The following is a 111,889-nucleotide window of genomic DNA, read 5'->3' as shown; positions in this document are numbered from 1 at the left end:
AGCAGCCCGTCGGTGGCCGCCCGGTCGCGCGGGGCCTCGCGCAGGCCGTCCATCACGTTCCAGGCGACCCGGTAACGGGCCGCCTCGTCGACGCCGGCGCCGCCCGCGTACGGCGTCAGCCGGTCGCACACCCGGGTGAACCGCTGCTCGGCGTCGGTGAGCACGGCGTCGTCGAAGGCGGCCGACACGCCCTGGTTGTCGCCCGCGTAGAAGAGCAGGCCCTCGGCGTTCGCCGCCTCGTAGAAGGCGTCCTCCAGCTCCTCCGACGCCGGGACGAACTGGAAGAACGTGCCGTCACCGGCGATCTCGACCGGCAGGGCCGCGTCCTCGAACGCCTTGCGGGCGTGACGCAGGAACCGGTCGCCGGCCTCCCGGACCGCCCGCTGCGGTTCCCCGGTGGCGACCCGGGCGAGCGCGGCGTCGGCCGCGGCCAGGATCGTCGGCTCGAAGAACGAGGTGAACGACACCTCCTTCAGCGGCTTCAGCAGGGTGCGGGACCCGCCGACCGCGGAGACCGCGTGCCCGTTGGCCATGCCCTTGGCGACCACCCACACGTCGGGCGCGAGCACCTCCGCGGTGGACAGGCCGGGCCCGTAGCGCAGGCCCACCTTCACCTCGTCCGCGACCAGCACGACCCCCGCCGCCGAGCACAGCCGGCGCAGCTCGCGGTACCAGGCGGGCGACAGGTGCATGTGGTCCGGCGACACGACCACCGCCGCGACCCGCTCGGGCGCGGCCAGCAGCTCCTCCAGGAGGCCGAGGTCGAAGAAGAAGTCCACCACCCCGTCGGCGTTGGGCTCCAGCGGCGCCGCGGACGGGAACCACATCGGGTCGTAGCCGTGGTAGCCGGCGCTCAGCAGCAGCGGCCGCCCGGTCGCTTCGCGCACGGCCAGCACGGCCGCCCGGACCGCCGCCGTGCCGGACCGGAACAACCCCACGACGTCGCCGCCGCACAGGGCGTGCAGCCGCTCCAGGACCGCGTCGACCCGGGGGCTCCAGCCGGTGGCCGTGCCGTCCGCACCGGTCGCCGCCCGCGCGACGGCCTCCGCCACACCCGGGTCGCCGTGCCCCAGCAGAATCGATCCCCGCGCATTGTCGAAATCGATCCAGCGAAATCCCGATTCATCGGTCACATAGGCGCCGGAAGCCGAAGTGAAAACGCGCGGCCGGTTGTTGTCGTCACGCGGGCACGTGGGGAATTCGGCCAGCAGGGAAGAGTTTTCCGTCATTGTTCATCCCATCGGAAAGTAAGGCGTTGAACGGTAATTCGGAACGGGCGCAGAGTGTGCACGGGATCCGGGCGAGAACGCGCCGGAACCGGTGACTGTGAACCCGGGAGGAATGGACGTGGTGACGACCGGCGTGGCGATGCCAGCCCTGCACCGTGCTTTCGTGGACGAGGCCCGGCGGGACGGCGGCACGGCCGCCCTGCACGCCTGCGCCTGCTTCGCCGAGCAACTGCTCGCCGACGCCGCCGCGGCGCACCGGGCGGCCGGGGCCGATCCGGACGGGGCACCGACGGCCGGCCGGCTCGCGCGGGCCGCCGACCGGTTGCGGGCCCTGTGCACCGAGCTCGCCCGCGACATGGCCGCCGGTCCGGCCGCACCCTCCGGCGACGCGGAGCAGCGGATCGCGGCCGTGGAGGAGGCCCTCGGCCTGGCCACCGCCACGACCGACGCGCTGTGGCGCTCCGCGGCGGCCCGGACGGACGAGTCGACCGCCGTGCTGCTGCGCCACGCCGCCGACTGGAAGACCCCGGAGTGCTACGGCTACGACCTGGCCGACCCCGAACTCGGCTTCGGCCAGGCCACCGAACACCTCACGGCCCGCTCCACGTGCGGGCCCGTGCTGGTCGTGGGCATCCGCACCGGAGGCTCGTACCTGGCGCCCTTCTGGCAGGCCGCCGCCGAGGACACCGGGTGCTCGGCGGGCCCCTGGCACAGCGTCCGCCCCGTGCGCGGCGCCGCCGGCATCACCCTGCCGGCCTCCGAACTCGCCGCGCTGCCACGGGAACTGCCGCCGGGCACGACGGTCGTCCTGGTGGACGACCAGCCGGACACCGGCGCCACCGCGATCGCCGTACGCGACCGGCTGGTACGGCGCCTCCCCGGCGTGCGGGACATCGTCCTGGCCGCACCGGGACGGCTGTACGACCTGAGCGGCCCGGCCGTGCGCCCGCTGTCCGAACGGCCGGTCGTCCGCACGGAGGGACGCCTCTGGCAGCTCGCCGACGCCGGTGACGCCGCCGCGCTCGTCGCCCGCGCCCGGGCGGCGGGCGTGCCCCTCGCGGCCGGCGCCGCCTACCGCGCCGAGCCCTTCCGGGGCCCGTTCGTCGCGGAGTACGGGACGGCCGGTGGCACCGCCCCCACGGCGGTGAGCGGCGGGCCCCGCCGCATCGATCCGCGCAACCGGCCCTTCACCCTCGTGGCCGGAGCCGGAGCCGGAGCCGGAGCCGGAGCCGGAGCCGGAACCGACGCGGAGGAGGAGGCGGACGCGGCGGCGTACCACTTCCGGTTCATCGGCACGGGCCCGCACGGGCGGCAGTGCCACCGCGCCCTGCAGGCCCTGGGGGATCTGCTCCCGCCCGGCCACCTCTTCGCCGACGGCTACCTGGTGACGCGCCACGAGAACGGGCTGCGCCCGCTGCGCGAGGCGCTGCCGACGCTGACCGGGCCGGAGCGGCGACGGGTGCTCCGCGAGGTCGCCGAGTCCTGGGCCGCGCTGCGCCGCGTCGGCGAGCTCGGCCGCCCGGGCGACCACGCCGTGTACGACCCGCGGGCCCGGCTCGACGGGGCGCTGCGGCGGCTGCGCGACCGCATGGGCCGGCCCCTGCCCGTCGACGGCGCCTGGGCGGCCCGGCACCTGCCGGAGCGGGTGCCCCTCGGGGGCGTCGACGGCGTCCTGTTCCGCACCCCGCTGCCGTACGGCCACGGGTACTGGCACTGGCAGCTCGCCGGCACCGGGCACGGGGAAGGCGGGGCCGGCGGCGACGGCGGCCCCTCCCGGCACGGCCCCTCCCTGCACGGCCCCGCCCTGCGGCGGTTCGGCCTGGACTGGATCTGGGGCGGGGGCGGCTGCCTGGAGAGCGAGATCGCCTCCTTCGTCGTCGAGAACCGGCTCGACGCCGCCCACCGTCACCTGCTGCGGGAGGCCGTCGCCGCCGCCACCGGCGACACCCGGGCGTTCGACGCCGGCCTGCGGCTGGCCGGCGAGGCGCTGTACTGGAACGTCAAGACCTGGCTGCGGCGCTGCCCGGTCCTCACCGGAGCCACCGCCGACCGCGTCCTGACCGAACTGGCCGCGCAGGCCCGGTACGTCGCCGGCCTGGACTGACCCGTGGCGCCCGCCCCCGGCGAGGGCCCTCACCGGGCCCTCGCCGGGGCGGCCATCCAGACCCGCTCGGTGTGCGGCGCGGCCCGGCCGCCCGCCGTGGGGCTGGGGCCCGGGCCGGTCCCGTCGGCCCGGGAGCGCGCGCCCGCGAAGCGGCGCCGCGCGTGCCGCAGGGTCTCGCGTACGCACTCGTCGTCCGTCTGGCTGCCGTACACGTACATGCCGCGCACCTTCTGCTCCACGACACCCGAGATGTCGACGTCCGCGAAGGGCACCAGACCGCGCTCGTGGCGCAGCGTCCGCTCGACGTCCGCGAGGTCGTGCTGGCCCGCGTAGGGCAGGTCCTCGTAGAACAGGACCAGCGGGCCGCCGTCCGCCACCGCGCCACGCACCGCGCCGTGCACCAGGAGGTGGTCGACGTGCCCGCCGACCGCGGCCGGGGCCAGCACGGTGTCGGCGCCCGACGTGCGCACCGCGTCGGCGACGGCCGCCTCCACCGCGCCGCGCACCCCGTCCGCCTCGGCCGGTGACGACACCTCGGTCTCGTCGTCGTAGCCGCGCAGACCGGCGTCGTCGAAGCCGAGCGGCCGGTAGTCCGCGAGGCCGCGCAGCCGGCAGTAGCGCAGCTCCTCCTCGCGGCGCCGGTCACTGATCACGCGCGTCCCGGCCCGTCGCAGCCGCTTCGGCAGCGCCCACGCGGACCGCGTGAACACCGTCAGGAGCGTCGCGTGGGCGGGGCGGCCCACCGCGGCCAGGAGTCCACCGCACGAGTACGCCACGTCGTCCGGGTGCGGCGAGACGAGCAGCGTCCGCCCCTGCCGCAGCCGCTCCGTCACGGCCCGGCCGGGCTCCTCGGGCAGGTCCCACGTGGGCTCACCCATCGTGGCCCCCCTCCCGGCCGGACTGTCCGGCCCGCTCCCCGCGGATGACCCCGGCGTACCGGGCTGCCACCTCACGCCAGCCGGTCGTCGGGCGCGGCTTCGGCCCCGGCCTCCGGCCGCCCGCGAGGACGCGGTCCAGCAGGCCGTCCAGCGTCGGGGCGCGCAGCGACGCGAACCGGGGCAGGTTGCCGCCCTCGCCGAGGGTCGCCACCGGCACGCCCAGCTGGACGGCCTCCGCCGCCGCGAAGTTGAAGGTCTCGTGGAACACCGACGGCAGCAGGAACAGCGCCGCACCGCCGAAGACGCGCTCCCAGTCGGTCCGGATGTCGTAGGCGTCCAGCACCTCGATCGGCCGGCCCGCGCCCTGATGGGCGCGCACCAGCTCGCGGGCCTCCCGGCCCCGGCGCGACCAGGTGGCGAAGATGACCCGCAGCGGCACCCCGGCTCCGGTGAGCCGGCGCAGGCAGCGCTCCGCGTCCACCGTGTCGATCTTGCCGAGCTGGAGCACCACGGGTCCCGACGGGTCGTACAGGTCCTTCGCCGGCACGTGGTCGGCGGCCCAGGGGATCACCGACCGGTGCGGGAAGCAGCGCGTCCAGGGCAGCTCCCGCAGGAACACCTCGCGCATCGGCCCGTCGGGGTGCGCGCCCCGCGCCGGGCACCCGTCCGCGACCGGCGCCCCCGGCACCGCGGGGGCCGCCGCGTGCACCGGACACGGCGGCGGATCCGACAGGTCGGCCGACAGACGGCTGACGTCGTGCCAGATCCGTACGGTCCGGGCGTGCAGCTCCGGCAGCCGCCGCCACGCCGCCCCCTCGAAGAGCTCGCTCTCCACCAAGGGGAAGACCGCGTCCACCCGGTCGTGCTCCACGCGCGCGGCCAGCGCCTCCAGGTCGGCGCCCTCCGAGGCGCGGTAGAAGTCCGCCTCGACGCCCGCCTCGCGCAGCGACCGCACCAGATGCCACAGGGCGGTCTCCACGCCGCCCCACGACGGTGAGTCGAAGCCCTCGTCGTAGATCTCGAACAGGGCCCGCCCGGCGGGCGCCTCAGTCATGGCGCACCTCCGACGGGCGGCCCGGGGCGGTCGCCGCCGCCACCCGCTCCACCAGGTCGTGCACCACGAACCGGCGCGTCGGCTGCGACCGCATCCCCAGCGTGCAGTCGAAGTAGCCCTCCAGCCGGTTGAGGATGTTGACGAACTCGCGATCGTCCACGTCCACGAACCCCTGGGCGACGATGTCCCCGGCGTCGTCGCCGGTCTCGTCACTGAGGCACTTCAGGACGAGCATGCGGGTCATGCCGTCCTGGCCAGGTGCGTCTTGCTGTTCGCCACCACCAGGGAAGCGCATCCGTCCTCCGTTCTGTCCACGATGAACACACCGGTGTTGCTGATCTTGAAGCGGGTGCGGTGCAGCAGGGCGTCGTCCAGCCCCAGCAGCTCGAAGAGCACGGCCTGCAGCGTCTCGGAGTGCGACACGAGCACCCACCGTGCGCCGTCCCCGCCGACCGGACAGCGGGCGTCCAGGAACTCCCGTACGCGCCGTCGCTGCGCCACCCAGCTCTCCACGCCCGACACCTCGGCCGCCGGGCGCCGCAGCCGGTCCTCCAGCACGGCGTCCCACTCCCGGACCGTCAGGGCCCGGGGGAAGACCTCCGGCGCCCGCAGCTCCGCCAGCCGGCCGTCCGCCACCACGGGTACGCCCAGGGCGGCGCCCAGCACCTCCGCGGTGCGGGCGGCCCGCCGCTGCGGGCTGGAGTACAGCAGCACCGGCGGCCCGGGCGCCGGACCGGGACCCGGCGGGCGGACCGCCGGGTCCCGGGGGAGGTGGTCGGCGAGGGCACGGGCCTGCCGTTCACCGAGCGGCGTGAGTCCGGCATGCGGGTCGAAGCCCGGCAGGACGTCGTCGTCGCGCAGCACGTTCAGGCTCGCCTCGGCGTGCCGGACCAGCAGGAACCGCTGGACCGCCGTCATACGATCGGCAGCGGGATCCGGCCCTGCGGGACGCGCATCCGCTCGCGCGAGTTGTTGAACTCCTGGTTGGCGATGCAGGTGCCGCACGGCCAGTCGTCGAACTCCCGGATCGGGCCGAAGCCGTGCACCAGGTGCTTCGGCACCGAGTAGCAGTCGCACTTGACCATCCGGATCTCGTCGCCGGAGACCTGGTAGTTGTAGCCGTTGGTGATCTGGTCGCAGACCGCGTCGCGCTTGCCGGTCTCGAAGATGTGGTTCCAGCGGCGGAAGTACTCCGGCGGCGCCAGGAAGTCCGCCGGGTGCAGGTCCTGGTAGCGCAGGTTCACCGTGAGCGGCTGCCCCTTGAACGCCAGCAGCGGCATGAAGTGCAGCAGGCCCTGGTACCCACGGGACTTCAGCAGGTCGATGTACTCGTTGACCTCCTCGACCGACTGGCCCCAGTACACGGTCTGGAGCTCCGCCTTCAGCTCGACGGCGGCGTCGAGGATGCGGTCGATCTGCTCCTGCTTCAGGCCGCGCTTGGAGTTCATCGCCTCGGTGTGCCCGTCGACCGAGAACACCCACAGCAGGTCGGGGCGGCCCTCCAGGGCCCTGGGGAGTTTGGTGCCGTTGCTCAGCACCTCGATGCGGTAGCCCTCGGCGGCCCGTTTCTGGAGGTGGTCGACGATCTTCGGGTAGAGGGTGATCTCGCCGTCGGACTCCACCCGGAACAGCGCCGCGTCCGGCTCGTACTCGGCGAAGATCCGGTCCAGCGAGCGGATGGTGGCGGGCTGGTCCACCTTGGTCTTCTTGATCTCGCAGTAGGTGCACCGGATGTTGCAGGCGCCGTCCACGACGATGTTGCGGTAGGCACGGACCTGCCGCACCGGCGGCGGCCACGCGATGTCGGATGCCATGGCGGTTCTCCTTGTTGGGGGTCGGGATGGTGCGGGGGATGCGGTGCGCGGCGCCGGGGCTCAGACGTGCACGGCGTGGCGCGACACGAGGTCGCCGGCCACCGCCTTGGCGCTGCGCAGCGCGTGGGCCTGGATGGTGAGGGTGGGGTTGAGGCCACCGGGGTACGGCATGAAGCTGCCGTCGGCGACGTACACGTTGGGCGCCGAGTGGACGCGGCCCCAGCCGTCCACCACCGACGTGGCCGGGTCGTCGCCGGCCCGGCAGGTGCCGTGCAGGTGGCAGCTGCCCTGCGCGAAGCCGCTCTCCTCGTGCTGGATGCCGGTCGCGCCCGCCTGCCGCAGCAGCCGCTCGCACACGTCGGTCATGTACGCGAGACGGCGCAGGTCGCGCGGGTCGGCGGTGTAGTCGATGACGACGGCCGGCACGCCGTCCTCGTCGACGTGGGGGGACAGCCGCACCCGGTTGTCCAGGTTCGGGTGGTCGGCGAGGATCGTCTCGATGCGCAGCTCCAGCGCGTCGTGCCGGATGCGCTCGGGCATGTCGTTCTTCGACTCGTAGATCATCCCGCCGACGCCCGTGGGGCAGTCCGCGTCCAGGTAGTGGTCGAGGAACGCGATCGTGGAGAACGGGCCGGAGTGGGCGCGCCAGTCGGCGAGCGTCCCCGCGTCCGGGGCCTCGACCACACCGCTCACGTACTCGCTCAGCTTCATCGTCAGCCCGCGGCCCACCAGACCGGAGTGGTTGCCCACGCCTTCCGGGGCGTGCCCGCCGCGGGACCGCAGCAGCAGCGCGGCGCTCTGGATCGCGTTGCACGCGACGACGAACGACCGGGCGCGGATCCGGTGCGTGGTGCGGCTCAGCCGGTCCAGGCAGGTCACCGACGTGACCGCGTCCGGGCGGTCCTGGTCCAGGCGCAGCGCCCGCATCCCGGTGCGCAAGCTGAAGTTCGGGTGGGCGGCGAGCGGCGTGAGGAACACCGCGACGGCGTCCCCCTTGGCGCCCGTGGAGCACTGGTGGCTCACGCACAGCGAGTCCCGGGCGCACGCCGAACGTCCGCCGTGGGCGTGCCGGTTGATGGCCAGCGGGGTAGGGAAGGGCTCGTAGCCGAGCGCGGTGCCCGCCTCGTACAGCACCTCGGCCGCGGCCGTCGGCGGATGCGCGGGGCCACGGCTGCCCTCCCCCTCCTGGCCGCCGCACACCCCGAGCCGCCGCTCCAGCACGTCGTAGTACGGGGCGAGTTCGGCGAGTCCGTACGGCCAGCGCACATCGAGGTCACCGGCGTCGATCAGCTCGCTCGGGTCGAAGTCGAACGGCTGGTAGCGCCAGGAGGCGCCGCCGTAGAAGACGGTGCCGCCGCCCAGGTTGGACGTCGTCCACGGCCAGCCCTCGTCGGTCCAGCCGCCGTCGCCGTCACGGGCCAGCGCCGTGCGGCACATGTCGTCCAGCTCGGGGTTGCCGAGGTTGGGGGAGAGCCGGAAGCCCTCCTCGATCATCAGGACGTCCAGTCCCTGCCGGACGAGCCGGTCGGCGGCCACCGACCCGCTGGCGCCGCTGCCGATCACGACGACGTCCCAGATCCGGTCGTCGTCCCGGGAGTCCCACCCGTCGCGGTGCGCGGGTCCCAGCGGCTCGGGGTGCCATGCGTGCCGGGCGTCCGAGGGCAGGGTGCCCCGAAGGCGCTTCATCGTGTGCCTTTCGTCGAAGGGGAAGTGACTGTGTGTGGGGGGGAGGGGGAGGGCCGAGGGGGGTGTGAAGGGCGGTGCGCGCGCGACAGGGGGGATCGGCGCGCGCACCGCCCGGGCCGCTCACGACCGGGGGTACGTGTCCGGCGTCACGCCGTCGTGGCGGCCAGCCATCCCCGCTGCATGTCGGCGAACCGTCCGCCCGCCTCCAGCAGCCGCGCCGGGGGCCCGTCCTCCACCACCGCCCCGTCCTCGATGACCAGGACGCGGTCGGCGACGGCGACCGTGGACAGCCGGTGCGCGATGATCACCGCGGTGCGGCCTGCGAGGACCCGGGTCAACGCCTCGTGCACGGCCCGCTCCGACGCGGTGTCCATGCTGGACGTCGCCTCGTCGAGGATCAGCACGCGGGGCGAGGCCAGCATCACCCGCGCCATGGCGATCAGCTGCCGCTGGCCGGCCGACAGGCCCGTGCCCCGCTTGTGCACGTCGGTGTCGTAGCCGTCGGGCAGCGCGCCGATGAAGCCGTGCGCGCCCACCGCCTCCGCCGCGGCGCGGATCTCGGCCCGCGACGCGTCCGGCCGGCCCAGCGCGATGTTCTCGGCCACCGACCCCGAGAACAGGAACGCCTCCTGGGTGATCATCGAGACGGCGCCGCGCAGTTCGGCGTCGGCCAGCTCCCGCAGGTCGATCCCGTCCAGCGTGACCCGCCCGGCGGTGGGGTCGTAGAGCCGGGCCACCAGCTTGGCGATGGTGGACTTCCCGGCGCCGGTCGTGCCCACCAGGGCGACCGTACGGCCCGGTTCGAGCGCCAGGTCGACGCCCGACAGGACGGGCCTGCCCTCCCGGCCGTAACGGAAGTGGACGCCCTCGAACCGCACGGCGCCCCGCCCGCCCGGCGGGGCGGAGGGCAGTGCCGCCGGCCGCTCCGGCTCGGCCACCGCCGGATGGCGCACGAAGAGCGCGCCGATCTTCTCCAGGCCGGCCGAGGCCGCCGAGAACGCGTTGGCGAAGCTCGCGAGCTCGTCGATCGGGTCGTACAGCCGGTGCACGTACAGCAGGAACGCCGTGAGCGTGCCGAGGGCGAGGTGGCCCTGGTCGATGCGGAACACCCCCAGGGTCAGCAGCCCCACCAGCGACAGGTTGCCGATGAGCTTCACGCCGCCGCTGAACACGGCGCTCACCCAGCCGGCCTCCGCCCGCGCCACCGCGTATCCGGCGTCCAGCCCGCGCAGCCGCTCCGCGTTGGCCTCCTCGCGGCGGAACGCCTGCACGGCCCTGATGCCGTTGTACGCCTCCACCGTGTGCTGCACGACGCCCTCGACGGCCGTCCGGGTGCGGCGGTAGGCGCGCCGCGACCGGTGCCGGAACCAGCGCGTCAGCGCGTACAGCGGGACGAACAGCGCGATCACCACCGCGGCCATCGGCTGGTCCAGCCACAGCATCACGGTGAGGATGCCGACCATCGAGAACAGCGCGGAGAACAGCCCGTCCAGGCCCATCTCCAGCATCTCCTCGACCGACTCCACGTCACTGGACAGCCGGGCGACGACCCGGCCCGACGGGTACGACTCGTGGAACGCCAGCGGCTGGCCCATCACATGGGTGAAGGCCCGGTGCCGCAGCTCGAACAGCAGGTCCTGGGCGATCCGCCCGGAGTAGCGCAGGAAGCAGTACTTGAGCGTCGCCGTGGTCAGCCCGGCGGCGAGCGCGGCGGCCGTGAAGCCGATCAGCGGCGTCCACCGTCCGTCCGCCGCCGCGGGCACGCCGCGGTCGATGGCCGCGGCGATCAGCAGCGGCGGGACCAGCCCGCACACGTTCTCCACCAGGGCCAGCGCCGTGGCCGCCGCCAGCCGCCGCCGCTTCGGCCACAGCAGCATCCGCAGCAGGGCGTTCCGCTGGGCCCGGGACCGCGCCTCCTCGGAGCCGCTCACCTCGTCCGCCCCCTTCCCGCCATGCCGTTCTCCACCTCGCCCTTCTCCACCTGACCCTTCTCCGCCGGGTCCGGCGCCACGTCCAGCGCCGGGTGCCACGCGGGTCCGCCCACCGTGGGCAGCGACGGCTGGACCAGCAGCCGGTACTCCGGCTCCCGGGCCATCAGCTCCTCGTGGGTGCCCGTCGCGGCGACCCGCCCGTCCGAGAGGAACACCACCTGGTCGGCCAGGCGCAGCGTGCCCGGCCGGTGCGCCGCCACGACCGTGGTGACCCCGCCGAGCACCCGGCGCAGGGCGGCCTCCACCTCCCGCTCGGTCCGTACGTCCAGGGCCGACAGCGCGTCGTCGAGCACCAGCACCGACGGCCCGGGCAGGATCGCCCGCGCGAGCGCCAGCCGCTGCCGCTGGCCGCCGGACAGGCCGAGGCCCTCCTCGCCGATCACCGTGGACAGCTTCTCGGGCAGCGCCGAGACGAATCCGTCCGCGCGCACGGTGCGCAGCGCGTCCAACACCGCCGCGTCCGCCTGTTCCCCCTGCCCGGCGTCCGTACCGAGCGTGACGTTGGCCCGCACCGTGCCGGAGAACAGCACCGGGTCGTCGAACGCGCTGCACACCGCCGACCGCAGGTCGGCCAGGGCCAGTTCGCGCAGGTCCACGCCGTCCAGCGTGATCCGCCCCGACGTCGGGTCGTCCAGCCGGGACAGCAGCGACAGCAGCGTGCTCTTGCCGGAGCCCGTCGCCCCGACCACGGCCACCACGGTGCCCGCCCGGATCGTCAGGTCGACACCGCGCAGCGCCGCCGCGCGGCCACCCGGGTGCGCGTAGTGCACGTCCTCCAGGCGGATCTCGCCGCGCACCGGTGAGGGCAGGGGGCGCGGCCGCTCCGGGTCGGTCACCGTCACCGGCTCGTCCCGCACCTGCCAGTACCGGTCGGCCGCGGCGGCCGCCGTCGACGCGTCGGCCGTCAGCCAGCCCAGCGTGTCCGCCGGCCAGCGCAGATAGGTGGCCACCGTCACCGCCGCCATCAGCGTGCCGAGGGACAGCGCGCCGGTGGCGACGCTGTGGCCGCCGTAGCCGATCATCGCCACGATCGCCAGGTCCGGCAGCGCCGTGATGATCCACCACAGTGCCGCCGTGTACGAGAGCTTCCGCAGCTCCAGACCGCGCAGCCGGCGGGCCTGCCCGGTGAACCGGCGCACCGTCTCCGGCCCGCGCCCGAACACCTTCAGCACCCGCACGCCGAGCACCGACTCCTCCACGGTGGTGGACAGGTCGCCGTTCACCTCCTGCGCGGCCCGGGCCACCACCCGGAACCGCTGCTCGAACACCGTCGTGGCCACCACCATCGGCGCGTACGCCAGGAACACGATCAGTGCGAGCACCGGCGCCAGCCAGGCCAGGACGACCAGCCCGACGACGAGTGCCGCGACGTTCACCGCCAGGTACACGGCCGAGAACGAGATGAACCGGCCGATCTCCGTCACGTCCGACACGGTCCTCGACAGCAGCTGACCGGACTGCCAGCGGGCGTGGAACGACAGCGGAAGCCGCTGGATGTGCGCCGCCACGTCCGCCCGCATCGCCGTCTCCAGCCGGGTCGCCGGGCGCACCACGAGCAGCCGCCGGGCGCCCAGCAGGACCGCCTCGACGACGCCGAGCAGGGCGAACCCGCCGATGAACCACGGCAGGGCGGCGAAGTCCCGCGCCGCGACCGGACCGTCCACCAGCTGCTGGAGCACCAGCGGCATGGCCAGCCCCGCGAGCATCGACCCGAGGGCCGCGCCGCACGCCCCCGCCATCAGCCAGCGGTGCGGCCGCAGGTAGGGGGCGCAGCGTCGCAGCGACGTCATGGCCTCCACCCGGCACCTCCCGCGGACGTCCGGCCGAGGGCCCGCCGGTAGTGCTCCAACGCCAGCTCGACGGTGTCCTCGCCGTACCGGGAGAGCAGGTCCGGGACCGCCTTGGCCACCGACGTGCGGTGCCGGTCCGCGTCCGTGACCGCGTCGCCGGCGGCGCGGGCCAGCGCCGCCACGTCGCCGCGCGCGACGAGCAGTGCGGGCGTGACCGAGCCGACCGTGTCCCGCAGGCCGCCGACGGCGTAGCCCGCCACCGGCGTTCCGCACACCATGGCCTCCAGGGCGCTGCCGCCCAGCTCCTCGTGCGCGGACGGCATGACGAGGACGTCGAGCGCCGTCATCACGGACGGCACGACGTCGTGCGGCAGGAACCCGGTGAACACGAACCGGTCCGTGAGCCCCGCCGCCTCGACGGCCTCCCGCATCCGCTCCCGCTGCGGCCCGTCGCCCACCACGAGGAACACCGCTTCGGGCGCGCCCGAGTCGGCGTCCCACCGCTCCGCCATGGAGACGAAGTCCCGCCACCCCTTCTCGTGCGCCACCCGGCCGACGAAGCCGACCACCGGCCGCCCGGCGGGCACGCCGAGCGACCGCACGTACTCCTCGGCCCTCGGCCGCGTCACCGGCCGTACGTCGCCGACCGAGTCGGGCAGCACGTCGACCAGGTCGCGGTCGAGCGGCAGCGCCCGCGCCACCGTGTCCGCGGTGCGCTCCGTGAGCGTCGACACCCGGCGGGCGTGCCGCAGCGCGTACCGCTCGGCGGCGTTGACCAGCCGGTGCTGGAGCCGGTCGACGCGGGACATCGGCTCGTACACGGCCAGCCGCGAGCAGTGCAGCGTGACGCTGTACGGCGCGCCGAGGATGCGCGACACGAGCGGCCCGGCGAGCAGCGCCCACAGCTGGCCGTCCGCGTGGACGTGCACCAGGTCGGGCTTCCAGCTGCGGCGCAGCCGTACGCAGGACGCCAGGACGGCGGCGAGCCACGCCTGGTTCAGCCCGACGAGTCCGGTCAGTTCCGAGCGCAGCCGGGGCAGCGGCGCCCGGGTCACCCGGACCCTGAGCCCGGGCCGGTCGACCCGCTCCCGGGGCAGGCCCGGAAAGCCGACGGTCATGACGAGCTGCTCCACGCCGCGGTCGGCCAGTTCCCGCGAGAGGCGGAGGATCTGCACCTGCATGCCCCCGACGGCGTCGAACTCCGCGGGCCAGGCGGTGACGCAGTCGTGGTGGAAGAAGGGGGTGAGCCGCAGCACACGCACGAAGAACTCCACGGAAGAGGACGGCGGTTGGCGAAGGAGGGGTGGCCGTACCGGTACGGGACGGTGCGGGCCGCCCCGGCCGAGGCCGGGGTTACGGCAGGTGGCCGGCCGCCGGAGGGCCCGCGTACGCCGCCGCCGGCTCGGCGGTCCCGCCGCGGGCCGGGCCGCGGGCGGCCGACTCGTCGACGACCTCCTCCAGCAGCGCGAGGGGTACGGGCACGAGCGGCATGACGCCCGTGTGGAGCACCCGGCCCGGCGCGGACAGCAGCACCATCGGGGTGTGCCCGGGCGCGTTGTCGAGGTAGCCGCGCTTGTTGTCGTACGCCAGCCAGTTCTTGACCAGCGCGGTGTCGACGTGGTCCGGCACCGCAGGCTCCACCCCGGCGGCGGCGACGAGTTCGCGGTGCAGGGCGACGAGGTCCGCGTCGGCGTGGCCGAGGCGGCGGGAGACCTCGGCCGCGATGGTCATGCCGATGGCGACACCCGCGCCGTGGGCGACCTCGCCGCGGGAGGCGTGCTCGATGGCGTGCCCGGCGGTGTGGCCGTACTCCAGGACGAGGCCGGCACGCCGCTCGTGCTTGTCGTCGCGGGTGACGTCGGCCTTGGCGGCCAGGCTCTCGGAGATGATCCAGCGCAGGGTGTCGTCGTCGTAACGGGTGTCTGGCCGCAGCGCGCCGGCGAGCCGGTCGAGCATGGACGGCCGGATGGCCAGGGCGTTCTTCACCACCTCGCCCATCCCGGACCGGATCTCGCGGGGCGGCAGCGTGCGCAGCATCGCGGTGTCGGCCAGCACCTCGACGGGCTGGTAGAAGGTGCCGATCAGGTTCTTGCCGAAGGAGGCGTTGACGGCCTGCTTCAGGGAGAGCACCGAGTCGAGCATGGCAACCACGGTGGTGGGTACGTGGACGAGGCGGATGCCGCGGAACAGCAGCGACGCCAGCAGGCCGGCGATGTTGCCGGTGACGCCACCGCCGAGGGCGACGACGACGGCGCGGCGGTCCGCACCGCGCCCGAGGGCCTGTTCGGCGAGGGCGGCGACGGTGGCGAGGCCCTTGTGGACCTCTCCCACCTCGTGGGTGAGGAGATGGGCCGGGCCGGCCTCCTTGTCGATGCGGGCGGTGAGGTCGAGCCCGTAGAGCTCGGCCACGGTGGTGTCCGCCACCACCAGGTAACTGCTGGCGCCGAGTGCGGCGAGGCGTGCGACGACGTCTTCGGCGCAGTCGGTGCCCAGTCGGTAGGTGAATGACGCGTCTTCCATCGCGATGGGGGTGATCTGCATGATCCTTCCCGATCCTCCGGCGGTTCGCGGGGCTGGGGCTGGGGCTGGGGCTGGGGCTGTTGGTGCTGGTGCGCGGTGCGGTGCCGCGGTCAAGGCGCCAGTTCGGCGCCGTGCCGGAGGACCTTCGCGAAGGCCGCGGCGATGTCGCCCATGTCGTCGGCGTCACCGAGCAGGGCGGCGTGGTGCAGGGTCACGGTCCGTCGTGCGACGTCCTCGCACACCGGCAGCGCGAACCGCTTGGGGTCGATGCGCTCCTCGTGGTCCAGGCCCAGCGTGTACCGCTTGCGGGTCTGCGGGGCGTACAGCTTGTTGACCGGGATCGGGGCGTAGCAGGGCAGCACGGGGAAGCCGAGTTCGGCGGTGAGCGCGCCGGTCACGCTGGTGAGGGGAACGTCCTCCAGCACGCCCTCGGGCAGCCGGGCGGCGTACGTGTAGTACGTGCGGGAGGTGGTGCCCTCGGAGGTCTCCTGGGGACGCAGGCCGAGGTCGCCGAGGAGGGCGTCGAGCCGCGCGGCGTTGGCGCGGCGCGTCTCGTTCTGCTCGTCGAGGAGGGTGAGCTGCTCGGTGAGGATCGCGGCCTGGAACTCGGACAGGCAGCGGTTGTTGCCCATCAGCTCGCCGGTCTCGACGAGCTCCATGGCGCCCGGGGCGGGTGCGGTGGCGGACAGGACGCGGCCGTCGGCCCGCAGGTGTTCGACGCGGCGGGCGAAGTCCGCGTCACGGGTGATGACCGCGCCGCCCTCACCGCTGGTGAGCACCTTGCTGTGCTGCATGCTGAACGTGCCGGCGGTGGCGAGCGCGCCGACCTTGACCCCCCGGTAGGTGGCGCCGTGCGCCTGGGCGCAGTCCTCGATGAGGGGCAGCCCGTGGCGTTCGGCGACGCGGGAGAGCGCGTCCATGTCGGCGACGGCCGAGTAGAGGTGGACCACCACGATGGCCCGGGTCCGCTCGGTGATCAGCGCCTCGACGGCCTCGGGGGACATGCACAGCGTGTCGGGGTCGACGTCGCAGAAGACGGGGACGGCGTTGACGCCGAGGACGGTGGAGCCCGAGGCGACCCAGGACAGGCCCGGGACGATCACCTCGTCACCGGCGCCGACCCCGCTGGCCTCCAGGGCCAGCATCAGGCTGGCGGTGCCGCTCGCGGCGGGCACGCAGTGCGGTACGCCGTGGTACTCGGCGAACGCCCGGGCGAAGCGCCGTTCGTAGGAGGCCGTGCCGCGATAGGGGCCGCTGATCGACCACCGGCCCGATCCGAGGACGTCCGCCACCGCGTCGGGGACTCCGGGGGCGGGCTGCGGCCAGGCGGGCCAGGGACGGGTGCGTAACGCGTCGCCGCCCTTCACTGCCAACCGGGAAACCATGGGACCTTCCTTCCTGAGGGCATGCCGTGGATGTGCGGACGGGGAACGGGAGGGTGAAGCCGTGCCGGGGGCGCGGCGTCGTTTCAGGCCTGGAGGTTGAAGTACGAGCGGGTGTTGCCGTCGGCGCGGCGCAGCGCCACGTCGAGGGCCTTGGCGTAGTCGTCGAGCGCGAACTCGTGGCTGAGGAGGGCGTCGACGTCGACGGCGCCGGACGCCAGGACGTCGATGGCCTCTTCGAAGCGGGTCCCCGGGCCCATGGACGCCCGGACCGTGAGCACCTTGAGCACGATGTGGTGCGGGGCCATCACGGCGGCCTCCTCGATGCGGTAGCCGACCAGCCCGACGCGTCCGCCCGGGCGGACGGCCTCGACGGCCTCCTGCACCGCCGTCGGGTAACCGGACGCATCGAGGACGACGTCGGGCACCGCATCCGGGTTGGTCCGGGTCAGCTCGACCAGCGCGCCCGGTTCGCCGGACACCGCGGCGGGCACGCCCATGGCGAGGGCGGCGGCGCGGCGCTCGGCCACCGGCTCGGCCACCGCGGTGACGGTGCCCCCGCGCAGCCTCACCGCCTGCGCCAGCAGCAGCCCGATGCCGCCGGCGCCCATGACGGCCACCTTCTCGCCCTCGGTCACGCCGAGCCGGTCCACCGCGTTGAGCGCGACCGCCAGCGGTTCGACCTGGCACGCGGCGCGCAGCGGCAGGCTGTCGGGCAGCGGCCTGAGGTTGGCCACCGGGATGGTCATGTACTCGGCGCAGGCGCCGTCCCGGGTGAACCCGAGTTCCCCGAGGTCCTCGCAGAGCGTCGGCGTGCCGGCCTCGCAGTGCGCGCAGGTGCCGCACGAGCAGGTCAGGTCGCCGACCACGTTGCGGCCGATCAGGTCGGCCCCGCGCGGGCCGTTGACGTCGACGACCGTGCCGCTCCACTCGTGGCCCGGGACGACCGGGTAGGTGAAGCCGTGCCAGACGCCCTTGTAGAAGGAGAGGTCGCTGCCGCAGACGGAGTTGTAGGCGATGCGGACGAGGGCCTCGCCGGGGGCCGGATCGGGTATGTCGCGGTGGGTGAGGAGGGCCCGCTCGGGGGCCTCGAACACCAGAGCCTTCATCGTGCCGAACCTCCGGGGTCAGGAGCGCCCGGCGGTCTCCGGGCGGGGTGCTGTTCGCTAAAGCGGATGAAGCTGCGCTTGATCGTACGCTGGCAGGACTTCAACTTGTCAACAGTGGTTGATGGTTGTTTGATGAGCAGGCAAAAGTTGTCCGCTAAAGCGGGCGGGCGTCCGGGCGCGGCCGGAACGGAAGGGAGAGGTGCGCATGGTGGGCAGCAGGTCGGCCCCTGAGCCGTCGGAGCGGCCGCTGCTGCGGAAGTTCGACCAGCGGCTCAACGAGTTGATCGCCGCCCTCTATCCGGACGAGCGCAAACGACCGGGCTACGCCCGGCTGGCCAAGGAGATCCGCGAGACCACGGGCGGTGCCATCTCCGGCACCTATCTCTGGGAGCTGGCCACGGGCAAGAAGCGCAACGTCACGCTGGAGCAACTGGACGTGCTGGCCGAGTTCTTCGGGGTGCCGCCCGAGTACTTCCTCAACGAGGAGACGGCCGAACGCGTCAACTCACAGCTCAAGCTGGCCACCGCGCTGCGCGACTCCCGCGTGCGCAACCTCGCCCTGCGGGCCGAGGGGCTGTCCGCGGAGAGCCTGGACGCCCTGCTCATCATGGTGAAAGAGGCCCGCAGGGTGCAGAACCTCGCATCGGTCGACGACCACGACCACACGACCCCGCCGGACGGCGGCCCGACCGGAACGTCCGGGAGCACGCCGTAGTCGGGGGACTACGGCACGACGGGGTCAGTAATAGCGGGGGCTACTGAATATGGCCGCTGGCGTCGACGGGGGCGCCATGCATGGGGAGGCTGTCATTTTTTCATCCATCGTTCATCGACCAGCAGACGCCACCGGAGGGCGAAGAAGCGTTTCCCCCTTTTCCGGGACTTCCTTGACGGACGTCTCGAAGGGCTCCTCCAGTTCGTCGGAAGGCTCCCTCACGGGATCCTGCGCGGGACGCCGACCACGTTTCCGCGCGGGACTGCCCGCCGGCATGCGCTAGAGACCCCTTCGCGGATTTCTTCCCACATTTCTTCGCAGATCCCTTCGTAGCGGAGTGGTGACCCGTCACCGGCCCCACAGCCGGTTCCGGCCACGGCCACCGCCTGCCGCCCGTCCGTATACCGCCGCGACCACCACCACGGGACCCCGGGCCGCCCGGCGCGGGTCGCCCGCCAGGTGGGCCGGCCATGCCGTCATCCCGCCGTACGCCGTGCGGGCTCCGGCGCCACGGCGTCGCACGGTCGTGCCGTCATGCCCGCGCAGGGTCATGCCGTCATGCCCGCGCACGGGCCTGCCGCGTGCCGCCACGGCGTCACGCGGCGATGCCGGCACGCCGTCACGGCGGAGGGATACGGCACGGGCGCGCGACCGGCGCACTGACCGTTCACGCCACGCCGCCAACGCCGTCCGAGGAAGGCCGAACGGTACACACCGCATGTCGTACAGGATCGCCAGGCTGCGCCGACGCTGTCGACCGCTGCTGGGCCAGCTCGCCCTGCCCCAACCCTTCTCCATCGAGTCGCTCTGCGCCCACCTCTCCGACCGCCGCGGGCGCCCCCTCCACCTGCACGCCCTGCCCCTCCAGGCCGCCGCGGCCGGCGCGTGCGGGCTCTGGGTCGCCACCGACACCGACGACCACATCTTCTACGAGCAGCGCACCCCCCGCTCCCACCAGGAGCACATCGTGCTGCACGAGATCGGGCACATGCTGTTCGACCACCACGCCGTCGCGGACGTCTCCGCCGGCGCACCCGGTGGCCTCTTCGACGACCTCAGCCCGCGTCTCGTCCGCCGCATCCTCGCCCGCACCAACTACTCCACCCGCCAGGAGCAGGAGGCCGAGATGCTGGCCACCCTGATCCGCACCGGTGAGACCACGCCCGACCGGCACCCGCTGTCCGACCCCTACGGCAAACTGCACGCGGCCCTCGGAGTGAGCACCGACCATGAACTCTGACGTACCGGGAGACTGGGGCCCCACCCTCGACACCCTCAGCGTCTGCCTGCTGTGGGCCGCCGTGCTGTTACGGGCCCGCCCCGCCGTACGCCACCCGCACCAGCGGGGACTGTGGCTCGCCGTGGCCTTCGCCGCCGTCGCGATGACCCTGCACCTGCAGCCGGTGGGCGCGTACGTCGCCACGCTCACCGAGTCCCCGCGGGCCGTCTCCCTCGCCAAGAACCAGGCGGGCGTCGTGTCCGCCGGCGCCGTGCTGCACTTCACCGCGTACGCCACCGGGGGACGGCCCCGCACCGGTACCGTCATCGCCACCACGGCCGCCGTGATGGCCGCGCTCCTGGTGCTCGCCGGCCTCGGGGCCGCCCACGTGCCGGGCCACGGGCCGGCCTTCACGCTCGCCCGCGCCCCCTGCGCCGCCTACTGGCTCCTCCTCATCACCGTGCACGTCGTGGCCTGCGCGCTGTGCGTCAGGGTCTGCTGGACGTACGGCCGCTGCGGCCCCAACCGGTCTGTCAACCTGGGCCTGACGCTCTTCGGCTGGGGCACCGCGCTCGCCGGGATCTACTGGCTCGCCCACTACTACCTGCTGACCGGCGGGTACCGCCCGGGCACCCTGCTCCACGTCGTCCTCAGCCTGCACGCCGTGCTGCGCGCCGCCGCGCTCCTCGTACCGACCGTCCTCCAGCTGCGCCACGCCGTCGGCCACGCCCGCACCGTCTGGCGCATCTGGCCGCTCTGGCGCGACCTGGTGGACGCCGTCCCGCACGTCGCGCTGTCCGCCACCCGGTCCCGCCTCCTGGCCCTCCTCCAGTCGCAGCTCTCCTGGCGGCAGGTCGCCTACCGGAAGGTCATCGAGATCCGCGACGCCATCCTCATCCTCAGCCACTACACGGATCCGGCCGTTTCCCGCGGTGCCCGCGCCCACGCGGCACACTGCGGCGTCCCGGCCGACCGCGCCGACGCCCATGTGACCGCCTGCGTCCTCCGCCGGGCCCGCGCCGCCAAACTCGCCGGTGCCGCACCGGACCCCACCGCCGAGGTCTTCACCGCCAGCCAGGAAGCCGGCGACCTCGCCGCCGAGACCGCCTTCCTGCTCCTGCTCACGGAGGAGTACCTCTCGCCCTGCGTACGGGACTTCGACGCCGCCGCGGCCACCGCGCGCGACCCCGCCGCAGGCGGGCGGTGAGCCTCTTCCGCGTATGTCCGAAACCATTCCGGCAGCCGTGAAAAGGCCCGGAACACACACTCCGCCTCTGCCATGATGCCGACCATGGAAAGCACGTTGCGCCGGAAATACCCGCACCATGAATGGCACCCCGTCAACGAAGGAGATTCGGGCGCTTTCGTTTATCACCTCACCGGTTCCGAATCCGAGCTCTACGCGAAAATCGCCCCGCGCTCCCCGGAGAACTCCGCCTTCGACCTCGCCGGCGAGGCCGACCGGCTGGAGTGGCTCCACCGGCACGGCATCCCCGTCCCCCGCATCGTCGAGCGCGGCGCCGACGACACCGGCGCCTGGCTCGTCACCGAGGCCGTCCCCGGTGTCGCGGCCGCCGAGGAGTGGCCCGAGCACCAGCGGTTCGCCGTGGTCGAGGCCATGGCGGAACTGGCCCGCACCCTGCACGAACTGCCCGTCGAGGCATGCCCCTTCGACCGCAGCCTCGCCGTGGCGGTCGCCGAGGCCCGACAGAACGTCCGCGAGGGACTGGTGGACCTCGACGACCTCCAGGAGGAGCGCACCGGCTGGACCGGTGAGCAGCTCCTGGCGGAACTCCACCGCACCCGGCCGGAGAAGGAGGACCTGGTCGTCTGCCACGGCGACCTGTGCCCCAACAACGTGCTGCTGGACCCGGAGACCTGCCGGATCACCGGCGTGATCGACGTGGGCCGCCTCGGCGTCGCCGACCGCCACGCGGACGTCGCCCTCGCCGCCCGGGAGCTGGAGATCGACGAGGACCCGTGGTTCGGCCCCGCGTACGCCGAGCGGTTCCTGGAGCGGTACGGCGCCCACCGTGTCGACAAGGACAAGATGGCCTTCTACCAGCTGCTCGACGAGTTCTTCTAAAAGGGCACCCCGGGACCACGCGGGCATCCCCCAGCGGAGGACGCCCCGCGCCGTCACGTCCCCGGCGGGGCGCCCAGGCACACCTGGGCGCCCCGCCTGCGTGGGTTCTCAGTGCGAAAGAACCGCCCCCGGGCTGTGCTGTCACGGGGCTCCACGGCGGCTCCGGTCGGTCCCGGACGGCTCGGAAACACGGACCGAGAAGCCTGGCGGTCAGACGTTCGTCCACGCGTCGAGGAAGGCTTCCCGTCCGTCGAAACCGGCCGCTTTGTGCTCCGCGTGCACGATGCGCCAAGCGGTGAGTTCGAGGTCACGGAGCCATAGTTCGCCGATGACCTGTGCCTTGAGGTCGGGCAGATGGTCGGACTCGGCGAGTGCCTGTCCGATCACCTCCCCGGCCGCCATGCGCTGGGGCGGGGTCATCTCGTCCACGGCCGAGAGGATCTGCCGGGCCAGACCGGCCCCCTCACCGGCCAGCGAACGCAGGACCAGCGTCTTGATGTTGGCGGGGAGCAGGTAGGCGGTGCCCGAGGACCTCCACAGGTCGGACCAGAAGCGTTCGCCCGCCTCGGTCGGGGCGGGGAGTGCGGCCAGCAGGCCGAGGAGGTGCGCGGTGGCGGCGTAGCCGTCGGAATGGGCCGCTGCGACCACCGCGATGTCGGCGACCCGCTCCACGTCGAGACGGCTCGCTTCCTGGTGGGGAGCCAGACCCAAGCCATGTTCCAGTTGATGGACGAGGGGGGCGGATGCGCGGGAGCGGAACTCGGGAAGCATCGGCGGTCCTTGGGCGTAGGCGAGCGGAGGGGCCCTGCTCGGGAGCCTTGATCGTGCCCATGGTGAGTCGGCGTTACACGACGTATCCAGGCCCGGTTGGAGGACGGATCACGGGGACCGGAACTCACGGGGCGGCGGAACCGGCCATGGGGCGAGTCCGGCCGGTGGCCCTGCGGGCGCCCTCCGGGACAGCCGCCGACGGGAGGCTCCCTAGCATGATCACATGGTCCCCAGTGATGCCCAGCCGTCCGAGACAGGACGGGAAGCCGCCTCGCGCGACGACACCGAAGCAGGAGGCGATCCCCCCGCACACCATGACGATGCCGGGGAGGGGTCGCACCCGGTCGCGGCCGTGGCGGACCGGGCGGCCGACCTCGTCGCGCCGATCAAACCCAAGCTGCGCGGCTGGCTCCATGCCGCGATGGTCCCCGCGTCACTGATCGCGGGCGTCGTCCTCGTCTGCCTGGCACGCACCCCGCAGGCGGTCCTGGCCTGCGCCGTCTACTGCGTCACGGCCTGGCTGTTGTTCGGGACGAGCGCGATATACCACCTGGGTACGTGGGGGCCACTCGGGGAGGCGATACTGCGCCGCCTCGACCACGCCAACATCTTCCTCATCATCGCCGGCACGTGCACACCGCTGACCGTGCTCCTCGTCCCGCCCGGCGAGCGGTCGCTCCTGCTGTGGGCCGTGTGGACGGGCGCGCTGGCCGGTGTCGCGTTCCGGGTCCTCTGGGTCGGAGCTCCCCGCTGGCTGTACACCCCGTGCTACCTGGCTCTGGGCTGGGCACCGGTGAGCTACCTGCCGGACTTCCTGCGCACGGGCGGTGCGGCCGTACTGATCCTGGTCGTGAGCGGCGGTCTCCTCTACAGCGCGGGCGCGGTGGTCTACGCGCTCCAGCGCCCCGACCCCGCACCTCGCTGGTTCGGCTTCCACGAGGTCTTCCACGCCTTGACCGTGGCAGGCTTCGCCGCGCACTACATCGCCATCTCCCTCGCCGCCTACTGACCTCGTTCACCGGCGGCACACCGCTTGAGGGGGCTGGACGGCCGGTGAATAGAATCGGCCCTCATGTCCAAGCCTGATCAGTTGCTCGTCGACATCGCTGCCAAGGTCGAGTCCGGACAGAGCAATCAGATGTCCCTGACCGTCGTCACCGGCGGGGCTGTCATCACCGGCCGGCTGGCCCCGGAAGCGGTGTGGCTGCAGCGTGTGTCGGAGGTCCTGACGGATTCGGCCCGCCTGGGCGAGTTCGCCGGCGTCTTCGGTACGTCGGCGCCGAAGGACGGCCCGCCGACCCATCTGCACTTCCACGTCGCCCGGATCCTGCAGGGCACGGTGGGGATCCCGGAGACGGGTGGGATGTACCGCGTGTCGATCGAGGATGTCAACGCCTGGACCGTGGGCGACTTCAGCTACACCGACCACTGACCAGCCGCCACCGATCCGCCGCCACGGCGGTGAGCGAGGCGGAGGGCGGGCATACGCCGGGCCCGACCGGCACGCGCCGGTCGGGCCCTCACGGAGGCGGTTCAGCGGGAGAGACTCAGGACGCCCGTGGTGCGGCCCTGCCCCTCGACCACGGGCAGCGCTCCGGTCCGACCGTGGCGCATCGCGTGCCCGGTACCGGCCACCATGGTCACGGGCGAGGCGCCCGTTCCGTGGCCGCCGAGGATGTCGTGCAGACGGATGCGGTCCGTGTACGAGGAGTCGTCGCGGGCGGCGGTGAGCTGGGCGTGGGTGACCAGACCGGTGCCCCGGCCGTCCTCGTCGCAGAGGAGCAGGTGCCCGACGCGGGCACTGGCCATGACGGACAGGGCCACCTCGACCGTCATGCCTCCCCAGACCTGCGGCCCCGCCTCGTCCACGGCCTCGCTCCCGCTCCCGCTCGCCGAAGTGCTGGTCGCCGGGGTGCTGGTCGTGGGGTGGGGATGTGCTTGCACCGGTGTCACACGTGCCTCCTGCAGGGAATGGGCGGGCGTCGACCCGCGTACGAAGAAGGTCTAGACGGCCGAGCCGGAGGCGGACCGCCGTTGGCCGGTACCGCGCATGGCCTGCGGAGGCCGGTTGCGCCGTCGGCGGGAGGCGGCGTCGCGCTTGGGGCGTTCGGCCACGGGTGCGGTGATGACGACCGGGATGCCGGAAGGAGCCTGCGCGCCGGTGATGCGGCTCAGCTCGGCCTCGCCGGAGCGGACCTGGGTGATGCGCGGGCGGATGCCCGCATCCGACATGAGGCGCACCATGCCGTTCCGCTGGTTCGGGGTGACGAGGGTGACGACGCTGCCGGACTCGCCCGCGCGGGCGGTACGGCCACCGCGGTGCAGATAGTCCTTGTGGTCGGTCGGCGGGTCGACGTTGACGACGAGATCGAGGTTGTCGACGTGAATACCGCGGGCGGCGACGTTCGTGGCGACCAGCACGGTGACGTGCCCGGTCTTGAACTGCTCCAGGGTCCGCGTGCGTTGGGGTTGCGACTTGCCGCCGTGCAGCGCGGCGGCCCGTACGCCCTCGCCCAGCAGGTCCCGGGTGAGCCGGTCGACGGCGTGCTTGGTGTCCAGGAACATGATCACGCGGCCGTCACGCGCGGCGATCTCCGTCGTGGTGGCCTGCTTGTCGGCGCCGTGCACATGCAGCACGTGGTGTTCCATCGTCGTGACCGCACCGGCCGAGGGATCCACGGAGTGCACGACGGGGTCGGACAGGTAGCGGCGGACCAGCAGGTCGACGTTGCGGTCCAGGGTGGCGGAGAACAGCATCCGCTGCCCCTCGGGACGCACGCGGTCGAGCAGCGCGGTGACCTGCGGCAGGAAGCCCATGTCCGCCATCTGGTCGGCCTCGTCCAGCACGGTGATGCCCACCTGGTCCAGCCGGCAGTCGCCGCGGTCGATGAGGTCCTTGAGCCGGCCCGGGGTCGCGACGACGACCTCGGCCCCGCTGCGCAGGGCGCCCGCCTGCCTGCCGATCGACATGCCGCCCACGACCGTGGTCAGCCGCAGTTTCAGCGACCGCGCATAGGGAGCGAGCGCGTCGGTCACCTGCTGCGCCAGCTCGCGGGTGGGGACGAGGACCAGGGCGAGCGGCTGCCGGGGCTCGGCGCGCCGGCCGGCGGTACGGGCCAGCAGCGCCAGCCCGAAGGCGAGCGTCTTGCCGGAGCCGGTGCGGCCGCGGCCCAGGACGTCACGGCCCGCGAGGGTGTTCGGCAGGGTCGCGCCCTGGATCGGGAACGGTACGGTCACGCCCTCGGCCGCGAGCGCGGCGAGCAACTGCCGGGGCATGTCGAGATCGGCGAACGCCTCGACGGCGGGCAGCGCGGGGGTGATCGTCCTGGGGAGCGCGAACTCGCCCTGCACCGCGGTGGTCCGGCGGCCGTAGCCGCCCGAGCGGCCCGCCCCGCCGGGGCCGCCGCGGGACGACGAGCCGAAGCGGCCACCCCCCTGTCCGTAGCCGGCACCGCCGTTACGGGTGCGGGAGAAGCGGTCGTTCGTGCGTGTGCGGTTCATGCGGAACCTTCCTCGATGCGGCGCATATCAAGGAATTTCCGCAGCGGATGAGCAGCACGGAGAATTGCCAGAATGGGCCTATGGGAACGCGAAAGCGAATGTGGCCGACGGAAAAAGGCGCGGCCGGAAGCGCTGGACATGGCCGGCGCGATGCGGGCGTGAAGCCGGGGCGCCGAATGCGGTGCACAACTCGGGGGTGACGGCGCAGGATGACGGCGCGGACCTCCCGGATATTCCCGGTTCCCGGGGTGAAAACCCTGCGGGAAATGCGTGCAGCTGGGGCCCGCACCCCGAAGGATGCGGGCCCCAGCTACGTCGTACGCGTCAGCGTCAGGCGGGAACGATGTTCTCCGCCGTCGGGCCCTTCTGGCCCTGCGCGATGTCGAAGGAGACCTTCTGGCCTTCGAGCAGCTCACGGAAGCCCTGGGCGGCGATGTTCGAGTAGTGGGCGAACACGTCGGGGCCGCCACCGTCCTGCTCGATGAAGCCGAAGCCCTTTTCGGCGTTGAACCACTTCACGGTACCAGTGCTCATGTCATATCTCCTTTGGGGCACATCGGGATCCGCACTGCGCGGACGCCGTGTCGCCGCGATGATTGCCCCACCGGAAAACGACCGGAAATACAAAAGTGCTCCCAGTGGCGCAGAGGCCGACTGAGGGCACTTGAAGTTTGGGAACCACAACTGCAACTGACATCGACAGTAGCACGCCGCAGCACCCGGCGGGGGGTAAATTATTTTCCCTCTGCCGTTGTACCGGAAATACTCACCGCGCGGTTCGCCAAACCCTCACCTCGCGGGAACAGATATTGCCGCACCGCGCGTAACGCTCCGGAAGCGTGTGTCCGCCCCTCGGGGCCGGTCGCGCTTCAGACCTCGTCCGTCCGCGTACGGTCGTCCTCGGACGACCGACTGGTGGCCAGCCAGGATCGCGCGGGTTCTGCCGGGTGGGTGGTGTCCACGGTCAGGTGGAGGCGGGTTCCGCCGTTCACGGTGTCGACGGGGTAGCTGCGCTGTTCCGTGGCGGCGAAGCAGCGACGGAGAACCTCCGCGACCTGCCGGGCGGTCTCGGGGGACGAGGCGATGATGCGCACGTCGGCGTGTCCGTGAGCGGGCAGTTCCGGTGAGTTCATCGTGGCCTCGTTCAACGGGAAGACCTGGGTGGGCCGGGTGTGACGTCGTCGAGCCCCGCCCACCGGGCGAACAGGGCCACGGTGATGAGGGCCGCCACGTCCTCACCTCCCTCGGGCGGCGTCCAGGAGCCCGACCGGGCCCCCACCCGCCGAGCCCGCGCCGCCGTCGGTTTCCCAGTCTTGCTCCCGGCTCCGGGCCTCCGTCCCCTCGCGGACCGAGCCCTCGTGGGCCATGAGCGTGCTGGCGGTGAGCAGGCCCCCTGGAGCGGCGGCCGCGGACATGAGCCGGGCGGCTGTGGCGGCATCGGCCTCCGGCGGGATCACCAGGAGGTCCATGCGGCCTCGGGTGTACGAGAGAAGGATCAGCTTGTGCGGGTCCTGCTCGCCGGCGAACCAGCCCACGTGCACGGTGTGCCCGGTCACGGGCACCTTGCGCGGGATCACGGGCCAGTGGGACGGGTTCACCGTGACACGGGTGACCCGGCCCCAAGGCGCGTCCAGCGCGTCCGTGAGGGCGGGGAGTTCACGGGAGAGGTCGCGGGAGCGGGGCCACCAGGCACCGTCCAGGAGACCTGCGACCGAGCCGGCCGGGACCAGTGACAGACGGGGCCGCTCATTGATGGTCGTACGTTCGATGGTCGCGGTCATGACGCGGACCTGTCTCGGGCTCGTCTTCGACGTCCCGGTGTTGTCGCTCACCGAGAACGGCGCCGGCGTCGGAGCCGGCGTGCGAAGTACTCCCGGTGCCTCCACTCTACTCCGGATGGCGGTCGGTGGATGGTCGTATGACCAGGCACTTTTCGTGAGGAGCGAGGTCTTGCGGAGAGCCGGCCGGAGTACCGTGGTGAGACGAGGTCTCACCGTTCGGCAGAAGCGCCGAACCTCCGCAGACGGGCGGACACCCCATGGCCGACTCCGACGACCCCCGCGCTTCGCATCTGCTGCCGGACGCGGTTCACCAGGCCGTGAGGCCCGGAACGGTGCTGTTGAGGCTGGAGACGACCCACACCCGCGAGGGCATTCTCGACGGCGCGTGGTGGCCGCGTTCGCGTGACATCGGCGCCGAGCTTCCCGGCCTGATCGGCGCATTGACCGAGCATCTCGGCCCGGTCACGCGGGTCGGCCTGGACACCGGCGCCTGGGAGAAGTTGCCCACCCGCCTGGTCGTCGGCGACCGGATCGTGCACATCGACTCCTTCCCCGTCGGTGACGACACCGTGCTCATCACGCGCGGTGATCGGGACCACTTCTCCCTGCTCGTGGTCCCGCCGCACGCGACGCCCGACGCGGCACGCGCCGCGATGGCCAGAGCCGTACGGGCCGACAACGTCACCGGGGCCGAACAGATCCTCATCGACACCGGAACGCGCCGAGGACACGCGATTCCCGCCGAAGAGCCGAGGCCGGGCCAGGAGGGCCCCGAAAGGTAGAGGAAGCCTTGGGCGCCGCGTCTCGCGCGGCATGGCCGGCGGTCGTGGTAGTCGACAGGCACTTCCAGGTCGGTGCCCCGTCTCCACCCGCGCCCCGCCGGCGAACGGCGGATCACTCGGCGCAGCCGCATGTACGGGGAGACACGGCCCGGGGCACCGGAAGGCCAGTGGCTGAGCGAAGGGCTCGGCGTTTCGGCGGCCTCCAGGGGGCATGCCGAGCGGCTGTTCCCGCCGGTCGGCCACGCTCTGAGGACGACGACCGCGTTCGGCATCGCCGCCCTCGGATGCTGCTCGGTGGGCGAGTCCGCTGGCGTGCCCTGTTGCCCGGCGCGGTGGCGACGGTCGTGGCGTCTGCGAATGCCCTCTCGCAGCGGTACAGCAAGCAGATTAACGCGTGGGTCTACCCCGTCTTCGAGCAGAACTGGCGACTGTTCGCACCCGATCCGGAATCGGTCAATCGGCAGATCTCGGCGAGGACCATGCGGACCGCCCCGGACGGCACCACGCAGGTGAGCGGCTGGTTCGATCTGAGCGGCGTGGACAGTTCAGCGATCGAGCACAATCCCTTCCCGAGCCATACGACGCAGAACATGCTGCGCCGGGCCTGGAGCTCGTACCTCGAAACGCTCGGCGGCGACGACCGGCCGCGGTCGGAGCGGGCCGTGATGATCCAGCGGTACCTGCGCAACATCGCGGCGGATCGCGTCGCCGACCGGCGCGGCGGTGCCTTCGACTCCATCCAACTGCGGGTCGTCACGCTGCCCGTCGGCGCTCCCGGTCCGGCTGGGAGCAGCCGTCCGGCCGCAGCCGCGCCCACACCCGTTACCTGCCGTGGTGGAAGGTGGCCCCCCATGGCACCGACTGAGCCGACCGCGATCCCGGTCCGGACACCGGTCACGACGAAGACGCCCGCGCCGTCGACGTGCGACACCGAACGAGCGGGCGGACGCACGGTGATGCAGTGGGGGCTCGACCGTCTTGCCGCGTTCTTCACCCTCCTGATTGAGCGGCCGGTCTCCCTGTACGCGGCGGCGGTACTGCGCATCGGCTACGGCTTGCTCTACCTCGTCTTCCTGCTGCGCGAGTTCCCGCACCGTGACGAGATCTGGGGTCCCGGCTCACCGTGGACTCCCACGCTGGCGAGGCAGCTCTTCGACCAGACGGGCTGGGTCAGCATCCTCACCCTGTCCGACAGCCGCGCGTACTTCGAGATCTGTTACGCGGCGGCCGTCGTCACGGCCGCGCTGTTCATGCTCGGGTGGCGTACCAGAGCGGTGTCCGTGCTGTTCGCCGTCGTGGTGGCGTCATTCCACGCCAGGGCGATCTTCATGACGGACGGCGGGGACAATCTGATCCTCCTCATGGCCGTCTATCTCGCCTTCACCGCCTGCGGCCGGCGCTGGTCCCTCGATGCCCGCAGGGCTCGGCTCCGGTCGGGCGCGCGGCCGGAGCTCCAGCGGCGACTCGGCGACGCTCGTCCGAGCGTGGTCACCGTCCTGCACAACTGCGGGATGTTCGTCATCGCGGCCCAGGTCTGCTTCCTCTACGGATCGGCGGGCCTGTACAAAGTGCAGGGCGGGACTTGGGGCAACGGGACCGCCCTCCACTACGCCCTGAATCTCCACCTGTTCCAGCCCTGGCCCGTGCTCTCCCGGATGGCCGACGACCACGTGCTCCTGATCGCGGTCGCCTGCTACCTGACGGTGCTGTTGCAGGTCGGTTTCCCCTTCGTCCTCTTCGGCAGGCTCAAGTACCCGGTCCTCGGCATGCTGTTGACCATGCCCGTGGGTATCGCTGTGCTCATGGGCTTGCCGCTCTTCTCCGCCGCGATGATCGTCGCCGACGCGGTGTTCCTTCCGGACCGCTTCTACCGCGCTCTAGGGGCACGGTGCCGACGTGCGTTCCGCCGTACGGGTGCACCCGGTCCGGAACCGGGACTCGTACCAGCACAGCCCGGACCGGTGGCCTGAGGAGTCGACCGGCTCGTGCAGGCTGAGGGGGAGAAGGCATCGGGCACGCAACGGGTACGCCGACCTTGACCTGTTCCCGGACAACGAAAAGCCTCGGGCCGCGTCGGCGACCGTCACCGCGGGATCGGGGCTGACGAGCCGACGGCGTCGAGCAGCAGCCGCGCGGCGACCATCGCCCCATCGGTACGGACGGTGCCGGCCACGGCGATCGCGCGGGCGCGGGTCCCGGGGGCTAGGGCCGCCTGGAGCGCGGCCGACAGGGACTCGGTGGTCGGAGCCGGACCGTCGTGTGCGGCTCCGATGCCCAGCTCGGCCACTCGGCCGGCCCAGTAGGGCTGGTCCGCCCCCTGGGGCACCACCACCTGGGGCACACCGGCCTGCGCGGCGGTGGTCGTGGTGCCCGCGCTGCCGTGGTGCACGACCGCAGCCACCCGGCGGAACAGTGCTTGCTGGTTGACCTCTCCGACGGCGAAGCAGTCGTCCTGGTCGTCGATCGGGTCGAGCCCGGCCCAGCCGCGCGAGATGATCACGCGGCGGCCCTGCGCCCGGATCGCCTCGACGGCCGCTCGGGCGACGTCCTTCGCAGCGCCCAGGGGCGTGCTGCCGAAGCCCACGTACACCGGCGCCGTCCCGGCCTCCAGGAACGCCACCAGATCGGCTGGGAGAGGGCGTTCGTCCGCCCCCAGCCACGCACCGGTCTGCACCACACCGAGCTTCGTCGGCCGCCACGGGCTCAGGACCGGGTCCGTGGCCAACCACGGGCTGTCGGTGAAGGCGTAGTCACGGACGTTGTCCACCGCCGGCAGGCCGACCGCCGCGCGACGGGAGTTGAGGGCCTCACCGAACATCTCGTTCGCGTTCCGGGCGTCCACCTCCCACAGCTCCAGGTTGTCGCTCACCCCCGGCGGCAACGGCCGACCGCGCCGCGCGGGCGGCGGCTGGTGCGGCGACGGCAGGCTGACCGGCGTGTGACTCGCGTGCACGTAGCGGATGCCGAGCTTCTCGGCCACCGACCGCGCGGCGGACGTGACCGGCAGCGGCCCGGTCGCCACCAGCGCGTCACATCCCTCCGCCACCTCGGCCATCGTGCCGAACTGCGCGTCCATCAAAGCGGCCATACGCTGCGCCAGCCCCGCCGCCGACCCCGGAACCACCGTGGTCACCAGCGGGCGCACCGGTGCGCCAACCGGCACCAGCGGCACCCCGACAGCCGCGAACAACTCGACGAACTCCTCGTCCGGCGGCGCGCACACCCGTACCTCCGCGCCCAGCTCCCGCAGCCCCACCGCGAGCCCCACCATCGGCCCAACGCTCCCGCGCGCCCCGTACGTCGACAACAACACACGCACTTCGCAACCCCCGTGACCTCGTGTTCCCTGCTTAGGCCGGCGATTCTGCGGCACCCCGGGGGCCTTGCCGCAAGCCCCCCGGCGCGCTATATCTTGATCATGGCAAGCGGCGGTCGCCCCCCGCGCCGCCCCCGGTGAGTGCGCCACGGAAGCCGTAGCTTCCGCAATGGGCCCGGGCTTCGCCGACAGATCTGAGGCAACCGTCGATCACATCGCCGCGGACGGGGCCTTTCGAAGGCCATGTCGTGCGCGGTCGAGGTGGTCGAAGTCGTCATGGCACGCCGCCCCACATGGGCCTGGACAGCAAACAAGGCCCCGGTCACCGACCAGGGCCTTCTGCGTGGAGCGGCTGACGGGAATCGAACCCGCGCTCTGAGCTTGGGAATCACCGCCACCCATGCCGCCCGCACTGCTTCTGACCTGCGGATACACCTCTTTGCCCAGCCTGTGGTGAGGCGCCGTCTATACCCGTGGTGACCGTTGTTCACCGTTCGGTGGGACACGGATGGGGCACACCGGAACGAGGTTGCCGTGCACGTTGGACGGGGGCCATCCAATGGGTCCTAGACAGCCCTCGGGAGGGTGTTCGGTGGGGCTTTCCGGAGGGGCAGTTCCAGGAGCCGTCGTGGACCTCGCGGGCCTCGGGGGAGCGATGGGGCCGACGACCGGGAGGTCGCGCTGGCCGGCCCTGAAGACATTGCGGAAGGGGAAGGTCATGGTGCGGGTTTCGTCGTTGGTGCCGATCACGGCCAGCAGCTCGTCCCTGCCGAGTGCGTACACGACGCGGCCGCCCGAATCTCGACGACACCTTCCTCGCCGACCTCCCCGACGAACGCCTCGCCACTGATGACCGCGCAGCCGGAAACGACGAAGCCCCAGGTCGGCTGACCTGGGGCTTCGTTCAAGAGCGGATGACGGGAATCGAGCCGGCTGTGCTAGCAAGGCCCTTGCTCCGCGCCATGCCTGTTCTCCGCGTCGTCAAGGAGGTTCGCCGGGTGCTGCCTTGTGTTGCGACGCAACCGCTTCCGCAGCAGAGCGCCCGCGGCCACCACAGCCATGGCTGCGAGTGACCCCAGCGCTTCGGCAATCGCACCTTCACTGACTGCGGTCCAGGAAACCCTCAACACAGCGCCTCCTTCAGGTCGTTCGACGTATCCGTTCCAGCGTGTGCCGTCCGGGGGCTCCCAAGACGCTGATGGACGGGGCCTGGCAACGTCGGACAGAATCGGACGGATTCTGACGGCGAGGGACACAGGGGGAGAGCGTGGCGCGTTTGAAGAGGCCGGACCTGCCTTTCGGCCCGCTCCGTGACCTCAACGACGCTCTGCACGACCTGCACCAGCGCGCCGGGCTACCTTCGGTTCGCGACCTCGCCAGAAGCGTCGGTGCCGGGGTGGCCAGCAGAAGCCGCATCCACGACGCGTTTACTGGCAGTCGGCTTCCGTCTCGTGCAGCTGCTGGCTCGTGCACTTGCGCAGACGGTGCCAGCTGGTGACACCGCCAGGGAGGAGAAAGACCTTCACGCCCTGTGGCTGATCGCCTCGGGTGCGGCCCACATCGATCACCTGATTGAAGAACCCACGGATCCATACCTCGCCGTAGGAGCACGTGCCATTCTCGCCATGAGGGTTGAGTGGGAGAGTCCAACTATGGTGGAGATTGGCGAGCGCCGTCTTCTTCGCCAGTACGTGACCAGCGCTCTTCAGGACACCGGCTACCAAGATGCTGCTATTTATCGGCACGATGGCAGTGCTGGCAGCACAGTCGCCTTGGCCCCCACCAGGGAGCGTCCGTCCCTCACGGCAGCGACGTTCTTGGCGTCAGTGGACTTCGAGCATCGCAGGCGAACCGAAAAGATGCGATTCATGGCTCACCTCACACATTCCGTGGGTAGTTCAACGCAAGCCGGAGTGGAGGTTGAGCAGGCCGTCGCAGAGCTCGAGTCCTTCTGCTCCTCGCCACTTATCGAGCCGCACTGGCCTAAGGGGGCAGAGATTCCTATGCATAGTCGCGACCGTCCAGTCTCCGCCATTGTGCACGGCATGGATGCTGACCAGATCGGCGGCTTCTGGGGTGGATGGGAATTGGTGCAGGTCGCTCTGCGCCCCGGCTTTAGCCCCGTCAACTTCTGGTTGCGAGAGCATGCAGAGACGCCGTTCTAGCAGGCGGACGCAGGGGGCTGAGTGTTGCTGGGAGGCTTCACCAACCCGACCCACGGAGTCTCGGCACCAACTTTTCAGACGTATGGCATGGGGCTTTAAATAGGCCATGCGAGGCTGGCGGCCTAGATGTAGCTGGGGACGCTCTCGTAGTACCGGTAGTGGTCTGCGTCGTAGGCGTCGTGACCCCGGTTGACCTTTCTGAAGGTGATCTCGAAGTTGTCGTATTGTCCGTCATCAAAGGAGACGCCATCGTCGCCAAGCCGCTGGCGCAACGTGTACTCATTCATCGGCGGCTCGATCTCCTCGTGCTGCCAACTTCGATATCCGTGCAAGTAGTCGACGTACCAGACGAACCCGCCGTGCTTGTCGTCGTAGAAGACACCTCGGGGGCGAATTTCGTGACCAACGGGCAATGCGATCGAGGCGACTCTGTCCAGACGTTCGTCGATCCATTTGAGTGGGAATCCGACTGCGCTTCCGTGTCGGTTGGCGACACGGAGGTAGAAGCCGCGGGTGATTCCGATGAAACGGTTGGGCTCGCTGGTGGCGAAGACTTTCCACCCGCTGGCTTCGGCGCTCACCGGGAAGAACCGCTGGGCCACCGCCCAACCTCGGGGAGTGGCGAGCATGCGTTCGAGTTCCACTCCATCCCACACGTGGGTGTGCACGCCCTTGGTTCGCTCGATCGATTCCAGTCTGGACACCAGGGCGCTTGAGGGTTGGGTGGAGCAGACGAGGAGGAAGCCGTCGGCGTCGTGCTGTGCAACGGCGTCCACGATGCCGCCGATACTGCCTACGTCTTCACCGTTGACCGAGCGCCCTGCACCATCCTTGGCATGCGCCATGTGCTTGCACGAGATCACCCATTTCCGTGTCTTCGCTCCCAGCAGGGCATCCCCCGGTTCTTCCAGGAGAAGGTCACGTCCGCCGTCCGCTCCCCGGCCGGACCACTTGGCCCTGTAGCCGAGAGCCAGTGCCAGCTCTCGGACTAGTTGCTCCAGGCCCTCGCCGTCCGGCGCCAACTCGTGAAAGTCGAGCATGGTGATCCCTGTCAGTGAAGTGCGGTTTCGGTCCGCGTGGTGCATGCGCCCCGCACCGACTGGTCGGTTGACCTCAGGTGGTGCCGGGCCAATTGGCTGAAGAACAGGCTTATCACCCGCTACTGACAGAGCTGACACCGAGATCAGCTTGAGATGCGCGCTGCCTGCTCGCGGAGTTCCTGGGCTTCTGGAACTCCGGTGTACCGGCGTAGGCGGACACGCATGTCCTGGAGTGCGGCCTGGACCTTCACCGAGCGGATGCCGTCGGCGCAGTCGAGGAAGTCGCGCCAGGTGGCCAGGGCTCCGTCTACGTCGCCTTGGCGGAGGCGGACACCGCCGAGGTCGGCAAGGACGATGGCGCGGGTGCGGCGGCGGTCGAGGCCGTGGATGTCGAGGGCGAGGTGGAGCTGTTCCTCGGCGGCGTTGAGGTCGCCGAGGCGGGCGAGGATCATGCCTGATTCGTGGGCCCAGCGGCCGGGGGAGTAGTGGGCGGCCCAGGAGTCGCCAGCTGTGGCAGCCGGCTTGCCGATGGCGGTCTCGGAAATGGCGAGGTGCTTGGTGGCCATGCGGCGGTCGTCGTCCTGAGCAGCGGCGTTGGCGAGGGTGGCCTCGTAGTAGGCGACGGCGCGCGGGTTGTCGATGTGGCGGCCGTAGTCCACGCAGGCTTCGCCGAGCTGGACGGCCTCGGCCCGGTAGCCGAGGTCGACGCACTGCACGGCGAGGCCGCGGAGAGCCGTCGCCGACAGCTCCGGATCGCCGGCCTCGGCGGCCAGGCGGAAGGAGTGGGCGTAGTAGCGCTGGGCGAGTCCGCGCAGTTCGGGTGTGTCGCCTTCATCCTGGGCCATCCAGCCGGCGAGGTGGACGAGCTGGGACGTGGCCGCGAACAGGTCGCGGCCGGTGGCTTCGGTGAAGCGGCCCTCAAGCCAGGGGGCTACGTCCTGGGTGAGGTAGCGGACAGCCAGGTGGCGAGCGTGCCCGCCGCCGAGTTCGGAGGCGGAGTCGCCGAGGGCCTTGACCATGTGGCGTACGGCGGCCACCTCGCCCTGGCCGACGCGGACGGCACCGGGAACGACAGTCTTGGTCCGGCGGGTGATGCTGTCCATGTCGGGCAGGCCGAGTGCGGACAGCGCGTATCCGCTGGAGGCGAGGATGAACTCCCGGCGTTCCACGTCGCTCCTTCCCAGGTGCAGGACTGATGCCACGGTATCGGTGTGGAGTGCCGCAGGCATGGGCTCCGGGAGGTTGATCGCCTCCGGGTCCAGTGCCAGCACCTGCGCGATGTAGGGCCACCAGTGGCCGGGTGTCCGTTCGCCCTCGATCCACCGCCGGGCGTGCTGGCGCTGCAGGCGGCGCGGGTCACCGCATTCGGCGAGGCCGAGTGCGCGTGCCAACTCCGAAGGCCCCCAGCCACGTTCCTGGCAGGCCCGCTTGATTAGTTCCGCGACGGCCGGGTTCCTCGGCACCCCGTCATCCTCCCCACCTGGATTACGCGGGATTACGCAGGACTACATCCTGGGCCCTGTCCCAGGAGCGCGGCCCGCCGTTCACTGAACATCACCCCGCAGATCTCCGAATGACTCCAACAGGCCCTGTCCAGGGCCTGTTGGAGCCTGCCCAGACACGTGAGAGGACCCGAGAACGGCGATGCCCACGGACAGCGCACGAACCCGCACGATCCCGCCTCCGCGACAGCCCGATGCGGCACAGCACCCCGACGTCCGAGAGGCGACCCAGTGAGCCGCTCCCCCTTATCCGACCCGTTGGAGACGGCCTTGAGCTGGATCTGGGCCGTCGGTACGGCTGCTGGTCTCACCACGGTCGGCGTTCTGGCCCATACCGAGCACTCCTCCGTCCAGAGCTCGCTGGCGATCCCTGCCCTCAGCGCCGAGGACATTCCGCTGGCCGACGGCCCCGGATAGACCCTCGGCCTCGGTCTGTCCTCCCGGCCGGAGCCGGAGTCCATCTCACTGCCGCAGGCCGTCCACGGAGCCTCACCGGCGCACTCGCCCTCCGCATCCCCAGTGAAGGGAAGCCGATGTCCAGTTCGTACAGCAGCGACACGTACCCCCTCCCCGTGTCGGTCGCCTTCAGCGGCCCCGACAACACCGGGAAGACCAAGCAGATCGGAATCCTCGCCCGGCGCATGGGCTCGGCCGCGACCTCTGCGGGCCCACTCGACCGCTACGACCCGCGCTGGGCCGCCATCAAGGCCGGCGGCATGGCCCGCTGGTGGTTCGAGACCGGCCCGGTCGAGGAGGTCACCGACGTCCTCGCCACCTCCTACCTGGAACGCTCCCGGCACCCCTTCTCCGCACCCGTGCGCCTGCTGGACCGGGGCATCCCGATGCTGGAGGCGTCCGTCGCCGCCACGATCGCCGTACGGGAGGACCTGGACGCCGAGCAGGCGGTGGACCGGGCCCGACTTCTGCTGGCCCCGTACGAGACCGACCTGCGGGCCGCCGAGGAGGACGAGCACGCCCTCGTCCTCCTGCACTGCGACGACCCGGAGGAAGGCACCCGCCGGAGCCTGGCCCACGAGGCGACCGTCACCGACACCTACGCGGCGTACCAGCGCTACCTCCACGTGCAGATACACCGGCTCGTCGAAGACGGACGCTTCCCGATGGCGATCCACATCGGCGATCGGCCCACCGTCGCCATCCAGGACGAGGTGCGCCGACTCCTGGCACCGCTGCACCCGGACGTGCCCGGCAGGGCTCTGGCAGGAGTGCACGTCATCGCGCTCGGGGGCATGTCGGAGAGCGGCAAGAGCACGGCCGGCGAGTACCTGCGCACCCAGCACGGCCACGCCCGCCTCAAGATCGGGTACCTCATCGAGGACGCGGCCGGCCGGGCCGGGATCCACGACCCGTACCGGCTGGGCTCGATCGTGCAGGCTGAGCTGATCGTGGACGCGCTGGACCGCTTCTGCCAGGCCCACCACTTCCTCGACTCCGTCAGCATTGAGTCGCTGCACGACGTCGACTCGACCGCCGAACTCGCCAGGATGCTCGGGCCCCAGCTCACCATCGCCTACCTGGACGCCTCCGAGGCCACCCGCATGCGGCGGGGCACCGCTGGGGCCCAGGACGTCTCCGAGCGCGACCTCGTCAAACGCGCACGGGGCGCGGACAAGATCGTCTCCATCGCGCACGAGGTCATCGGCAACGACGGGCCGCGCCTGTGGCTGGAGCGGAGGCTGGACCGGATCGCTCTCGACCGCCGCTGGCCGGAGCACCAGCCCTTCACCATGCCGGTCAACGCGCTCGGACTCCCCGTGCACCTGGAGTCCTACCTGGCCGAGTTCCTCGACCACACCACCGGCCTGCGCCCGCTGATCGACCTGCTGGTCGTCACCGGCAGCGGCGCCCGGGGCAAGTACCAGCACGGCTGGAGCGACCTCGACGTCCTGGTCGTGGCCGACACCTCCTCCCTCGACGAGCTGCGCCAGATCCTCGCGGACCTGGAGACAGAACTCGGCGGGGTCAAACTGGGCATCACCCTCCTGACCCGGGCCGAGTGCCGGGCCGGCGCCGTCACCTCCCGCCTCCTCCACGTCCTCGCGCTCATCGGCAGTGGGGCGCTTGTCCCCCTGTGGGCCACCCCTGGCCTGGCCCTTCCCGCTCCGGACGCGGCCACCGACGTCACCGTGAGCTTGCGTGACGGCGTCCAGGCCGCCATCGAGATCCGCCGCCAGCTCCTCAAGGGGACCCCAGACCTTCGCGCGCTGTACAAGGTCACCGCGCTCCTCGCGAAGATCCAGCTCCGCTTCAGCGGGATCGAGTGCCCCTCCGACAGCGACGCCCTCACCGTCCTCCTCGACGCCGGACGGCAGGACACGAGCCTGGCCGCCACAGCCCGCACCGAGCGCCCCGCCGCCGAAGCGCTCGCCCGCCTCGTTCTCCAGGCGTGGCTGGACACCCTCCCCGGGGAGACGCGGTGAGTGCCCGACGGCTGGCGACGCCAGCGGGCGCCTTCCACAAGCCGGTGGCGACCCGCGAGCAGGCCGAGGCCGAGGCGAAGGGATGGGCACGGCTCGCCTCCCGTATCGCGGTCCCGGCCCTCCACGGGCAGATCGCGTTGCCGGACAGACAGCTCCTCGCCTACGAGGACGTCTTCGCCACCGGCCGGTGTGAGCTGCTCCTGGGCGACGTGATCGCCCTCGCCGACCGCGACCCGGCCGTGCAGCCCCGACTCGACCGGCTCGTGGATGGCGTCTGCGCCGACCTGCGGGCCGCGGCCGAGGAGACCGGGAAGACCGTGCCGCTGGCCGAGTGCGTCCCGGACCTCTACCTCGACCGCGTCCGCCCCGGTGGCCGGCTGGACCGCTGGTACCTGCGCCGTGACCTGCCGCTCGCCCTGCCCCACACCGATACGACCCTCACCCTCCGGGAACTGGCCGACTTCACCCTCACCGCCAACGGCCGGCCGCTGACGCTGAACGTCGCCGACACCATCGACCGCCTCCGCCACGGCCTCGCCCCCGACCGCCGTCGGCTCGCCGGTCTGACACAGGGCGACCCCACGGAACCCAACATCGCCGACCCGCTGTGCTGGCTCGACTTCGAGTGCGCCGGCCGCAACACCGTCGCGGGCGAGACCGCCAACCTGCTCTGGTACCTGATGGCCCTGGGCGGCTGGCTCGTCCCCCACTACCAGCCCGACGTGTACGCCCGCACCCTCCGCCTCGCCCTGCCGCCCCTGACCCGCCCGCGCGTCGAGCACCTGGAACTGCACCGGAGCAGCCGGCACATCGACGTCCGGTACTCCTGGAACACCGGCCCCGGCCGCGGTGCGGCCATTACCCGGGCCCTGGACGGCCTCCGCGGCGAGAACGACAACGGCGGGGAAGAGATCCGGCCCTTCCTCGCCCTGCGCATCCTCGGCGTCATCCCGCCCGCCCGGCTGACCGGACACGACCTCCTGCTCGTCCTGATCAAGCTCGCCGAGAGCCAGGACCCGCACACGACGCTCGACACCTTCTTCACCACCACACCGGCCTCGCACCTCCACCCTGGTGAACGGAGCAGCAATGTCCCTGCCCCTGCTTGAGTCTCCCCTCCAGGCCCGGCCGCTCCAGGGCCGCAACGCCCTCGTCACCGGCGGGGCCACCGGCATCGGCGCCGAGATCGGGCGGGCGCTCGCCGCCGCCGGCGCGACCGTCGCGGTTAACCACCTCGGCCAGGACCCCGACGCCCACGCCCTTCTCGCCACCTTCGAACGCGCGGGCAGCCCCGGGATCGCGGTCAACGCAGACCTGACTGACCCGGGCGCCGTCCACACCATGGCCGACCTCGTCCGCGCCGAGATCGGCCCCGTCGACATCCTGGTCAACAACGCCGGCTCCTACCCCCGCGTCGCCTGGCAGGACACCGACGAGACCGCCTGGAACTACTCCCTCGACGTGAACCTCACCGCCCACTACCGCACCTGCCACGCGCTGACCCCCGGCATGATCGAACGCCGCTGGGGCCGGATCGTGAATATCGGCAGCGTCAACGCCCGCGCCGGCCGGACGAACCTCGTCGCGTACAGCACCGCGAAGGCCGGGCTGCTTGGCCTGACCCGCTCCCTCGCCCGCGAACTGGGCCCGTACGGGATCTGCGTCAATACGGTCCTGCCCGGGGCCATCCAGGTCGAGGCAGAGAACGCGATCCCCGCCCGGCACCGCGCGCGGCCGGAGGACCAGATCAAGCGCCAGTGCGTGCCGCGCCGGGGCCGGCCCGAGGACGTCGCCGCCCTGGTGGCGTTTCTCGCGGGCCCCTCCGCCTCGTTCATCACGGGGCAGTCCGTCCACGTCGACGGCGGCTGGCTGCTGCACTGAGACCGTCAACAAGCAAGGAGACGAACCGAAATGATCGAACGAGTCCGTGCCGTCCTCGTCACCGCCGACGACACGATGCTGGTCATCCGCCGCACCAGGCCCGGCATCCCCGAGTACTGGGTCCTGCCCGGCGGCGGCGTCGAACCCGGCGACGCCTCCCGGGAGGCCGCCCTCCACCGGGAGATCCACGAGGAGATCGCGGGGAAGGCCGACATCATCCGCCTCCTCCACACGATGGAGACCGACGACGAGCGCCAGCTCTTCTACATCGCCCGCATCGCGACGTGGTCCTTCGAGGACCGCACCGGTCCCGAGTTCAGCGCCGAGGGCCGCGGCGAATACGCGCTGGAGGAGATCCCGCTGACCCTGGAGGGGCTCGACGGCATCGACCTCAAGCCCGAGGCGATCGCCCACGTCCTGCGGGGGGCCATCACCGCCGGAAGCCTCGGAGTCGAGGCACAGCTCTGAGCCTTAGTACACGTCAACACGCCATGGGGGCCGGGTCTGAGACGAACCGGCCCCGATGTCGTCCCTACGTGCCGGAAGCTGTGGCGTAGTAGCGGAAAGCGGAACGTGCCCGCGGCTCCCGGGGCGAGCGGCACTGCTACTGGACCAGTCGGAGCACCGGCCTCTGCTCCTGCACGCCCAGTAGGTCCTGCACCCTCTTGTTCGTCCACGCCAACTCGTGAGCCAGCTGGGAAACCGACAGCCCCGCTTCCTTGGCGGCTAGCTCGAAGGCTTGGCCGAGCATGGAAGGCTGTTCACCAGGGAAGTTCGAGACGGATTCCGCAGTGAAGCCCGGCTGACCGTCGAGAGCACGTAGGCGCTGGTACGTCCTGCTGGCCGTGGCGTCGGAGATCAATCCCAGCTCGCGGCAGCGGTAGACGAGCGAATGGAGGGAGACTCCCCAGACTCCCCTGAGCTCGGCCAGGCGTGCAAAATCCATTCGCCGCGGGAGGAACGGAAGGATGCTGTCCTGGGGGGTCAGGAACTCGGCTGCGAAGGCGTCAGCCTCCTTCTCCTGGCGGCTGTCACCCGTTGCATCACCGTGGAGCACGAGGTGGCCCAGCTCATGGGCAGCCGTGAACCGATGCCGGTAAATGTCGTCGGCCCGGTTGGCAGTTAGGACGACGAGCGGCCGTGCTGCCCGGGTGGAAAAGGCATCCACACTCGCAGCGGAGGGATCGCTGGGAGGCGGCATGACCACGACGATCCCGTGGGACTCCATCCGCCTGACCAGATGTGTGACAGGGCCGTCCCCGAGACCCCAGCGCCTGCGGAGCTCGCGGGCGGCGGAAACGGGGTCGGTGGACAGTTCCTCGCCGGGATGGACCTCCCCGCCGGCGAAGCCGGGCAGATCGACGAGTGGCAACTGAATCCGCTGTTCCAGCGCGTAGGTAAGCTCCCAGACCTGCTCCGCGAAGGCGAGCGCCCGCTCTCGCTGGGACTTCGGCGTGCTGCGCAGGCTCCGGAAATGGGCCATGGAAGCGTCGAGCCGATTGGCTGGCCTTCCCAGCAGGAAGAACGTGACCGGAACCCCGAGGATCTCCGCGAGCCGGGGGATCAAGTCAGGTCGTGGCCTGGACACCCCGGTCTCGTACTGCCCCACGGCGGCAGGAGTCACCCCGAGCTGGGAGGCCACGTCCTTCTTCGTCATCTCCGCCAGCCGACGCGCTTGGGTCAGCCGGGCGGGATCGAAGCCGTCGGAGATAGCACGTGGCGTGGTGCCTCGTTCTTCCGTACCGGGGATGAGTTCTTGCTTAATGGGTCGCATCGTCTTCGCTGGTCTGGTCCTCGACGGGTTCTGCCTCGGTCTGCACGGGGACGTGCAGAGCCTGGTCCGAGGCTGTACGAGAGGACAGCGTAAGGGTGGGTTCGATTCCGTCGGCGAAGCTGGTGTGCGCCGTGACCTGGTTCGGAATGCTGATCGGTCGCAGCGTGTACGAGGTGACCTCCTGAGGCAGGTGGAGCGGCTCGGGATCGGTGGCCCACTCCAGCTGCCGGTTCATTCCGAGCGCCGCGATGCCCCAGTACGCCTCGAGGAGCTCGGAGGCGTTGCAGGCGAAGGGCACCAGGACCAGCTGGGTGCCCTGCGGGACCGTCGCCAGAGCGCCGCGCGGTTCGGCGATCGGGACGGTCGGCCCGAAGTCGAGGTCGAATGGATCCTGGATGTGCTTCGGCGCCGGCGCGAACCTGAAGAGCTCCTGCACCAGACGGGACTGGCTGGGGATGCGCGCGCTACGTACGTCTGCCTTGGTCTTCGAGTTACCGGAAGGGGTAGATCAGCCCGTTGCCGATGAGCATGAGCTCGTAAGAGAACTGGAACGGCTTGACCGCCCGGGCGCCAGGCACCTTCTTGAGCTCGTCCTGAAGCCGCTCGTACTGGTTCTCGTACCGGCTGGTCCCGTAGACGCGGGTGGTGCGGGATGAGGCTTGTTCCTGTGCGGCCTGTGCGTTGGCCTGCATGTTGCGCAGGCCCTGCCCGACACGACGGCGTACATCTGCTGCGTGCTCGCCGAACACATCGGTCGTCCACGACGACGAAGGCATACTCATGCGGACGACTCCTCGGGTCGGACTACGCATCGAAGCACTCCAGTGCCGTGCTGACTTTAGTTGATGTCGGAGATTTTGCACAACTGCTTTGGTGTTCGGCGTGGCTGGTGCTCGCTGAGGCCCGTCGCCCTGCACTGTGCCGGTGACTCCAAGGGCCATCTGTTCCCCTCAGGAAACGTAGAACTTCCCTGGCCGAACTACGGCGCGGGGACATCGACCTCGACGCTGGCTCCAGCCGCGTACGTCGTGCCGCACCGGAGCTGAACACCTGCCGCTGCGTCATCGGCGACCCCAAGTCCCGTGCCGGCAAGCGCGAGATCGTACTGCCTGCCTTCCTCCACGAGGACGTCCGCCGCCACCTGGAATGGTTCGCCCAGCCTGGACCGGACGGGCTCGTGTTCGTGGGCGAGAAGGGCGCCGCGCTGCGCGGGACGACCTTCGGCCGGAAGTGGCGCAGGGCTCGTGACAAGGTCGGCCTCCCGGAGGACTTCCGGTTCTACGACCTGCGGCACACAGGCAACACGCTCGCCGCTGACGCCGGCGCCAAGCTGAAGGACCTCATGGTGCGCGCCGGTCAGTCCTCGGAGCAGGCCCAGCTGATCTACCAACACTCCACCCGCAGCCACCAGCGCAAGCTCGCCGCCACCATCGACATCGACGTCCGCCGCCAGCAGGCCCGGGCGGCGACTCAAGGCAAGGGCAGTGCCACCATCCACCCGCTCGTCCCGCGCCCCGCCGCCCCAGCCGGACAGCGTGCCGCCCGGCGCCGCTGACGTACTGCGGATTCGCGCACGCACACAGCCTGCCGGGCGCCGTGACCCAGGCCACTTGAGACGATCTAGTGATGTGAGAGGACGCTGCGTCAGGCCCGGGTTGAGCGTCCCTGCGGCGGGCGTTTTGGCTGGCGAGGCGGCGTCTTATGGCACGCGAATGGCACGCCGGCCAATATTGGACTAGACAACAAGCAAGGCCCAGGTCGCTGACCTGGGCCTTCAGTCTGGAGCGGGTGACGGGAATCGAACCCGCGCTCTGAGCTTGGGAAGCTCATGTTCTACCATTAAACTACACCCGCGTAACACGGACCGGAGGACCGGTCTCGCATCGTCGCTCACTGTACCTCATCGAAGGCCCCCGGTGTATTACGCCGCGGGGTCTTCGTGCTGCGTGGCGCGGTGGATCGGTGTGCGGGCGGGCCGAGTTGGGGCGTACGGTGGGGGTGCGGAGTGCCGCCTGGAGTGGTGTCCTGTTGATCCCCTAATGTGGCTTTCTCGTCCACGCATTGGTTGGGGAAGGGACTTGATGGACTCCATGGAGCGCACCGTCGTCCGCTGTGCCGAGGGGCACGTGTTCAGCACCGCTTCGTTCCCGATGCAGCAGCTCGGTGCCGGGCGGATCGGGCCCGGGCGGCTCATCCGGTGTCCGCGGTGTGCGCGGTTGCGGCATGCCGTGCCGGTGGTGCTCGAGCGGCGCTAGGGAGCGAGTGAGCAGGTGACGGGTGGCGCGCGGGGTCCGTCCGATTGGGGCGGGCCCGCGCGCTCTGCGTATCCTCGGGGAGTGCTTCTCTCAGACAAGGACATCCGGGCCGAGATCGACGCCGGGCGGGTCCGCATCGACCCGTACGACGACTCCATGGTGCAGCCCTCGAGCATCGACGTGCGGCTGGACCGCTACTTCCGGGTGTTCGAGAACCACCGCTACCCGCACATCGACCCCGCGGTCGAGCAGGCGGATCTGACGCGGCTGGTCGAGCCCGAGGGGGACGAGGCGTTCATCCTCCACCCCGGCGAGTTCGTGCTGGCGTCGACGTACGAGGTGATCAGCCTGCCCGACGACATCGCGTCGCGGCTGGAGGGGAAGTCGAGCCTCGGGCGGCTGGGTCTGGTGACGCACTCGACCGCCGGGTTCATCGACCCCGGGTTCTCGGGGCACGTCACCCTTGAGCTGTCCAACCTCGCCACCCTGCCGATCAAGCTGTGGCCGGGCATGAAGATCGGGCAGCTGTGCATGTTCCGGCTGAGCTCGCCGGCGGAGTTCCCGTACGGCAGCGAGCGCTACGGATCGCGCTACCAGGGGCAGCGGGGGCCGACCGCCTCGCGGTCCTTCCAGAACTTCCATCGGACGCAGGTGTGAGCATGAGTGACGTACGGGAGAACCTGACCTACGAGAAGTTCGGGACCGCGATCCGCGAGCTCGCGCAGACCATCGCCGACGACGGGTACGAGCCCGACATCGTGCTCTCCATCGCCCGTGGCGGGGTCTTCGTCGCCGGCGGCCTGGCGTACGCCCTGGACTGCAAGAACATCCACCTGGTCAACGTGGAGTTTTATACCGGTGTGGGTACAACGCTTGAAATGCCCGTTATGCTCGCCCCGGTCCCCAACGCCATCGACTTCAGCGACAAGAAGGTGCTCATCGCCGACGACGTCGCCGACACCGGCAAGACCCTGAAGCTGGTGCACGACTTCTGCCTCGGCACGGTCGCCGAGGTCCGCAGTGCCGTGATCTACGAGAAGTCGCACTCCCTCGTGAAGTGCGAATACGTCTGGAAGCGCACGGACGACTGGATCAACTTCCCCTGGAGCGTGGAGAAGCCGGTCGTACGCCGGTCCGGCCAGGTCCTCGACGCCTGACGCCCGACATCGAAAAGGCCCCCGCCGCGGCGGGGGCCTTTCGCGTACGTACGTCAGAGCGTTACGTCAGAACGTGCCCAGCTTCAGCAGCGACAGCAGCGCCACCAGCTGGATCGCCGACGCGCCCAGCGCCTTCGGCCACGGCAGGTCGTGCGACGTGCGGACCATCGAGGTGAACAGCGCGCCCGCCGCCAGCCAGGACAGCCAGCCGATGACCTGGACCAGGGCGTTCTCGCCGCCCAGGAACATCGCGAACAGCAGCCGGGGCGCGTCCGTCATCGACATGATCAGCATGGAGAGGCCGATCGTCGGCTGCCAGGCCCCGTCGCCGCCCAGCTGGCGCGCCAGGGTGTGCGTCACGGCGCCCAGGATCAGGCCGCCGATGACGAAGATGACGCCGGTCACCAGGACGGACGGGATCGCCGTCGACAGCGTCGCGTTGATCGCCTCCTCGCGCGCCTGGTCGAAGCCGAAGAGCGCCAGCAGGCCGTAGACGAACGTGACGATGAGGGCCGGGGCCCAGACGGCGTGGTCGCGCATCTGCAGGAACGTCGGTCCCGGGCGCATCACGATGCCGCTGAGCAGCTGCTTCCACGGCAGGCGCGGGCCCGCGGGCGCGGCGGCGGGGGCCGCTCCCGCCTGGTACGTGGCGCCGTCGCCGTAGTCGCCGTACTGCGCGTACTCGGCGTCGTGGATGCTGAAGGCGCGCGTGTGGCCCGGTTGGTTGGCCGCGTACGGGTCGTGCGGCGCCTGGCCCGGCCCTGTGGGGACCTGCTGCTGCGCGTAGGGGTCGCCGAAGTACTCCGGCTCCCCGTACGGCTGCGGCGCCTGCTGCTGCCCGTACGGGGGCGGCGGCGCACTGCCGTACGGCGCCTGCTGCGGCGCCTGCGGGTGTTGTTGCGGGGTGCGGTTGTCCCGGCCGCGTCCGATCCTGAATCCAGCCACGTCACCGAACGTACCCGGTCCCGTCGGCTCCGGCGTCCGGGGTGGGTGCGAAAGGCGCCTTTGCTGCGGAGCTGTGACATCCCCTAAGGGGTCCCTGGAGGGTCCCTGGAGGGGTTCCCGGGGGCCTTCAGGGGCCCTTCGGGGACCCGGAGACGCGAACGGCCGGGCCCGCCCGAAGGCGGTCCCGGCCGTTCCCCACGTACTTCTTACTTCACCGGCTCCGGCTCGGGGTCGGCGGCCGGCTCCTCCGTGTCCTCCACGGGCTTCTTGACGGAGTCCAGCAGCAGCTGGGCCACGTCCACCACCTGGAGGGACTCCTTGGCCTTGCCGTCGTTCTTCTTGCCGTTCACGGAGTCCGTGAGCATCACGAGGCAGAAGGGGCAGGCGGTGGAGACGATGTCCGGGTTGAGGGACAGCGCCTCGTCGACGCGCTCGGTGTTGATGCGCTTGCCGATCCGCTCTTCCATCCACATCCGCGCGCCGCCGGCGCCGCAGCAGAAGCCCCGCTCCTTGTGGCGGTGCATCTCCTGCTGGCGCAGGCCCGGGACGGCCGACATGATCTCGCGCGGCGGCGTGTAGACCTTGTTGTGGCGGCCCAGGTAGCACGGGTCGTGGTAGGTGATCAGACCGTCGACCGGCGTCACCGGGAGCAGCTTGCCCTCGTCGATGAGGTGCTGGAGCAGCTGCGTGTGGTGGATGACCTCGAACTCGCCACCCAGCTGCGGGTACTCGTTCGCGATCGTGTTGAAGCAGTGCGGGCAGGTCGCGACGATCTTCTTCGAAGCCTTGGGCTTCTTCGTCGACTCGTCCTCGTCGTCCTCGCCGAACGCCATGTTCAGCATCGCGACGTTCTCCTGGCCGAGCTGCTGGAACAGCGGCTCGTTGCCCAGGCGGCGGGCGGAGTCACCGGTGCACTTCTCGTCGCCGCCCATGATCGCGAACTTCACGCCCGCGATGTGCAGCAGCTCCGCGAAGGCCTTGGTGGTCTTCTTGGCGCGGTCCTCCAGGGCGCCGGCGCAGCCGACCCAGTAGAGGTAGTCGACCTCGGAGAGGTCCTCGACGTCCTTGCCGACGATCGGGACCTCGAAGTCGACCTCCTTGGTCCACTCGACGCGCTGCTTCTTGGCGAGCCCCCAGGGGTTGCCCTTCTTCTCCAGGTTCTTGAGCATCGTGCCGGCCTCGCTCGGGAAGGCGGACTCGATCATCACCTGGTAGCGGCGCATGTCGACGATGTGGTCGACGTGCTCGATGTCGACCGGGCACTGCTCCACGCACGCGCCGCAGGTGGTGCAGGACCACAGCACGTCCGGGTCGATGACGCCGTTCTCCTCCAGCGTGCCGATCAGCGGGCGCTCGGCCTCGGCGAGGGCGGACGCCGGGACGTCCTTGAGCTGCTCCGCGGACGCCTTCTCCTCGCCGTCCATCGTCTTGCCGCCGCCGGCCAGCAGGTACGGCGCCTTGGCGTGCGCGTGGTCGCGCAGCGACATGATCAGCAGCTTCGGCGAGAGGGGCTTGCCCGTGTTCCAGGCGGGGCACTGCGACTGGCAGCGGCCGCACTCGGTGCAGGTGGAGAAGTCGAGGAGGCCCTTCCAGGAGAAGTGCTCGACCTGGGAGACGCCGTAGACGTCGTCGTCGCCCGGGTCCTCGAAGTCGATCGCCTTGCCGCCGGACGTCATCGGCTGGAGCGCGCCGAGGGCGGTGGAGCCGTCGGCCTCGCGCTTGAACCAGATGTTGGGGAAGGCGAGGAAGCGGTGCCAGGCCACACCCATGTTGGTGTTGAGCGAGACCGTGATCATCCAGATCATGGTCGTGCTCAGCTTGATCATGGCGAAGAGGTAGACCAGGTTCTGCAGCGCGCCGACGCTCAGCCCCTTCAGGGCCAGGACCAGGGGGTACGAGGCGAAGTACGCGGGCTCGTAGTGGTCCACGTGGTGCAGGGCACCCTCCAGGCCGCGCAGCACGTAGATGGCGAGGCCGATGGTGAGGATGACGTACTCGACGAAGTACGCCTGGCCCATCTTCGAGCCGGCGAACCGGGACTTGCGGCCGGGGCGCGACGGCAGGTTCAGCAGCCGGATGACGATCAGCGCGGCGATGCCGAGGGTGGTCATCGCGCCGATGAACTCGATGTAGAGCTCGTACGGCAGGAAGCCGCCGATCACCGGCAGCGTCCAGTCGGCCTGGAAGAGCTGGCCGTACGCCGTGACGATCGTCGGCGGCAGGGTGAGGAAGCCGACGGCCACGAACCAGTGGGCGACGCCGACGATGCCCCACCGGTTCATACGGGTGTGGCCGAGGAACTCCCTGACCAGGGTCACGCTGCGCTGGTAGGGGTTGTCGGTCCGGGTGCCGGCCGGGACCGGCTGGCCCAGCTTGAAGTGGCGGACGAACTGGCCGATGGCGCGGGCGAGCAGCGCAACGCCGACCACGGTCAGGGTCAGCGACACAATGATCGCGGCGAGTTGCATGGAGGCTCCTCGGGCCTGCGAGGGTGGGAGAACTTAGGTACTACTAAGCGGTAACTTATTCAGTTCGAGCTGAGCGTACCCACTTATTCCGCCGCACTGTAGCCGCGCACGCGGTGATCTGCGTCGCTCGCCCGCCCCCTGGGCGCGAGGGCCCGCAGCAGCAGCGCCAGGTCCAGTCCGAGCCAGTGGTGCTCGACGTAGTGCTGGTCGAGCAGGAGCGGCTCGTCCCAGGGGAGCGCCGAGCGCTGCCGCCGCCTGAGCTGGGCGAGGCCGGTGAGGCCGGGGCGGACGCTCTGCCGCCAGGCGGCGGCCGCGCCGGGGGCGCCGGGCGGGAGCGGTTCGGGGCCGACGAGGGACAGGTCGCCGCGCAGGACGTGGGGCAGCTGGGACAGCAGGCGCAGGCGGCGGTGGCGCGTGGCCAGATGGCGCAGGGTGAAGGGGCGGCCCGCCAGACCCGTTCGCGTCTCGCGTACGACGAGGCCGCCGACGGGTCTTCGTACGGCGACGGCGAGGGCGGCGGCGGCGAGCAGGGGTGCCGCCAGGGCCAGCAGGGCGGAGCCGAGGGCCAGGTCCAGCAGGCGCTTGGGGCCCGGGTCCGGGAGGCGTGGGGGATGCAGGGGTCGTCGCATGGCGGGCACCCGACCGTTCCAGGAAAGCGCGGCTTGCGCGGCTTTTGTCACCTTCCCTGAACAATCGCATGGTCCGGTATGACCTGGGTAGAGCATGCCGGTATGCGGCGGGTCGGGGTGTCGGTCACGCGCGGTGCTTGCGCATAAGCCCTCGATAAAAGTTGAGCCGCCATGACTCAGGTCTGTTGACTCGGTTCGGCCGGTCATGCATCCTTGAGCCTGTTCCACTCAAGTCAGCTGGAGGAATCGAAATGGCACGTGCGGTCGGCATCGACCTGGGCACGACTAACTCCGTCGTCAGCGTTCTGGAAGGCGGCGAGCCCACCGTCATCACCAACGCCGAGGGCGCCAGGACCACGCCGTCCGTCGTCGCCTTTGCCAAGAACGGCGAGGTGCTCGTCGGCGAGGTGGCCAAGCGTCAGGCGGTCACGAACGTCGACCGGACCATCCGGTCCGTCAAGCGTCACATGGGCACCGACTGGAAGATCGAGCTCGACGGGAAGAACTTCAACCCGCAGCAGATCTCCGCGTTCATCCTGCAGAAGCTGAAGCGGGACGCCGAGGCCTACCTGGGCGAGAAGGTCACGGACGCGGTCATCACCGTCCCGGCGTACTTCAACGACTCCGAGCGCCAGGCCACCAAGGAGGCCGGCGAGATCGCGGGCCTGAACGTCCTGCGCATCGTCAACGAGCCGACGGCCGCGGCCCTCGCGTACGGCCTCGACAAGGACGACCAGACGATCCTCGTCTTCGACCTCGGTGGCGGCACCTTCGACGTCTCGCTGCTGGAGATCGGCGACGGCGTCGTCGAGGTGAAGGCCACCAACGGCGACAACCACCTCGGTGGTGACGACTGGGACCAGCGCGTCGTCGACTACCTGGTCAAGCAGTTCCAGTCCGGCCACGGCGTGGACCTGTCCAAGGACAAGATGGCCCTCCAGCGCCTCCGCGAGGCCGCCGAGAAGGCCAAGATCGAGCTGTCCTCGTCCACCGAGACCTCGATCAACCTGCCTTACATCACGGCGTCCGCCGAGGGCCCGCTGCACCTGGACGAGAAGCTCACGCGCGCCCAGTTCCAGCAGCTCACCGCGGACCTGCTGGAGCGCTGCAAGGTCCCGTTCCACAACGTCATCAAGGACGCCGGCATCGCGCTGTCCGAGATCGACCACGTCGTCCTCGTCGGTGGCTCGACCCGCATGCCGGCCGTCGCCGAGCTCGTCAAGGAGCTGACCGGCGGCAAGGAGGCCAACAAGGGTGTGAACCCGGACGAGGTCGTCGCCATCGGCGCCTCGCTCCAGGCCGGTGTCCTCAAGGGCGAGGTCAAGGACGTCCTGCTGCTCGACGTCACCCCGCTGTCCCTCGGCATCGAGACCAAGGGCGGCATCATGACCAAGCTCATCGAGCGCAACACCACGATCCCGACCAAGCGGTCCGAGATCTTCACCACGGCCGAGGACAACCAGCCGTCGGTGCAGATCCAGGTCTACCAGGGCGAGCGCGAGATCGCGGCGTACAACAAGAAGCTCGGCATGTTCGAGCTGACGGGCCTGCCGCCGGCCCCGCGCGGCGTCCCGCAGATCGAGGTCTCCTTCGACATCGACGCCAACGGCATCATGCACGTGACCGCCAAGGACCTGGGCACGGGCAAGGAGCAGAAGATGACCGTCACCGGCGGCTCCTCGCTGCCGAAGGACGAGGTCGACCGGATGCGCCAGGAGGCCGAGCAGTACGCGGAGGAGGACCACCGCCGCCGTGAGGCCGCCGAGACCCGCAACCAGGGCGAGCAGCTCGTCTACCAGACCGAGAAGTTCCTCAAGGACAACGAGGACAAGGTCCCGGGCGAGGTGAAGACCGAGGTCGAGTCCGCGCTCGAAGAGCTCAAGGAGAAGCTGAAGGGCGAGGACACCGCGGAGATCCGCACCGCCACCGAGAAGGTCGCGGCCGTCTCCCAGAAGCTCGGCCAGGCCATGTACGCCGACGCCCAGGCCGCCGGCGGGGCCGCCGGTGCCGGTGAGGCTCCGGGCGCCGCCCAGGGCGCCGACGACGACGTCGTCGACGCCGAGATCGTCGACGACGAGAAGCCGAAGGGGGCCGCATGACGGAGGAGACCCCGGGCTTCGAGGAGAAGCCCGACGTCCCCTCTGGCGCCGCCACTCCCGACGACGCCGCCGAAGCCGCCGAGACCACGTCCGCCGCGGGCTCCACGAGCCCCGCGGACGAGGGCCCGGCGGCCCCGGCCGGGGACGCACACGCACAGGTCGCCGGCCTGACGGCCCAGCTGGACCAGGCCCGCACCGCGCTCGGCGAGCGCACCGCGGACCTCCAGCGGCTGCAGGCCGAGTACCAGAACTACCGCCGCCGCGTCGAGCGCGACCGGGTCGCGGTCAAGGAGATCGCCGTCGCGAGCCTCCTGACCGAGCTCCTGCCCGTGCTGGACGACATCGGCCGCGCCCGTGAGCACGGCGAGCTGGTGGGCGGCTTCAAGTCGGTGGCCGAATCGCTGGAGACGGTCGCCGCCAAGATGGGCCTGCAGCAGTTCGGCAAGGAGGGCGAGCCCTTCGACCCGACGATCCACGAGGCGCTCATGCACTCGTACGCGCCGGACGTCACCGAGACGACCTGCGTCGCGATCCTGCAGCCCGGGTATCGGATCGGCGAGCGGACCATCCGGCCCGCGCGCGTCGCGGTCGCCGAGCCCCAGCCGGGCGCGGCGCCCAAGGAGGCCGACGCGGCCAAGGACGCCGACAAGGACGCCGCCAAGGGGTCCGGCCCGGAGTCCGCACAGGAGAACAAGTCCGCCGACGAGGAGAGCGGTGGCCCCGAGGAGGGCTGACGCCATGATCGTCCGAGAGGAGGGACGTCGATGAGCACGAAGGACTTCGTCGAGAAGGACTACTACAAGGTTCTCGGCGTCCCCAAGGACGCCACCGAGGCGGAGATCAAGAAGGCGTACCGGAAGCTCGCCCGCGAGTTCCACCCGGACGCCAACAAGGGCGACGCCGCCGCCGAGGCCCGCTTCAAGGAGATCTCCGAGGCGAACGACGTCCTCGGCGACCCGAAGAAGCGCAAGGAGTACGACGAGGCACGCGCCCTCTTCGGCAACGGCGGCTTCCGGGCCGGCCCCGGCGGCGCCGGCACCTTCAACTTCGACCTGGGCGACCTCTTCGGCGGCGCCCAGGGCGGGGGCGGCGGTGCCGGCGGCTTCGGCGGCGGGCTCGGGGACGTCTTCGGCGGGCTGTTCGGCGGCGGCGGCCGGCCCGGCGCCGGCGCGCGGACGCAGCCGCGCCGGGGCCAGGACATCGAGACCGAGGTGACGCTGAGCTTCACCGAGGCGGTGGAGGGGGCCACGGTCCCGCTGCGGATGTCCAGCCAGCAGCCCTGCAAGGCCTGCTCGGGCACCGGCGACAAGAACGGCACCCCGCGTGTCTGCCCCACCTGCGTCGGCACCGGCCAGGTGTCGCGCGGCACGGGCGGCGGCTTCTCGCTCACCGATCCCTGCCGGGACTGCAAGGGCCGCGGCCTGATCGCGGAGAGCCCCTGCGAGGTCTGCCACGGCAGCGGCCGCGCCAAGTCCTCGCGCACCATGCAGGTCCGCATCCCGGCGGGCGTCGCCGACGGGCAGCGGATCCGGCTGCGCGGCAAGGGCGCGCCCGGCGAGCGGGGCGGCCCGGCCGGCGACCTGTACGTGGCGGTGCATGTGGACGCCCACCCGGTCTTCGGCCGCAAGGGCGACAACCTCACCGTCACGGTGCCGGTCTCGTACGACGAGGCGGCGCTCGGCGGCGAGATCAAGGTCCCGACCCTCGGCGGGCCGCCGGTCACGCTGAAGATCCCGGCCGGTACGCCGAACGGCCGTACGATGCGCGCCCGGGGCAAGGGCGCGGTGCGCAAGGACGGTACGCGCGGGGACCTGCTCGTCACCGTCGAGGTGGCGGTGCCCAAGGACCTCAACGACAAGGCGCGCGAGGCCCTGGAGTCGTACCGTCAGGCGATGGCGGGTGAGGATCCGCGAGCTGAGCTGTTCCAGGCCGCGAAGGGGGCTTGAGATGGACGGACGTCGACGCAATCCGTACGAGCTGACCGATGACACCCCGGTCTACGTCATCTCGGTGGCGGCCCAGCTGAGCGGGCTGCACCCGCAGACGCTGCGGCAGTACGACCGGCTCGGGCTGGTCTCGCCGGACCGTACGGCGGGCCGTGGCCGGCGCTACTCCGCCCGCGACATCGAGCTGCTCCGCCAGGTGCAGCAGCTGTCGCAGGACGAGGGCATCAACCTGGCCGGCATCAAGCGGATCATCGAGCTGGAGAACCAGGTCGCCGCGCTCCAGTCCCGGATCGCCGAGCTCAGCGCGGCGGTCGAGGGCGCGGCGGCGGCGATGCGCCAGCGCGAGGCCCAGGTGCACGCCTCCTACCGGCGCGACCTCGTGCCGTACCAGGACGTGCAGCAGGCGAGCGCGCTGGTGGTGTGGCGTCCGGCCGCCAAGCGCGGCGAGCAGTAACAGAGGCGAGCGGTAACAGAGGCGAGCGGCAACAGCCTTTCTCAGGGGCCCCCTTCGGTGTACGGAGGGGGCCTTTAGGCTGTCCGGATGCGTACCCGAAGATGCCTTCCGGCGGCGGTCCTGGTGGCCCTGGCGGCCCTGCTGCCGGCCTGTGACGACGAGAAGGGTGCGGCACCCCTGCCGGTCCGTACGACGGCGTCTCCGGCGCCCTCGGTGCCCCGGCCGGCCCCGCTGCCGGACCGGCCGCCGTCCGCGGCGCCCGAGGCGGCCGCCCCGTGCCCGGAGTCCGGCGTACGGGTCTCCGCGGGGATCGTGAGCGCCGCCATGGGGGTGCGGGGCATGGGGGTGACGCTGCTCAACTGCGGTACAAAGCCGTTCGAGGTGAGCGGTTACCCCGCGCTCGAAGTCCTCGACGCGCAGCGGGAGAAGCTCGACGTCACCGTACGGCTCGGCTCGAACCTGGACACCCGGGCGCGGCCCTCGGTGTTCGTGCTGCGGCCCGGTGAGCGGGCCGAGGCGTCGGTGATGTGGCGCAACACGGTGACCCGTACGGACGTCGTGGCGACGAACGGCGCGTACCTGCGGGTGACGCCCGCACCCGGCGTCGCGCCGCAGACCGTCGCGCCGGGCGACGGCGGCCCGCTGGACCTCGGCAACACCGACGCGATCGAGACCACCGCGTGGGCGAGGCCCGCCGGCTGACCGGTCACCGGCCGGCCACGGGTCGACCGCCCGTCAGTCGCCGTGCTCCAGGATGCCCGACTGGGCGATGAGGTAGCCGAGTTGCGCCCGGCTGCCGCTGCCGAGCGCGGACGCCAGTTTGGCGATGTGCGCCCGGCAGGTGCGTACGTTCATGCCGAGGCGCCGCGAGATCGCCTCGTCCACGTGCCCCTCGACCAGCAGTTTGGCGATGGAGCGCTGGACGCCGCTGATGCCGTGGGGATGCGGCTCGTAGGTGACGGGCTTCTCCAGGGGGATGGCCTGGAGCCAGAACTGCTCGAAGACGCCGACCAGGTACTCCACCAGGCCCGGGTGGCGCAGCTCCAGGGCGACCTGGCGGTCCCGGCTGGCGGGCACGAAGGCGACCTTGCGGTCCACGATGATGAGCCGGTCGATGATCTCCTCCAGCGTGCGCACCTCCACCTCGGACCCGATGCGCTCCAGGTAGGCCAGGGTGATGGGCTGGTGGCGCGCCGTGTGCTGGTAGAGGGTCCGCATCTTGATGCCCCGGCCCAGGAGCGGCCGTACCCGGCGCAGCGCCTCGCCGAAGGTCTGGGCGCTGCGGCCGCTGCCGGGCTGTACGGTCAGCAGCTCCACCGAGCAGTCGGCGACGGCGCGGTCCAGGCTGGCGTTGATGCGCTTCAGCCCTTCCAGCACGCTGATGGCGTGGGTGGTCGACGGCATCTGGGCGCTGACGGCCATGAATGGCTCGAAAGCGTCGGCGAGGGCGACGGTGAGCCGTCTGCGCTCCTGTATCTCCTTCTCTATCGGGAGTATCAGGTGGGCCAGCGCCGTGGACGGCGGCACGGGCCGCAGCCACTGCGCGTCGTCGGGGTCCGGTCGCAGCAGGTCCAGGTCGAGGAGACACGGGGCCGGCGCGACCTCGGCACGCGCGATGCGCCCGGCGCGAAGAGCGTCCGCGTAGAGCTGGGAACCCGTCTCGCAGAGCTCGAAGTGACTATGGGGATGTCCGTGTCCATCCCGATCCGGTTGCATATGTACACCCCCAGGCTTTTTCCGATTCAGGAACATGATGCATTGAGCCAGTGGTGAAAGCGTGGGGAGTGAGTCATCGTCATAACTGCGGGGGAGCGGGATGAATTACCGTCAAGTGAGGTTGCTCGGTCATGGCCAAGAAGCTCATACACGCCGTTGCCGGCGTCGCGCTCTTCGCTGCTGCGGGGGTGGGAATCGCGGTGTCCGCCGAGGACCCCGGCTGGGGCGCGGGGACTCCGCACGTCGCCGAGGCCCTGGACCCCGGTTGGGGTGGGACGACTCCGCTCGCCGCTGAAGCCCTGGACCCCGGTTGGGGCGCGAAGGCTCCGCTCGCCACCGAAGCGCTGGACCCGGGGTGGGGCGGGACGGCTCCGCTCGCCGCCGAGGCGCAGGACCCGGGCTGGGGCGCCGCTCCGGCCGCCGTCAATGATCCCGGCTGGGGGTCCGCGGGCGCATGAACGTTCCCGACGACTCGCGCTTCCGACGCGAGATGGCGTCGGCCTACCGCTCCGGGTGGCATTTCATCGACCTCGTCACGGCCGTGCCGCACAGTGGCGATTCGTTGATGGTCACCCTCTTCGGTGAGCCGATCGTCATCACACGGGGCGACGACGAGGACATTCGCGCCTACCGCTGCCTGCGCCGCCCCCGCGGGGCCCCACAGCCCGTCCGGTGCGCCATTCGCTACGGCATGATTTTCGTCAACCTCGACCAGCGTGACCACCAGCTCGTCGAGCCGGAGACCACCACCGCCACCCCCCGCAGCGCCTGAGCGGTTCCCCCGTCGTTGCAAATCGCTCAGGTGCTTCCCCCACACAGCGGCACCATCGTGACCTGAACACGATGGTGCCGCTGTGCTTTTGTACGGGTACGTCCGGTCAGGCCCGGCCCATGGCGCGCGTGAGCGCGATCTCGATGACGACCCGGTCCGGGTTGGGCGCGGGCGTGCGGCCGTAGCGCTCCGCGTACCGGGCGACCGCGTCCGCGACGACGTCCGGCTCCGTACGGATCCGGGCCACGCCCTCCAGCGTCGCCCAGCGGCCCTTGTCGACCTGGCACACCGCCACCCGCGCCCCGTCGGCGCCCGCCGCGAGCACGTTGGCGACCTTGCGGCTGTGCTTGTTGGTGATCACCCGGGCGATGCCCTTCTCGCCGCCCTCCGGGTCGTACGTCACACCCACCGCGACGACGTGCGGTGTGCCGTCCGGGCGGGGCGTGGTGAGCGTGGACATGTGGTACTCGCGCCAGAAGCCGAGGTACGAGTCGCCGGGGTTGCGGGGGTCTATGGCCATGGGCCGGAACCTACCGGGGACGGGTTCCGCGAGCCAGCTTGAGTGGAATAGACTCAACTTTATGTACGCTGGATGAGTCATATAGCTGGGTCGTACAGGCGTGAGTCATACAGGCCGGGCCCCGAAGGAGGAGAAGTCACCCGTGGACGCCGAGCTGACCAACCGGAGCCGGGACGCGCTCAACGCGGCCACCAGCCGCGCCGTGTCCGACGGCCACCCCGACCTGACCCCCGCGCACGTGCTGCTCGCACTGCTGGAGGGCCAGGACAACGAGAACATCATCGACCTGCTCGCCGCCGTCGACGCCGACCAGGCCTCGTTGCGCGCGGGGACCGAGCGGCTGCTGGCCGCCCAGCCCAGCGTCACCGGCTCCACCGTCGCCCCGCCGCAGCCCAACCGCGAGCTGCTCGCGGTCATCGCCGACGCCACGCGGCGCGCCAAGGAGCTCGGCGACGACTACGTGTCGACCGAGCACCTGCTCATCGGCGTCGCCGCCAAGGGCGGCCAGGCCGGCGAGCTGCTGGAGCGCCAGGGCGCCGGGGCGCGCAAGCTGCTGGACGCCTTCGAGAAGGCGAGGGGAGGACGCCGCGTGACGACAGCGGACCCGGAGGGCCAGTACAAGGCCCTGGAGAAGTTCGGCACCGACTTCACGGCCGCGGCCAGGGAGGGGAAGCTGGACCCGGTCATCGGCCGGGACCAGGAGATCCGCCGGGTCGTGCAGGTGCTGTCCCGCCGCACCAAGAACAACCCCGTGCTCATCGGTGAGCCCGGCGTCGGCAAGACCGCCGTGGTGGAGGGCCTCGCCCAGCGCATCGTCAAGGGCGACGTCCCCGAGAGCCTGAAGAACAAGCGGCTGGTCGCGCTCGACCTCGGCGCGATGGTCGCGGGCGCGAAGTACCGCGGTGAGTTCGAGGAGCGGCTGAAGACCGTCCTGTCCGAGATCAAGGCGAGCGACGGCCAGATCATCACCTTCATCGACGAGCTGCACACGGTGGTCGGCGCGGGCGCCGGCGGCGACTCCGCCATGGACGCGGGCAACATGCTCAAGCCCATGCTCGCCCGCGGCGAGCTGCGCATGGTCGGCGCCACCACCCTCGACGAGTACCGCGAGCGCATCGAGAAGGACCCGGCCCTGGAGCGCCGCTTCCAGCAGGTCCTGGTCGCCGAGCCGAGCGTCGAGGACACCATCGCCATCCTGCGCGGGCTCAAGGGCCGGTACGAGGCCCACCACAAGGTCCAGATCGCCGACGCGTCGCTCGTCGCCGCCGCGACCCTCTCGGACCGCTACATCACCTCGCGCTTCCTGCCGGACAAGGCCATCGACCTCGTCGACGAGGCCGCGTCCCGGCTGCGCATGGAGATCGACTCCTCGCCCGTCGAGATCGACGAGCTCCAGCGCGCCGTGGACCGCCTGCGCATGGAGGAGCTCGCGCTCAAGAACGAGTCCGACCCCGCCTCCGTCCAGCGCCTGGAGAAGCTGCGCCGCGACCTCGCCGACCGCGAGGAGGAGCTGCGCGGCCTGACCGCCCGCTGGGAGAAGGAGAAGCAGGGCCTCAACCGCGTCGGTGAGCTCAAGGAGAAGCTCGACGACCTGCGCGGCCAGGCCGAGCGCGCCCAGCGCGACGGCGACTTCGACACCGCCTCCAAGCTGCTGTACGGCGAGATCCCGGCGGTCGAGCGGGAGCTGGAGGCGGCCACCGAGGCCGAGCAGGAGGCCGCCAGGGACACCATGGTCAAGGACGAGGTCGGCGCCGACGACATCGCCGACGTCGTCGCCTCCTGGACCGGCATCCCGGCCGGGCGCCTGCTGGAGGGCGAGACGCAGAAGCTGCTGCGGATGGAGGACGAGCTCGGCCGCCGCCTGATCGGCCAGACCGAGGCCGTACGGGCCGTGTCGGACGCGGTCCGCCGCACCCGCGCGGGGATCTCCGACCCCGACCGGCCCACCGGATCGTTCCTCTTCCTCGGCCCCACCGGCGTCGGCAAGACCGAGCTGGCCAAGGCGCTCGCCGACTTCCTCTTCGACGACGAGCGGGCCATGGTCCGCATCGACATGAGCGAGTACGGCGAGAAGCACAGCGTCGCCCGGCTCGTCGGCGCGCCCCCCGGCTACGTCGGTTACGAGGAGGGCGGCCAGCTCACCGAGGCCGTGCGCCGCCGCCCGTACAGCGTCGTGCTGCTCGACGAGGTGGAGAAGGCGCACCCGGAGGTCTTCGACATCCTGCTGCAGGTCCTCGACGACGGCCGCCTGACCGACGGCCAGGGCCGGACGGTCGACTTCCGCAACACCATCCTCATCCTCACCTCCAACCTGGGCAGCCACTTCCTGATGGACCCGGTCACCCCGGAGGAGCAGAAGAAGGAGCAGGTGCTGGAGGCCGTCCGCGCCTCCTTCAAGCCGGAGTTCCTCAACCGCCTCGACGACATCGTCGTCTTCTCGGCCCTCGACCGCGAGCAGCTCGCCCACATCGCGCGCATCCAGATCGACCGCCTGGCGGCCCGCCTCGCCGAGCGGCGCCTCACCCTGGACGTCACCCCCGAGGCCCTGGACTGGCTCGCCATCGAGGGCTTCGACCCGGCGTACGGCGCGCGCCCGCTGCGCCGCCTGGTGCAGACGGCGATCGGTGACCGCCTCGCCAAGGAGATCCTGGCGGGCGAGGTCAGGGACGGCGACACGGTCCGCGTCGACCGCACCGACGACGGGCTGGCCGTGGGAGCGGTGCGGTAGCCCCGGCGGGCCGGGTCAGGTGCCGTGGGCGAAGAGGCGTACGAGGGCGGTCTCCCCGTCCTCGTACGTCAGCTTCACGCTCACCGACGAGGGGTCCGCTTGGTTGTAGTCGACGTCCCGGCACAGGTCCGTGTCGCAGGGCTCGGACGGCCGAGCCGTCGGCCAGGTCTTCGCGATCCAGGCCTCCGCCCCGGCACGCTCCATCCGGAACTCGGCCCGGACGTAGGTGTCCTGCCAGTGGGCCCCCGAGCAGCGGGCGTCCCGGGCGCCCTCGGGCAGGGCGCCCTTGGCGTAGGCCATCGCCTTGTCGCACGGCACCGGCTGCTCCCGGCCGGACTCGCTGAGGGAGTACGCGCCCAACGCGAGGCAGCCGGCCGGCAGCCCCAGGACCGCCAGCACGGTCAGGCATATCCACGGCCAGCGCCTTCCGCGCCTCTCTTCTTTTCCGCTCTTCCGCGTCATGAGCACGGAATCATGTCAGCCCGCAGCGGATCGCCGCCGTCCGCGCTTGCCACCTCCGGGCGGGGATGGGAGAGGATGGCCGCAATCGTACGAAGGGAAATTCACGGTGAGCATCGACCCGTCCTCGATTCCGAATTTCGGGGGCCAGCCCCAGCCGCAGCAGGCCGCAGGACCGGCGGGCCCCGTCGTCCCCGACCAGGATCTCGTCAAGCAGCTCCTCGAGCAGATGGAGCTGAAGTACGTCGTCGACGACGAGGGCGACCTCGCGGCGCCGTGGGAGGAATTCCGCACGTACTTCATGTTCCGCGGCGAGGGCGACCAGCAGGTCTACTCGGTGCGGACCTTCTACGACCGGGCCCACCCGGTCGAGAACAAGGAGAAGATCCTCGAGACGATCGACGACTGGAACCGCCGCACCCTGTGGCCGAAGGTCTACTCGCACCTGCACGAGGACGAGCAGGGCGGCGCCACCGTCCGGCTCATCGGCGAGGCGCAGATGCTGATCGGCACCGGGGTGGCGCTGGAGCACTTCGTGCAGTCGACGGTCAGCTGGGTGCGGGCCTCCATCGAGTTCGACAAGTGGCTCGTGGAGCAGTTCGGCCTGGAGGGCGCCGAGGGCGCCGAGGGTGCCGAGGGCCCCGACGGGGGCGCCGAGTAGGCCTCAGAGGGCCATGGTGGCGAGCGTCAGCACGTACGTCCCGTAGGCGAACGACAGCCCGGCCAGGGCGGCGGTCACCACGACCGCCGCCCCCGGCCGGGCTTTTCGCAGCGCGTACGCCACCGGCACCAGCAGCGGGAACGCCGGCAGCAGGAAGCGCGGCTTCGACTCGAAGAACCCGGAGCCGCCGACCGCGATGACCACCAGCACCGCCGTGTAGACGACGAGCGGCAGCGGCGGCCGGTCCAGCAGGAACAGCGCGAAGAGCACCACCGCGACCGCCGTCAGCGCCAGCGCCATCGTGAAGCCGAGGTCCATGGGGCGGGTGACGACGGTGCGTACGAAGCGCAGCGTTCCGGCCCCGAAGTCGAACCGCGAGGTCCAGCCGGCCTGCACCGCGAAGTACCCGCCCAGCGGGTCGCCGCGGCGCGCGCCCACCCACAGCACGTAGCCTGCCCAGCCGGCCGGGGCCAGCGCGGCCCCCGCCCACACCCGCCAGTCGGTCCGGGTCCGCGCGTGCCGCACCAGCGCCCAGGCGGCCGTCACGACCACCGCCGCCGCGACCGCGACCCCGTTCGGGCGTGCCGCACCCGCGAGGGCCGCGAGCGCGCCCGCCCACAGCCACCGCCGGGTCAGCACGGCGTACAGCGACCAGGCCGCGAAGGCGGTCATCACCGGTTCCGTGTACGCCATGGACAGCACGATCGAGTGCGGCAGCAGCCCCCACAGCCCGACCAGCGCGGTGGCCACGCCCCGCCCGTACAGCCGCTCGCCGATCCGGAAGATCCCCCAGGCGGCCGCGCCCGCCGCCGTCCAGGAGACCAGCAGCCCGGCGGTGCCGCCCGCGACCGGCAGGACGGCCGTCACGGCCCGGACGAGCCCCGGGTAGAGCGGGAAGAACGCCAGGTCGGACTGGACCGCGCCGTCCGGCCAGTACAGCGTCCTGCCGTAGCCGTGGGCGGCGATCCGCAGGTACCAGTCGGAGTCCCAGGAACCGGCCAGCAGCGCGCGCGGCGAGCGGCCGGTGTGCCAGGCCCACAGCGCCATCACCAGCATCCCGGTCAGCCGGGCGGCGGCGAACATCCCCAGCGCGGGCGCGGCGCGGTGCAGCGCGGCGAGGGGCCGCCACGCCACGCTCGGCGCGCCGGGGCGGAAGGTCTCGGCGGACGTCTCGGCGGACAGGGTGCACCTCCGTGCGCGGGATGGTTCACCCCGACCCTGTGCGGAGCGCCGCGGCGGCGCGAGCGCAGGGGACCCGCCCGGGTGGTCGCCTTCCCGGGCGGGGTGCCCGCGCGCGTGTCGCCGTGACAGCGGCGCGACGGGCCGCTAGGGCGCCTGGAGCCCCTGGAGCCTCTGGAGCCCCTGAATCCCCTAGAGCGCCTGGAGGCCCTTGAGCCGGTCCGCCGCCTCGCGGAGCAACCGCTCCGACTTGCAGAACGCGAACCGCACGTGGGCGCGGCCCGCCTCCGGGTCGTCGTAGAAGACCAGCGTCGGCACCGCCACCACGCCGCACCGCTCCGGCAGGCTCCGGCAGAAGGCCAGGCCGTCCTTCTCGCCGAGCGGGGTGATGTCGGCGGTGATGAAGTACGTGCCCTGCGGCCGGAAGACCCCGAACCCCACCTCCGCGAGCGCCCCGGCGAGCAGGTCCCGCTTGGCGCGCAGGTCCTCGCGCAGACCGGTGAAGTAGTCGTCCGGCAGGCGCAGCGCCTCGGCGACGGCGTACTGGAAGGGGCCCGAGCTCACATAGGTGAGGTACTGCTTGGCGGTGCGGACGGCCGTCACGAGCGGGGCGGCCGCGGTCACCCAGCCGACCTTCCAGCCGGTGTACGAGAACGTCTTCCCCGCGGAGGACAGGGTCACGGTCCGCTCGCGCATGCCGGGGAAGGTCGCGATCGGCAGGTGCTCGGCGGTGTCGTAGACGAGGTGCTCGTACACCTCGTCGGTGACGACGAGCAGGTCCCGCTCGACGGCGAGCGCGGCGATGGCGGCGAGCTCGTCGCGGGTGAGGACGGTGCCGGTGGGGTTGTGCGGGGTGTTGAGCAGGATCAGGCGCGTGCGGTCGGTGACCGCTCTGCGCAGCTCGTCCAGGTCGAGCGTGAACCGGTCCCCGGACGGCCGCAGCGTGACCGGTACGCGCGTGCCGCCCGCCATCGCGACGCAGGCCGCGTACGAGTCGTAGTACGGCTCCAGCGCGATCACCTCGTCGCCCGGCTCGACCAGCGCCAGCAGCGCCGCCGCGATGCCCTCCGTGGCGCCGGCCGTGACCAGGACCTCGGTGTCGGGGTCGTACGCCAGGCCGTAGCGGCGGAGCTGGTGCTCGGCGACGGCGGTACGCAGCTCGGGGACGCCGGGGCCGGGCGGGTACTGGTTGCCGCGCCCGTCGCGCAGCGCGCGCACCGCCGCTTCCCGGATCTCTTCGGGGCCGTCGGTGTCGGGGAAGCCCTGGCCCAGGTTGATGGAGCCGGTGCGGGTGGCCAGCGCGGACATCTCCGCGAAGATCGTCGTGCCGAAGGGGGCGAGGCGGCGGTTCAGCAGGGGGCGCGGCGAACGCGGCGGCAGTGTCATGACGGCCATCCTGAGCCGAACCTCTGGAGTGGCTCAAGTCTGCTTTCGGCGGCGTGTGGCGAGGGGATCCCCCCGCCATGGAAGCATTCCTGTATGCGGCGGCGGTCGTCGCCATCGTGAGCGGTGTGGTGCTGGCGGTCCACAGGTCCGGGGGGAGGGTCCAGCGGATCCGCGGCATCGACAGCGGCAGCTGGTGGGCGGGCGACAGCCCGTACGTGCCGAGGTCCACGTCCACCTCGTCCTCCTCGTCCTCCTCGCCCTCCTCGTCCAAGCCGCGGAAGCGGAAGGCGTCGAAGGCGTCGCGCCCCTCGTCGGGCTCGTCCGGCTCTTCGTGCTCCTCCTCCAGCTCCTCCTCCTCGAGCTCCTCGTGCTCGAGCTCCTCGTCCTGCTCCGGCTCCTCCTGCGGCTCGTCCTGTGGTGGTGGCGGGGGCGGGTGCAGCTGAAACCTCTGGACTTGCTCAATTCCGATTAGCGCGCGTGACGGCGGGGGCATCCCCCAGTCACGTACGACAAGCGGGGGAAAGGAATCGATGGACATGGCTTCGATCGCGTTCGGGGTGGTGGTGATAGCCGCGGTGATCCTGGCCGCCGTGGCGGGCGGTGGCCGCCGCAACCGGCACTGGCCGCAGGGCTCGCGCCGGGGCGGCGACACCTGGGGGTCCGGCGGCGACAGCGGGTCCGGCGGCGACAGCGGGTCCGGTGGCGGCGGCTGGTCCTGCGGCGGCGGCTCCTCCTGTGGCGGCGGGGGCGGTGGCGGAGGCGGAGGCGACTGACACGGGGCAGTCGGTCCGCGACACCACCGAGGGAGCCCGGCGCCGTCAACTCGCGCCGGGCTCCTTCACGTTGACCGTTTGTAGGGTCTCCCGGTCCGTTTATGTTGAACAGTTGAACCGTCAGGCCCCCCAAGGGATGGAAACCACGGCAAGTTGGGTAAAACCGCTGTGAGTCACTCGCAGTTCGTGATTCCCTCGCTGTCGAAACCATCCAGCCCTCGGACCTCGTGCGTGGACCCCGAGGCAGAGATGCCCCAGTCCCTCCGAGGCCTCCGGGACGCCCCCGGTCCACCCGTCAAACCGTGTTTGCGGAGCCGACCCATGCTCACGACGCTCACCACCGCGTATACCGACACGCGCGCCGCCGACCTGGCCTGGGCGCTGGGGCGCGAGGCGCTGCCGGCCCTTGCCGTGCTCGATCTCGAACTCGACGGCGCCACCATTCAGTTGAGACTTCTGGGCGCCTCGCACCAGGTGCTGCTGGAGGAGGAGCGGGGCAGCTGCTCGGAGACCGTGGCCTGCATGCCGGGCAGCAGCACGCCGCTGCCGCTCGGCGTGGCCAAGCGGATCGGCGCGTGGGAGTACGAGTTCGCCGCCCGCGTCGAGACGCTGTCCGAGGGCTCGTTCGCGGGGCGCGCCCAGGAGCTGCTCGCGCTCGTGGCGGACCACCCCCACGGCCTCGCCGGTACGTTCCCGGGCTCGCCGCACGCCTTCACGGCGATGCTGGCGCAGCGGCACGAGGGCCAGGTGCGGTGGCGCACCTGGCACGCGTACCCGCAGGAGGGGCAGCTGGTCGTCACCAGGACGAGTGTCGGCGTCCGTATGCCTTCACCGGCGGAAGTCCACCCGTGTGGGTGACAAGTGGTCACTGGGGCGGGACGTAGCGTTATGGCGTGATCGAAGCGCCGTCCGCCTCCCGTGCCGCAGGGCCGCCGCCGCCCGCGCGGGCCGCGGTGGCCCTGCCCCTGCGGCAGCGCGCGGGACGGTTCCTGGTGCTGTTCGCGGTCTTCGTCTGCGCCGCCTGCGGGCTGGTGTACGAGCTGGAGCTGGTCGCCCTCGCCTCGTACCTCATCGGGGACTCGGTCACCCAGGCGTCCGTCGTGCTCTCCGTGATGGTCTTCGCGATGGGCGTGGGGTCGCTGCTCGCCAAGCGGCTGCGCTGCCGCGCGGCGGTCGGCTTCGGTCTCGTCGAGGCCGCGCTGGCCCTGGTCGGCGGCTGCTCGGCGCTCGTGCTGTACGCCGCGTTCGCGTGGGCGGGAGGGTCGCGGGAGGCGCTCGTGGCGTTCTCGCTCGCGATCGGCGTGCTGATCGGCGCCGAGATACCGCTGCTGATGACGCTCATCCACCGGGTCTCGCACCGCCCCGAGCAGGATCCGGGCGGCACGGTCGCGGACCTCTTCGCCGCGGACTACGTGGGCGCGCTCGTCGGCGGGCTGGCGTTCCCCTTCCTTCTGCTGCCGTGGCTGGGGCAGTTGACGAGCGCGCTGCTCACCGGCGCCGTCAACGTGGTCGCGGGCGGGGCGCTGGTGCTCTGGCTGTTCGGACGTGACCTGACGCGCCGAGAGCGGTGGCTGCTGGCCGTCGCCAACGTGCTGGTCCTGGCGGTGCTGGCGACCGCGGCCGCGCTGGTCGACGACTTCGAGCGGGCGGCGCGGCGGGCGGTGTACGGCGAGCGGGTGCGGGTCGCCGTCCAGACGAACGTCCAGGAGGTGGTGCTCACGGGCGCGGCGGACGAGCCGCCGGAGCTCTTCCTGGACGGGCGGCTGCGCGTCAGCGGGCACGACGAGCGGCGCTACCACGAGGCGCTGGTCCACCCGGCGATGCGCGGGCGGCACGGGCGCGTGCTGATCCTCGGCGGGGGCGACGGACTGGCCCTCCGCGAAACCCTGCGGTACGCGGACGTCGAGGCGGTGACGGTCGTCGAGCTGGACCCGGGCGTGGTGCGCCTCGCCCGTACGGACCCGGCCCTCGCGCGGCTCAACGACCGCGCGTACGACGACCCGAGGGTGCGGGTGGTGTACGCCGACGCGTTCCGCTGGCTGCGCGAGGCGGCGGAGCCGGGGGCGTACGACGTGGTGCTGTCGGACCTGCCGGACCCGGGCATCACCGCCTCCACCAAGCTCTACTCCCAGGAGTTCTACGGCATGGCGGCGCGGGCGCTCCGGGAGGGCGGGCGGCTCGCCGTTCACGCGGGGCCGTCGGCGTCCCGGCCGCACACCTACTGGACGGTGGACGCCACCCTGCGCGCGGCCGGCTTCACGACCCGGCCGTACTGCGCCGAGGGCCGGCGCTCCGGCTTCGCCGCCGGGCCCGACCGCTCCGCGGGTGGTGGGGGAGCGCCCGGCGACTGGGGGTTCCTCCTCGCGGCGGTGTCCGGCCCGCCGCCCTCGCCGGGCACATCGCCCGGGCACTGCGCGGTGCTCCGCCGGGCGGGTGCCCCGGCGGGGGACCTGTCGCCCTCCACACTGGTGCACCCGCGGTACGCCGAGTGACGTGAGCGCCGGGCGTCGGTAGGCTCGGCTCCCATGGAGCATGAGGTGTTCGTTCCGGTCACCGTGCAAGCCGTCCGCGAGGTGCTGGCGGACCCCGCCCGCGTCGCCCGCTGCGTCCCAGGGCTCCAACAGGACGCCGACGCGTCGGCCGGCCCGCTGTCGGGCCGCCTCAAGGTGCGCGCCGGCGGGCACTCGATCACCTACCGCGGAACCCTGCGCGTCACCGAGCAGGAGGACGGCGCGTACGCCGTCGAGGGCGAGGGCACGGAGGTCCGCGGCTCGGGGTCGGTGAAGCTGGCCATGACGGTGCGTCCGACGGAGGACGAGGGCGGCACGACCCTCGCCGTCACCGGCACCCTCCGGGCGGACGGCCGCCTGGCGGAACTCCCCGCCGACGCGACGGCCGCCACGGCGCACCGCCTGCTGGACCGTTTCGCCGAGGCCTTGGCGCACACCGCCACGGCCTCCGACTGGTCGGCCTCACCGGAAGAGGACGACGTCGACGTCGACGACGACGGGGTCGACCAGGGCGCCGAGACGCGGCTGTACGACACCCCCGTGCCCCCCTCCGCGCTGGAGTCCCTGGGCTCCCTGGACGACGCGGACGACGTGAGCGCCGGGGACGCGTTCGGGGCGGACGAGCCGCCGGCCGAGGCCGCGCACGCGCGGCGGACCATGATCGGGCGCAGCGCCGAGGAGGTCGACCACTCCCCGCCGCGCGGGCGTTACGCGCCCACGCCCGGTCCGGAGACCGCGTCGGCCACCGCGACCCTGCGCTGGCTGGCCCCCGCCGCCGCGCTCGCGCTCGCCTCCGCCGTGGTCGCGGGGCGGGCGCTGCGGCGCCGGAGCCGGCGGAAGTAGTGTCGGTGGCGTGACTGACGTGACCAGTAGCAGCGCCGAGAGCGCGCGCGTCCGGCTCGTGGCCGGAGACGCGGAGTTGACCGTCCGCCCGGACATCGGCTGCCGTATCGAGAGCCTCCGCATCGCCGGCACGGAACTGCTCCGGCAGGGCGAGCGGTACGGCTCCTTCCCGATGGTGCCCTGGTGCGGGCGGGTCGCGAACGGCCGCTTCCTCAACGGCGCGACGCGCCATCAGCTGCCCCTCAACTCGCCCCCGCACGCCATTCACGGCACCGGACGCGACACCGCCTGGCGCACCGTCCGCGCCGACAAGACGGAGGCGGCGTTCACGTACGACCTCGCCGAGCCGTGGCCGTACCCGGGGCGGGTCACCCAGACCTTCGAGCTGACCGAGGACGCGCTGACCCTGCGGCTCGGCGTCGAGACGTACGGCGACTCCTTCCCGGCGCAGGCCGGCTGGCACCCCTGGTTCCACCGCACCCTCGACGGCGACGGCGAGGAGGTGCGCGTCGACTTCGCCGCCGCCTGGCAGGAGGAGCGCGGGGACGACCACCTGCCCACCGGTCGGCGGATCGACCCGCGCCCCGGCCCGTGGGACGACTGCTTCGCCATGCCCGACGGCGTCGACGTCACGCTGACCTGGCCCGGACGCCTGGAGCTCAAGGTCACCAGCCGCGCCGAGTGGGTGGTCGTCTACGACGAGCAGGAGGCCGCCGTCTGCGTCGAGCCCCAGTCGGGCCCGCCCAACGGCCTCAACACCCACCCGCGCCTGGTCACGCCCATCGACCCGCTGGAGATCGAGTCCACCTGGACCTGGCGACGGCTGTGAACCCGGCGGTGAGCGGCGGGCGTGAGCAGCGGTGACCGGGGGCGCTTAAGCTCGTGGGCATGACTGACGTACGTGCCGAGCTGCTGCAGCAGATCAAGGACAAGGCCGTGGTGCACGGCAAGGTGACCCTCTCCTCGGGTCTGGAGGCCGACTACTACGTCGACCTGCGCCGGATCACCCTGGACGGCGCCGCCGCACCGCTCGTGGGTCAGGTCATGCTCGATCTGACCGCCGACCTCGACTACGACGCGGTGGGCGGTCTCACCCTCGGCGCCGACCCGGTCGCCACCTCGATGCTGCACGCGTCCGCCGCGCGCGGCCGGCAGCTCGACGCCTTCGTCGTCCGCAAGGCGGCCAAGGCGCACGGCATGCAGCGCCGCGTGGAGGGCCCGGACATCAAGGGCCGCCGCGTCCTCGTCGTCGAGGACACCTCCACCACCGGCGGCTCGCCGCTCACCGCCGTCGAGGCGGTCCGCGAGGCCGGTGCCGAGGTCGTCGCCGTGGCGACGATCGTCGACCGGGCCACCGGCGCGGCCGAGAAGATCAGCGAGACGGCGGGTGTGCCGTACCTCTACGCGTACGCCCTCGACGAGCTCGGTCTCGCCTGACGCCTTGCCCGGCGTATGACCTGCGGTGTTGCCGAGGGGCGGTCTGTTTCACGTGAAACAGACCGCCCCTCTCGGCACGCGCCGGTGGAGCCCGGGCCTCCGTCTGGGATGATGAGTGCGACGATGACGTCGCCCCCAGGTCAGGGATAGCAACGAACGCAACCGCACATCACAAGGAGCGGACAGATGCCCATCGCAACCCCCGAGGTCTACACCGAGATGCTCGACCGGGCGAAGGCAGGCAAGTTCGCCTACCCGGCCATCAACGTCACCTCGTCGCAGACTCTGCACGCGGCCCTGCGCGGCTTCGCGGAGGCCGAGAGCGACGGCATCATCCAGATCTCGACCGGTGGTGCTGAGTTCCTGGGCGGCCAGTACAGCAAGGACATGGTCACCGGCGCGGTCGCCCTGGCCGAGTTCGCGCACATCGTCGCCGCGAAGTACGACATCACCGTCGCGCTCCACACCGACCACTGCCCGAAGGACAAGCTGGACGGCTACGTCCGTCCGCTGCTCGCCCTGTCCGCCGAGCGTGTCGCCAAGGGTGAGAACCCGCTGTTCCAGTCCCACATGTGGGACGGCTCCGCCGAGACCCTCGCCGACAACCTGGCCATCGGCCAGGAGCTGCTCGCGCAGGCCGCCGCCGCCAAGATCATCCTCGAGGTCGAGATCACCCCGACCGGCGGCGAGGAGGACGGCGTCACCCACGAGATCAACGACGAGCTGTACACCACCGTCGACGACGCCATCCGCACCGCCGAGGCCCTCGGCCTGGGCGAGAAGGGCCGCTACCTGCTGGCCGCCTCCTTCGGCAACGTCCACGGCGTCTACAAGCCGGGCAACGTCGTGCTCCGCCCCGAGCTGCTCAAGGACCTCCAGGCGGGCGTCGGCGAGCGGTTCGGCAAGGCCAACCCGTTCGACTTCGTCTTCCACGGCGGCTCCGGCTCCACGCAGGAGGAGATCTCCACCGCGCTGGAGAACGGCGTCGTGAAGATGAACATCGACACGGACACCCAGTACGCCTTCACCCGTCCGGTCGCGGACCACATGTTCAAGAACTACGACGGTGTGCTGAAGGTCGACGGCGAGGTCGGCTCCAAGAAGACCTACGACCCGCGCACCTGGGGCAAGCTGGCCGAGGCGAGCATGGCCAAGCGCGTCACCGAGGCGTGCGCGGCGCTGCGCTCGACCGGCACCAAGCTCAAGTAACCACAAGCTGAAGTAGCCACACGCACAATCGTCCAGCAGGCCCGGCATCGCTCACGCGGTGCCGGGCCTGTGACACTAGGGGCATGTCCCTTCACGAGAACCTGCTGGGCGGCCCGCCGCCCACCCACCTGCCCGACGACCCCGAGCCGCGCGAGCTGCTGGCGTCCGGTGCCGCGCCCGCCGATGTCGCCGCCAAGTACCCGGTGTCCTCGCTGGCGTGGGCCCAGCTCGCCGACGACGCGTTCGAGGCCGGCCGGGTCGTGGAGTCGTACGCGTACGCCAGGACCGGCTACCACCGCGGTCTGGACGCCCTCCGCCGCAACGGCTGGAAGGGCCACGGCCCGGTGCCGTGGGAGCACGAGCCGAACCGGGGCTTCCTGCGGGCCCTGCACGCCCTGGCGCGCGCCGCGCAGGCGATCGGCGAGCAGGAGGAGTACGAGCGCTGCTCGACGTTCCTGCGCGACTCCTCGCCCCTCGCGGCGGACACCCTCGGCTGAGGCCGCCTTCGGACGCCCTCCGCTGAGGCAGGCCCGCTACCGCCCGGTAGGATCGCACAAACCAGCGAATGACCGGGGGGACATCACTCGTGGGTACACGTGCCGCCGCATCCGGACGAAGCCGTCGCCGCAAGGGCGGCGGCGGCAGACGGCGCGGCGGCACGCGGCGTGCGCCCGCCCGGCGTTCCGCGGCCCCGAGGATCCTGCTCGCCCTCGGTCTGGTGACCCTCTGCCTCGGCGGCGCCGCCGCCGTGGCGCAGTGGCGGGACGGCGGCACGGACGCCCCGGCCGCCGCGGGCCGCCCCGGGAACGCCGAGAGCCCCCTCGCCCCGCCCGCCGACGCACTGCCGGCGGCGGAGCCGCCGTCGTCCGGCGCGTCGCCCGACCGGTCCGGCACCGCCTCGCCGCGCGCGAGCCGCAGCGCCTCGCCCCGCGCCCCCGAACCGGGGAAGGCCAAGCCCCCGGAGCGGATCCCCGCCGCGGTGCCGTCCTCCGGCGCCGGGACCTTCACCACGGCCCGCACCGGCGGCGACAAGGTCGGCACCGGCCCGCTGCGCCGCTACCGCGTCCAGGTCGAGGACGGCATCGACGGCGTCGGCGGTCTGGAGATCTCCGCCGCCCACGCCGCCCAGGAGATCGAGCGCATCCTCGCGCACCCGCGGGGCTGGGCGGCGCACGGCCGCGGGTCCTTCCAGCTGGTGACGGAGGACGCCGACTTCGTCATCCGGATCGCCAGCCCCGACACCGCCGACGCGCTCTGCGGGGCCCAGGGGCTCGACACGGGCGGCGAGCTGAACTGCGAGACCGTCGACGGCGTCGTCGTGAACCTCAAGCGCTGGATGCTGGGCTCGCCCACCTTCGCCGGTACCCCGGCCGAGTACCGGCACCTGATCATCAACCACGAGATCGGGCACGAGATAGGCATCCGGCAGCACATGGGCTGCCCGGGCCCCGGACAGCCCGCCCCCGTGATGATGCAGCAGATCAAGGGCCTGGACGGCTGCGTCTCCAACGCCTGGCCGTACGACGAGGACGGCCGGTACCTCACGGGGCCGATCGTGTGAACGAGCCGGTCGTGTCATGATGCGACTGGGGTCGCGCACGGACACCGTGCGGGCGCACGCGTGTGCGATCCCGAGGGGACCGGGGCCCTACCTGCCGGGACACTCGCGAGTGAGCCAAAGGGGCGCGCGGGCGTCGAAAGGGAGAACGCGCGGAGGCCGCGAGGTACGAGCGGCCGAGCACGATCGACCGTCGACGCACGCTTGAGCGCCCCGGAGGCGAACCGAGCGCCCGAAAGGCGGGGCAGACCGCTACCCGGTAGCACGCATTGACGGAGACAGCGATGTCTACTTCCCCCGATGCCTCCGCGGCCGGTTCGGACACCCCGAACCTGGACTTCGCAGGCACCACGCCGTACGAGGACTACGTCCAGGCGGACGTCCTCACCCACCTCCAGCACCCCCTCTCGGACGATCCGGGAGAGATGGTCTTCCTGGTCACCACCCAGGTCATGGAGCTGTGGTTCACCGTCATCGTCCACGAGTGGGAGACCGCGAGCCGCGCCCTGCGCGAGGACCGCCTCCCCGTGGCGATGGACGCGCTGAAGCGCTCCGTGCGCGAGCTGGAGGCGCTGAACGCCTCCTGGACGCCGCTCGCCCAGCTGACCCCCGCGCAGTTCAACTCCTACCGCAGCGCCCTCGGCGAGGGCTCCGGCTTCCAGTCGGCGATGTACCGGCGGCTGGAGTTCCTGCTCGGTGAGAAGTCCGCGTCGATGCTGGTGCCGCACCGCGGCGCCCCGCGCGTCCACGCCGAACTGGAGAAGGCGCTGTACGAGCCGAGCCTCTACGACGAGGTGCTGCGGCTCCTCGCGCGGCGCGGCCTGCCGGTGCCGGCGGAGATCCTCGACCGCGACCTGTCGCAGAAGTACGAGCCGTCGCAGGCCGTCGAGGAGATCTGGGCGAGCGTCTACGCCGACCCCGACCAGAACGGCGAACTGGTGCGCCTCGGCGAGGCGTTGACGGACGTCGCCGAGCTGGTGTGGCGCTGGCGCAACGACCACCTCGTCGCCACGCGCCGCGCGATGGGCTCCAAGACGGGCACGGGCGGCTCCGCCGGGGTGGCCTGGCTGGAGAAGCGGGCCCGCAAGAACGTGTTCCCCGAGCTGTGGACGGCGCGCAGTCATGTCTGATCTCACCCACAGGGCGTCGCTGCTGGACGCCAAGGACGAACTGGCGGGGCACCGCGAGCTGTTCGCCCTGGACGACGCCGCCGAAGGAGCCGTGTACCTCGACGGCAACTCGCTCGGCGCGCTGCCCCGCCACGTGCCCGGCCGCGTGGCCGACGTCATCACCCGCCAGTGGGGCGAGCTGCGCATCCGCTCCTGGGACGAGAGCGGCTGGTGGACCGCGCCCGAGCGGATCGGCGAGCGGATCGCGCCCCTCCTCGGCGCGGCGCCGGGCCAGGTGGTGGTGGGCGACTCGACGAGCGTCAACGTCTTCAAGGCGCTGGTCGGGGCCGTACGGCTGGCCGACGAGGCCCGCGACGAGATCGTGGTCGACGCGACGACGTTCCCCACGGACGGCTACATCGCCGAGTCGGCCGCCCGGATGACCGGCAAGCGGCTGGTGCCGGTCGCGCCCGGCGACGTACCGGCCGCCGTCGGCCCGCGGACCGCCGCCGCGCTCGTCAACCACGTCGACTACCGCACCGGACGCCTCCACGACCTGCCCGGCACCACGGCGGCGATCCACGCCGCCGGGGCCCTCGCCGTGTGGGACCTGTGCCACAGCGCGGGCGCGCTGCCCGTCGGCCTGGACGCGCACGGCGTGGACCTCGCCGTCGGCTGCACGTACAAGTACCTCAACGGCGGCCCCGGCGCGCCCGCGTACCTGTACGTCGCCGAGCGCCACCAGGCGCGCTTCGACTCGCCGCTGCCCGGCTGGACCTCGCACGCCGACCCCTTCGCCATGGAGCCGCGGTACGCGGCGGCCGAGGGCGCGGTGCGCGGGCGCGTCGGCACGCCGGACATCCTCTCCATGCTGGCGCTGGAAGCGGCGCTGGACGTCTGGGACGGGGTGTCGGTCGAGGCCGTACGGGCCAAGAGCCTCGCGCTGACGGACTTCTTCCTGGAGTGCGTGCGCGCGTACGTCCCCGAGGGCCGGCTCGTGTCCGTGACGCCGGAGGCGCACGCCGAGCGCGGCAGCCAGGTCGCGTTCCGCTGCCCGGACGCCCCCGCGGTGATGGAGGAGCTCATCGCCCGGGGCATCGTCGGCGATCTGCGCCGCCCTGACGTGCTGCGATTCGGCTTCACACCGCTGTACGTCGGGTTCGCCGACACCGAGCGGGCGGCACGCGTCCTCGCGGACGTCCTTTCGGAGCGTACGGGCTGACGTTCGGCCCTGATCTGCGGGGGCGCCAGTCCTGATACGGTCCCCGCAGGTCAGGCCAATTCGGCCCCGTCACCGAAAGGTTGAGCACCATGCCCGACCCTGCCGCGCGCGCCGCCCGCGACGCCGCCGAGGAGGCCTCGGCCCTGTCGCATCCGGCCGTCGACCCGGACTCCACCGCCGCGTACGGTGACCATCCGGACCAGGTCGTGGACTTCTACGCCCCGCGCGAAGGGGACCGCGCGCCGCTCGTCGTCGTGCTGCACGGCGGGGCGTGGCGGTCGCCGTACGACCGCCGGCACATCACCCCGTTCGCCGCCTACCTGGCACGGCGCGGCTTCGCCGTCGCCAACGTCGAGTACCGGCGGGGCAGGGACATCCCCGCGCAGGGTGGCGCCGGAGGCCCGGTCGCCGGGCGGTGGCCGGAGACCTTCGACGACGTGGCCGCCGCGCTCGACGCCCTGCCCGGGCTCGTACGCGCCCACCTGCCGCAGGCCGACGCGCGCCGTACGGTCGTCACCGGGCACTCGGCGGGCGGCCATCTGGCGCTGTGGGGCGCCGCCCGGCACGTCCTGCCCGCCGGTTCGCCCTGGCGGCTCGACGCGCCGCCCGCGCTGCGCGGCGTCGTCGCCCTCGCGCCCATCGCGCACTTCGAGCGCGCCGTGGAGCTGGACGTGTGCGGTGGCGCGGTGCGCCAACTCCTCGGGGCCGGTGAGGACTTCGAGGTGCGTGCCGGGGCGGCCGACCCGGCGGTCCTGCTGCCGACCGGCATCGCCACGGCCGTGGTGCAGGGCCGCGATGACACCGTCGTCCCGCAGGCCGTCGCCGAGGCGTACGTGGACGCGGCGGCCAAGGCCGGCGAGATGGTCGGGCTGACGTTGCTGGACGGTGTGGGCCACTTCCCGCTGATCGACCCGGCGGCGGACGCGTGCGCGGTCGTCGCGGAGGAGATCGCACAGCTGGCCTGGTGAGCGCCGCGTAGGACCCCGTAGTCCTCAGGGCGGACGCGGCAGGATCCGCATCCAAGGGGACGACCGCGCCCCGGCCCGCGCCTACGGTGGACGGCGTGACCGACACCAAGACCCGCAGCCCCGAGCTCCGGCTTGCCCAGGGCCTGCTCCAGGGCCTGCGCCGCGAGCTGTTCCACGACGTCCTCGCGTACCGGCTGCTGCCCCCCATGGCCACCGACGGCCCGGTGACCCGGCGCCTGCCGGGCCGGATACGCGCGTACGCGCAGTGGACGCCGCACGCGCTGGTGGTGGGCGCGGCGCTGGTCGTGCTGCTGATCGGGGCCGGCACTGGCCCGTATCCGATCGGTCTCGTGCCCGCCGGGGCGGTGCTGCTCACGCTCGTCCGGCCGCTCGCCGCGTTCTGGCTGTCGCTCGTGTCGGCGCCGTTCGTGAGCCTGCTCGCGGGCGGCTGGGGCGAATGGCCGTGGTCGCCGACCTGCTTCGCGGCCCACCTGGTGGTGCTGACCGTCGTGGCGGCGCGGACCCGGCCGCGCGCCGCGGCCTGGATGTGGGTGATCACCGCCGTCTTCTCGGTGTTCATGGAGACGGGCCTGGGCCGCGGGTACGGGTCGAACTCGCCGGTCCTGGTCTTCCTCGCCGCCCTCGCCCTCCTCGCCGTCACCGTGGTGCACGTGCGCCGCGAGGCCCGGCAGGAGATCACCGCCCAGCAGTCCGTCACCGCGCAGGAGCGGTCCATGCGCACCCTGCTGGAGGAGCGCACCACCATCGCCCGCGAGCTGCACGACGTGGTCGCCCACCACATGTCGGTCGTGGCCATCCAGGCCGAGGCCGCCCCCTACCGCGTGGAGAACCCGCCGCCCGAGCTGGAGCAGGCGTTCGCCACGATCCGCGAGAACGCCGTCGCCGCCCTGACCGAGCTGCGCCGTGTCCTCGGCGTCGTCCGCGCCCAGGACTACGAGGCTCCGGACGCCCCGCAGCCGACCCTCGCCGACCTCGGCGGGCTGGTCGCCAACGTCCGCGACGCCGGGCTCGACGTCGAGTCCACGGTGACCGGCGCGGTGCGCGAGCTGCCGCAGGGCGTGGAGCTGTCCGCGTACCGGATCGTCCAGGAGGCGCTCAGCAACGTGCTGCGGCACGCGCCGGGCGCGGCGGCGAAGGTGGAGGTGGCGTACGTCCTCGGCGGCCTGGGCCTCAGAATCGTGAACGGCCCCGCGCGGGGCCTGGTGAAGCCCGCACACGGAGCGGGGGCCGGTCACGGGATCACGGGCATGCGGGAGCGGGTGACGATGCTGGACGGCGAGATGACCGCCGGGGTGACCGACGACGGCGGCTACGAGGTCGCGGTCTTCCTTCCGGTGCCCGCGGCGAGGACGGAGGCGGCATGACCATCCGCGTACTGATCGTGGACGACCAGATGATGGTCCGCGAGGGCTTCTCCGTCCTGCTGAACGCCATGCCCGGCATCGAGGTGGTGGGCGAGGCCGTCAACGGCCGCGAGGCCGTCAGGCGGGTCGCGGAGCTGCGGCCGGACGTGGTCCTGATGGACATCCGCATGCCCGAGCTGAACGGCATCGACGCCACCCGCGAGATCGTCGCGGCGGACGGCGACGCGAAGGTGCTGGTGCTGACGACCTTCGACCTCGACGAGTACGTGTACCAGGCGCTGCGCGCCGGAGCGTCCGGCTTCCTGCTGAAGGACGCCTCGGCGCGGCAGCTGGCGGACGGCGTGCGGGTGGTGGCCGCGGGCGAGGCGCTGCTCGCGCCGACCGTCACCAAGCGGCTGATCACCGAGTTCGCGCGGCGTGCCGAGTCGCCGCGGGCGGCGGCGCTGGCGCGGGTCGGCGACCTGACCGAGCGCGAGACGGAGGTGCTGGTGCTGATCGCGCAGGGCCTGTCGAACGCCGAGATCGCCTCCCGTCTCGTCGTCGCCGAGTCGACGATCAAGACGCACGTGAGCCGGATCCTGGTGAAGCTGGGGCTGCGGGACCGGACGCAGGCGGCGGTGTTCGCGTACGAGGCGAGGCTGGTGACGCCGGGCTGAGCCCTGCGTAAGGTCGGCCCATGGACTTCGACCCGTGGTCCCCGCAGTGCGTCGCCGACCCCTACCCCGCCTACGCGGAGCTCCGTGCCCGGGGGCGGGTGCACTTCTTCGAGCCGAGCCGCCAGTACCTGGTGCCGCACCACGCCGATGTCGCCGCCCTGCTGCGGGACCGGCGGCTGGGGCGGACCTACCGGCACCGCTTCACGGACGCGGAGTTCGGGCGTACGCCGCCCCCGGCCGCGCACGAGCCGTTCCACGTCCTGAACGACCACGGGATGCTGGACCTGGAGCCGCCGGACCACACGCGGATCCGGCGGCTGGTGTCGAAGGCGTTCACGCCGCGGACGGTCGAGCGGCTGCGGCCGTACGTCCACCGGCTCGCGGGCGAGCTGGTCGACGGCCTGGTGGCGGAGGGCGGGGGAGACCTGCTGACCGCCGTCGCCGAGCCGCTGCCGGTCGCGGTCATCGCGGAGATGCTCGGCGTCCCGGAGCCGGACCGGGGGCTGCTGCGGCCGTGGTCGGCGGCCATCTGCGGGATGTTCGAGCTGAACCCGTCGGAGGAGACGGCGGCCCGGGCGGTCAGGGCGGCGGTCGAGTTCTCCGCGTACCTGCGGGGGCTGATCGCCGAGCGGCGTACGTCGCCGGGTGAGGACCTGATCAGCGCGCTGATCGCCGCGTACGACGAGGGCGACCGGCTCAGTGAGCAGGAGATGGTCTCCACCTGCGTGCTGCTGCTGAACGCGGGCCACGAGGCGACCGTGAACACCACCGTGAACGGCTGGTGGGCCCTGTTCCGCCATCCGGGGCAGCTCGCCGCCCTGCGGGCGGGCGAGGTGGAGTTGTCCACAGCTGTGGAGGAACTCCTCCGTTACGACACCCCGCTCCAGCTCTTCGAGCGCTGGGTGCTGGACGACGTCGAGATCGACGGCACCACCCTCCCGCGCGGCAGCGAGGTCGCCCTCCTCTTCGGCTCCGCCAACCGCGACCCGGCCGTCTTCGACCGCCCCGACACGCTGGACCTGTCCCGCCGGGACAACCCCCACGTCTCCTTCGGCGCGGGCATCCACTACTGCCTCGGCGCCCCGCTGGCCCGGATCGAGCTGGCCGCGTCGATGGCGGCGCTGCTGGAGCGCGCGCCGGGGCTGCGGCTCGTCAAGGAACCGGAGTGGGGGCCGAACTTCGTGATCCGGGGGCTGAACGGAATCACGGTGGAGGTCTGATCCGCGGGGGTGAAATCATGGACGGATGTCAACTGCCCTGCGCCGTACCGCCGCTGTCCTCGTCCTGCTCGCCGGAGCAGCCCTCGGCTTCTGGGTCGTCTTCGGGCCGCCCCACGACTGGACGGGCGGCATGCGGCTGCTGAAGTTCGCCCTCGGCCTGACCTCCCTGGGCCTGATATCCGGCAGCGCGTGGCTGATGTTCCCCGGCTCGCCGGACGACGACGAGGACGACGACACGACGCCCCACCCGATGACGGGCCCGCTCGACGCGCTCTAGGGGTGTCTCGCCGGCCGCCGAGCGTTACGCCGCCGGCAGCATCAGCGACCACGCCGACGGGCGCAGCGTCCACGTACGCGTCCACACCGGCCCGGTGACCAGCGCGTCCGCGCGGTAGCGGAACGACGCGCCCGAGACGGTGACCGCGGCCGCCTCGGCCCGGACCGGCTCCGCCGCCCGGGGGCGTACGACCACCTCGGCGACCCCGTCCCGGGACAGCACCGTCACGCCCTCGACCGGGTCGTCCGGACCGCACAGGAGCCGCCCGTCGGCCTCCACCCGGAGCCGGTACGTCCGCGTCGCCGGGCCCGGGCGTATGCCCGGCGACTCGGAGTAGCCCGAGGGCGCCGGGCGGACCAGCGTCCGCACCAGCGACCGGCACGCGTCCCACACCGACGGCGGCTCGACCACCGACAGTCCCGAGGGCCCGGCGTACCCCGCAGAACCCGCGGACCCCGCCGGGATCCGCAGCCCCCGCACCACCACGCCGTCGCTGTCGTCGACCAGCAGGTCCAGCCGCCGCGCCGCCCCGTCCAGCACCGCCCGCGCCGCCGCCACCGTGCTCAGCGGCACGCCGAGCGCCCCGGCCAGCTCCACCGTCCCGCGCGGCCCCACCGGGATCACCGAGAGGGCCTCCCCGTCCAGCTCGCGGCCCCGGTGCAAATGAGCCACCGCCCGCAGCAGCGCCCGGTCGTCCCCGACCACCACCGGGCGGCGCGCGCCGCGCCGGGCCAGGGCGCGGGCGAATTCCTCGGGCCCGTCCGGAAGGCAGATTTTCGCTTCTGCGCCCGCGTGCAGTACATCTTTCGCGATCCGTACGGACTCGCCGTCACTTCGGCGGGCGACCGGGTCGATGACCACCAGGAGCTGGTCGTGAGCCGACACCTCGGTCCTTCCTCGGGTAGTCTCTTTGTGCAAGAGCCCCTTGCGCTATTGCGCCAGGGGCTTCGTCTATTCCGGGGCACACCAACAGGCGGCGTTCACGCCTCCTGACCTTGGACATGCCCCGCCCGGAAGGGGTGTACGCCTGTGCCCGCACTTGTGCTGCTCGGTGCTCAGTGGGGTGACGAGGGCAAGGGAAAGGCCACCGACCTGCTCGGTGGATCGGTTGACTATGTGGTGCGCTACCAGGGTGGCAACAACGCCGGCCATACGGTCGTCGTCGGCGACCAGAAGTACGCGCTGCATCTTCTGCCGTCCGGAATCCTCTCCCCGGGATGCACCCCGGTCATCGGAAACGGCGTCGTCGTCGACCCGGCGGTCCTGCTCTCCGAGCTGAGTGGGCTGAACGAGCGCGGCGTCGACACCTCCAAGCTCCTGATCAGCGGAAACGCCCACCTGATCACCCCGTACAACGTCACCCTCGACAAGGTGACGGAACGGTTCCTCGGCAAGCGGAAGATCGGCACCACCGGCCGCGGCATCGGCCCGACGTACGCCGACAAGATCAACCGCGTCGGCATCCGCGTCCAGGACCTCTACGACGAGTCGATCCTGACGCAGAAGGTCGAGGCGGCGCTGGAGAACAAGAACCAGCTGCTCGCCAAGGTCTTCAACCGCCGCGCGATCGAGGCCGACAAGATCGTCGAGGAGATGCTCGGCTACGCGGAGCAGATCAAGCCGTTCGTCGCCGACACCACGCTGATCCTGAACAACGCCATCGACGAGGGCAAGGTCGTCCTCTTCGAGGGCGGCCAGGGCACGCTGCTCGACGTCGACCACGGCACGTACCCCTTCGTCACCTCCAGCAACCCGACCGCCGGCGGCGCCTGCACCGGTGCGGGTGTCGGCCCGACGAAGATCAGCCGCGTCATCGGCATCCTCAAGGCCTACACGACCCGCGTCGGCGCCGGCCCGTTCCCGACGGAGCTCTTCGACGAGGACGGCGAGGCGCTGCGCCGCATCGGCGGCGAGCGCGGCGTGACCACCGGCCGTGACCGCCGCTGCGGCTGGTTCGACGCGGTCATCGCCCGGTACGCCACCCGCGTCAACGGCCTGACCGACTTCTTCCTCACCAAGCTCGACGTGCTGACGGGCTGGGAGCAGATCCCGGTCTGCGTGGCGTACGAGATCGACGGCAAGCGCGTCGAGGAGCTGCCTTACTCGCAGACGGACTTCCACCACGCGAAGCCGGTCTACGAGTACCTGCCCGGCTGGTCCGAGGACATCAGCAAGGCGAAGACCTTCTCCGACCTGCCGAAGAACGCGCAGGCGTACGTGAAGGCGCTGGAGGAGATGTCCGGCGCGCCGATCTCCGCCATCGGTGTCGGCCCCGGCCGCACCGAGACGATCGAGATCAACTCCTTCCTGTAAAACCGCAGGACCGCAGGACCGCTGGACGGGGAGCCGGGTCGGTACGTCACCACGTACGGACCGGGCTCCCCGTCCGCGTTCAGCCCGACGGGCGTGGCGACACGACCGGCTGCCCGGGCTCCGACGGCCCCTTCCTGAGGTACTCGCCGGGCTCCCCGTCCGCGCTCATGCCGTACACCAGCAGCGTGTCCCTGCCGTCGACGCGCTTGACGCGCAGGTTCTGCGACGAGCCCATCCCGTAGTCCTCGCAGCCCGCGTCGGAGCCCGTGTCCGGCGTCGGCGGGCCGAGGACGAGCAGGCCGCCGGCACCGCCGACGACGGCCGTGCTGCCGCAGTTGAGCGTGCCCCCCGTCGGCTCGCCCGTCTCGTCGTCCGTCTTCGGGAAGCTGTTCTGGAAATGGACGAGCTGCGCGCCGATCGGGCCCTGGCTGACGGTGATCTCGGAGGTGTAGAGGTCGCGCTCCGCCTCCGGGATCTCCGGGTGCGGCGCCTGCTCCCACGTGCCGAGCAACGGGGCCGGCACGATCTCCGGCCCCGCCTGCACCTTTCGGAAGGTGGCCGTCACCGCGCCCGACGTCCAGCGCAGGACGTCCGGGGAGGTGAGCGTGAGCGTCTGGTGGGCGGCCGGAGTGCACTCCTTGGCGGGCACGCTCGTCGTCACGTCGCTCTCGCCGAAGACCACCTCGTTCTCGGCCGCCGAGACCAGCGTGGAGCGGCCCATGCACAGGCGCTCCCCGGTGACCTGGACGTACGTCCCCGCCTTCTGCCCCGGCACGCCGGTGCCGATCTCGATGCGGGCGGTCTCGTACGGGGCTTCCCGCGTGCCCTTGATGACGCCCTCCCAGGCCCCGCGGAAGGCGGCGGGGACGGCGTTGGGGATCTTGTCCCCGCCCGGCGGGGGCGTCGGCGTCGGGCGTATCCAGGAGAGCGGGTTCGAGCCGGAGAGGGTGAGGGCGGTGAGGGTGACGCCGGTGAGGGCGGTGAGCGCGACGGCGCCGATGAGGAGCGCGCGGCGGGTCCTGCGGGGCCTGAGCGGCGTGGGGGTCGCCGGTGTCGGTTCCCCGTCCTCGTCCAGCAGCCGGGCGGCGAGGCGGCCGAGCTGGGCCAGCAGCCCGGCCGGCAGCCACGGCTCGGCGGTCTCGACGTGCGCCGCCAGCCACGCGGCGGTCGGCCGGTCCGCCGGGTCCTTGGCCAGACAGCCGCGTACGAGCTCGTCGAGCTCGGCGGGCAGCCCGGCGAGGTCGGGCTCGTCGTGCGCGATGCGGAACATCATGGCGTGGATGCCGCTGTCGGCCGTGCCGAAGGGCGCGCGGCCGGTCGCCGCGTACGCCAGGACCGAGCCGAGGCAGAAGATGTCGGAGGCGGCGGTGAGCCGGTCGCCGCGCACCTGCTCGGGCGACATGTAGCCCGGCGACCCGACGACCGCGCCGGTGCCGGTGAGGCCGCCGTCCGTGACGGTGTCGAAGGCCCGCGCGATGCCGAAGTCGATGATGCGGGGCCCGTCGACCGTGAGCAGGATGTTGGCGGGCTTCAGGTCCCGGTGGACCAGCCCGGCGGCGTGGACGTGCTCCAGGGCCCGGGCCAGCCCGGCGGCCAGCGAGCGTACGGACTCCGGGGGCAGCGGCCCGTACTCGTCGCCGACCACCGTACGCAGGGACGGCCCGGCGACGTACCCGATCGCCACCCAGGGCGCCTCGGCCCCGGTGTCCGCGCCGAGCACGGGCGCGGTGCCGACCCCGCCGACCCGCTCCAGCGCGGCGACCTCGCGGGCGAAGCGGCGCCGGAACTCGTCCTGCGCCGCCAGCTCGGCGTGCACGACCTTGACGGCGACGGTGCGCCCGCCGGCCGACCGGGCGAGGTAGACGCGCCCCATGCCACCGGACCCGAGCCTGCCGAGCAGGCGGAACGGGCCGATCTGGACGGGGTCGTCACCAGTCAGAGGCTTCACGGGACCAGAGCATGCCAGAGGCCGTACGGGAGGGGGCCGGGCGTCCGGGACCCGGAGGGGAGCGGAGGGGCGCCGAGGCCGGCCGAGGGGAGACGAGACGCGGGTCACACGCGCCGTCGTGTCACAGGGCCTCGGGCTGCCTCGTCTCGTGGGCGTAGGCACCGGACACCGCTCACCCCACGAGCCCGGCACGACATGAGGAGCACACGATGAACGCGCGACTGGACTACTTCGCCAGCCCGACCGCCGGCAAGGTCCTCAAGCACTTCACATCGGCGGGCAGGGCGCTCAAGGAGTCGCCGCTGCCGTCCGCGACGCAGGAGCTGGTGGCGCTGCGCGTGAGCCAGATCAACGGCTGCGCCCTGTGCGTCGACATGCACACCAAGGACGCCGCCGCGGCCGGTGAGACCCCGGTACGGCTGGCCCTGGTGGCGGCGTGGCGGGAGGCCACGGTCTACACCGAGGCCGAGCGCGCCGCCCTGGAGCTGGCGGAGCGTGGGACCCGGGTCGCGGACGGGGCCGGCGGGGTCGACGACGAGGTGTGGGCGCGGGCCGCCAAGCACTACGACGAGGAGCAGCTCGCCGCGCTGGTGCTGCTGGTGTCCTTCATGAACACGGCGAACCGGCTGAACATCATCAACCGGCAGCCGGCCGGGGACTACGTGGCCGGGCAGTTCCACTGACCCCGGAAACGGGCCGTTGACGCAGGGGATCGAGGGGGAATCGGCGTGAGCAAGGTCGAGGAGTTCGAGGAGCTGCGGCCGCTGCTGTTCTCGATCGCGTACCGGATCCTGGGCAGCGTGAGCGAGGCCGAGGACGCCGTGCAGGAGACGTGGCTGCGGTACGACGCCTCGGCGACGCGGCCCGCGTCGGTCAAGTCGTTCCTGTCCGCCACGGTGACGCGGATCGCGATCGACGTGCTCCGCTCCGCCCGGGTGCGGCGGGAGGAGTACGTCGGGCCGTGGTTCCCCGAGCCGTTGCTCAACGACCCGTACGAGGACCCGGAACGCGCGGCGGAGCTGTCGGACTCGGTGTCCATGGCGTCGCTGCTGCTCCTGGAGCGGCTCAGTCCGCTGGAGCGGTCGGTGTTCCTGCTCCGTGAGGTGTTCGCCTTCGGGTTCGACGAGGTCGCCGCGGCGGTGGGCCGTTCGGAGGCCGCCTGCCGGCAGCTGCTCGTACGGGCGCGGCGGCACATGCGGGAGGGGCGGCCCCGGTTCGCGGCGGACCGGCAGGAGCGGCAGGAGCTGGCGGCGCGGTTCTTCGACGCGCTGAAGGACGGTGACATGGGCGGGCTGCGGGATCTGCTGGCCGCCGACGTCCAGTTGGTCGGGGACGGCGGCGGCAAGGCCCCGCAGCTGGCCAGGGCCATCGTGGGCGCCGAGAACGTGGCCCGGCTGCTCGTCTCCGTCTATCCGCAGATGGCCCTGGTCGACGTGACGTTCGACCCGCAGGAGGTGAACGGTCAGCCGGGGGCGGTCTTCCGCGACCGCGACGGCGGGGTCCTCAACATCTGGACCCTCGACGTGCTCGACGGGCGGATCCAGGCCATCCGCGCGGTCCTCAACCCCGACAAGCTCCGTCACCTCGGTCCGGTGGGCGACGCCTGGGCCGTCGAGCGCGAGGCGAGGGAGGCGCGGCGGCGGAAGAGGTGACGTGTGCCAGAGGGGCGGCTGCCGGGGGCGGCCGCCCCCGTGTAGGACACGGTCCGCCCTAGGCGCCGGCTACGGTCACCCGACCAAGTGCCTCCCCGCGTGCGAGCCGGGTGGAGGTGTGTCACAACGGGTGTAAGCCCCCGTAGCCCAGGAGTCCTCCATGCCCTTCGTTCCTTGCCTCAGCGTGTCCGACACGGCCGCCAGCCTCGCCTTCTACAAGAAACTGGGCTTCGACGCCGACTCCAGCACCTCGCGCCCGGGGGACGACATCCACATGCTCCTCCACCAGGGGGAGTTCTGCGCGATGATCTACCGCAACGCCGACCTCAAGCAGTGGCTCCCGGTCCTCAGGGACCAGCCCGTGGGGTTCGCCGGCATGTTCTACCTCGCCGTCGACGGCCTCGACGCCTTCTACGAGAACGCGTCCCGGCACGCCGAAGTCGTCAAGGAGATGACCTCCGACCACACCGGGCAGCGCCTGTTCTACATCCGCGACCTCGACGGCTACGTCATCGGCTTCAACGACAAGGCGGCCCTCCAGGCCAGTGACCTCGGCAAGTACGCCGAGTAGGCCGCTGCCGCGCGGAAACGCGTCAGTGCATGTGCATCGGCTCCTCGGGCACCTGGAGCCCCGGCAGCAGCCCGTCCTGGAACGGTGCCAGCCCGGCCAGCACCAGGAACACCACCCCGACCGCCGTCGAGAACCACGGCCCCAGCCGCCACAGCTTCTCGATGAAGATCACGGCCGCGACCCCCGCCATCGCCGCGATGTTCATGACCCCGAGCGGTACGAGGATCACCATCAGCCCCCAGCAGCAGCCGACGCAGTACAGCCCGTGGTGCGCCCCCACCCGGAGGTCCCGCGCCCCGCGCCGGAACTGCGCGTACCGCATCAGCTGGCCCATCGGGCTCCGGCAGTGCCGCAGGCAGACGTTCTTCAGCGGCCCGAGCTGCTGGAGCCCGGCCAGCAGGAACGCCGTGAAGGCGATCCAGCGCCCCGCGCCCGGGTGGTCGCGCACCAGCTCCCCGGTCGCGGCCAGGGCCCCGTACGCGAGGAGCCCGAAGGCCGTCCACACCAGCAGGTAGCCCGCCACGAAGGCGGCCGTCCGGGCCGCCCGCGTCACGCCCGTCGACTGCCGGCCGATGCCCCGCGCCCAGGTGACCGCCACCGGCGCGACCGAGGGCAGCATCATGGCGGCCATCATCAGCAGCCACAGCAGCAGGAACAGGGGGAGGGCCATCCCCATCGTCCCGGGCTCGACCCCCATGTGGCGGGCCTGCCCCACGGTGAGCACCCATGCCAGGACCGCGATCAGCACCAGCAGCGACCAGGCGATCGCGAGCGCCCGCGGCGGCAGGAGGTTCCCCCGCCGCAGTGGAGGCTCGACGGCCATGCGGCGATGGTGGCGCGCAAGGGTCCTGGAGTGGTTCACGGCGCCCTCCACGGCGGTCCCTTCCAGGGTGCACCCTGGAAGAAGCGGCGGCGCGCGCAGCGAGGAGGTCCGAAGATGGCCGACACCGACACAGCCGTCCCGCGCTGGCACGTCGCCGGGGACTGGTTCGACACCTGCAAGTGCGGCATCCCGTGCCCCTGCTCCTTCGCACAGCCGCCCACGACCGGCGAGTGCGAGGGGATCATGGTCTGGCACATCCGCGAGGGCACCTACGGGGACGTGGTGATCGACGACCTCAACGTCCTGGTCCTCGCGTCCTTCACCGGAAACGCCTGGGCCGAGCACTCCGACGCCTACGCCGCCTTCTTCATCGACGAACGGGCCGACACGGCGCAGCGCGACGCCCTCGAGATGGTCTTCGGCGGTCAGGCCGGCGGCTGGCCCGCCGTCTTCGTCAGCGGCGCCGCCCTGGAGATGCGGGGCATGGAGTTCGCCCCCATCGAGTTCTCGATCGAGGACGACCTGGGGTCCTGGAGCGCCGTTATCCCCGGCCGCGTCGAGGCCCGCGCCGAGGCGCTCACCGGCCCCACGACCCCGGAGGGCGCGCGCGTCCAGGTCACGAACCTGCCGGGCTGCGAGACCGGGCCGGGGCAGCTCGCCACCTGGGGCCGCTCGACCGCCGACCGGGCGGACGCGTACGGCTTCCGGTGGAGCCACGAGGCCGGCCGGTCCAGCAAGCACATCACCTTCGACTGGTCGGGCCCCGACGACCAGAGGTGAGCGAACGGACAGAGCTGAGCGAACGGACGCGGAGCCCGTGCGATGCGCGCCCGGGCCCCGTACCGGTGGTGCCGCGGCCTGCCTGGCCCGCCTACCGTCGCCTGCCTACCGTTCCAGCAGCTCCTTGAGGTGCTGCTCGTTCTTCGGCATCTCGTTCTTCGCGCGAGGGCGTATGACGAGGGGCACGAGCACCTTGCCCATCCCGTGCGACTCGAAGTCGAGGTCGAGCGTCACGCGCGACCGCTCCCCGTCGCCCACCGGCTCGACCGTGCCCTTCACATGGCCACGGACCGGGCCGTCGACGCCGTCCATGCGGAAGCTCCTCGGCGGGTCGAACTCGCTCATCTCCATGGTCATCGGCATCCGCCGACGACCGACCTGCCGGGTCACCATGACCCGCGAGCCCACGCCCACGGGGGCGTCGCCGACCGGGGTGGCCGCGATGGCGCTCTCCTGCCATTCGGGCAGGTGAGTGGGGTCGGTCAGATAGGCGAAGACGTCCTCGGGACGGCGGGCGATCTCGACACTTTCCTTGATCGAGGACATGTCGCCCCCTTTCGGGTGGTTTGTCCTACAGGCAACCCTACTCGGCACTCGGCCCACTCCGGGAAGGTGCTCGAGGCGCTGGACGCGACGGCGCATCCGGTGCTGCTGCGCAGCACGCTCATCGCGGCTGTCCGGGACATGTCCGGGACACGAGGTCCGGGCCCACAGGGCGCCTGGGACGCCTACCGTCCCAGGCCATGGACACAACACGCAGGACGTTACTCCGCGGCCTGGCCGCCGCCCCGCTGGCGGCAGCGGCGGGCGGGCTGCTCGTTCCCGAGACGGCGTTGGCGGCGGCGGGCCGGCAGAAGGTCGAGCGGGTGCCCGGGCCGAAGAGCGGGCCGACGTACGCCGAGGTGATCCGGCAGCTGAACGAGCGCGCCGCCGGAGAGCTGGGCCGGAGGCAGGGGCTCTGGCGGGTCCCGCTCGCCACGCTGCTGGACTCGCCGCCGGAGCGGACCGGGAGGCGGATCACCCGCGTCTCCTACCCGACCGCGGCGCTGCGGCCTCCGGAGAGGCGCGTCCCCCGGCTCGCGCACGGGTTCCAGTGGCATCCCGACGACTTCCTCACCCCGAACTGGCGGCCGCAGGGCATCACCACCAACTACGACGCCGTGGGCGGGCGTCCCGCCCGCAGGGTCCTGATCGTCTCGTGGGACGCCCACAAGGCGGCGCGCCCCGAAGGCACACGCCTGAGCGTGGTCGAGATCGCCTCCTCCGGCGAGGCAAGGTACCGGCATGTGCTGCTGGCGGAACCGGCGCTCGGCGGTGCGGAGGGGCGGGACCCCAGCTTCCACCCCATCCACACGCACGCGGGCGCCGTGGCCTGGTACCGCAACCTGCTGTACGTCGCCGAGAGCGCGGAGGGCCGGCGCGGATTGCGCGTCTTCGACGTCGACAACATCTTCGGGGTCCGCACCGACGCCGCGAGCCAGGGCCGCTTCGGCTTCGAGGACGGCCGGTACAGCGCCGACGGCTACGCCTACGTCATCCCGCAGGTGACCGCGTACCAGGACGTGGACCAGGACGTGGGCCAGGAGGACGGGGACGCCTTCACCTATTCCCAGGTCGCCCTGGACCGGTCCGGCTCCACGCACCGGCTGGTGGTGAGCGAGTACCGCGGGGGCGGGAGCCGGCGGAGGCCGCGCATCGCGCGGTTCGACCTGGACAAGTCGACCGGGCTGCTGGCCCGGCACACGTCGAGTGTCCCGCTGGTGTACACCGGCCCCAAATCGGTGCAGGGCGCGGTCTCCGTGAACGGCACGTACTACGTGACCACGAGCCACTCCGCCAAGGGCAACGGACAGCTGCACCGGTGGCGGGCCCGGCCCCGGACGTGGGAGTTCCCGCCGGGCATCGAGGACGTGAGCTACGACGCGCGGGACAACGTGCTCTGGACGCTGTGCGAGTACGCGAAGGGCGACCAGGAGCCCGGCGAGGACCTGAGCGTCTACAACACCCGTTACGTGTACGGCATGAAGCTGTAGGCGATCCGGCCACCCCGGCCACCCCGGCCCTCCGGGGCCGGGGTGGTCAGGCCCGGGTGCCCATGACCACCGTGGCGTACCGGTCCTCGCAGGTGGCCACCTGGGGCGTGAGCCCGTCGGCGGCGACGATCCCGGCGGCCGTGTCGGCCTGCCGCTCGCTGGTCTCGAACAGCAGGCAGCCGCCCGGGGCCAGCCAGACCGTCGCCTCGGCGGTCACGCGCCGCAGCACGTCCAGCCCGTCCGCGCCGCCGTCGAGCGCGACCCGCGCCTCATGGACCCGCGCCTCGGCGGGCAGGAACGCGACCTCCTCGGTGGGTACGTACGGGACGTTGGCGAGCAGGACGTCGATCCGGCCCCGCAGCGTGCGCGGCAGCGGCGCGTACAGGTCTCCCTCGTAGACCCGGCCCCCGGCCGCGGCGACGTTGCGGCGCGCGCACCGCACGGCGGCGGGGTCGATGTCGGCGGCGTGCAACTCCGCGCCGTCGAGCGCCGCGACGAGCGCCGCGCCCAGCGCGCCGGAGCCGCAGCACAGGTCGACGACCACCGCGCCGGGCGGCGCGAGCGCCTCGGCCCGTTCGACGAGGAACTCGGTGCGGCGGCGCGGCACGAACACCCCCTCGTCCACGGCGTACCGCACGCCACGGAACTCGGCCCAGCCGAGGACGTGTTCCAGCGGGTGTCCGGCGATCCGCCGCTCGACCATCGCGTCGAGCTCCTGCGGCGTGCGCGCGGCGGAGCGGAGCAACTCCGCCTCGTCCTCGGCGAAGACGCACCCCGCGGCCCGGAGGGCGGAGACGACGGTGTCGGGGGCGGCGCCCGTGTGGGCGGGGTCTATGGGGTGTACGGCCATGGGAAAGCCTTTCGAGAGCCGTGGGCGCTCTCGCGGACTGTGTCCCTACGAGCCGTGAGAGGAGAGCACCCGGTCTGACGTGGCGTTAACGGGTCTCACCTCCTTGGTTCCTCGGTCGTCCTGCTGACGAATTCCCCCACCCTACACAAGCGTTCACACGCTGGACGGGCCGCCCGGCGCCGGCTCGTCCGCCACCCTGTCGAGCGCCCGGGACAGCCGCTCCAGCGCCCGCGCGGTCTCGTCGAACGCCTCCTCGCCCAGCTCGGCGGCGAGCCGGGCCGCCAGCTCCGCGTGGCCCGGGTTTATGCGGGCGACGGACTCCCGGCCCAGCTCCGTGGGGGCGAGGAGCTTCGCCCGCCGGTGCGCCGGGTTCGGCTGGTACTCGGCGAGGCCCTCCGCGACCAGCAGGTCGGCGATCCGCTGGACGCTCTGGCGCGTGATGCCCATGGCGCGGGCGATCCCGGACACGGGAAGCGGCTCCCGCAGGACGGCTCCGAGGACCTGCCACCACGCGGCGGTGAGCCCGGCGGGACGGGCCAGTTTCTCCGAGACGGCGAGCAGCTGGCCGTTCAGCCGGAAGACCCCGAGCGCGGTACGGCTGAGGAGCTCCTGGAGGTGCCGTTCGACCGGGGTCACGCGTTCAGCTCCTCGTAGGCGGCGGGGTCCGAGTCGTGGAACAGCCGGTACCAGGCGTCGAGCTTCGCGCCCCCGAACGCGCCCATCCTGCCGAGCACCTCCCGCGCGAACGCCACCGGTTCCGTGGGCCCGGCCGTGATCAGGTCCCCGTCGGTGACGGCGTCCGCCTCGACGTACTCCTCGCCTCCCTTGTAGCCGGTCGCGGCGAGGTAGAAGGGGGCCGCGCTCGTGTGGCGGCGCCCGTCGAGCAGCCCCTCGCGGGCCAGCCCGGCGGTCGCCCCGCATATCGCGGCCACCGGCACGCCCGCGTCCAGGAACGCGCGCGCCTTCGCCGCGAACGGCGCCAGGTCGTCGGAGGTGTCCCACAGGTCGGCGCCCGTGAGGATGAGCAACGCGCTGTCCTCGGGCCGCAGCTCCGCCAGGGCCAGGTCCGGCGTGATGCGCAGACCGCCGATGGTGGTCACGGGGTCCGTGGTGAAACCGACCGTGCGGACGTCGAATCCGCTGCGCGCCAGCCAGGCGGTGGCATGACCGGTCTCCCAGTCGGCGAAGGAGTCGTAGACGGCGAGGTGAACGGTCCTGGTCGAGGTCGCAGTCGAGGTCTCGGACGGATTCTCGGTCGAGGTCTCGGACGAGGTGGTGCCGGTCATGGTGGCCTCCCGTGCGTCGCACGCGTCGCACATTCGTGCGGGCTATGACTACATGCTGTCATCTCGACAGAATGCTGTCAATGAATTTCCGTGGACCCGAGCATCTCGTCCTCGTCGTAGCCCAGCTCGTCCTCGATGCCGAGCTCCACCGCCGCGTTCCACCGCAGCACACCGGGATGGTCGCCCGTGGCCACCGCGTGCAGCACCGCCTGCGCCTCGGCGGTGCCGATGCCCCCGAGCGCGTGGACGCACTTCAGGCTCAGCGCGAAGTACGGCGCGTCCGCGCCCGACTCCCGCCGCCCGTCGATCAGCGCCGCCAGCGCCGGGACGGCCTCCACAGCCCCGATCTCACCCGCGATGTCGACCAGATCCTCAAGGACGCCCCCGGCCCCACCAGCCCCACCCGCCCCACCACCCGCGCCCGACGCGATCACCGGCACCACGACCTCCGCCAGGCCCTCCGGGTGCAGCTCCGCCGCCAGCAGCGCGAACCTGACGAAGCGCGCCCAGGCCCCGGCCCCCGCCAGCACCCGCAGCCACTCCAGCACCTCCCGAGACGCCGCACGCGGCTCGGCCGCCGCCACCTCCGCCGCCTTCTCCCGGCCGATGTAACCGCCCCTCAGCAGGGCGTCGACCTGTTCGACGACCCCCTCGGCACCCCTCACTCCGCCGCCACCCCCGACACCTTGCCGACCCCCGCGCCTTCCGCCATACAAGATGGCCATACCAACCCCCACCAGCACATCTTTACCCTGGGCCGCATGACCCCTCATGCCGATCCCGCCGCCCACGCCGATCCGCAGGCCGGCGCCGCCGTCAAAGCCGCCGACCGCGCGCACGTCTTCCACTCCTGGTCCGCCCAGGGCCTGATCGACCCGCTCGCCGTCGCCGGCGCCGAGGGGGCGTACTTCTGGGACTACGACGGCAACCGCTACCTCGACTTCACCAGCGGTCTCGTCTACACCAACATCGGCTACCAGCACCCCAAGGTCGTCGCGGCCATCCAGGAGCAGGCCGCGAAGATGACGACCTTCGCGCCCGCCTTCGCCATCGACGTACGCTCCGAGGCCGCACGCCTCATCGCCGAGCGCACCCCGGGCGACCTCGACAAGATCTTCTTCACCAACGGCGGCGCCGAGGCCGTCGAGAACGCCGCCCGCATGGCCCGCCTGCACACCGGCCGCCCCAAGATCATGAGCGCCTACCGCTCGTACCACGGCGCCACCTCCACCGCGATCAACCTCACCGGCGACCCGCGCCGCTGGGCCTCCGACACCGCCACCGCCGGTGTGGTCCACTTCTGGGCGCCGTTCCTCTACCGCTCGCCGTTCTACGCCGAGACCGAGCAGCAGGAGTGCGAGCGCGCCCTCCAGCACCTGGAGGACACGATCGCCTTCGAGGGCCCGGCCGGCATCGCCGCGATCATCCTGGAGACCGTCCCCGGCACCGCCGGCATCATGGTCCCGCCGCCCGGCTACCTCGCCGGCGTCCGCGAGATCTGCGACCGGTACGGCATCGTCCTCATCTTCGACGAGGTCATGGCGGGCTTCGGCCGCACCGGCGCGTGGTTCGCCGCCGACCACTTCGGCGTCGTACCGGACCTGCTGACCTTCGCCAAGGGCGTCAACTCCGGGTACGTGCCGCTCGGCGGCGTCGCCATCTCCGCCGAGATCGCCGCCACCTTCGACAAGCGGCCCTACCCCGGCGGCCTCACCTACTCCGGCCACCCGCTCGCGTGCGCGGCCGCCGTCGCCACCCTCCAGGTCATGGCCGACGAGAAGGTCGTCGAGAACGCCGCCCACCTCGGCGAGAACGTCCTCGGCCCCGGCCTGCGCGAGCTCGCCGAGCGCCACCCCTCCGTCGGCGAGGTGCGCGGCCTCGGCGTCTTCTGGGCGCTCGACCTCGTCCGCAACAAGGAGACGCGCGAACCGCTCGTCCCGTACAACGCGACCGGCGAGGCCAACGCGCCCATGGCCGCCTTCGGCGCCGCCGCCAAGAAGCACGGCCTGTGGCCCTTCATCAACATGAACCGCACCCACGCCGTCCCCGCCTGCACCCTGACCGAGGCGGAGGCCAAGGAGGGCCTCGCCGCCCTCGACGCGGCGCTCGCGGTGGCGGACGAGTACACCGAGCACGCACCGTAACGATCTGGAACGCGCCCCCTCCGGCTGGCTTAAGGTGTCCGGAACCGGACGGAGGGGGCCAGAACCATGCCCGCGAGCGGAGGTGTGACCCGCAACACCCTGCGCCAGCAGATCGCGGACGCGCTGCGTGACGAGGTGCTCGCGGGGCGTCTGCAGCCCGGGCAGGAGTTCACGGTCAAGCAGATCGCCGAGCAGTACGGGGTGTCCGCGACACCCGTCCGCGAAGCGCTCGTCGACCTGGCCGCGCAGGGCCTCCTCGACTCCGACCAGCACAAGGGCTTCCGCGTGCACCAGTTCTCGGTCGACGACTACCGGGGCATGGTCGAGGCCCGCGCGCTCATCGTGGACGGCGTCTTCAAGCGGCTCACCGTCCATGTGCACGCCGTGCAGGGCGCGCCGCTGGTGTCCGTGCGCCGGCGCGCCGAGGAGGCCGCGCGGGCGGCGCGCGCCGGGGACCTGGACATCCTCATCGGCTACGACCTGCGCTTCTGGCGCGAGCTCAGCGGCTTCGTGGCCAACCGTTACATCGGCGACTTCCTGCACCGGCTGCGCGTCCAGGCCTGGGTGTTCACCGTGCCCCACCTGCGCGCCGACCGGCGCGCCTGCGACTGGCTGTGGAGCGGCCACGAGGAGCTGGTGAACGCGGTGACGCTCGGCGACCCGGACGCCGTCATGGCCGTGATCGACGCCTACAACGCGCACGCGCTCGCCTGGGCCGACCACCTGGAGGGCCTGGAGCGCCCCGAGCACCGGGACGGACCGGAGCGCCCGGAGCGCCGGGAGCACGTCGACGGCCCGGGCGGTACGCGCCCGTGACCGACCTCAGCGTCGTCGTCCCGGCGTACAACGAAGAAGCCCGCCTGCGTCCCACCCTCGACGCCATCCGCGCCCACCTGACCGCCGACCCCGGCCGCTGGGGCGACTGGGAGGTCATCGTCGTCGACGACGGCTCGACCGACGCCACCGCGCGCGTGGCCCGGGACTTCGCCGCCGAGGAGCCGCGCGTCCACGTCATCACCGGCCTCGGCAACCGCGGCAAGGGCCACGCCCTGCGGCGCGGCGTCCTCGCCTCCTACGGGCGCCGCGTGCTCGTCACCGACGCCGACCTGGCCACGCCCATCGAGGAGCTGGACCGGCTCGACAAGGAACTCACCGCGGAGGGCGCGGACGCCGCCATCGGCTCACGCGCGCACCCCGACTCCCGCATAGAGGTCCACCAGCACCGCCTGCGCGAGTGGCTCGGGCGGATCGGAAACCGGTTCATACGGGCCGTGGCCGTACCCGGCGTACGCGACACCCAGTGCGGCTTCAAGCTCTTCGACGGCGACAAGGCACGCGCGGCCTTCGCCGACTCCCGCCTGGACGGGTGGGGGATCGACGTCGAGATCCTGCGCTTCTTCCGGCAGGCCGGCTGGCCGGTGACGGAGGTGCCGGTGCGCTGGTCCCACCAGGCGGGCTCCAAGGTGGCGCCCCTGGACTACGCGCGCGTGCTGGCCGAACTCGTGACGCTGCGCGCCCGCTCCGTCCGGCGGACGGACCTGGCCGTGGCCGGCCTCTTCGTCCTCGCCTCCATCCTCCTCTACCGGGGCCTGTGGGCGGACCTGGACCGCGCCTACCTGGCCGACGCGGGCCAGGACCAGAACCAGTGGGAGTGGTTCTTCGCGGTCACCGCCGACAACGTCGTCCATCTGCGCAACCCGCTCTTCACCACCGTCCAGAACCATCCGGACGGCGTGAACCTGATGGCCAACACGGTCATGCTCGGCCTTTCCGTGCCCCTGACCCCCGTCACGCTCACCCTCGGCCCGACCGTCACCTGGGCCCTCGTCCTCACCGGCGGCCTGGCCGCCACGGCCTGCTCCTGGTACTGGCTGCTCGCGCGGAGGGTCGTACGCAACCGGTGGGCCGCCGCGACCGGCGCCGCCCTCGCCGCCTTCGCGCCGCCGATGATCTCCCACGGCAACGCCCACCCCAACTTCCTGCTCCTCTTCATGATGCCGGTCCTGATCGACCGGGCCCTGCGCCTGTGCGAAGGGCGGGCGGTCGTCCGCGACGGGGTGCTGCTCGGGCTCTTCGCGACGTACCAGATCTTCCTCGGCGAGGAGCCGCTGCTGCTCGCCGCCGTCGGCATGCTGCTCTTCGCCCTCTCGTACGCGCTCGCGCGCCGCGAGGTGGCCCGGGCGGCGTGGCGGCCCCTGCTGAAGGGCCTGGGCGTGGCCCTGGCGGTCTGCCTGCCGCTGGTGGCCTTCCCCCTGTACTGGCAGTTCTTCGGCCCGCAGAGCTACCACAGCGTCCTGCACGGCCCCAACGCCGGCAACGGCCCGCTCGCCTTCCTGGAGTTCGCCGGCCGGTCGCTCGCCGGGGACGAGGCCACGGCGGACCGGCTCGCCATGAACCGCACCGAGCAGAACGCCTTCTACGGCTGGCCGCTCACCGCCCTCGCCTTCGCCATCGCCGTACGCCTGTGGCGCCGGCCCCTGGTGGAGGCGCTGACCGCCACGGCGGTGTGCGCGGCGCTGCTGTCGCTCGGCCCGCGCGTCCGCGTCCCGTACACGGACGTCGTCGTCCCCGGACCGTGGCGACTTCTCGCCGAGAAGCCGCTCTTCGAGTCGGTCATCGAGTCGCGCGTGGCCATGATCTGCGCACCCGTGCTCGGCATGCTGGTGGCCCTCGCCGTGGAGCGCCTCGCGGCCTCCCGCACCCCTGCGTACCGGATCGCGGGCCTCGCGGCGGTGGCGCTCGCACTGCTGCCGATCCTCCCGACGCCGTACCCGGTGCGCGAACGGGCCCCGGTCCCCGCCTTCCTCGCGTACGGCGCCTGGCGGCAGTACCTGGGGCCCGGCGAGTCGATCGTGCCGGTGCCCCTGCCGGACCCGGGCAGCGCGGACGCCCTGCACTGGCAGGCGCAGACCGGCTTCGGCTTCCCGGTGCCCGGCGGGTACTTCAACGGCCCGTACGGGCCCGAACGGATCGGGATCTACGGCGCCGTGCCGCGCCACACCTCCAACCTCCTGCGGGAGGTGCGCTGGAGCGGCCGCGTCCCGGCGATCGGCCCGCGCTGGCAGGAGCAGGCCCGGGCGGACCTGGCGTACTGGCGGGCGGGCGTGGTCGTCCTCCCGTCGCAGTACAACGAGGGGCCCCTTTACGAGACCGTGTCCAAGCTTCTGGGGCGACCTGGTGAGCGGATCGCCGGTGCGTGGGTATGGGACCTGCACTGAAGCTCCTCAACTCCAACTAGGCTTCCCTGGCTGTCCCGAACTGTCCTGACGTGCCCTTCGTGAGGAGAGCGAGTGTCCCTTGGCCTGTGACCTGTGGTTGGTCCCACTCGTCGACGTGCTGTGCCATAGCCCCGACAACCCCTTCGCGGAAGAGATCGCCGCCTACGACAAGGCGTTGCGCGAGGCGGGCCTGCCGACCGTGCCCGTCTTCGCCTACATGCCCGGCCTGTCGGGCGACGTGGCGCCGGTCGCCGGGTTCGACTACGACGCCCTGCACTTCCTGCGCCGGGCGTACCTGCTGCAGATCTGCGGGCTCGCCGTGACCCCGGTCGACGAACTGGGCGGGGACTACGAGCAGTTGCTGGAGATGTTCGAGTCGACGGCCCAGCAGTCGCACCTGGTGTGGCACTACGACCACGCGGGCGCGTACGTCCCCGTCGACTTCCCCGCGCCGCTGTCCACGGAGGAACTGCTCGCGGGCGGCGGGCCGCTCGGCTCGGCGCAGGGCCTGCTGCGGGAGCTGGAGTACGTCGCCCCCTCGATCGGCATCGACCCGGCGAACCCGCCCGCCGCGCCGCTGCCACCGGAGCGGCCCACGTCGCTGGAGGAGCCGGCGGGGCCGATCCCGTACGACGAGAGCCCCTTCGCGCGGGAGCGGCACGTGTGGCTGGGGCTGCACGCGGCGGCGACGCGGAGCCTGGGGCAGGGTTCGATGATCATCTTCAGCTGAGCGCCGCGCCGCGGTGAGAGCTCCCCGGGACCGGCCCTACCGCGGCTCCGGGGGGCGCTGGCGCGGCATGTTCGGGCGGGTGCCCGGCGGAAGGGGGAACCGGCCCGGCAGGGGCGGTGCGTCCTGCCGGGCCGGGGTCGGGAGGGTGGACTGCATCACCAGCGGCGCAGAGCCGGAGCGGAACTCCACCATCCACTCCGCCGTCTCCGTACGCACCAGCTCCGTCACGTCCTCCGCGAACCGGCGCAGCACCCCCAGGCACCGCTCCGCCGCCTCGCTCGCCGTGCCCTCCGTCGGGCCCAGCACCTCGCGGATGGACTCCGAGGCCCAGTCGAACTGCAGCGCCTGCAGCCGGCGCTGGACCGCCTGCGCGGTCGCCACGTCCCGCATCCAGCCCGACGTGAGCCCGAAGTACCGGTCGCAGAGCAGGCAGGCCGCAGCGGCCAGCAGGGAGACGTACCCCCACTCCCAGCGGCCCAGCAGCGGCAGCGCGGCGCCGACGACCGCGCCCAGAGCCGTACCGACGCGCAGGGCACGCGCGCAGCGGCGCTTCCAGACGCGGTCGGAGAGGTACCACTCGGCCGTGCGGAGCGCGTTCGCCTCGACCCAGCGGTACAGCTCGTCCAGGCGCTGAGCCGGCTCGCCCCAGTCCCCCAGCGGAAACGGCCGTCCGGTCAGATCGCCGCCGTACCCCTCCGGGCTTTCGCCCTCCCCCCGGGCGGGGCCCCCGGGCTGCATCTCCGGCTGGCTCACCGGGGCACTCCTCTGCGCTCAACGTGACATATCGATGACGTGACGTGCGGTGACCTACGGTGCGCGGGGTGCGCATGCCCCCTTCCTACCGCCGAATGGGGGGTCGACGGCCGGGAATCCCGGTATTTCCGCCCGCAAGGGGGTCTTGATCAGGTGGCGGGCGCGGCCGTTTTTCACCCGAAGGAGTGGCACCCCATGGATGAGGCACACCGTCCGGCGACCACGTAGGCTCGGCATACCGAATATTCATCGTCCTACTCATCGCGAAATGCCAGGAGTGCCCGTGATTCCCGGTGGCGGCCAGCCCAACATGCAGCAGATCCTCCAGCAGGCCCAGAAGATGCAGCAGGACCTCGCCCGCGCCCAGGAGGAGCTGGCGCGCACCGAGGTCGACGGTCAGGCGGGAGGCGGTCTGGTGAAGGCCACCGTCACCGGCTCCGGCGAGCTGCGCTCCCTGGTCATCGACCCCAAGGCGGTCGACCCCGAGGACACCGAGACCCTCGCGGACCTCGTCGTCGCCGCCGTACAGGCCGCGAACGAGAACGCGCAGCAGCTGCAGCAGGCCAAGCTCGGCCCGCTGGCCCAGGGCCTCGGCGGCATGCCGGGCCTGCCCTTCTAGGCCGGGCCCGCCTGGCCGGACGTGCCTGGTCCGGGCCCGCCTGGGCCGGCCCGCCCCTCCGGGCCGGGTCGTCGGGGCCGGGTCTTCCGGGCCGGGTCTTCCGGCCCTTCTAAGTCGCCCGTCCAGCAACTACCGTAAGCATCACAGCACTCCAGGAGAGGCTTTCCGTGTACGAAGGCGTGGTTCAGGACCTCATCGACGAACTGGGCAGGCTGCCCGGCGTCGGTCCCAAGAGCGCCCAGCGGATCGCCTTCCACATCCTGCAGGCCGAGCCCACCGACGTACGCCGACTCGCCCACGCCCTCCTGGAGGTCAAGGACAAGGTCCGGTTCTGCGCGGTCTGCGGCAACGTCGCCCAGGAGGAGCGGTGCGGCATCTGCCGCGACCCGCGCCGGGACGACACGGTCATCTGTGTGGTGGAGGAGCCGAAGGACGTCGTCGCGATCGAGCGCACGCGCGAGTTCCGCGGGCGGTACCACGTCCTCGGCGGCGCGATCAGCCCGATCGAGGGCGTCGGCCCGGACGACCTGCGCATCCGGGAGCTGCTGGCGCGACTCGCCGACGGTACGGTCACCGAGCTGATCCTGGCGACCGACCCCAACCTGGAAGGGGAGGCCACCGCGACGTACCTGGCGCGGATGGTCAAACCCATGGGCCTGAAGGTCACGCGCCTCGCCAGCGGGCTCCCCGTTGGCGGAGACCTGGAATACGCCGACGAGGTCACGCTCGGGCGAGCGTTCGAAGGGAGACGACTCCTCGATGTCTGACGCCACTCTGCACGCGCACACGCTGGACCCGGACAGCTTCGCGGTCCAGATCGCCGACTCGATCGAGTCCTTCATCGTGGCCACCACGGAAGTGGCCAAGGGGGACGAGCCCGACAGCGCGGTGCCCTTCCTGCTGCTGGAGGTCTCCCAGCTGCTGCTCGCGGGCGGCCGGCTGGGCGCGCACGAGGACATCGTCCCCGACGAGCGGTACGAACCGGACGCCGGCCCGGACATGGACGTCGACGAGCTGCGCGAGCGGTTCGCGACGATGCTGGACCCGGTGGACGTCTTCTCGGAGGTCTTCGACCCGTACGAGCCCCGCAAGGCGCCCGTGCCGTTCCGGATCTCCGACAACCTCGCCGCCATCATCATGGACCTGCGCCACGGGCTCGCCCATTACCGCGCGGGCCGCACCACCGAGGCGCTGTGGTGGTGGCAGTTCTCATACTTCTCCAACTGGGGCCCGATGGCCTCGGCGACCCTGCGCGCCCTGCAGTCGCTCGTCTCGCACGTGCGCCTGGACCAGCCGCTGGAGGAGCTGGACGGGCTCGACACGGACGAGGACCTCGCGGAGGACGCCCTCGCGGAGGAGGCGGGCCGGGTGATGGCCCGGGAGATCGCGGGGCCGCTGGGCATCCATCCCGCCCCGTAGCCCGGCGGACGGCCCCTCCGGTCGGAGCGCGGCGGCGGCGCGGGCCGGTGTGAGGCACGCGAGGTCGGCCTCGCGGCACGGGACGCACACCTTGCCGGCGTTGCGCTGGAGTCGATCGCCCGGCCTCGATACGTCGCCGCGGTCGCGTCGTCCACGGTGACGGTGGTGGACCTGGCGGAGCGGGCGGTCGTCACGACGCTGGAGGTCGGCCGGTCCGGGGAGCCGGGGGCGCACGGCCCTGCCTACATCCCCTGCCGCGCGCCCCGCGATGCGGCGTGAGCCCGTCACCGAGTGAGCCCGCCACCGAGTCAGCAGCCCGTCACCGAGTGAGCCCGCCACCGAGTGAGCCCGCCACGAGTGACGCCCCACACATTCCGCGTACGGCCGCCCGGGAGGGGCAGGTGCCAGCCCGAGCGGCCGTGGGGTCGTCCCCGGGTGCTGGGGCGGATCGCACGCTGAGCGGGACATCTCACCATGTGATATCGGAGAGGCGATTCCCGGCCGCTCGTTAGACTGAGCTGACCGCAAACGGACTGAGCGAGGAGCGCACGTGGGCCTTGTCGTGCAGAAGTACGGAGGCTCCTCCGTTGCCGATGCCGAGGGCATCAAGCGCGTCGCCAAGCGAATCGTCGATGCCAAGAAGAACGGCCACCAGGTGGTCGTCGTGGTTTCGGCGATGGGCGACACGACGGACGAGTTGATCGATCTCGCCGAGCAGGTATCCCCGATCCCTGCCGGGCGTGAGTTCGACATGCTGCTGACAGCCGGGGAGCGCATCTCCATGGCCCTGCTGGCCATGGCGATCAAAAACCTGGGCCACGAGGCCCAGTCGTTCACCGGCAGCCAGGCGGGCGTCATCACCGACTCGGTCCACAACAAGGCGCGCATCATCGATGTCACGCCGGGCCGGATCCGTACGGCGCTGGACGAGGGCAACATCGCCATCGTCGCCGGCTTCCAGGGTGTGTCGGCGGACAGCAAGGACATCACCACCCTCGGGCGCGGCGGGTCGGACACGACCGCCGTCGCGCTCGCCGCGGCGCTGGACGCCGAGGTGTGCGAGATCTACACCGACGTCGACGGTGTCTTCACCGCCGACCCCCGGGTCGTGAAGAAGGCCCGGAAGATCGACTGGATCTCCTTCGAGGACATGCTGGAGCTCGCCAGCTCCGGCTCCAAGGTGCTGCTGCACCGCTGCGTCGAGTACGCACGCCGTTACAACATCCCGATCCACGTCCGGTCCTCCTTCTCGGGGCTCCAGGGCACGTGGGTCAGCAACGAACCGCGAGGGGACCGCAAGGTGGAGCAGGCCATCATCTCCGGTGTCGCCCACGACACCTCCGAGGCGAAGATCACCGTCGTCGGGGTGCCGGACAAGCCGGGCGAGGCCGCCGCGATCTTCCGCACCATCGCGGACAACGAGATCAACATCGACATGGTGGTGCAGAACGTCTCCGCCGCGTCGACCGGGCTGACGGACATCTCCTTCACGCTGCCGAAGGCGGAGGGCCGCAAGGCCATCGACGCCCTGGAGAAGCGCAAGGACGTCATCGGCTTCGACTCGCTGCGCTACGACGACCAGATCGCCAAGATCTCGCTCGTCGGCGCCGGCATGAAGACGAACCCGGGCGTCACGGCCGGCTTCTTCGAGGCGCTGTCCGACGCGGGCGTGAACATCGAGCTGATCTCGACGTCCGAGATCCGCATCTCGGTCGTGACCCGCGCCGACGACGTCAACGAGGCCGTCCGCGCCGTCCACACCGCCTTCGGCCTGGACAGCGACTCCGACGAGGCCGTCGTCTACGGAGGCACCGGCCGGTGATTCCGGTGATGGCGGGCTCCGCGCGATGAGCGGCAAGCCGACGCTCGCGGTCGTCGGGGCGACCGGGGCCGTCGGCGCCGTCATGCTCCAGATCCTGTCGCAGCACGCCGACGTCTGGGGCGACATCCGCCTGATCGCCTCCCCCCGCTCGGCCGGCCGCAAGCTGGCCGTGCGCGGGGAGGAGACCGAGGTCCTCGCACTCGCCGAGGAGGCGCTGGACGGCGTCGACGTGGCGCTGTTCCTGGTGCCGGAGGAGATCGCCGCCCGCTGGGCGCCGGTCGCGGCGGCCAAGGGCGCGGTCGTGGTGGACGCCTCGCCCGCCTTCCGGGCGGACCCGGACGTCCCGCTGGTGGTCCCGGAGATCAACCGGCACCGCGTACGCGCACGGCCGCGCGGGATCGTCGCCTGCCCCGGCGACACCACGCTGGCGCTCATCGTGGCGGTCGGCGCGCTGCACGCCGAGTTCGGCGTCGACGAGCTCGTCGTCTCCACCTACCAGGCCGCCAGCGGTGCCGGGCACGCGGGCGTCGAGACCCTGCGCGCGCAGACGCTCCGTGTCTCCGGCGTGGAGCTGGGGACCACCCCCGGCGACGTACGCAGGGCCGTCGGCGACGACACCGGGCCCTTCCCCGCCCCGCTCGCGCTCAACGTGGTGCCCTGGGCCGGGTCGCTCCAGGAGGGCGGCTGGTCCTCGGAGGAGCTGCGCCTGCGCGACGAGACGCGCAGGGTCCTGGACCTGCCGCAGCTGCGGGTGACGGCCACCTGCGTCCGCGTCCCCGTCGTGACCACGCACTCCGTCTCCGTCCACGCGCGCTTCGAGCGCGAGGTGACCGTCGCCCGGGCGCACGAGATCCTCGCCACCTCGCCGGGCGTGGTGCTGTACGACGACCCGGCCGCCGGGGACTTCCCGACCCCCGCCGACGTCGTGGGCACCGATCCCACGTGGGTCGGGCGCGTACGGCGGTCCCTGGACGACCCCCGGGCCCTGGAGCTGTTCGTGTGCGGCGACAATCTCCGCAAGGGTGCCGCGCTGAACACCGCTCAGGTGGCGGAGGTCATCGCCGCGGAATTGTCGGTGCGCTGAGCAGCACCCTTTGTAGGATCTGTGAACGCCCTGTGAGCAAGTCTTCGGTCCGTACCGCTTGAACTGGGGCGATGGCATGTTCGACGATGCTTCTCCCCCTTGCTGCAACCGGTGGTCGGGCGGGAAGCGTCTACGCGGTCGCCCCTGACGCGCCGCCGCGCGAAATGGGCAAAGGGGAAGAGCGAGTACGCATGAGGGCAATCGACGCACCGTTCGCACGGTCAAAACCGGTGACGTGCGCGTACAACCCTGACGGGGGGCAGCGTGTCCAACAGGCGTGGCACAGGTACTCGACATCACAGCGGCGGTCCCGCTCCGCGGCGCGGCCGTGGCCCCGCTGCGCCCCGGCGGCGGGCCGGCGCAGCCGCTCCGGCGGCCCCGTCAGCGCCGTCAGCCCGGCGGCATGCCGGTGATCGCGCCCATGCCCGCAGCTAGGCGCACCACCCGCATACCGTCCCCCCGCGGCGCCGCCGAGGCCGCCGAGGCCACCGGCACCGCTGGTGTACCGGGTGCGGCCGCGACCGCGACCGCCGCGGCCGGGACGACCGTCGACCACCTCACCGAGACCTACCGCGCCCACTACCGGTCGCTGCTGGGTCTCGCCGCGCTGCTGCTGGACGACACGGCCTCGTGCGAGGACGTCGTCCAGGAGGCGTTCATCCGCGTCCACTCGGCCCGCCGGCGCGTACGCGACCCCGAGAAGACGCTCGCGTACCTGCGGCAGACCGTGGTCAACCTGTCCCGGTCCGCCCTGCGCCGCCGCATACTCGGGCTGAAGCTGCTCTCCAAGCCGATGCCCGACATGGCGAGCGCCGAGGAGGGCGCGTACGACCAGCTGGAGCGCGACGCGCTGATCAAGGCGATGCGCGGGCTGCAGCGCCGACAGCGCGAGGTACTGGTGCTGCGGTACTTCGCGGACATGACGGAGGCGCAGGTCGCCGAGACCCTGGGCATATCGCTCGGGTCGGTGAAGGCGTACGGCTCACGCGGCATCGCGGCGCTGCGCGTCGCCATGGAGGCCAACGCATGAGCGAGCCGCACAAGGGCGAGGACGGGTTCGAGCAGTACGGGCCGGACGGACCGTTGCACGTGAACGACCACCGGACTGGGAACGGAATTGTGAACGACGGCGACCGCCTGGGCGGTCTGCATGAACTGGGCGGCCTGGACGCCCAGGACGGCTTCGGCGAAGACGAACTGGCCCTGCGCCGGATGCTCCAGGGCGCGGTGGGGGACCTCCGGCCCTCCGACGGAGCCCTCGACCACCTGCGCAAGGCGGTGCCCGCGCGCCGGGCCCGCAAGCGGCAGGCCCTCGTCGGCATGGCGGCCGCGGCGCTGCTCTTCGGTACGGCGGTGCCCGCGTTCGTCCACGTGGCGAGCTCCGGCGGCACCTCCGACGACCGCCCGGTCAACGCCGGGCATGGCGAGGACGCCCAGGGCGGCACGGGCGAGGAGACCGGCGGCGAGGGCGGCGAGGCGGGCCCCGGCGGCGGTGTGACGGGCGGCGGCGGGGGCCCGGGCGGGCCCGGCGGCAGCGGCCGCGGCGACGCGCAGAAGCCGCCGGAGTCCGCCTCCGGCGCCGCGGACGGCACGGTCGGCGGCGGCGTGGTCCCCCCGACCCACTCCGTGCCGCCGAGCACACCGGTGTGCGCGGCGGACCAGCTGGCCGTGGCCACGGCACAGGCCGGGGAGCCGGACGCGGAGGGCAAGGTGTACGGCACCTTCCGCATCGCCAACGTCTCCGGTGACGACTGCGCCATCCCCGGTGACGGGACCATCGGCGTCTGGACGAGCGGCGCGGCCGACAGCGCGAAGATCACGCGCGTCCGCCACATGCCGGGCGACGCCGCGACCGGGCTTCCGGACCCCTCGGGCCCGGCGGACGGGCCGCTGCTGCTGAAGCCCTCGGGTTCGTACGAGGTGAGGTTCGCCTGGGTGCCGAGCGAGACGTGTCCGACGACGCCGCCGGACGGCGGCCCGTCCCCGGACCCGAGCCCCTCGGGCGACGGGGGCGCGACCTCGACCGGCGCCAACGGCTCGGACGGCTCGACCGGCACGGCCCCGGAGGGCACCGAGCCCCAGCTCGCCACGGAGGACGGCACTCCGGCGGACGGCAGCGTCACGATCACCCACACCCCGGACGCGGGCTCGCCGACGGCCGAGGCCACGATCCCGAACGCCTGCGCGGGCACGGTGTACTACACGGCAGCGCGGGTCGCGCAGTAGCCGCTCGTCCGCCTGTCGGTGGGGCCGGGGCCCCGGTGACTCAGCCCCGTGCCGGGGCCGCCGGGGCCTGCTCCGTCTCCGCTGGTTCAGTGGACTCCGGTGCGAGGCCGAGGGCCGCGTCCCGCGCCGCCTCCGCCTCCCGGCGGAACAGGCGGAACCACATGAAGAGCACGAAGCCCACGAAGGCGAACCACTCGCCCGTGTAGCCGAGGTTCTGGAACGCCTTCAGGTCCAGCCCGCTGCCCTGCGCCGCCGTCGCCGGCACCGGCGTCAGACCCGCCGGCGCCTCCGTCAGCGTGACCCACGCGTCGTACACGTCGTCCGGTACCAGGTTCACCAGCGAGGCCGCGCTGATCATGCCGACCTGCCCGGCCGGCAGCCCGCCCGCCGCGCGCACGCCCTTGGTGCCGGTGTTCTCCGACGCCTGGAGCGCGCCGGTCACCGTGACCTCGCCGGCCGGGGCCGCCGGGGCCTGACGCCCCTCAGGGAGCCAGCCGCGCACCACCGGCAGCGTCTTGCCGCCGTCCGTACGCAGCAGCGTCAGCACGTACGCACCGGTGCGGCCGTCCAGCTCGCGCCCCGGCACCAGGAACTGGGGCCCGTACCGCCCGGTCGCCGTCGCCTCGCGGCCCGAGGTCTCCTGGGTGACCGGCAGCAGCTCGTCCAGCGGCTCCGCGGTCCGCGCCGCGGCGCCCGGGTCGGGGCGCCGCTCCGCCTCCTGGTGGGACTCGACGCGGTCCTCGAACCTGCCGAGCTGCCAGGTCCCCATGAAGACGCAGAAGGGGATCGCCAGCAGGACGAAGACGTTGATCCCCCACCAGCGGGGTGTCGTCAGGAACCGGTACACCCCTCCACGGTACGGAACCCCCTCACCTCCCCGGCGCCGGGGTCCCCAGGTGCCGCGCGGCGAAGTCGAGCTCCAGCCGCACCTGCTTGATCCGTTCCTCCACCACCAGCGAGCCGTGCCCGGCGTCGTACCGGTACACCTCGTGCACCGCGCCCCGGGCCGCGAGCCGGTCGACGTAGTTGTCGATCTGGCGGATGGGGCAGCGCGGGTCGTTGACGCCCGCCGAGACGTAGACCGGCGCCCGGACCTCGTCCACGTACGTCAGCGGCGACGACGCCCGGTACCGCTCCGGCACCTCCTCCGGGGACCCGCCGAAGAGCGTGCGGTCCAGCGCCTTCAGCGCCTCCATCTCGTCCTCGTACGCCGTGACGTAGTCCGCCACCGGTACGGCGGCCAGGCCCAGCGCCCACGCCTCCGGCTGCGTACCGAGCCCCAGCAGCGTGAGGTACCCGCCCCAGGAGCCGCCCGCCAGCACCAGCTTCGCGGGGTCGGCGAGGCCGGAGGCCACCGCCCACTCCCGGACGGCCGCGATGTCCTCCAGCTCGATCAGCCCGACGCGGTGCTTCAGCGCGTCCGTCCACTCGCGCCCGTAGCCGGTGGAGCCCCGGTAGTTGACGCGGACGACCGCGTACCCGTGGTCCAGCCAGGCGGCGGGCGCCGCGGCGAACGCGTCGCTGTCGTGCCACGCGGGACCGCCGTGGACCTCGAACACCGTCGGCAGCGGGCCCGTGGCGCCCGCCGGGCGCTGCACGAGCGCGTGGACGCGGCCGCCGGGCCCGTCCACCCACACGTCCTCGACCGGCACGGAGGCGGGTGCCTTCAGGCCGGGCGGCTCCAGTACGACGCCGCCCGCCGTGGACCGCACCGCCGGCGGGTGCGCGGCGGACGACCACAGGTACTCCACCGTCCCGTCCGGCCGCGCCGTCGCGCTCGACACCGACCCGGCGGGGGTCTCCACCCGCACCAGCTCGCGCGCCGCGATGTCGTACCGCCACAGATCGCTGCGTGCCTCGAAGCCGTGCACGATCAGCAGCCCGGACCCGTCCGGGTACCACTCCGCCGATACGTCGCCGGGCAGGTCGAGCGCCAGCTCCGTCTCGGTCCCGGTGGCCACGTCCCACAGCATCGGCTCCCAGCGCCCGCGCCGCTGGTGCCCGACCAGCAGCCGGGTGTCCCCGTCCACCGGCGCGAAGCCCAGCACCGCGAGCCCGAGCTCCTCCGTACCGCCCTTGGTGTCGTCCAGCTCCGCCACGACCGACCCGTCCAGCCGGACCACGCGCAGCGCCGCGTGCATGGCGTCCCCGTGCTCGGTGTGCTCGATCGCGAGGAGCGTCCCGTCGCGCGACAGGTCGCCGACCCCGGCGGACTCCCGGTGCCGGTAGACCTCCACGGGCGGCCGGCCGGGCCGTACGACGTGGATGGTCGTCCCCTCGTCGTCGGTGGAGCGCCCGATCACCGCCGTGCCGTCCCGCCCGATCGCCAGGCCGGCCGGGTACGACGGCTCCAGCCCCGGCGCGGCCGGCTCGTCGTCGCCGCCCTCGAACGGCTGGCGCATCCAGCGGCCGAACTCGTCGCCGTCGGTGTCGGCGAACCACCAGATCCAGGCCCCGTCCGGCGACAGCTCGCCGTCGGTGGTGCCGTTCGGGCGGTCGGTGACCTGCCGCTGCGCTCCGGTCGCGCGGTCCCAGGCGTACAGCTCGTACGTGCCGGTCGCGTTCGACACGAACAGCGCACGGTCGGGGGCGTCCTCGGCCCAGTCGGGCAGGGAGACGCGGGGGGCGCGGAACCGCAGCTCCCAGTCGGGCGTGGCGTGTGCATCCGTCATGCCCCTATCCAACCCGACGGCTCGGGGCGCGGGACACGGTGCCCGGACGTCAGCGCACGGCGGGCGGGGTGTCCTCCGTGCACAGCGCCCAGATGACGAAGACGCCGATCGCGATCGAGACCACGGCCCAGACCGGCTGGTACGGCAACCAGACGAAGTTCGCGATCACGGCGAGCGACGCCAGCGCGACACCGCTCGCCTTGGCCCACGTCGCCCCGCTGAGGATCCCGGCGCCGATGAGCGCGACGAGGATGCCGAGGACGAGGTGGATCCACCCCCACGCGCTGACGCTGAATTCGAAGACGTACTCGCCGACCCGCCCGTACACGTCGTCCTCGGCGATCCCCGCGATGCCCTGCAGCATCCCGAGCACCCCCTCCACCAGCAGCAACACCCCGGCGAACATCGCCCCGGCGGACCCCCACCCCACCCGCCCGGCCCCCCCACCCGGCGCCCCGTCATGCCGCGCATACGCATGCCGCTCGGTCCCCCCGACACCCCCGTGCTCCCCGTGCCCTCCACCGCCCCCGCCGTGCCCCGCCTGCCCCCCGGCGCCCGCGTGCCCCCCGCCGGCCCCGCCGCCAGCCTGACTCATGGCCGCCCCTCTCTCCTCCGGTAACCACCCACCCCGGGCACTGCACCCGGCGGGCCTGCTGCGCTTCCGAGCCTGCGGGGCTGGGGGTGGGGCGTCGACCGGGGGGCGTCTGACCGGGTGAGGAACGTCCGATGCCTGCGGGGTGCAACCGGCAGGGACGGGCCCGCGTGCGCACGACGTGCCGAGGTCCCCTACTCACGTGAGTAGGGGGGAACCCACGACCTCTTCGTCGCGAAGCAACTCGCGCAGATTGTTGTCCGCCGCTGTCTGTCCGCGATGTCACGCAGTCGGACACTCACTGCCGCGGTTCACGTCGCCATGCTCGGACCGGCGTTGTGCAGCACAGCGAGTTCCTTCAGATCGTTCGCGACCATGACCTGAGCGAGACGACCCGCGACCGCCACGACCTTTGGCCAAGAGGGTGCCCGTAGATACTCCGCGTCGGTGTCGTTGGGGGCCTCGGCCGCCGCGGCATTGAGCGTGATGCCCAGCTCACGCATGGAGCGACCTCTTCCTCGCGGTCACTTCGGAAGCCGTTGGCCGACCTTGGGCACCTCGCTCACGTGGAGAAACAGGTAAGGCACCTAGGAACGTTCCTAGGTGCCTTACCTGGTGTTTCAGCTGTCGGGGTGGCGGGATTTGAACCCACGACCTCTTCGTCCCGAACGAAGCGCGCTGCCAAGCTGCGCTACACCCCGATGTCGTCCGGTGTCCCGGCGACGTCGTTTACTTTAGCCCACCGGCGCCCGGAGACGAAATCCGGTTTTCGCGGGGCCGCGGCGTGGGCCTGATCCAGTCCAGGCCGACCAGTGCGAAGGCCAGCGCGGCGAAGGCCAGGCCCAGCATCGCCGCGTCCGTCAAGGTGGCGGCGTAGCCGTGGGCGGCGACGTCGAGGAAGGGGTACGGGTAGCGGGCCGGGGTGCCGGGGGAGAGGAGGGCGCCGCGGGTGAGGGCGAAGGCGAGGTACGCCAGGGGGTAGAGGAGCCACAGGGCGGCGTGGCGGGCGCGCAGGCCGCCGGGGCGGGTGAGGAGCAGCCAGTCGAGGGCCGCGGCGATCGGCGTCACCGTGTGGAGCAGGTGGTTGGCGAGGAGGTGCCAGCCGGTGGTGGTCGACGGGCCGCCGTCCGTCATCGAGAAGCGCCCGGCGTCGCCCGCCAGGAGCAGGTGGTAGACGGTGCCGGTGATGGTGATGAAGAGCAGCGTGCCGCCCGTGACCAGCGGCGGCAGCGGCCGGCGGCGGCGCGACCAGGCGCGGTGGGCCGACGCGGCGAAGACCGCCGCGACCAGCAGGTTGCTCTGGATCGTGAAGTAGCTGAGCACCCGGCCCGGACTGCCGAGGGCCAGGTCGATGGCGATTCCGGTGAGCGCGGCCAGCGCGATCAGAGCGTGGAAGGCGGCGGCGTACGGGCGGCGGACGGGAGGGACGACCGCCGATGCGGGCACATGCGTCGAAAAGGGGGCAGTCATCCCTCCACCGTAGGGGGCCTTGATCAGCACCGGCCCGGCAGGTGGTGCTGATCAGTCTCCGGCGGGCTCGGAGGGGGGCCTGATCGGCCCGGGGCTCGTGAGGTTCCCGGCCGGCCCCCGGCCGCCAGGGGCCTGACCAGTCGCAGGCGCGACCCCAGTGCCCCGCTCAGTCCCGGGCCATCAGGGTCAGCAGCGTCGCCTCGGGCGGACAGGCGAAGCGCACCGGCGTGTAGCGGTTGGTGCCGCAGCCCGCCGAGACGTGGAGGTACGCGGTGTTTCCACCGGCGCGGTGCGTGGAGAGGCCCTTCACTCGGTCCGTGTCCAGGTCGCAGTTGGTGACCAGCGCCCCGTAGAAGGGGATGCACAGCTGGCCGCCGTGCGTGTGGCCCGCCAGGATCAGCGGGTAGCCGTCCGCGGTGAAGGCGTCCAGGGAGCGCAGGTACGGCGCGTGCACGACGGCCAGGGAGAGGTCCGCGTCAGGTTCCGGGCCGCCGGCGACCAGGTCGTACCGGTCGCGCTTGATGTGCGGGTCGTCCAGGCCCGTGAACGCCAGCTCCAGGCCCTCCAGCTTGAGGCGGCCGCGCGTGTTGGTGAGGTTCAGCCAGCCCGCCGCGTCGAAGGCGTCGCGCATCCCCTCCCAGGGGTTGTGCACGGCGCCGACGGCGGGCGCGTTGCCGTTGAGGCCGTGGCGGCCCTGGGCCTTCTCGAACAGGTAGCGGGCCGGGTTGCGCAGCTTGGGCCCGTAGTAGTCGTTGGACCCGAAGACGTACACGCCGGGGAATTCGAGGAGCGGGCCGAGCGCGTCCAGGACCTCCGGTACGCCCTCGGGGTCGGAGAGGTTGTCGCCGGTGTTCACGACGAGGTCCGGGCGCAGCCCCGCCAGGGACTGGAGCCAGGCACGCTTCTTGCGCTGGCCGCTCACCATGTGGATGTCGGACACCTGGAGGATCCGCAGGTCGCGCGTGCCGGGTGGCAGTACGGGGACGGTGACCCGGCGGAGCCGGAACGAGCGGGCCTCGAAGCCGGCGGCGTAGACCAGGCCGGCCGCGCCGACCGCTGCGATTCCTGCGGTGACTTTCAGGGGGACTCCGTATCGCGCGCGCATGAGGTCATCGTCCCAGACGGAGCACCGCACGGAAATCAGCGGGCGTGCAGGTCATCGCACCTGCCACACTTGTGCGCATGACCACGCTCAAGTCCAAGCTGCAGGAAGACCTCAACGCCGCGATCAAGGAGCGCGACGAGCTGCGCTCCTCGACCCTCCGGCTCACCCTCTCCGCCATCACCAAGGAGGAGGTCTCGGGCAAGGAGAAGCGCGAGCTCTCCGACGACGAGGTGCAGAAGGTGATCGCCAAGGAGGCGAAGAAGCGGCGCGAGGCCGCCGAGGCCTTCGCGCAGGGCGGTCGCGCCGAGCAGGCCGAGCGCGAGAAGGCGGAGGGCGCCGTCCTCGACGCCTACCTGCCGCAGCAGCTGAGCGACGACGAGCTCCGGTCCATCGTGTCCCAGGCCATCGACGAGGCCAAGGCCGCCGGTGCCGAGGGCCCGCGCGCGATGGGCGCCGTCATGAAGATCGTCAACCCGAAGGTGGCCGGCCGCGCCGAGGGCGGCCGCGTCGCCGCGGTGGTCAAGCAGCTGCTCGCCGGCTGAGGTCCGCGCCTCACAACGGGCCCGCGCCTCACACCGCGTCGGCGCAGGGACAGCCAAAAGGGGGGGGGGGGGGGGGGGGGGGGGGGGGGGGGGGTGGGGGGGGGGGGAGGGGGGGAGGGGGGGGGGGGGGGGGGGGAAGCCAGCAGCTATATGCGGCCCGTTTAC

At 72.1% G+C, this 111,889-nt stretch carries 109 protein-coding genes, 2 tRNA genes and 2 pseudogenes (1 of these 113 only partly in view); 63 read left to right on the top strand and 50 right to left on the bottom strand.

Translation table 11 applies throughout. The features are described 5' to 3' along the window. Nucleotides 1-1,229 carry the 5' portion of an aminotransferase class III-fold pyridoxal phosphate-dependent enzyme gene (locus AC07FJ_RS14300; protein ID WP_479048821.1) on the bottom strand. It extends 22 nt beyond the left edge of the window, so only the first 1,229 of its 1,251 coding nucleotides appear in the window; it begins with the start codon at nt 1,227-1,229; its stop codon lies off the left edge, out of view. Between the two features lie 118 nt (nt 1,230-1,347). On the opposite strand from AC07FJ_RS14300, the gene AC07FJ_RS14295 reads away from it, so the two are divergent. After that, entirely contained in the window at nt 1,348-3,333 is a 1,986-nt protein-coding gene (locus AC07FJ_RS14295; RefSeq protein ID WP_479048818.1) for a phosphoribosyltransferase, read from the top strand. Nucleotides 3,334-3,362: 29 nt separating this feature from the next. On the opposite strand, the gene AC07FJ_RS14290 is transcribed toward AC07FJ_RS14295, so the two are convergent. The 12 genes from AC07FJ_RS14290 to AC07FJ_RS14235 all read right to left on the bottom strand — a co-directional run bounded on the left by AC07FJ_RS14290 (nt 3,363) and on the right by AC07FJ_RS14235 (nt 17,557). Beyond that, nucleotides 3,363-4,211, bottom strand: coding sequence for a PIG-L deacetylase family protein (locus tag AC07FJ_RS14290; protein ID WP_479048816.1), 849 nt, complete (start codon nt 4,209-4,211; stop codon nt 3,363-3,365). Continuing rightward, entirely contained in the window at nt 4,204-5,265 is a 1,062-nt protein-coding gene (locus tag AC07FJ_RS14285) for a glycosyltransferase family protein (protein WP_479048813.1), read from the bottom strand. The genes AC07FJ_RS14290 and AC07FJ_RS14285 overlap by 8 nt, the downstream gene beginning before the upstream one ends. Beyond that, the gene (locus AC07FJ_RS14280; RefSeq protein WP_479048811.1) at nt 5,258-5,509 is read right to left on the bottom strand and encodes a DUF6137 domain-containing protein; all 252 of its coding nucleotides are present in this window, start codon (nt 5,507-5,509) and stop codon (nt 5,258-5,260) included. The genes AC07FJ_RS14285 and AC07FJ_RS14280 overlap by 8 nt, the downstream gene beginning before the upstream one ends. Beyond that, entirely contained in the window at nt 5,506-6,183 is a 678-nt protein-coding gene (locus tag AC07FJ_RS14275; RefSeq protein ID WP_361426291.1) for a histidine phosphatase family protein, read from the bottom strand. Before AC07FJ_RS14275 ends, AC07FJ_RS14280 begins: the two co-directional genes overlap by 4 nt. Then, nucleotides 6,180-7,079: a radical SAM family protein gene (locus AC07FJ_RS14270; RefSeq protein WP_361426288.1), complete on the bottom strand. Its 900-nt coding sequence runs from the start codon at nt 7,077-7,079 to the stop codon at nt 6,180-6,182. Before AC07FJ_RS14270 ends, AC07FJ_RS14275 begins: the two co-directional genes overlap by 4 nt. A 60-nt stretch (nt 7,080-7,139) precedes the next feature. Beyond that, a complete protein-coding gene (locus AC07FJ_RS14265; RefSeq protein WP_479048809.1) occupies nt 7,140-8,765 on the bottom strand; it encodes a GMC family oxidoreductase in 1,626 nt (541 codons plus the stop codon). A gap of 146 nt (nt 8,766-8,911) precedes the next feature. After that, complete coding sequence (locus AC07FJ_RS14260) at nt 8,912-10,642, bottom strand: ABC transporter ATP-binding protein (protein ID WP_479049499.1); 1,731 nt, start codon at nt 10,640-10,642, stop codon at nt 8,912-8,914. A gap of 50 nt (nt 10,643-10,692) precedes the next feature. Then, on the bottom strand, nt 10,693-12,546 hold the full coding sequence (locus AC07FJ_RS14255) for an ABC transporter ATP-binding protein (RefSeq protein ID WP_479048806.1): 1,854 nt from the start codon (nt 12,544-12,546) through the stop codon (nt 10,693-10,695). Continuing rightward, nucleotides 12,543-13,808, bottom strand: a complete 1,266-nt coding sequence (locus tag AC07FJ_RS14250) for a glycosyltransferase family 4 protein (protein WP_479048803.1) — start codon at nt 13,806-13,808, stop codon at nt 12,543-12,545. Before AC07FJ_RS14250 ends, AC07FJ_RS14255 begins: the two co-directional genes overlap by 4 nt. Before the next feature lie 91 nt (nt 13,809-13,899). Then, nucleotides 13,900-15,087: a 2-deoxy-scyllo-inosose synthase gene (locus AC07FJ_RS14245; RefSeq protein WP_479048799.1), complete on the bottom strand. Its 1,188-nt coding sequence runs from the start codon at nt 15,085-15,087 to the stop codon at nt 13,900-13,902. Between the two features lie 89 nt (nt 15,088-15,176). Beyond that, nucleotides 15,177-16,451, bottom strand: coding sequence for a DegT/DnrJ/EryC1/StrS aminotransferase family protein (locus AC07FJ_RS14240; RefSeq protein WP_479048796.1), 1,275 nt, complete (start codon nt 16,449-16,451; stop codon nt 15,177-15,179). 83 nt (nt 16,452-16,534) lie between these two features. Next, entirely contained in the window at nt 16,535-17,557 is a 1,023-nt protein-coding gene (locus tag AC07FJ_RS14235) for a zinc-dependent alcohol dehydrogenase (RefSeq protein WP_479048794.1), read from the bottom strand. A 205-nt stretch (nt 17,558-17,762) separates the two neighbouring features. Here AC07FJ_RS14235 and AC07FJ_RS14230 point away from each other — a divergent pair, with 205 nt between their 5' ends. From AC07FJ_RS14230 to AC07FJ_RS14215, 4 genes are all read left to right on the top strand, one after another. After that, nucleotides 17,763-18,272 (top strand): hypothetical protein, encoded by a 510-nt coding sequence (locus tag AC07FJ_RS14230; protein ID WP_479048792.1) that lies wholly within the window; start codon nt 17,763-17,765, stop codon nt 18,270-18,272. A gap of 718 nt (nt 18,273-18,990) precedes the next feature. Continuing rightward, nucleotides 18,991-19,512: a hypothetical protein gene (locus AC07FJ_RS14225; RefSeq protein ID WP_479048790.1), complete on the top strand. Its 522-nt coding sequence runs from the start codon at nt 18,991-18,993 to the stop codon at nt 19,510-19,512. Then, nucleotides 19,502-20,698, top strand: a complete 1,197-nt coding sequence (locus tag AC07FJ_RS14220) for an MAB_1171c family putative transporter (protein ID WP_479048788.1) — start codon at nt 19,502-19,504, stop codon at nt 20,696-20,698. Before AC07FJ_RS14225 ends, AC07FJ_RS14220 begins: the two co-directional genes overlap by 11 nt. A gap of 75 nt (nt 20,699-20,773) precedes the next feature. Continuing rightward, nucleotides 20,774-21,577, top strand: a complete 804-nt coding sequence (locus AC07FJ_RS14215; protein WP_479049497.1) for an APH(3')-V family aminoglycoside O-phosphotransferase — start codon at nt 20,774-20,776, stop codon at nt 21,575-21,577. A 210-nt stretch (nt 21,578-21,787) separates the two neighbouring features. Here AC07FJ_RS14215 and AC07FJ_RS14210 read toward each other — a convergent pair whose 3' ends face one another. Further along, a complete protein-coding gene (locus tag AC07FJ_RS14210; RefSeq protein WP_479048785.1) occupies nt 21,788-22,288 on the bottom strand; it encodes a hypothetical protein in 501 nt (166 codons plus the stop codon). 283 nt (nt 22,289-22,571) lie between these two features. Between AC07FJ_RS14210 and trhA the strand changes: the two genes are divergently transcribed. Further along, nucleotides 22,572-23,357 carry a PAQR family membrane homeostasis protein TrhA gene (trhA, locus tag AC07FJ_RS14205; protein WP_479048783.1) on the top strand — a complete coding sequence of 262 codons (786 nt, stop codon included), beginning with the start codon at nt 22,572-22,574 and terminating at the stop codon, nt 23,355-23,357. Between the two features lie 63 nt (nt 23,358-23,420). Next, entirely contained in the window at nt 23,421-23,780 is a 360-nt protein-coding gene (locus AC07FJ_RS14200; protein WP_479048781.1) for a hypothetical protein, read from the top strand. A gap of 101 nt (nt 23,781-23,881) precedes the next feature. Here the strand turns inward: AC07FJ_RS14200 and AC07FJ_RS14195 are convergent, their stop codons facing one another. The 5 genes from AC07FJ_RS14195 to AC07FJ_RS14175 all read right to left on the bottom strand — a co-directional run bounded on the left by AC07FJ_RS14195 (nt 23,882) and on the right by AC07FJ_RS14175 (nt 27,630). Continuing rightward, nucleotides 23,882-24,301: a CBS domain-containing protein gene (locus tag AC07FJ_RS14195; protein ID WP_479048778.1), complete on the bottom strand. Its 420-nt coding sequence runs from the start codon at nt 24,299-24,301 to the stop codon at nt 23,882-23,884. 51 nt (nt 24,302-24,352) lie between these two features. Continuing rightward, nucleotides 24,353-25,849, bottom strand: coding sequence for a DEAD/DEAH box helicase (locus AC07FJ_RS14190; RefSeq protein ID WP_479048776.1), 1,497 nt, complete (start codon nt 25,847-25,849; stop codon nt 24,353-24,355). Between the two features lie 330 nt (nt 25,850-26,179). Further along, nucleotides 26,180-26,383 (bottom strand): cold-shock protein, encoded by a 204-nt coding sequence (locus AC07FJ_RS14185; protein WP_010351538.1) that lies wholly within the window; start codon nt 26,381-26,383, stop codon nt 26,180-26,182. A 335-nt stretch (nt 26,384-26,718) separates the two neighbouring features. Then, a complete protein-coding gene (locus AC07FJ_RS14180) occupies nt 26,719-26,982 on the bottom strand; it encodes a hypothetical protein (RefSeq protein WP_479048774.1) in 264 nt (87 codons plus the stop codon). A 102-nt stretch (nt 26,983-27,084) separates the two neighbouring features. Continuing rightward, entirely contained in the window at nt 27,085-27,630 is a 546-nt protein-coding gene (locus AC07FJ_RS14175) for a DUF5994 family protein (protein WP_479048772.1), read from the bottom strand. A 257-nt stretch (nt 27,631-27,887) separates the two neighbouring features. Between AC07FJ_RS14175 and AC07FJ_RS14170 the strand changes: the two genes are divergently transcribed. The 3 genes and pseudogenes from AC07FJ_RS14170 (at nt 27,888) to AC07FJ_RS14160 (ending at nt 30,382) form a co-directional block, all read left to right on the top strand. After that, nucleotides 27,888-28,412 (top strand): DUF5994 family protein, encoded by a 525-nt coding sequence (locus AC07FJ_RS14170; protein ID WP_479048770.1) that lies wholly within the window; start codon nt 27,888-27,890, stop codon nt 28,410-28,412. A 284-nt stretch (nt 28,413-28,696) separates the two neighbouring features. Then, nucleotides 28,697-29,137: pseudogene (locus tag AC07FJ_RS14165) on the top strand (DUF5819 family protein); the annotation flags it as partial. 231 nt (nt 29,138-29,368) lie between these two features. After that, on the top strand, nt 29,369-30,382 hold the full coding sequence (locus AC07FJ_RS14160; RefSeq protein WP_479049495.1) for an HTTM domain-containing protein: 1,014 nt from the start codon (nt 29,369-29,371) through the stop codon (nt 30,380-30,382). Nucleotides 30,383-30,495: 113 nt separating this feature from the next. Here AC07FJ_RS14160 and AC07FJ_RS14155 read toward each other — a convergent pair whose 3' ends face one another. Further along, the gene (locus AC07FJ_RS14155) at nt 30,496-31,683 is read right to left on the bottom strand and encodes a glycosyltransferase (RefSeq protein ID WP_479048767.1); all 1,188 of its coding nucleotides are present in this window, start codon (nt 31,681-31,683) and stop codon (nt 30,496-30,498) included. 1,496 nt (nt 31,684-33,179) lie between these two features. Here AC07FJ_RS14155 and AC07FJ_RS14150 point away from each other — a divergent pair. Continuing rightward, nucleotides 33,180-33,893, top strand: coding sequence for a hypothetical protein (locus tag AC07FJ_RS14150; RefSeq protein ID WP_479048764.1), 714 nt, complete (start codon nt 33,180-33,182; stop codon nt 33,891-33,893). A 122-nt stretch (nt 33,894-34,015) separates the two neighbouring features. On the opposite strand, the gene AC07FJ_RS14145 is transcribed toward AC07FJ_RS14150, so the two are convergent. Both AC07FJ_RS14145 and AC07FJ_RS14140 read right to left on the bottom strand, forming a co-directional pair. Then, nucleotides 34,016-34,933, bottom strand: coding sequence for a restriction endonuclease (locus AC07FJ_RS14145; protein WP_479048761.1), 918 nt, complete (start codon nt 34,931-34,933; stop codon nt 34,016-34,018). Nucleotides 34,934-35,076: 143 nt separating this feature from the next. After that, nucleotides 35,077-36,102 carry a tetratricopeptide repeat protein gene (locus AC07FJ_RS14140; RefSeq protein ID WP_479049494.1) on the bottom strand — a complete coding sequence of 342 codons (1,026 nt, stop codon included), beginning with the start codon at nt 36,100-36,102 and terminating at the stop codon, nt 35,077-35,079. A 603-nt stretch (nt 36,103-36,705) separates the two neighbouring features. Here AC07FJ_RS14140 and AC07FJ_RS14135 point away from each other — a divergent pair. The 5 genes from AC07FJ_RS14135 (at nt 36,706) to AC07FJ_RS14115 (ending at nt 41,225) form a co-directional block, all read left to right on the top strand. Continuing rightward, a complete protein-coding gene (locus tag AC07FJ_RS14135; RefSeq protein ID WP_479048758.1) occupies nt 36,706-36,852 on the top strand; it encodes a hypothetical protein in 147 nt (48 codons plus the stop codon). 116 nt (nt 36,853-36,968) lie between these two features. Continuing rightward, nucleotides 36,969-38,876 carry a nucleotidyltransferase domain-containing protein gene (locus AC07FJ_RS14130; protein ID WP_479048756.1) on the top strand — a complete coding sequence of 636 codons (1,908 nt, stop codon included), beginning with the start codon at nt 36,969-36,971 and terminating at the stop codon, nt 38,874-38,876. Continuing rightward, nucleotides 38,873-39,985, top strand: a complete 1,113-nt coding sequence (locus AC07FJ_RS14125) for a hypothetical protein (protein WP_479048753.1) — start codon at nt 38,873-38,875, stop codon at nt 39,983-39,985. Before AC07FJ_RS14130 ends, AC07FJ_RS14125 begins: the two co-directional genes overlap by 4 nt. Beyond that, nucleotides 39,966-40,757: an SDR family NAD(P)-dependent oxidoreductase gene (locus AC07FJ_RS14120; protein ID WP_479048751.1), complete on the top strand. Its 792-nt coding sequence runs from the start codon at nt 39,966-39,968 to the stop codon at nt 40,755-40,757. Before AC07FJ_RS14125 ends, AC07FJ_RS14120 begins: the two co-directional genes overlap by 20 nt. Nucleotides 40,758-40,787: 30 nt before the next feature. Continuing rightward, complete coding sequence (locus AC07FJ_RS14115; RefSeq protein ID WP_479048748.1) at nt 40,788-41,225, top strand: NUDIX hydrolase; 438 nt, start codon at nt 40,788-40,790, stop codon at nt 41,223-41,225. A gap of 136 nt (nt 41,226-41,361) precedes the next feature. Here AC07FJ_RS14115 and AC07FJ_RS14110 read toward each other — a convergent pair whose 3' ends face one another. The 3 genes from AC07FJ_RS14110 to AC07FJ_RS14100 are packed head-to-tail and all read right to left on the bottom strand — an operon-like array spanning nt 41,362 to nt 43,313. Further along, on the bottom strand, nt 41,362-42,531 hold the full coding sequence (locus tag AC07FJ_RS14110; RefSeq protein WP_479048746.1) for a helix-turn-helix domain-containing protein: 1,170 nt from the start codon (nt 42,529-42,531) through the stop codon (nt 41,362-41,364). Then, nucleotides 42,518-42,967: a hypothetical protein gene (locus AC07FJ_RS14105; RefSeq protein WP_479048743.1), complete on the bottom strand. Its 450-nt coding sequence runs from the start codon at nt 42,965-42,967 to the stop codon at nt 42,518-42,520. The genes AC07FJ_RS14110 and AC07FJ_RS14105 overlap by 14 nt, the downstream gene beginning before the upstream one ends. A 55-nt stretch (nt 42,968-43,022) precedes the next feature. Beyond that, nucleotides 43,023-43,313, bottom strand: a complete 291-nt coding sequence (locus tag AC07FJ_RS14100; RefSeq protein ID WP_479048741.1) for a hypothetical protein — start codon at nt 43,311-43,313, stop codon at nt 43,023-43,025. A 176-nt stretch (nt 43,314-43,489) separates the two neighbouring features. Here AC07FJ_RS14100 and AC07FJ_RS14095 point away from each other — a divergent pair. Beyond that, nucleotides 43,490-44,086: pseudogene (locus AC07FJ_RS14095) on the top strand (tyrosine-type recombinase/integrase); the annotation flags it as partial. Nucleotides 44,087-44,311: 225 nt separating this feature from the next. Here the strand turns inward: AC07FJ_RS14095 and AC07FJ_RS14090 are convergent. Continuing rightward, nucleotides 44,312-44,385: transfer RNA gene (locus AC07FJ_RS14090), tRNA-Gly, on the bottom strand. Between the two features lie 482 nt (nt 44,386-44,867). Between AC07FJ_RS14090 and dcd the strand changes: the two genes are divergently transcribed. Continuing rightward, nucleotides 44,868-45,443, top strand: a complete 576-nt coding sequence (gene dcd, locus AC07FJ_RS14085) for a dCTP deaminase (protein ID WP_126888692.1) — start codon at nt 44,868-44,870, stop codon at nt 45,441-45,443. A gap of 2 nt (nt 45,444-45,445) precedes the next feature. Next, a complete protein-coding gene (locus AC07FJ_RS14080; RefSeq protein ID WP_361426215.1) occupies nt 45,446-45,943 on the top strand; it encodes a phosphoribosyltransferase in 498 nt (165 codons plus the stop codon). 66 nt (nt 45,944-46,009) lie between these two features. On the opposite strand, the gene AC07FJ_RS14075 is transcribed toward AC07FJ_RS14080, so the two are convergent. From AC07FJ_RS14075 to AC07FJ_RS14065, 3 genes are all read right to left on the bottom strand, one after another. Further along, nucleotides 46,010-46,888 (bottom strand): Yip1 family protein, encoded by an 879-nt coding sequence (locus AC07FJ_RS14075; RefSeq protein WP_468286755.1) that lies wholly within the window; start codon nt 46,886-46,888, stop codon nt 46,010-46,012. Between the two features lie 206 nt (nt 46,889-47,094). Then, nucleotides 47,095-49,356: a (Fe-S)-binding protein gene (locus AC07FJ_RS14070; protein ID WP_479048739.1), complete on the bottom strand. Its 2,262-nt coding sequence runs from the start codon at nt 49,354-49,356 to the stop codon at nt 47,095-47,097. A gap of 83 nt (nt 49,357-49,439) precedes the next feature. Then, the gene (locus AC07FJ_RS14065; protein ID WP_361426206.1) at nt 49,440-49,985 is read right to left on the bottom strand and encodes a sugar transferase; all 546 of its coding nucleotides are present in this window, start codon (nt 49,983-49,985) and stop codon (nt 49,440-49,442) included. Nucleotides 49,986-50,236: 251 nt separating this feature from the next. Between AC07FJ_RS14065 and dnaK the strand changes: the two genes are divergently transcribed. From dnaK to AC07FJ_RS14040, 5 genes are all read left to right on the top strand, one after another. Further along, nucleotides 50,237-52,084, top strand: coding sequence for a molecular chaperone DnaK (gene dnaK, locus AC07FJ_RS14060; RefSeq protein ID WP_361426203.1), 1,848 nt, complete (start codon nt 50,237-50,239; stop codon nt 52,082-52,084). Next, nucleotides 52,081-52,818 carry a nucleotide exchange factor GrpE gene (gene grpE / locus AC07FJ_RS14055; RefSeq protein WP_479048737.1) on the top strand — a complete coding sequence of 246 codons (738 nt, stop codon included), beginning with the start codon at nt 52,081-52,083 and terminating at the stop codon, nt 52,816-52,818. The genes dnaK and grpE overlap by 4 nt, the downstream gene beginning before the upstream one ends. Nucleotides 52,819-52,848: 30 nt before the next feature. Continuing rightward, nucleotides 52,849-54,030, top strand: coding sequence for a molecular chaperone DnaJ (dnaJ, locus tag AC07FJ_RS14050; RefSeq protein ID WP_479048735.1), 1,182 nt, complete (start codon nt 52,849-52,851; stop codon nt 54,028-54,030). A gap of 1 nt (nt 54,031) precedes the next feature. Beyond that, complete coding sequence (locus AC07FJ_RS14045) at nt 54,032-54,484, top strand: heat shock protein transcriptional repressor HspR (protein ID WP_361426194.1); 453 nt, start codon at nt 54,032-54,034, stop codon at nt 54,482-54,484. A gap of 87 nt (nt 54,485-54,571) precedes the next feature. After that, on the top strand, nt 54,572-55,186 hold the full coding sequence (locus AC07FJ_RS14040; RefSeq protein ID WP_479048733.1) for a DUF4232 domain-containing protein: 615 nt from the start codon (nt 54,572-54,574) through the stop codon (nt 55,184-55,186). Between the two features lie 33 nt (nt 55,187-55,219). On the opposite strand, the gene AC07FJ_RS14035 is transcribed toward AC07FJ_RS14040, so the two are convergent. Beyond that, nucleotides 55,220-56,200, bottom strand: coding sequence for a helix-turn-helix transcriptional regulator (locus AC07FJ_RS14035; protein WP_479048731.1), 981 nt, complete (start codon nt 56,198-56,200; stop codon nt 55,220-55,222). 131 nt (nt 56,201-56,331) lie between these two features. Here AC07FJ_RS14035 and AC07FJ_RS14030 point away from each other — a divergent pair, with 131 nt between their 5' ends. Then, nucleotides 56,332-56,658, top strand: coding sequence for a hypothetical protein (locus AC07FJ_RS14030; protein WP_479048730.1), 327 nt, complete (start codon nt 56,332-56,334; stop codon nt 56,656-56,658). Then, nucleotides 56,655-56,972 (top strand): Rieske (2Fe-2S) protein, encoded by a 318-nt coding sequence (locus AC07FJ_RS14025; RefSeq protein WP_073756807.1) that lies wholly within the window; start codon nt 56,655-56,657, stop codon nt 56,970-56,972. Before AC07FJ_RS14030 ends, AC07FJ_RS14025 begins: the two co-directional genes overlap by 4 nt. 106 nt (nt 56,973-57,078) lie before the next feature. Here AC07FJ_RS14025 and AC07FJ_RS14020 read toward each other — a convergent pair whose 3' ends face one another. Beyond that, nucleotides 57,079-57,492: a pyridoxamine 5'-phosphate oxidase family protein gene (locus AC07FJ_RS14020; protein ID WP_361426182.1), complete on the bottom strand. Its 414-nt coding sequence runs from the start codon at nt 57,490-57,492 to the stop codon at nt 57,079-57,081. A gap of 142 nt (nt 57,493-57,634) precedes the next feature. On the opposite strand from AC07FJ_RS14020, the gene clpB reads away from it, so the two are divergent. Continuing rightward, on the top strand, nt 57,635-60,220 hold the full coding sequence (gene clpB, locus AC07FJ_RS14015) for an ATP-dependent chaperone ClpB (protein WP_479048726.1): 2,586 nt from the start codon (nt 57,635-57,637) through the stop codon (nt 60,218-60,220). A gap of 15 nt (nt 60,221-60,235) precedes the next feature. On the opposite strand, the gene AC07FJ_RS14010 is transcribed toward clpB, so the two are convergent. Continuing rightward, on the bottom strand, nt 60,236-60,619 hold the full coding sequence (locus AC07FJ_RS14010) for a hypothetical protein (protein ID WP_479048724.1): 384 nt from the start codon (nt 60,617-60,619) through the stop codon (nt 60,236-60,238). Between the two features lie 169 nt (nt 60,620-60,788). Here AC07FJ_RS14010 and AC07FJ_RS14005 point away from each other — a divergent pair, with 169 nt between their 5' ends. Continuing rightward, nucleotides 60,789-61,340, top strand: coding sequence for a type III secretion system chaperone family protein (locus AC07FJ_RS14005; protein WP_479048721.1), 552 nt, complete (start codon nt 60,789-60,791; stop codon nt 61,338-61,340). Nucleotides 61,341-61,343: 3 nt separating this feature from the next. Here AC07FJ_RS14005 and AC07FJ_RS14000 read toward each other — a convergent pair whose 3' ends face one another. Beyond that, a complete protein-coding gene (locus tag AC07FJ_RS14000) occupies nt 61,344-62,423 on the bottom strand; it encodes a hypothetical protein (RefSeq protein ID WP_479049492.1) in 1,080 nt (359 codons plus the stop codon). Between the two features lie 288 nt (nt 62,424-62,711). Then, entirely contained in the window at nt 62,712-63,914 is a 1,203-nt protein-coding gene (locus tag AC07FJ_RS13995; protein WP_479048718.1) for a pyridoxal phosphate-dependent aminotransferase, read from the bottom strand. Between the two features lie 184 nt (nt 63,915-64,098). On the opposite strand from AC07FJ_RS13995, the gene AC07FJ_RS13990 reads away from it, so the two are divergent. The 17 genes from AC07FJ_RS13990 (at nt 64,099) to AC07FJ_RS13910 (ending at nt 79,072) form a co-directional block, all read left to right on the top strand. Further along, complete coding sequence (locus tag AC07FJ_RS13990; protein ID WP_479048716.1) at nt 64,099-64,377, top strand: hypothetical protein; 279 nt, start codon at nt 64,099-64,101, stop codon at nt 64,375-64,377. 64 nt (nt 64,378-64,441) lie between these two features. Next, complete coding sequence (locus AC07FJ_RS13985; protein WP_479048714.1) at nt 64,442-64,678, top strand: hypothetical protein; 237 nt, start codon at nt 64,442-64,444, stop codon at nt 64,676-64,678. A 321-nt stretch (nt 64,679-64,999) separates the two neighbouring features. Beyond that, on the top strand, nt 65,000-65,536 hold the full coding sequence (locus AC07FJ_RS13980; RefSeq protein ID WP_479048712.1) for a DUF2617 family protein: 537 nt from the start codon (nt 65,000-65,002) through the stop codon (nt 65,534-65,536). A 35-nt stretch (nt 65,537-65,571) separates the two neighbouring features. Next, nucleotides 65,572-67,170, top strand: a complete 1,599-nt coding sequence (locus AC07FJ_RS13975; protein WP_479048710.1) for a polyamine aminopropyltransferase — start codon at nt 65,572-65,574, stop codon at nt 67,168-67,170. 33 nt (nt 67,171-67,203) lie between these two features. Then, nucleotides 67,204-68,031, top strand: coding sequence for an SRPBCC domain-containing protein (locus tag AC07FJ_RS13970; RefSeq protein WP_479048708.1), 828 nt, complete (start codon nt 67,204-67,206; stop codon nt 68,029-68,031). Nucleotides 68,032-68,041: 10 nt separating this feature from the next. Further along, entirely contained in the window at nt 68,042-68,860 is an 819-nt protein-coding gene (locus AC07FJ_RS13965) for an aldose epimerase family protein (protein ID WP_479048706.1), read from the top strand. A 59-nt stretch (nt 68,861-68,919) separates the two neighbouring features. Next, entirely contained in the window at nt 68,920-69,468 is a 549-nt protein-coding gene (pyrE, locus tag AC07FJ_RS13960) for an orotate phosphoribosyltransferase (RefSeq protein WP_355359927.1), read from the top strand. 186 nt (nt 69,469-69,654) lie between these two features. Next, complete coding sequence (gene fbaA, locus AC07FJ_RS13955) at nt 69,655-70,677, top strand: class II fructose-bisphosphate aldolase (RefSeq protein WP_361426154.1); 1,023 nt, start codon at nt 69,655-69,657, stop codon at nt 70,675-70,677. Nucleotides 70,678-70,760: 83 nt separating this feature from the next. Then, entirely contained in the window at nt 70,761-71,174 is a 414-nt protein-coding gene (locus AC07FJ_RS13950; RefSeq protein WP_361426151.1) for a DUF3151 domain-containing protein, read from the top strand. Nucleotides 71,175-71,263: 89 nt separating this feature from the next. Further along, on the top strand, nt 71,264-72,238 hold the full coding sequence (locus tag AC07FJ_RS13945; RefSeq protein ID WP_479048703.1) for a DUF3152 domain-containing protein: 975 nt from the start codon (nt 71,264-71,266) through the stop codon (nt 72,236-72,238). 281 nt (nt 72,239-72,519) lie between these two features. Further along, nucleotides 72,520-73,365, top strand: coding sequence for a tryptophan 2,3-dioxygenase (gene kynA, locus AC07FJ_RS13940; protein ID WP_479048701.1), 846 nt, complete (start codon nt 72,520-72,522; stop codon nt 73,363-73,365). Then, entirely contained in the window at nt 73,358-74,566 is a 1,209-nt protein-coding gene (kynU, locus tag AC07FJ_RS13935) for a kynureninase (protein WP_479048698.1), read from the top strand. Before kynA ends, kynU begins: the two co-directional genes overlap by 8 nt. Nucleotides 74,567-74,655: 89 nt before the next feature. Continuing rightward, nucleotides 74,656-75,534 carry an alpha/beta hydrolase family protein gene (locus AC07FJ_RS13930; protein ID WP_479048696.1) on the top strand — a complete coding sequence of 293 codons (879 nt, stop codon included), beginning with the start codon at nt 74,656-74,658 and terminating at the stop codon, nt 75,532-75,534. An 86-nt stretch (nt 75,535-75,620) separates the two neighbouring features. After that, nucleotides 75,621-76,919, top strand: coding sequence for a sensor histidine kinase (locus tag AC07FJ_RS13925; RefSeq protein ID WP_479048694.1), 1,299 nt, complete (start codon nt 75,621-75,623; stop codon nt 76,917-76,919). After that, nucleotides 76,916-77,575, top strand: coding sequence for a response regulator (locus AC07FJ_RS13920; RefSeq protein WP_479048692.1), 660 nt, complete (start codon nt 76,916-76,918; stop codon nt 77,573-77,575). The genes AC07FJ_RS13925 and AC07FJ_RS13920 overlap by 4 nt, the downstream gene beginning before the upstream one ends. 20 nt (nt 77,576-77,595) lie before the next feature. Continuing rightward, nucleotides 77,596-78,795, top strand: coding sequence for a cytochrome P450 (locus tag AC07FJ_RS13915; RefSeq protein ID WP_479048690.1), 1,200 nt, complete (start codon nt 77,596-77,598; stop codon nt 78,793-78,795). 25 nt (nt 78,796-78,820) lie between these two features. Continuing rightward, the gene (locus tag AC07FJ_RS13910) at nt 78,821-79,072 is read left to right on the top strand and encodes a hypothetical protein (RefSeq protein ID WP_479048688.1); all 252 of its coding nucleotides are present in this window, start codon (nt 78,821-78,823) and stop codon (nt 79,070-79,072) included. 24 nt (nt 79,073-79,096) lie between these two features. Here the strand turns inward: AC07FJ_RS13910 and AC07FJ_RS13905 are convergent, their stop codons facing one another. Then, nucleotides 79,097-79,957, bottom strand: coding sequence for a diacylglycerol kinase family protein (locus AC07FJ_RS13905; RefSeq protein WP_479048686.1), 861 nt, complete (start codon nt 79,955-79,957; stop codon nt 79,097-79,099). A 144-nt stretch (nt 79,958-80,101) separates the two neighbouring features. Here AC07FJ_RS13905 and AC07FJ_RS13900 point away from each other — a divergent pair, with 144 nt between their 5' ends. Next, entirely contained in the window at nt 80,102-81,385 is a 1,284-nt protein-coding gene (locus tag AC07FJ_RS13900; protein WP_361426121.1) for an adenylosuccinate synthase, read from the top strand. 79 nt (nt 81,386-81,464) lie between these two features. On the opposite strand, the gene AC07FJ_RS13895 is transcribed toward AC07FJ_RS13900, so the two are convergent. After that, nucleotides 81,465-83,333 (bottom strand): serine/threonine-protein kinase, encoded by a 1,869-nt coding sequence (locus AC07FJ_RS13895; RefSeq protein WP_479048683.1) that lies wholly within the window; start codon nt 83,331-83,333, stop codon nt 81,465-81,467. 209 nt (nt 83,334-83,542) lie between these two features. Between AC07FJ_RS13895 and AC07FJ_RS13890 the strand changes: the two genes are divergently transcribed. The 3 genes from AC07FJ_RS13890 to AC07FJ_RS13880 all read left to right on the top strand — a co-directional run bounded on the left by AC07FJ_RS13890 (nt 83,543) and on the right by AC07FJ_RS13880 (nt 85,556). After that, nucleotides 83,543-84,016 (top strand): carboxymuconolactone decarboxylase family protein, encoded by a 474-nt coding sequence (locus AC07FJ_RS13890; protein WP_479048681.1) that lies wholly within the window; start codon nt 83,543-83,545, stop codon nt 84,014-84,016. A 45-nt stretch (nt 84,017-84,061) separates the two neighbouring features. Next, the gene (locus tag AC07FJ_RS13885; RefSeq protein ID WP_479048679.1) at nt 84,062-84,985 is read left to right on the top strand and encodes an RNA polymerase sigma-70 factor; all 924 of its coding nucleotides are present in this window, start codon (nt 84,062-84,064) and stop codon (nt 84,983-84,985) included. 160 nt (nt 84,986-85,145) lie between these two features. Beyond that, nucleotides 85,146-85,556, top strand: a complete 411-nt coding sequence (locus AC07FJ_RS13880; RefSeq protein ID WP_479048676.1) for a VOC family protein — start codon at nt 85,146-85,148, stop codon at nt 85,554-85,556. A 22-nt stretch (nt 85,557-85,578) separates the two neighbouring features. Here AC07FJ_RS13880 and AC07FJ_RS13875 read toward each other — a convergent pair whose 3' ends face one another. Next, a complete protein-coding gene (locus AC07FJ_RS13875) occupies nt 85,579-86,379 on the bottom strand; it encodes a DUF2182 domain-containing protein (RefSeq protein WP_479048674.1) in 801 nt (266 codons plus the stop codon). A gap of 114 nt (nt 86,380-86,493) precedes the next feature. Between AC07FJ_RS13875 and AC07FJ_RS13870 the strand changes: the two genes are divergently transcribed. Then, nucleotides 86,494-87,159, top strand: a complete 666-nt coding sequence (locus AC07FJ_RS13870) for a DUF1326 domain-containing protein (protein WP_479048672.1) — start codon at nt 86,494-86,496, stop codon at nt 87,157-87,159. 105 nt (nt 87,160-87,264) lie between these two features. Here AC07FJ_RS13870 and AC07FJ_RS13865 read toward each other — a convergent pair whose 3' ends face one another. Further along, a complete protein-coding gene (locus AC07FJ_RS13865; protein WP_479048670.1) occupies nt 87,265-87,705 on the bottom strand; it encodes an SRPBCC family protein in 441 nt (146 codons plus the stop codon). Between the two features lie 197 nt (nt 87,706-87,902). Between AC07FJ_RS13865 and AC07FJ_RS13860 the strand changes: the two genes are divergently transcribed. After that, entirely contained in the window at nt 87,903-89,192 is a 1,290-nt protein-coding gene (locus tag AC07FJ_RS13860; RefSeq protein ID WP_479048668.1) for a hypothetical protein, read from the top strand. Nucleotides 89,193-89,238: 46 nt separating this feature from the next. On the opposite strand, the gene AC07FJ_RS13855 is transcribed toward AC07FJ_RS13860, so the two are convergent. The 4 genes from AC07FJ_RS13855 to AC07FJ_RS13840 form a co-directional block, all read right to left on the bottom strand. Beyond that, nucleotides 89,239-90,042, bottom strand: coding sequence for a putative protein N(5)-glutamine methyltransferase (locus AC07FJ_RS13855; RefSeq protein ID WP_479048666.1), 804 nt, complete (start codon nt 90,040-90,042; stop codon nt 89,239-89,241). Between the two features lie 153 nt (nt 90,043-90,195). Next, nucleotides 90,196-90,678, bottom strand: coding sequence for a MarR family winged helix-turn-helix transcriptional regulator (locus AC07FJ_RS13850; protein ID WP_479048664.1), 483 nt, complete (start codon nt 90,676-90,678; stop codon nt 90,196-90,198). Further along, a complete protein-coding gene (locus AC07FJ_RS13845) occupies nt 90,675-91,328 on the bottom strand; it encodes a DJ-1/PfpI family protein (protein WP_479048662.1) in 654 nt (217 codons plus the stop codon). Before AC07FJ_RS13845 ends, AC07FJ_RS13850 begins: the two co-directional genes overlap by 4 nt. A 77-nt stretch (nt 91,329-91,405) precedes the next feature. Further along, nucleotides 91,406-91,993 carry a hypothetical protein gene (locus AC07FJ_RS13840; RefSeq protein ID WP_479048660.1) on the bottom strand — a complete coding sequence of 196 codons (588 nt, stop codon included), beginning with the start codon at nt 91,991-91,993 and terminating at the stop codon, nt 91,406-91,408. 96 nt (nt 91,994-92,089) lie between these two features. On the opposite strand from AC07FJ_RS13840, the gene AC07FJ_RS13835 reads away from it, so the two are divergent. From AC07FJ_RS13835 to AC07FJ_RS13820, 4 genes are all read left to right on the top strand, one after another. Further along, nucleotides 92,090-93,472 (top strand): aminotransferase class III-fold pyridoxal phosphate-dependent enzyme, encoded by a 1,383-nt coding sequence (locus AC07FJ_RS13835; protein WP_479048658.1) that lies wholly within the window; start codon nt 92,090-92,092, stop codon nt 93,470-93,472. Between the two features lie 66 nt (nt 93,473-93,538). After that, entirely contained in the window at nt 93,539-94,288 is a 750-nt protein-coding gene (locus AC07FJ_RS13830; protein ID WP_479048656.1) for a GntR family transcriptional regulator, read from the top strand. Continuing rightward, complete coding sequence (locus AC07FJ_RS13825) at nt 94,285-96,690, top strand: dolichyl-phosphate beta-glucosyltransferase (RefSeq protein ID WP_479048654.1); 2,406 nt, start codon at nt 94,285-94,287, stop codon at nt 96,688-96,690. Before AC07FJ_RS13830 ends, AC07FJ_RS13825 begins: the two co-directional genes overlap by 4 nt. A gap of 79 nt (nt 96,691-96,769) precedes the next feature. Then, a complete protein-coding gene (locus AC07FJ_RS13820) occupies nt 96,770-97,420 on the top strand; it encodes a hypothetical protein (protein WP_361426076.1) in 651 nt (216 codons plus the stop codon). Between the two features lie 36 nt (nt 97,421-97,456). On the opposite strand, the gene AC07FJ_RS13815 is transcribed toward AC07FJ_RS13820, so the two are convergent. Next, nucleotides 97,457-98,173, bottom strand: a complete 717-nt coding sequence (locus AC07FJ_RS13815) for an SLATT domain-containing protein (RefSeq protein ID WP_479048652.1) — start codon at nt 98,171-98,173, stop codon at nt 97,457-97,459. A 283-nt stretch (nt 98,174-98,456) separates the two neighbouring features. Between AC07FJ_RS13815 and AC07FJ_RS13810 the strand changes: the two genes are divergently transcribed. The 7 genes from AC07FJ_RS13810 to AC07FJ_RS13780 all read left to right on the top strand — a co-directional run bounded on the left by AC07FJ_RS13810 (nt 98,457) and on the right by AC07FJ_RS13780 (nt 105,343). Continuing rightward, the gene (locus AC07FJ_RS13810) at nt 98,457-98,792 is read left to right on the top strand and encodes a YbaB/EbfC family nucleoid-associated protein (protein ID WP_361426348.1); all 336 of its coding nucleotides are present in this window, start codon (nt 98,457-98,459) and stop codon (nt 98,790-98,792) included. A 167-nt stretch (nt 98,793-98,959) separates the two neighbouring features. Beyond that, entirely contained in the window at nt 98,960-99,559 is a 600-nt protein-coding gene (gene recR, locus AC07FJ_RS13805) for a recombination mediator RecR (protein WP_479048650.1), read from the top strand. Next, nucleotides 99,552-100,211, top strand: a complete 660-nt coding sequence (locus tag AC07FJ_RS13800; protein WP_361426069.1) for a DUF5063 domain-containing protein — start codon at nt 99,552-99,554, stop codon at nt 100,209-100,211. The genes recR and AC07FJ_RS13800 overlap by 8 nt, the downstream gene beginning before the upstream one ends. A 550-nt stretch (nt 100,212-100,761) precedes the next feature. Continuing rightward, the gene (locus tag AC07FJ_RS13795) at nt 100,762-102,033 is read left to right on the top strand and encodes an aspartate kinase (protein WP_468286927.1); all 1,272 of its coding nucleotides are present in this window, start codon (nt 100,762-100,764) and stop codon (nt 102,031-102,033) included. Nucleotides 102,034-102,058: 25 nt separating this feature from the next. Continuing rightward, a complete protein-coding gene (locus AC07FJ_RS13790; RefSeq protein ID WP_479048647.1) occupies nt 102,059-103,117 on the top strand; it encodes an aspartate-semialdehyde dehydrogenase in 1,059 nt (352 codons plus the stop codon). 277 nt (nt 103,118-103,394) lie between these two features. Beyond that, entirely contained in the window at nt 103,395-104,147 is a 753-nt protein-coding gene (locus AC07FJ_RS13785; RefSeq protein ID WP_479048644.1) for a SigE family RNA polymerase sigma factor, read from the top strand. Next, on the top strand, nt 104,144-105,343 hold the full coding sequence (locus AC07FJ_RS13780; protein ID WP_479048641.1) for a hypothetical protein: 1,200 nt from the start codon (nt 104,144-104,146) through the stop codon (nt 105,341-105,343). The genes AC07FJ_RS13785 and AC07FJ_RS13780 overlap by 4 nt, the downstream gene beginning before the upstream one ends. A gap of 40 nt (nt 105,344-105,383) precedes the next feature. Here AC07FJ_RS13780 and AC07FJ_RS13775 read toward each other — a convergent pair whose 3' ends face one another. The 7 genes from AC07FJ_RS13775 to AC07FJ_RS13745 form a co-directional block, all read right to left on the bottom strand. Beyond that, entirely contained in the window at nt 105,384-106,190 is an 807-nt protein-coding gene (locus AC07FJ_RS13775; RefSeq protein WP_479048638.1) for an SURF1 family protein, read from the bottom strand. A 22-nt stretch (nt 106,191-106,212) separates the two neighbouring features. Then, a complete protein-coding gene (locus AC07FJ_RS13770) occupies nt 106,213-108,015 on the bottom strand; it encodes a S9 family peptidase (protein ID WP_479048635.1) in 1,803 nt (600 codons plus the stop codon). Nucleotides 108,016-108,064: 49 nt separating this feature from the next. Further along, complete coding sequence (locus AC07FJ_RS13765; protein WP_361426045.1) at nt 108,065-108,421, bottom strand: DUF7144 family membrane protein; 357 nt, start codon at nt 108,419-108,421, stop codon at nt 108,065-108,067. A 497-nt stretch (nt 108,422-108,918) separates the two neighbouring features. Beyond that, the gene (locus AC07FJ_RS13760; protein WP_479048632.1) at nt 108,919-109,110 is read right to left on the bottom strand and encodes a hypothetical protein; all 192 of its coding nucleotides are present in this window, start codon (nt 109,108-109,110) and stop codon (nt 108,919-108,921) included. Nucleotides 109,111-109,234: 124 nt separating this feature from the next. Next, a tRNA-Pro gene (locus AC07FJ_RS13755) sits at nt 109,235-109,308 on the bottom strand. A gap of 28 nt (nt 109,309-109,336) precedes the next feature. Further along, nucleotides 109,337-110,077: a Pr6Pr family membrane protein gene (locus AC07FJ_RS13750; RefSeq protein ID WP_479048629.1), complete on the bottom strand. Its 741-nt coding sequence runs from the start codon at nt 110,075-110,077 to the stop codon at nt 109,337-109,339. 166 nt (nt 110,078-110,243) lie between these two features. Beyond that, the gene (locus AC07FJ_RS13745) at nt 110,244-111,182 is read right to left on the bottom strand and encodes a metallophosphoesterase (RefSeq protein WP_479048626.1); all 939 of its coding nucleotides are present in this window, start codon (nt 111,180-111,182) and stop codon (nt 110,244-110,246) included. Nucleotides 111,183-111,259: 77 nt separating this feature from the next. Between AC07FJ_RS13745 and AC07FJ_RS13740 the strand changes: the two genes are divergently transcribed. Then, nucleotides 111,260-111,724 carry a GatB/YqeY domain-containing protein gene (locus AC07FJ_RS13740; RefSeq protein ID WP_468286961.1) on the top strand — a complete coding sequence of 155 codons (465 nt, stop codon included), beginning with the start codon at nt 111,260-111,262 and terminating at the stop codon, nt 111,722-111,724. The last annotated feature ends 165 nt before the right edge of the window (nt 111,725-111,889 follow it).

It is taken from the genome of Streptomyces sp. NPDC045998 (genome assembly GCF_056430285.1).
This window is presented reverse-complemented; position numbering and strand designations above follow the sequence as displayed.

Coding starts and splice junctions, on each gene's coding strand:
- AC07FJ_RS14180 (WP_479048774.1), bottom strand. CDS start 26,982: ATGAACTCACCGGAACTGCCCGCTCACGGACACGCCGACGTGCGCATC.
- kynU (WP_479048698.1), top strand. CDS start 73,358: ATGTCTGATCTCACCCACAGGGCGTCGCTGCTGGACGCCAAGGACGAA.
- AC07FJ_RS13740 (WP_468286961.1), top strand. CDS start 111,260: ATGACCACGCTCAAGTCCAAGCTGCAGGAAGACCTCAACGCCGCGATC.
- AC07FJ_RS14185 (WP_010351538.1), bottom strand. CDS start 26,383: ATGAGCACTGGTACCGTGAAGTGGTTCAACGCCGAAAAGGGCTTCGGC.
- AC07FJ_RS13745 (WP_479048626.1), bottom strand. CDS start 111,182: ATGCGCGCGCGATACGGAGTCCCCCTGAAAGTCACCGCAGGAATCGCA.
- AC07FJ_RS13765 (WP_361426045.1), bottom strand. CDS start 108,421: ATGTTCGCCGGGGTGTTGCTGCTGGTGGAGGGGGTGCTCGGGATGCTG.
- AC07FJ_RS14110 (WP_479048746.1), bottom strand. CDS start 42,531: ATGCGACCCATTAAGCAAGAACTCATCCCCGGTACGGAAGAACGAGGC.
- AC07FJ_RS14215 (WP_479049497.1), top strand. CDS start 20,774: ATGCCGACCATGGAAAGCACGTTGCGCCGGAAATACCCGCACCATGAA.
- AC07FJ_RS13870 (WP_479048672.1), top strand. CDS start 86,494: ATGGCCGACACCGACACAGCCGTCCCGCGCTGGCACGTCGCCGGGGAC.
- AC07FJ_RS14100 (WP_479048741.1), bottom strand. CDS start 43,313: ATGAGTATGCCTTCGTCGTCGTGGACGACCGATGTGTTCGGCGAGCAC.
- dnaJ (WP_479048735.1), top strand. CDS start 52,849: ATGAGCACGAAGGACTTCGTCGAGAAGGACTACTACAAGGTTCTCGGC.
- AC07FJ_RS14040 (WP_479048733.1), top strand. CDS start 54,572: ATGCGTACCCGAAGATGCCTTCCGGCGGCGGTCCTGGTGGCCCTGGCG.
- AC07FJ_RS14045 (WP_361426194.1), top strand. CDS start 54,032: ATGGACGGACGTCGACGCAATCCGTACGAGCTGACCGATGACACCCCG.
- AC07FJ_RS13760 (WP_479048632.1), bottom strand. CDS start 109,110: ATGCGTGAGCTGGGCATCACGCTCAATGCCGCGGCGGCCGAGGCCCCC.
- fbaA (WP_361426154.1), top strand. CDS start 69,655: ATGCCCATCGCAACCCCCGAGGTCTACACCGAGATGCTCGACCGGGCG.
- AC07FJ_RS14245 (WP_479048799.1), bottom strand. CDS start 15,087: ATGCAGATCACCCCCATCGCGATGGAAGACGCGTCATTCACCTACCGA.
- AC07FJ_RS14265 (WP_479048809.1), bottom strand. CDS start 8,765: ATGAAGCGCCTTCGGGGCACCCTGCCCTCGGACGCCCGGCACGCATGG.
- AC07FJ_RS14175 (WP_479048772.1), bottom strand. CDS start 27,630: ATGACCGCGACCATCGAACGTACGACCATCAATGAGCGGCCCCGTCTG.
- AC07FJ_RS14240 (WP_479048796.1), bottom strand. CDS start 16,451: ATGGTTTCCCGGTTGGCAGTGAAGGGCGGCGACGCGTTACGCACCCGT.
- AC07FJ_RS14145 (WP_479048761.1), bottom strand. CDS start 34,933: ATGCTCGACTTTCACGAGTTGGCGCCGGACGGCGAGGGCCTGGAGCAA.
- AC07FJ_RS14030 (WP_479048730.1), top strand. CDS start 56,332: ATGGCCAAGAAGCTCATACACGCCGTTGCCGGCGTCGCGCTCTTCGCT.
- AC07FJ_RS14190 (WP_479048776.1), bottom strand. CDS start 25,849: ATGAACCGCACACGCACGAACGACCGCTTCTCCCGCACCCGTAACGGC.
- AC07FJ_RS14120 (WP_479048751.1), top strand. CDS start 39,966: ATGTCCCTGCCCCTGCTTGAGTCTCCCCTCCAGGCCCGGCCGCTCCAG.
- AC07FJ_RS14235 (WP_479048794.1), bottom strand. CDS start 17,557: ATGAAGGCTCTGGTGTTCGAGGCCCCCGAGCGGGCCCTCCTCACCCAC.
- AC07FJ_RS14080 (WP_361426215.1), top strand. CDS start 45,446: ATGAGTGACGTACGGGAGAACCTGACCTACGAGAAGTTCGGGACCGCG.
- AC07FJ_RS14170 (WP_479048770.1), top strand. CDS start 27,888: ATGGCCGACTCCGACGACCCCCGCGCTTCGCATCTGCTGCCGGACGCG.
- grpE (WP_479048737.1), top strand. CDS start 52,081: ATGACGGAGGAGACCCCGGGCTTCGAGGAGAAGCCCGACGTCCCCTCT.
- AC07FJ_RS14270 (WP_361426288.1), bottom strand. CDS start 7,079: ATGGCATCCGACATCGCGTGGCCGCCGCCGGTGCGGCAGGTCCGTGCC.
- AC07FJ_RS13915 (WP_479048690.1), top strand. CDS start 77,596: ATGGACTTCGACCCGTGGTCCCCGCAGTGCGTCGCCGACCCCTACCCC.
- pyrE (WP_355359927.1), top strand. CDS start 68,920: ATGACTGACGTACGTGCCGAGCTGCTGCAGCAGATCAAGGACAAGGCC.
- AC07FJ_RS13750 (WP_479048629.1), bottom strand. CDS start 110,077: ATGACTGCCCCCTTTTCGACGCATGTGCCCGCATCGGCGGTCGTCCCT.
- AC07FJ_RS14020 (WP_361426182.1), bottom strand. CDS start 57,492: ATGGCCATAGACCCCCGCAACCCCGGCGACTCGTACCTCGGCTTCTGG.
- AC07FJ_RS14130 (WP_479048756.1), top strand. CDS start 36,969: ATGTCCAGTTCGTACAGCAGCGACACGTACCCCCTCCCCGTGTCGGTC.
- kynA (WP_479048701.1), top strand. CDS start 72,520: ATGTCTACTTCCCCCGATGCCTCCGCGGCCGGTTCGGACACCCCGAAC.
- AC07FJ_RS13845 (WP_479048662.1), bottom strand. CDS start 91,328: ATGACCGGCACCACCTCGTCCGAGACCTCGACCGAGAATCCGTCCGAG.
- AC07FJ_RS13890 (WP_479048681.1), top strand. CDS start 83,543: ATGAACGCGCGACTGGACTACTTCGCCAGCCCGACCGCCGGCAAGGTC.
- AC07FJ_RS13855 (WP_479048666.1), bottom strand. CDS start 90,042: ATGGCCGTACACCCCATAGACCCCGCCCACACGGGCGCCGCCCCCGAC.
- AC07FJ_RS14035 (WP_479048731.1), bottom strand. CDS start 56,200: ATGCAACCGGATCGGGATGGACACGGACATCCCCATAGTCACTTCGAG.
- AC07FJ_RS14065 (WP_361426206.1), bottom strand. CDS start 49,985: ATGCGACGACCCCTGCATCCCCCACGCCTCCCGGACCCGGGCCCCAAG.
- AC07FJ_RS13980 (WP_479048712.1), top strand. CDS start 65,000: ATGCTCACGACGCTCACCACCGCGTATACCGACACGCGCGCCGCCGAC.
- AC07FJ_RS14000 (WP_479049492.1), bottom strand. CDS start 62,423: ATGTTCGCCGCCGCCCGGCTGACCGGGATGCTGGTGATGGCGCTGTGG.
- AC07FJ_RS13875 (WP_479048674.1), bottom strand. CDS start 86,379: ATGGCCGTCGAGCCTCCACTGCGGCGGGGGAACCTCCTGCCGCCGCGG.
- AC07FJ_RS13985 (WP_479048714.1), top strand. CDS start 64,442: ATGGCTTCGATCGCGTTCGGGGTGGTGGTGATAGCCGCGGTGATCCTG.
- AC07FJ_RS14260 (WP_479049499.1), bottom strand. CDS start 10,642: ATGCTGCTGTGGCCGAAGCGGCGGCGGCTGGCGGCGGCCACGGCGCTG.
- AC07FJ_RS13860 (WP_479048668.1), top strand. CDS start 87,903: ATGGACACAACACGCAGGACGTTACTCCGCGGCCTGGCCGCCGCCCCG.
- AC07FJ_RS14070 (WP_479048739.1), bottom strand. CDS start 49,356: ATGCAACTCGCCGCGATCATTGTGTCGCTGACCCTGACCGTGGTCGGC.
- dnaK (WP_361426203.1), top strand. CDS start 50,237: ATGGCACGTGCGGTCGGCATCGACCTGGGCACGACTAACTCCGTCGTC.
- AC07FJ_RS13950 (WP_361426151.1), top strand. CDS start 70,761: ATGTCCCTTCACGAGAACCTGCTGGGCGGCCCGCCGCCCACCCACCTG.
- AC07FJ_RS14280 (WP_479048811.1), bottom strand. CDS start 5,509: ATGACCCGCATGCTCGTCCTGAAGTGCCTCAGTGACGAGACCGGCGAC.
- trhA (WP_479048783.1), top strand. CDS start 22,572: ATGGTCCCCAGTGATGCCCAGCCGTCCGAGACAGGACGGGAAGCCGCC.
- AC07FJ_RS13995 (WP_479048718.1), bottom strand. CDS start 63,914: ATGGCCGTCATGACACTGCCGCCGCGTTCGCCGCGCCCCCTGCTGAAC.
- AC07FJ_RS13970 (WP_479048708.1), top strand. CDS start 67,204: ATGGAGCATGAGGTGTTCGTTCCGGTCACCGTGCAAGCCGTCCGCGAG.
- AC07FJ_RS14275 (WP_361426291.1), bottom strand. CDS start 6,183: ATGACGGCGGTCCAGCGGTTCCTGCTGGTCCGGCACGCCGAGGCGAGC.
- AC07FJ_RS14160 (WP_479049495.1), top strand. CDS start 29,369: ATGCAGTGGGGGCTCGACCGTCTTGCCGCGTTCTTCACCCTCCTGATT.
- AC07FJ_RS13790 (WP_479048647.1), top strand. CDS start 102,059: ATGAGCGGCAAGCCGACGCTCGCGGTCGTCGGGGCGACCGGGGCCGTC.
- AC07FJ_RS14255 (WP_479048806.1), bottom strand. CDS start 12,546: ATGACGTCGCTGCGACGCTGCGCCCCCTACCTGCGGCCGCACCGCTGG.
- AC07FJ_RS14200 (WP_479048781.1), top strand. CDS start 23,421: ATGTCCAAGCCTGATCAGTTGCTCGTCGACATCGCTGCCAAGGTCGAG.
- AC07FJ_RS14220 (WP_479048788.1), top strand. CDS start 19,502: ATGAACTCTGACGTACCGGGAGACTGGGGCCCCACCCTCGACACCCTC.
- AC07FJ_RS13830 (WP_479048656.1), top strand. CDS start 93,539: ATGCCCGCGAGCGGAGGTGTGACCCGCAACACCCTGCGCCAGCAGATC.
- AC07FJ_RS13770 (WP_479048635.1), bottom strand. CDS start 108,015: ATGACGGATGCACACGCCACGCCCGACTGGGAGCTGCGGTTCCGCGCC.
- AC07FJ_RS13865 (WP_479048670.1), bottom strand. CDS start 87,705: ATGTCCTCGATCAAGGAAAGTGTCGAGATCGCCCGCCGTCCCGAGGAC.
- AC07FJ_RS13835 (WP_479048658.1), top strand. CDS start 92,090: ATGACCCCTCATGCCGATCCCGCCGCCCACGCCGATCCGCAGGCCGGC.
- AC07FJ_RS13800 (WP_361426069.1), top strand. CDS start 99,552: ATGTCTGACGCCACTCTGCACGCGCACACGCTGGACCCGGACAGCTTC.
- AC07FJ_RS13880 (WP_479048676.1), top strand. CDS start 85,146: ATGCCCTTCGTTCCTTGCCTCAGCGTGTCCGACACGGCCGCCAGCCTC.
- AC07FJ_RS13930 (WP_479048696.1), top strand. CDS start 74,656: ATGCCCGACCCTGCCGCGCGCGCCGCCCGCGACGCCGCCGAGGAGGCC.
- AC07FJ_RS13920 (WP_479048692.1), top strand. CDS start 76,916: ATGACCATCCGCGTACTGATCGTGGACGACCAGATGATGGTCCGCGAG.
- AC07FJ_RS14230 (WP_479048792.1), top strand. CDS start 17,763: ATGGTGGGCAGCAGGTCGGCCCCTGAGCCGTCGGAGCGGCCGCTGCTG.
- AC07FJ_RS14225 (WP_479048790.1), top strand. CDS start 18,991: ATGTCGTACAGGATCGCCAGGCTGCGCCGACGCTGTCGACCGCTGCTG.
- AC07FJ_RS14290 (WP_479048816.1), bottom strand. CDS start 4,211: ATGGGTGAGCCCACGTGGGACCTGCCCGAGGAGCCCGGCCGGGCCGTG.
- AC07FJ_RS14285 (WP_479048813.1), bottom strand. CDS start 5,265: ATGACTGAGGCGCCCGCCGGGCGGGCCCTGTTCGAGATCTACGACGAG.
- AC07FJ_RS14115 (WP_479048748.1), top strand. CDS start 40,788: ATGATCGAACGAGTCCGTGCCGTCCTCGTCACCGCCGACGACACGATG.
- AC07FJ_RS14155 (WP_479048767.1), bottom strand. CDS start 31,683: ATGGTGGGGCTCGCGGTGGGGCTGCGGGAGCTGGGCGCGGAGGTACGG.
- AC07FJ_RS14025 (WP_073756807.1), top strand. CDS start 56,655: ATGAACGTTCCCGACGACTCGCGCTTCCGACGCGAGATGGCGTCGGCC.
- AC07FJ_RS13910 (WP_479048688.1), top strand. CDS start 78,821: ATGTCAACTGCCCTGCGCCGTACCGCCGCTGTCCTCGTCCTGCTCGCC.
- AC07FJ_RS13780 (WP_479048641.1), top strand. CDS start 104,144: ATGAGCGAGCCGCACAAGGGCGAGGACGGGTTCGAGCAGTACGGGCCG.